The organism is Thalassospira lucentensis (assembly GCF_001613805.1).
Classification (GTDB): domain Bacteria; phylum Pseudomonadota; class Alphaproteobacteria; order Rhodospirillales; family Thalassospiraceae; genus Thalassospira; species Thalassospira lucentensis_A.
Map to the genome: position 1 here is coordinate 57,672 of NZ_LPVY01000002.1, position 115,343 is coordinate 173,014.

108 protein-coding genes and 1 tRNA gene (2 of these 109 cut by a window edge) are annotated in these 115,343 nt (G+C 54.1%); 47 read left to right on the plus strand and 62 right to left on the minus strand.

The genetic code is table 11. The annotated features are described in order from the left end of the window. Both AUP42_RS00665 and AUP42_RS00670 read right to left on the minus strand, forming a co-directional pair. Positions 1 to 443 carry the 5' end (the start) of an efflux RND transporter permease subunit gene (locus tag AUP42_RS00665; RefSeq protein WP_062947923.1) on the minus strand. It extends 2,671 nt beyond the left edge of the window, so the window shows 443 of its 3,114 coding nt (coding positions 1–443); the start codon lies at positions 441 to 443; its stop codon lies beyond the left edge, outside the window. After that, positions 443 to 1,561 (minus strand): efflux RND transporter periplasmic adaptor subunit, encoded by a 1,119-nt coding sequence (locus AUP42_RS00670; RefSeq protein WP_062947925.1) that lies wholly within the window; start codon positions 1,559 to 1,561, stop codon positions 443 to 445. Before AUP42_RS00670 ends, AUP42_RS00665 begins: the two co-directional genes overlap by 1 nt. A 192-nt stretch (positions 1,562 to 1,753) precedes the next feature. On the opposite strand from AUP42_RS00670, the gene AUP42_RS00675 reads away from it, so the two are divergent. Then, on the plus strand, positions 1,754 to 2,326 hold the full coding sequence (locus AUP42_RS00675; protein WP_062947926.1) for a TetR/AcrR family transcriptional regulator: 573 nt from the start codon (positions 1,754 to 1,756) through the stop codon (positions 2,324 to 2,326). A 55-nt stretch (positions 2,327 to 2,381) separates the two neighbouring features. On the opposite strand, the gene AUP42_RS21145 is transcribed toward AUP42_RS00675, so the two are convergent. Further along, the gene (locus AUP42_RS21145; protein WP_082824627.1) at positions 2,382 to 2,669 is read right to left on the minus strand and encodes a hypothetical protein; all 288 of its coding nucleotides are present in this window, start codon (positions 2,667 to 2,669) and stop codon (positions 2,382 to 2,384) included. A gap of 179 nt (positions 2,670 to 2,848) precedes the next feature. Between AUP42_RS21145 and AUP42_RS00680 the strand changes: the two genes are divergently transcribed. Next, positions 2,849 to 3,655, plus strand: a complete 807-nt coding sequence (locus AUP42_RS00680) for an oxidoreductase (RefSeq protein WP_062947927.1) — start codon at positions 2,849 to 2,851, stop codon at positions 3,653 to 3,655. 82 nt (positions 3,656 to 3,737) lie between these two features. On the opposite strand, the gene AUP42_RS00685 is transcribed toward AUP42_RS00680, so the two are convergent. The 18 genes from AUP42_RS00685 to AUP42_RS00770 form a co-directional block, all read right to left on the minus strand. After that, a complete protein-coding gene (locus AUP42_RS00685; protein ID WP_062947929.1) occupies positions 3,738 to 4,421 on the minus strand; it encodes a response regulator in 684 nt (227 codons plus the stop codon). Position 4,422: 1 nt separating this feature from the next. Next, the gene (locus AUP42_RS00690; RefSeq protein WP_062947931.1) at positions 4,423 to 7,152 is read right to left on the minus strand and encodes a sensor histidine kinase; all 2,730 of its coding nucleotides are present in this window, start codon (positions 7,150 to 7,152) and stop codon (positions 4,423 to 4,425) included. 208 nt (positions 7,153 to 7,360) lie between these two features. Next, positions 7,361 to 7,927 (minus strand): potassium-transporting ATPase subunit KdpC, encoded by a 567-nt coding sequence (kdpC, locus tag AUP42_RS00695; RefSeq protein WP_007089842.1) that lies wholly within the window; start codon positions 7,925 to 7,927, stop codon positions 7,361 to 7,363. A 13-nt stretch (positions 7,928 to 7,940) separates the two neighbouring features. Further along, positions 7,941 to 9,974, minus strand: a complete 2,034-nt coding sequence (kdpB, locus tag AUP42_RS00700; protein WP_062947933.1) for a potassium-transporting ATPase subunit KdpB — start codon at positions 9,972 to 9,974, stop codon at positions 7,941 to 7,943. Between the two features lie 17 nt (positions 9,975 to 9,991). Further along, positions 9,992 to 11,701, minus strand: a complete 1,710-nt coding sequence (gene kdpA, locus AUP42_RS00705) for a potassium-transporting ATPase subunit KdpA (RefSeq protein WP_062947935.1) — start codon at positions 11,699 to 11,701, stop codon at positions 9,992 to 9,994. 13 nt (positions 11,702 to 11,714) lie between these two features. Then, complete coding sequence (gene kdpF, locus AUP42_RS22030) at positions 11,715 to 11,801, minus strand: K(+)-transporting ATPase subunit F (protein WP_082824628.1); 87 nt, start codon at positions 11,799 to 11,801, stop codon at positions 11,715 to 11,717. A 462-nt stretch (positions 11,802 to 12,263) separates the two neighbouring features. After that, positions 12,264 to 12,401, minus strand: a complete 138-nt coding sequence (locus AUP42_RS21320) for a hypothetical protein (RefSeq protein ID WP_156484546.1) — start codon at positions 12,399 to 12,401, stop codon at positions 12,264 to 12,266. A 1,094-nt stretch (positions 12,402 to 13,495) separates the two neighbouring features. Continuing rightward, on the minus strand, positions 13,496 to 14,890 hold the full coding sequence (locus AUP42_RS00715; RefSeq protein WP_082824629.1) for an alginate export family protein: 1,395 nt from the start codon (positions 14,888 to 14,890) through the stop codon (positions 13,496 to 13,498). A gap of 64 nt (positions 14,891 to 14,954) precedes the next feature. Continuing rightward, positions 14,955 to 15,395, minus strand: a complete 441-nt coding sequence (locus AUP42_RS00720; protein ID WP_062947941.1) for a DoxX family protein — start codon at positions 15,393 to 15,395, stop codon at positions 14,955 to 14,957. Beyond that, positions 15,392 to 15,571, minus strand: coding sequence for a DUF1427 family protein (locus AUP42_RS00725; protein ID WP_082824630.1), 180 nt, complete (start codon positions 15,569 to 15,571; stop codon positions 15,392 to 15,394). Before AUP42_RS00725 ends, AUP42_RS00720 begins: the two co-directional genes overlap by 4 nt. Beyond that, complete coding sequence (locus AUP42_RS00730) at positions 15,568 to 15,795, minus strand: XapX domain-containing protein (protein ID WP_062947943.1); 228 nt, start codon at positions 15,793 to 15,795, stop codon at positions 15,568 to 15,570. Before AUP42_RS00730 ends, AUP42_RS00725 begins: the two co-directional genes overlap by 4 nt. Beyond that, positions 15,792 to 17,456, minus strand: a complete 1,665-nt coding sequence (locus AUP42_RS00735) for an MFS transporter (protein ID WP_062947944.1) — start codon at positions 17,454 to 17,456, stop codon at positions 15,792 to 15,794. The genes AUP42_RS00730 and AUP42_RS00735 overlap by 4 nt, the downstream gene beginning before the upstream one ends. Before the next feature lie 4 nt (positions 17,457 to 17,460). Next, a complete protein-coding gene (locus AUP42_RS00740; protein ID WP_062947946.1) occupies positions 17,461 to 19,329 on the minus strand; it encodes an amidohydrolase in 1,869 nt (622 codons plus the stop codon). 164 nt (positions 19,330 to 19,493) lie between these two features. After that, on the minus strand, positions 19,494 to 20,180 hold the full coding sequence (locus AUP42_RS00745; protein WP_062947950.1) for a hydrolase: 687 nt from the start codon (positions 20,178 to 20,180) through the stop codon (positions 19,494 to 19,496). Between the two features lie 482 nt (positions 20,181 to 20,662). Beyond that, a complete protein-coding gene (locus AUP42_RS00755) occupies positions 20,663 to 21,499 on the minus strand; it encodes an alpha/beta fold hydrolase (protein ID WP_062947954.1) in 837 nt (278 codons plus the stop codon). 135 nt (positions 21,500 to 21,634) lie between these two features. Next, entirely contained in the window at positions 21,635 to 22,546 is a 912-nt protein-coding gene (locus tag AUP42_RS00760) for an alpha/beta hydrolase (RefSeq protein WP_082824631.1), read from the minus strand. Then, the gene (locus tag AUP42_RS00765) at positions 22,543 to 23,100 is read right to left on the minus strand and encodes a helix-turn-helix domain-containing protein (protein ID WP_197468229.1); all 558 of its coding nucleotides are present in this window, start codon (positions 23,098 to 23,100) and stop codon (positions 22,543 to 22,545) included. Before AUP42_RS00765 ends, AUP42_RS00760 begins: the two co-directional genes overlap by 4 nt. 89 nt (positions 23,101 to 23,189) lie before the next feature. Next, a complete protein-coding gene (locus AUP42_RS00770; protein ID WP_062947960.1) occupies positions 23,190 to 25,685 on the minus strand; it encodes an ATP-binding protein in 2,496 nt (831 codons plus the stop codon). 563 nt (positions 25,686 to 26,248) lie between these two features. On the opposite strand from AUP42_RS00770, the gene AUP42_RS00775 reads away from it, so the two are divergent. Next, positions 26,249 to 27,154 carry a helix-turn-helix domain-containing protein gene (locus AUP42_RS00775; protein WP_082824633.1) on the plus strand — a complete coding sequence of 302 codons (906 nt, stop codon included), beginning with the start codon at positions 26,249 to 26,251 and terminating at the stop codon, positions 27,152 to 27,154. Between the two features lie 19 nt (positions 27,155 to 27,173). On the opposite strand, the gene AUP42_RS00780 is transcribed toward AUP42_RS00775, so the two are convergent. Continuing rightward, on the minus strand, positions 27,174 to 28,052 hold the full coding sequence (locus tag AUP42_RS00780) for a helix-turn-helix domain-containing protein (protein WP_062947962.1): 879 nt from the start codon (positions 28,050 to 28,052) through the stop codon (positions 27,174 to 27,176). A 326-nt stretch (positions 28,053 to 28,378) separates the two neighbouring features. Between AUP42_RS00780 and AUP42_RS21155 the strand changes: the two genes are divergently transcribed. From AUP42_RS21155 to AUP42_RS00790, 3 genes are all read left to right on the plus strand, one after another. Further along, positions 28,379 to 28,507, plus strand: coding sequence for a catalase (locus AUP42_RS21155; RefSeq protein ID WP_269451385.1), 129 nt, complete (start codon positions 28,379 to 28,381; stop codon positions 28,505 to 28,507). Between the two features lie 208 nt (positions 28,508 to 28,715). Then, a complete protein-coding gene (locus AUP42_RS00785) occupies positions 28,716 to 29,615 on the plus strand; it encodes a LysR family transcriptional regulator (protein WP_062947964.1) in 900 nt (299 codons plus the stop codon). A gap of 222 nt (positions 29,616 to 29,837) precedes the next feature. Continuing rightward, complete coding sequence (locus tag AUP42_RS00790) at positions 29,838 to 31,040, plus strand: MFS transporter (protein WP_062947966.1); 1,203 nt, start codon at positions 29,838 to 29,840, stop codon at positions 31,038 to 31,040. A gap of 343 nt (positions 31,041 to 31,383) precedes the next feature. Here the strand turns inward: AUP42_RS00790 and AUP42_RS21325 are convergent, their stop codons facing one another. The 5 genes from AUP42_RS21325 to AUP42_RS00810 all read right to left on the minus strand — a co-directional run bounded on the left by AUP42_RS21325 (position 31,384) and on the right by AUP42_RS00810 (position 37,124). Next, positions 31,384 to 31,521 carry a hypothetical protein gene (locus AUP42_RS21325; protein WP_156484547.1) on the minus strand — a complete coding sequence of 46 codons (138 nt, stop codon included), beginning with the start codon at positions 31,519 to 31,521 and terminating at the stop codon, positions 31,384 to 31,386. A 756-nt stretch (positions 31,522 to 32,277) separates the two neighbouring features. Beyond that, a tRNA-Ile gene (locus AUP42_RS00795) sits at positions 32,278 to 32,354 on the minus strand. A 96-nt stretch (positions 32,355 to 32,450) separates the two neighbouring features. Then, positions 32,451 to 34,517: an RNA polymerase sigma factor RpoD gene (gene rpoD, locus AUP42_RS00800; protein ID WP_062947968.1), complete on the minus strand. Its 2,067-nt coding sequence runs from the start codon at positions 34,515 to 34,517 to the stop codon at positions 32,451 to 32,453. A gap of 118 nt (positions 34,518 to 34,635) precedes the next feature. Further along, on the minus strand, positions 34,636 to 36,525 hold the full coding sequence (gene dnaG / locus AUP42_RS00805; protein ID WP_062947970.1) for a DNA primase: 1,890 nt from the start codon (positions 36,523 to 36,525) through the stop codon (positions 34,636 to 34,638). Between the two features lie 143 nt (positions 36,526 to 36,668). Continuing rightward, the gene (locus AUP42_RS00810) at positions 36,669 to 37,124 is read right to left on the minus strand and encodes a GatB/YqeY domain-containing protein (RefSeq protein WP_062947972.1); all 456 of its coding nucleotides are present in this window, start codon (positions 37,122 to 37,124) and stop codon (positions 36,669 to 36,671) included. A 365-nt stretch (positions 37,125 to 37,489) separates the two neighbouring features. On the opposite strand from AUP42_RS00810, the gene carA reads away from it, so the two are divergent. From carA to AUP42_RS00830, 4 genes are all read left to right on the plus strand, one after another. Beyond that, the gene (gene carA / locus AUP42_RS00815) at positions 37,490 to 38,656 is read left to right on the plus strand and encodes a glutamine-hydrolyzing carbamoyl-phosphate synthase small subunit (protein WP_062947974.1); all 1,167 of its coding nucleotides are present in this window, start codon (positions 37,490 to 37,492) and stop codon (positions 38,654 to 38,656) included. Positions 38,657 to 38,746: 90 nt separating this feature from the next. Then, a complete protein-coding gene (carB, locus tag AUP42_RS00820; protein ID WP_062947976.1) occupies positions 38,747 to 41,989 on the plus strand; it encodes a carbamoyl-phosphate synthase large subunit in 3,243 nt (1,080 codons plus the stop codon). 104 nt (positions 41,990 to 42,093) lie between these two features. Beyond that, positions 42,094 to 42,567, plus strand: a complete 474-nt coding sequence (gene greA / locus AUP42_RS00825; protein ID WP_062947978.1) for a transcription elongation factor GreA — start codon at positions 42,094 to 42,096, stop codon at positions 42,565 to 42,567. Between the two features lie 86 nt (positions 42,568 to 42,653). Next, positions 42,654 to 43,130: a GNAT family N-acetyltransferase gene (locus tag AUP42_RS00830; protein ID WP_062947980.1), complete on the plus strand. Its 477-nt coding sequence runs from the start codon at positions 42,654 to 42,656 to the stop codon at positions 43,128 to 43,130. A gap of 261 nt (positions 43,131 to 43,391) precedes the next feature. Here AUP42_RS00830 and AUP42_RS00835 read toward each other — a convergent pair whose 3' ends face one another. Beyond that, positions 43,392 to 43,877, minus strand: coding sequence for an Lrp/AsnC family transcriptional regulator (locus AUP42_RS00835; protein ID WP_007089852.1), 486 nt, complete (start codon positions 43,875 to 43,877; stop codon positions 43,392 to 43,394). Between the two features lie 309 nt (positions 43,878 to 44,186). On the opposite strand from AUP42_RS00835, the gene trxB reads away from it, so the two are divergent. From trxB to AUP42_RS00865, 5 genes are all read left to right on the plus strand, one after another. Continuing rightward, positions 44,187 to 45,137, plus strand: a complete 951-nt coding sequence (trxB, locus tag AUP42_RS00845; RefSeq protein ID WP_062947984.1) for a thioredoxin-disulfide reductase — start codon at positions 44,187 to 44,189, stop codon at positions 45,135 to 45,137. Positions 45,138 to 45,477: 340 nt separating this feature from the next. Next, positions 45,478 to 46,395, plus strand: coding sequence for a LysR family transcriptional regulator (locus AUP42_RS00850; protein ID WP_062947986.1), 918 nt, complete (start codon positions 45,478 to 45,480; stop codon positions 46,393 to 46,395). A gap of 991 nt (positions 46,396 to 47,386) precedes the next feature. Beyond that, entirely contained in the window at positions 47,387 to 48,700 is a 1,314-nt protein-coding gene (locus AUP42_RS00855; protein WP_062947989.1) for an adenylate/guanylate cyclase domain-containing protein, read from the plus strand. A 916-nt stretch (positions 48,701 to 49,616) separates the two neighbouring features. Further along, positions 49,617 to 51,704: an elongation factor G gene (locus AUP42_RS00860; RefSeq protein WP_082824634.1), complete on the plus strand. Its 2,088-nt coding sequence runs from the start codon at positions 49,617 to 49,619 to the stop codon at positions 51,702 to 51,704. Between the two features lie 121 nt (positions 51,705 to 51,825). Continuing rightward, the gene (locus AUP42_RS00865; protein WP_007089859.1) at positions 51,826 to 52,296 is read left to right on the plus strand and encodes a Dps family protein; all 471 of its coding nucleotides are present in this window, start codon (positions 51,826 to 51,828) and stop codon (positions 52,294 to 52,296) included. 78 nt (positions 52,297 to 52,374) lie between these two features. Here AUP42_RS00865 and AUP42_RS00870 read toward each other — a convergent pair whose 3' ends face one another. The 7 genes from AUP42_RS00870 to AUP42_RS00900 form a co-directional block, all read right to left on the minus strand. Continuing rightward, positions 52,375 to 53,655: an amidase gene (locus tag AUP42_RS00870; protein WP_062947991.1), complete on the minus strand. Its 1,281-nt coding sequence runs from the start codon at positions 53,653 to 53,655 to the stop codon at positions 52,375 to 52,377. 52 nt (positions 53,656 to 53,707) lie between these two features. Then, positions 53,708 to 54,391, minus strand: coding sequence for a DUF2848 domain-containing protein (locus AUP42_RS00875; RefSeq protein ID WP_062947993.1), 684 nt, complete (start codon positions 54,389 to 54,391; stop codon positions 53,708 to 53,710). A 134-nt stretch (positions 54,392 to 54,525) separates the two neighbouring features. Further along, complete coding sequence (locus AUP42_RS00880) at positions 54,526 to 55,806, minus strand: TRAP transporter large permease (RefSeq protein WP_062947995.1); 1,281 nt, start codon at positions 55,804 to 55,806, stop codon at positions 54,526 to 54,528. Then, on the minus strand, positions 55,803 to 56,351 hold the full coding sequence (locus AUP42_RS00885; RefSeq protein ID WP_231858113.1) for a TRAP transporter small permease subunit: 549 nt from the start codon (positions 56,349 to 56,351) through the stop codon (positions 55,803 to 55,805). The genes AUP42_RS00880 and AUP42_RS00885 overlap by 4 nt, the downstream gene beginning before the upstream one ends. 30 nt (positions 56,352 to 56,381) lie before the next feature. Continuing rightward, positions 56,382 to 57,434: a TRAP transporter substrate-binding protein gene (locus AUP42_RS00890; protein WP_062947999.1), complete on the minus strand. Its 1,053-nt coding sequence runs from the start codon at positions 57,432 to 57,434 to the stop codon at positions 56,382 to 56,384. Between the two features lie 39 nt (positions 57,435 to 57,473). Further along, positions 57,474 to 58,325 (minus strand): putative hydro-lyase, encoded by an 852-nt coding sequence (locus tag AUP42_RS00895; protein ID WP_062948001.1) that lies wholly within the window; start codon positions 58,323 to 58,325, stop codon positions 57,474 to 57,476. A gap of 89 nt (positions 58,326 to 58,414) precedes the next feature. Further along, a complete protein-coding gene (locus AUP42_RS00900) occupies positions 58,415 to 59,308 on the minus strand; it encodes a LysR family transcriptional regulator (RefSeq protein ID WP_062948474.1) in 894 nt (297 codons plus the stop codon). Positions 59,309 to 59,558: 250 nt separating this feature from the next. On the opposite strand from AUP42_RS00900, the gene msrP reads away from it, so the two are divergent. After that, a complete protein-coding gene (msrP, locus tag AUP42_RS00905; RefSeq protein ID WP_062948003.1) occupies positions 59,559 to 60,527 on the plus strand; it encodes a protein-methionine-sulfoxide reductase catalytic subunit MsrP in 969 nt (322 codons plus the stop codon). A gap of 90 nt (positions 60,528 to 60,617) precedes the next feature. Here the strand turns inward: msrP and uvrB are convergent, their stop codons facing one another. Further along, the gene (gene uvrB / locus AUP42_RS00910) at positions 60,618 to 62,753 is read right to left on the minus strand and encodes an excinuclease ABC subunit UvrB (RefSeq protein ID WP_062948476.1); all 2,136 of its coding nucleotides are present in this window, start codon (positions 62,751 to 62,753) and stop codon (positions 60,618 to 60,620) included. 318 nt (positions 62,754 to 63,071) lie between these two features. Here uvrB and AUP42_RS00915 point away from each other — a divergent pair, with 318 nt between their 5' ends. Together AUP42_RS00915 and AUP42_RS00920 are read left to right on the plus strand one after the other, a co-directional pair. Then, positions 63,072 to 64,274, plus strand: a complete 1,203-nt coding sequence (locus AUP42_RS00915) for an aspartate transaminase (RefSeq protein WP_062948005.1) — start codon at positions 63,072 to 63,074, stop codon at positions 64,272 to 64,274. 116 nt (positions 64,275 to 64,390) lie between these two features. Then, on the plus strand, positions 64,391 to 65,197 hold the full coding sequence (locus AUP42_RS00920; RefSeq protein WP_062948007.1) for an alpha/beta fold hydrolase: 807 nt from the start codon (positions 64,391 to 64,393) through the stop codon (positions 65,195 to 65,197). A gap of 77 nt (positions 65,198 to 65,274) precedes the next feature. On the opposite strand, the gene AUP42_RS00925 is transcribed toward AUP42_RS00920, so the two are convergent. Continuing rightward, positions 65,275 to 65,811, minus strand: coding sequence for a carboxymuconolactone decarboxylase family protein (locus AUP42_RS00925; protein WP_062948009.1), 537 nt, complete (start codon positions 65,809 to 65,811; stop codon positions 65,275 to 65,277). Between the two features lie 158 nt (positions 65,812 to 65,969). Next, on the minus strand, positions 65,970 to 66,497 hold the full coding sequence (locus tag AUP42_RS00930; protein WP_007090070.1) for a peroxiredoxin: 528 nt from the start codon (positions 66,495 to 66,497) through the stop codon (positions 65,970 to 65,972). A 166-nt stretch (positions 66,498 to 66,663) separates the two neighbouring features. On the opposite strand from AUP42_RS00930, the gene AUP42_RS00935 reads away from it, so the two are divergent. The 10 genes from AUP42_RS00935 to AUP42_RS00980 all read left to right on the plus strand — a co-directional run bounded on the left by AUP42_RS00935 (position 66,664) and on the right by AUP42_RS00980 (position 75,131). Next, on the plus strand, positions 66,664 to 67,587 hold the full coding sequence (locus AUP42_RS00935) for a LysR substrate-binding domain-containing protein (protein WP_062948011.1): 924 nt from the start codon (positions 66,664 to 66,666) through the stop codon (positions 67,585 to 67,587). A gap of 55 nt (positions 67,588 to 67,642) precedes the next feature. Continuing rightward, positions 67,643 to 68,605: a rhomboid family intramembrane serine protease gene (locus AUP42_RS00940; RefSeq protein ID WP_062948013.1), complete on the plus strand. Its 963-nt coding sequence runs from the start codon at positions 67,643 to 67,645 to the stop codon at positions 68,603 to 68,605. A 32-nt stretch (positions 68,606 to 68,637) separates the two neighbouring features. Next, positions 68,638 to 69,678 carry a zinc-dependent alcohol dehydrogenase family protein gene (locus AUP42_RS00945; protein ID WP_062948478.1) on the plus strand — a complete coding sequence of 347 codons (1,041 nt, stop codon included), beginning with the start codon at positions 68,638 to 68,640 and terminating at the stop codon, positions 69,676 to 69,678. Between the two features lie 221 nt (positions 69,679 to 69,899). Then, the gene (gene napE, locus AUP42_RS00950; protein ID WP_062948015.1) at positions 69,900 to 70,073 is read left to right on the plus strand and encodes a periplasmic nitrate reductase, NapE protein; all 174 of its coding nucleotides are present in this window, start codon (positions 69,900 to 69,902) and stop codon (positions 70,071 to 70,073) included. Between the two features lie 17 nt (positions 70,074 to 70,090). Further along, entirely contained in the window at positions 70,091 to 70,618 is a 528-nt protein-coding gene (napF, locus tag AUP42_RS00955) for a ferredoxin-type protein NapF (RefSeq protein ID WP_062948017.1), read from the plus strand. After that, the gene (locus tag AUP42_RS00960) at positions 70,611 to 70,862 is read left to right on the plus strand and encodes a chaperone NapD (protein ID WP_062948019.1); all 252 of its coding nucleotides are present in this window, start codon (positions 70,611 to 70,613) and stop codon (positions 70,860 to 70,862) included. The genes napF and AUP42_RS00960 overlap by 8 nt, the downstream gene beginning before the upstream one ends. A gap of 42 nt (positions 70,863 to 70,904) precedes the next feature. After that, on the plus strand, positions 70,905 to 73,409 hold the full coding sequence (gene napA / locus AUP42_RS00965) for a periplasmic nitrate reductase subunit alpha (protein WP_062948021.1): 2,505 nt from the start codon (positions 70,905 to 70,907) through the stop codon (positions 73,407 to 73,409). A gap of 11 nt (positions 73,410 to 73,420) precedes the next feature. After that, complete coding sequence (locus AUP42_RS00970; protein ID WP_082824636.1) at positions 73,421 to 73,885, plus strand: nitrate reductase cytochrome c-type subunit; 465 nt, start codon at positions 73,421 to 73,423, stop codon at positions 73,883 to 73,885. An 11-nt stretch (positions 73,886 to 73,896) separates the two neighbouring features. Next, positions 73,897 to 74,487, plus strand: a complete 591-nt coding sequence (locus AUP42_RS00975) for a cytochrome c3 family protein (RefSeq protein WP_007090079.1) — start codon at positions 73,897 to 73,899, stop codon at positions 74,485 to 74,487. Positions 74,488 to 74,612: 125 nt separating this feature from the next. Then, positions 74,613 to 75,131 (plus strand): DUF2478 domain-containing protein, encoded by a 519-nt coding sequence (locus tag AUP42_RS00980; RefSeq protein WP_062948480.1) that lies wholly within the window; start codon positions 74,613 to 74,615, stop codon positions 75,129 to 75,131. Between the two features lie 22 nt (positions 75,132 to 75,153). Here the strand turns inward: AUP42_RS00980 and AUP42_RS00985 are convergent, their stop codons facing one another. The 10 genes from AUP42_RS00985 to rfaD form a co-directional block, all read right to left on the minus strand. Beyond that, the gene (locus tag AUP42_RS00985; RefSeq protein WP_062948025.1) at positions 75,154 to 75,903 is read right to left on the minus strand and encodes a glutamine amidotransferase-related protein; all 750 of its coding nucleotides are present in this window, start codon (positions 75,901 to 75,903) and stop codon (positions 75,154 to 75,156) included. A 158-nt stretch (positions 75,904 to 76,061) separates the two neighbouring features. After that, positions 76,062 to 77,165 (minus strand): redox-regulated ATPase YchF, encoded by a 1,104-nt coding sequence (ychF, locus tag AUP42_RS00990; protein WP_062948027.1) that lies wholly within the window; start codon positions 77,163 to 77,165, stop codon positions 76,062 to 76,064. 64 nt (positions 77,166 to 77,229) lie between these two features. Beyond that, positions 77,230 to 78,003, minus strand: a complete 774-nt coding sequence (gene pth / locus AUP42_RS00995) for an aminoacyl-tRNA hydrolase (RefSeq protein ID WP_062948029.1) — start codon at positions 78,001 to 78,003, stop codon at positions 77,230 to 77,232. A gap of 14 nt (positions 78,004 to 78,017) precedes the next feature. After that, complete coding sequence (locus AUP42_RS01000; protein ID WP_062948031.1) at positions 78,018 to 78,638, minus strand: 50S ribosomal protein L25/general stress protein Ctc; 621 nt, start codon at positions 78,636 to 78,638, stop codon at positions 78,018 to 78,020. 122 nt (positions 78,639 to 78,760) lie between these two features. Continuing rightward, entirely contained in the window at positions 78,761 to 79,693 is a 933-nt protein-coding gene (locus AUP42_RS01005) for a ribose-phosphate pyrophosphokinase (protein ID WP_062948033.1), read from the minus strand. 317 nt (positions 79,694 to 80,010) lie between these two features. Continuing rightward, positions 80,011 to 81,024, minus strand: a complete 1,014-nt coding sequence (locus AUP42_RS01010; protein ID WP_062948035.1) for a hypothetical protein — start codon at positions 81,022 to 81,024, stop codon at positions 80,011 to 80,013. A 112-nt stretch (positions 81,025 to 81,136) separates the two neighbouring features. Beyond that, entirely contained in the window at positions 81,137 to 81,958 is an 822-nt protein-coding gene (gene pgeF, locus AUP42_RS01015) for a peptidoglycan editing factor PgeF (RefSeq protein ID WP_082824637.1), read from the minus strand. A gap of 11 nt (positions 81,959 to 81,969) precedes the next feature. Continuing rightward, complete coding sequence (locus AUP42_RS01020; RefSeq protein ID WP_062948037.1) at positions 81,970 to 83,097, minus strand: class I SAM-dependent methyltransferase; 1,128 nt, start codon at positions 83,095 to 83,097, stop codon at positions 81,970 to 81,972. After that, the gene (gene lgt / locus AUP42_RS01025; protein WP_197468236.1) at positions 83,094 to 83,945 is read right to left on the minus strand and encodes a prolipoprotein diacylglyceryl transferase; all 852 of its coding nucleotides are present in this window, start codon (positions 83,943 to 83,945) and stop codon (positions 83,094 to 83,096) included. The genes AUP42_RS01020 and lgt overlap by 4 nt, the downstream gene beginning before the upstream one ends. Before the next feature lie 92 nt (positions 83,946 to 84,037). Further along, positions 84,038 to 85,024, minus strand: a complete 987-nt coding sequence (gene rfaD / locus AUP42_RS01030) for an ADP-glyceromanno-heptose 6-epimerase (RefSeq protein ID WP_062948041.1) — start codon at positions 85,022 to 85,024, stop codon at positions 84,038 to 84,040. A gap of 230 nt (positions 85,025 to 85,254) precedes the next feature. Here rfaD and AUP42_RS01035 point away from each other — a divergent pair, with 230 nt between their 5' ends. The 6 genes from AUP42_RS01035 to AUP42_RS01060 all read left to right on the plus strand — a co-directional run bounded on the left by AUP42_RS01035 (position 85,255) and on the right by AUP42_RS01060 (position 89,311). Then, positions 85,255 to 85,560: an accessory factor UbiK family protein gene (locus AUP42_RS01035; protein WP_062948043.1), complete on the plus strand. Its 306-nt coding sequence runs from the start codon at positions 85,255 to 85,257 to the stop codon at positions 85,558 to 85,560. A 190-nt stretch (positions 85,561 to 85,750) separates the two neighbouring features. After that, positions 85,751 to 86,257, plus strand: a complete 507-nt coding sequence (locus tag AUP42_RS01040; protein WP_062948045.1) for a YbjN domain-containing protein — start codon at positions 85,751 to 85,753, stop codon at positions 86,255 to 86,257. A gap of 346 nt (positions 86,258 to 86,603) precedes the next feature. Further along, the gene (gene proC, locus AUP42_RS01045) at positions 86,604 to 87,419 is read left to right on the plus strand and encodes a pyrroline-5-carboxylate reductase (protein ID WP_062948047.1); all 816 of its coding nucleotides are present in this window, start codon (positions 86,604 to 86,606) and stop codon (positions 87,417 to 87,419) included. 24 nt (positions 87,420 to 87,443) lie between these two features. Further along, positions 87,444 to 88,148, plus strand: a complete 705-nt coding sequence (locus tag AUP42_RS01050; RefSeq protein WP_062948049.1) for a TetR/AcrR family transcriptional regulator — start codon at positions 87,444 to 87,446, stop codon at positions 88,146 to 88,148. A gap of 199 nt (positions 88,149 to 88,347) precedes the next feature. Next, positions 88,348 to 88,800, plus strand: a complete 453-nt coding sequence (locus AUP42_RS01055; protein WP_062948051.1) for a phasin family protein — start codon at positions 88,348 to 88,350, stop codon at positions 88,798 to 88,800. Between the two features lie 166 nt (positions 88,801 to 88,966). After that, positions 88,967 to 89,311 (plus strand): tRNA-binding protein, encoded by a 345-nt coding sequence (locus tag AUP42_RS01060; RefSeq protein WP_062948053.1) that lies wholly within the window; start codon positions 88,967 to 88,969, stop codon positions 89,309 to 89,311. A 76-nt stretch (positions 89,312 to 89,387) separates the two neighbouring features. Here the strand turns inward: AUP42_RS01060 and AUP42_RS01065 are convergent, their stop codons facing one another. Both AUP42_RS01065 and AUP42_RS01070 read right to left on the minus strand, forming a co-directional pair. Further along, the gene (locus tag AUP42_RS01065) at positions 89,388 to 90,878 is read right to left on the minus strand and encodes a methyl-accepting chemotaxis protein (protein ID WP_062948055.1); all 1,491 of its coding nucleotides are present in this window, start codon (positions 90,876 to 90,878) and stop codon (positions 89,388 to 89,390) included. 177 nt (positions 90,879 to 91,055) lie between these two features. Next, positions 91,056 to 91,832 carry a ferredoxin--NADP reductase gene (locus tag AUP42_RS01070; RefSeq protein ID WP_062948056.1) on the minus strand — a complete coding sequence of 259 codons (777 nt, stop codon included), beginning with the start codon at positions 91,830 to 91,832 and terminating at the stop codon, positions 91,056 to 91,058. Between the two features lie 310 nt (positions 91,833 to 92,142). Between AUP42_RS01070 and AUP42_RS01075 the strand changes: the two genes are divergently transcribed. Continuing rightward, positions 92,143 to 92,826, plus strand: a complete 684-nt coding sequence (locus tag AUP42_RS01075) for a GntR family transcriptional regulator (protein WP_062948058.1) — start codon at positions 92,143 to 92,145, stop codon at positions 92,824 to 92,826. A gap of 199 nt (positions 92,827 to 93,025) precedes the next feature. Next, positions 93,026 to 93,721 (plus strand): nitroreductase family protein, encoded by a 696-nt coding sequence (locus tag AUP42_RS01080; RefSeq protein WP_062948060.1) that lies wholly within the window; start codon positions 93,026 to 93,028, stop codon positions 93,719 to 93,721. Between the two features lie 70 nt (positions 93,722 to 93,791). On the opposite strand, the gene AUP42_RS01085 is transcribed toward AUP42_RS01080, so the two are convergent. The 3 genes from AUP42_RS01085 to AUP42_RS01095 form a co-directional block, all read right to left on the minus strand. Next, positions 93,792 to 95,126: an ATP-binding protein gene (locus AUP42_RS01085; protein ID WP_231858114.1), complete on the minus strand. Its 1,335-nt coding sequence runs from the start codon at positions 95,124 to 95,126 to the stop codon at positions 93,792 to 93,794. 51 nt (positions 95,127 to 95,177) lie between these two features. Next, a complete protein-coding gene (locus tag AUP42_RS01090) occupies positions 95,178 to 95,906 on the minus strand; it encodes a response regulator (protein ID WP_062948062.1) in 729 nt (242 codons plus the stop codon). 157 nt (positions 95,907 to 96,063) lie between these two features. Further along, complete coding sequence (locus AUP42_RS01095; RefSeq protein ID WP_062948064.1) at positions 96,064 to 96,579, minus strand: MarR family winged helix-turn-helix transcriptional regulator; 516 nt, start codon at positions 96,577 to 96,579, stop codon at positions 96,064 to 96,066. A 113-nt stretch (positions 96,580 to 96,692) separates the two neighbouring features. On the opposite strand from AUP42_RS01095, the gene AUP42_RS01100 reads away from it, so the two are divergent. Together AUP42_RS01100 and AUP42_RS01105 are read left to right on the plus strand one after the other, a co-directional pair. After that, positions 96,693 to 97,589, plus strand: coding sequence for a branched-chain amino acid aminotransferase (locus AUP42_RS01100; RefSeq protein WP_062948066.1), 897 nt, complete (start codon positions 96,693 to 96,695; stop codon positions 97,587 to 97,589). A 96-nt stretch (positions 97,590 to 97,685) separates the two neighbouring features. Further along, the gene (locus AUP42_RS01105) at positions 97,686 to 98,351 is read left to right on the plus strand and encodes a glutathione S-transferase family protein (RefSeq protein ID WP_062948068.1); all 666 of its coding nucleotides are present in this window, start codon (positions 97,686 to 97,688) and stop codon (positions 98,349 to 98,351) included. An 80-nt stretch (positions 98,352 to 98,431) separates the two neighbouring features. Here the strand turns inward: AUP42_RS01105 and hemF are convergent, their stop codons facing one another. Further along, the gene (gene hemF / locus AUP42_RS01110; protein ID WP_062948070.1) at positions 98,432 to 99,307 is read right to left on the minus strand and encodes an oxygen-dependent coproporphyrinogen oxidase; all 876 of its coding nucleotides are present in this window, start codon (positions 99,305 to 99,307) and stop codon (positions 98,432 to 98,434) included. Next, on the minus strand, positions 99,307 to 99,777 hold the full coding sequence (locus tag AUP42_RS01115) for a tRNA (cytidine(34)-2'-O)-methyltransferase (protein WP_062948072.1): 471 nt from the start codon (positions 99,775 to 99,777) through the stop codon (positions 99,307 to 99,309). The genes hemF and AUP42_RS01115 overlap by 1 nt, the downstream gene beginning before the upstream one ends. A gap of 394 nt (positions 99,778 to 100,171) precedes the next feature. Here AUP42_RS01115 and petA point away from each other — a divergent pair, with 394 nt between their 5' ends. From petA to AUP42_RS01130, 3 genes are read left to right on the plus strand one after another with little or no spacing between them, the layout of a single operon-like run. Then, the gene (gene petA, locus AUP42_RS01120) at positions 100,172 to 100,723 is read left to right on the plus strand and encodes a ubiquinol-cytochrome c reductase iron-sulfur subunit (protein WP_062948074.1); all 552 of its coding nucleotides are present in this window, start codon (positions 100,172 to 100,174) and stop codon (positions 100,721 to 100,723) included. A gap of 11 nt (positions 100,724 to 100,734) precedes the next feature. Continuing rightward, positions 100,735 to 102,003 (plus strand): cytochrome b, encoded by a 1,269-nt coding sequence (locus AUP42_RS01125; RefSeq protein WP_062948076.1) that lies wholly within the window; start codon positions 100,735 to 100,737, stop codon positions 102,001 to 102,003. Beyond that, positions 101,996 to 102,772, plus strand: a complete 777-nt coding sequence (locus tag AUP42_RS01130; RefSeq protein WP_062948078.1) for a cytochrome c1 — start codon at positions 101,996 to 101,998, stop codon at positions 102,770 to 102,772. Before AUP42_RS01125 ends, AUP42_RS01130 begins: the two co-directional genes overlap by 8 nt. A 97-nt stretch (positions 102,773 to 102,869) precedes the next feature. Here AUP42_RS01130 and AUP42_RS01135 read toward each other — a convergent pair whose 3' ends face one another. Continuing rightward, positions 102,870 to 103,682, minus strand: a complete 813-nt coding sequence (locus AUP42_RS01135) for a substrate-binding periplasmic protein (RefSeq protein ID WP_062948080.1) — start codon at positions 103,680 to 103,682, stop codon at positions 102,870 to 102,872. Positions 103,683 to 103,741: 59 nt separating this feature from the next. Continuing rightward, entirely contained in the window at positions 103,742 to 104,563 is an 822-nt protein-coding gene (locus AUP42_RS01140; RefSeq protein ID WP_231858115.1) for a methyltransferase domain-containing protein, read from the minus strand. Between the two features lie 155 nt (positions 104,564 to 104,718). Between AUP42_RS01140 and gloB the strand changes: the two genes are divergently transcribed. Further along, positions 104,719 to 105,489: a hydroxyacylglutathione hydrolase gene (gene gloB, locus AUP42_RS01145; RefSeq protein ID WP_062948083.1), complete on the plus strand. Its 771-nt coding sequence runs from the start codon at positions 104,719 to 104,721 to the stop codon at positions 105,487 to 105,489. 102 nt (positions 105,490 to 105,591) lie between these two features. Here gloB and AUP42_RS01150 read toward each other — a convergent pair whose 3' ends face one another. Further along, positions 105,592 to 107,016 carry a mannose-1-phosphate guanylyltransferase/mannose-6-phosphate isomerase gene (locus tag AUP42_RS01150; protein ID WP_062948085.1) on the minus strand — a complete coding sequence of 475 codons (1,425 nt, stop codon included), beginning with the start codon at positions 107,014 to 107,016 and terminating at the stop codon, positions 105,592 to 105,594. A 146-nt stretch (positions 107,017 to 107,162) separates the two neighbouring features. Then, entirely contained in the window at positions 107,163 to 108,410 is a 1,248-nt protein-coding gene (locus tag AUP42_RS01155) for an ROK family transcriptional regulator (RefSeq protein WP_156484549.1), read from the minus strand. Positions 108,411 to 108,640: 230 nt separating this feature from the next. On the opposite strand from AUP42_RS01155, the gene AUP42_RS01160 reads away from it, so the two are divergent. The 4 genes from AUP42_RS01160 to AUP42_RS01175 all read left to right on the plus strand — a co-directional run bounded on the left by AUP42_RS01160 (position 108,641) and on the right by AUP42_RS01175 (position 112,360). Next, the gene (locus tag AUP42_RS01160) at positions 108,641 to 109,669 is read left to right on the plus strand and encodes a sugar ABC transporter substrate-binding protein (protein ID WP_062948087.1); all 1,029 of its coding nucleotides are present in this window, start codon (positions 108,641 to 108,643) and stop codon (positions 109,667 to 109,669) included. Between the two features lie 192 nt (positions 109,670 to 109,861). Beyond that, entirely contained in the window at positions 109,862 to 110,944 is a 1,083-nt protein-coding gene (locus AUP42_RS01165) for an ABC transporter permease (protein WP_062948089.1), read from the plus strand. After that, positions 110,941 to 111,729 (plus strand): ATP-binding cassette domain-containing protein, encoded by a 789-nt coding sequence (locus AUP42_RS01170; RefSeq protein WP_062948091.1) that lies wholly within the window; start codon positions 110,941 to 110,943, stop codon positions 111,727 to 111,729. Before AUP42_RS01165 ends, AUP42_RS01170 begins: the two co-directional genes overlap by 4 nt. A 4-nt stretch (positions 111,730 to 111,733) precedes the next feature. Beyond that, a complete protein-coding gene (locus AUP42_RS01175) occupies positions 111,734 to 112,360 on the plus strand; it encodes a nucleoside/nucleotide kinase family protein (protein ID WP_062948093.1) in 627 nt (208 codons plus the stop codon). A 21-nt stretch (positions 112,361 to 112,381) separates the two neighbouring features. Here the strand turns inward: AUP42_RS01175 and AUP42_RS01180 are convergent, their stop codons facing one another. Together AUP42_RS01180 and AUP42_RS01185 are read right to left on the minus strand one after the other, a co-directional pair. Then, complete coding sequence (locus AUP42_RS01180) at positions 112,382 to 113,230, minus strand: class I SAM-dependent methyltransferase (RefSeq protein WP_231858128.1); 849 nt, start codon at positions 113,228 to 113,230, stop codon at positions 112,382 to 112,384. Positions 113,231 to 113,267: 37 nt separating this feature from the next. After that, positions 113,268 to 114,137 (minus strand): LysR family transcriptional regulator, encoded by an 870-nt coding sequence (locus tag AUP42_RS01185; protein WP_062948096.1) that lies wholly within the window; start codon positions 114,135 to 114,137, stop codon positions 113,268 to 113,270. Positions 114,138 to 114,260: 123 nt separating this feature from the next. Here AUP42_RS01185 and AUP42_RS01190 point away from each other — a divergent pair, with 123 nt between their 5' ends. Beyond that, on the plus strand, positions 114,261 to 114,854 hold the full coding sequence (locus tag AUP42_RS01190) for a cysteine hydrolase family protein (RefSeq protein WP_062948097.1): 594 nt from the start codon (positions 114,261 to 114,263) through the stop codon (positions 114,852 to 114,854). A 68-nt stretch (positions 114,855 to 114,922) separates the two neighbouring features. On the opposite strand, the gene phbB is transcribed toward AUP42_RS01190, so the two are convergent. Then, a protein-coding gene (gene phbB / locus AUP42_RS01195) for an acetoacetyl-CoA reductase (protein ID WP_062948099.1) crosses the window boundary here: on the minus strand, positions 114,923 to 115,343 show its 3' portion. The gene runs 302 nt beyond the window's last position; 421 of the gene's 723 nt are visible here — the last part of the coding sequence; the start codon falls outside the window, past its right edge; it ends in the stop codon at positions 114,923 to 114,925.

Consider the following 115,343-nt stretch of genomic DNA (forward strand, 5'->3'; position numbering starts at 1 on the left):
TGCAAGGAATACAGGGCAAAACTTACATCCGAATATTCGTCATTAACGAATGGGCCGAAGACGCCGGACGGCAGATTGCGGGCCTCATCCCCCAGTTTCTTGCGTGCCTGATAGAACTCTTCGTCAACTTCTGACGGCGGCGTACTGTCTTTCAATGTAACGGTAAGAAAGGCATATCCGGGGCGCGTTATTGTCTCCACGCGGTCATACCACGCAAGTTCCTGAACCCGCTTTTCCAACGGCTCAGCGACAAGGTCCTGCATCTCACGCGCGGTTGCTCCGGGCCATGCGGCTGTCACCGTCAACGTCTTGATGGTAAAGGATGGATCTTCCGCCCGGCCCAGATTTACAAAGGCGTAAATCCCGGCGGCGGCAAGCAGAATGATAAAGAATAATGTGACGGCTCTCTCGCGAACGGCGAGCGCGGAAAGATTGAAACGCATCAGTTCGCCGCCTCTGCTTGAAGGGTCGTTCGGATTGCGCTACCGTCCGCAAGAAGATGCGCGCCAAGGGCAACAATCTCCTGTCCTTCATTGATCCCGGTGACAATTGCGGTTTCTTCCCCAAGCTTCCTGATCTGTACCGGTACAAACTGCACAGACGCGGAATCCTGCGTGATCGTCCAGACACCCGTGCGACGGCCATCATCAAGAACCGCTCCAATCGGCACCACGACACCTGCTTGCTGACTCTGGCTGGCAATCGAAACCGTCACTGTTGCGCCAAGTGGCGCTGAGGCGGCTTTACCTTCAAGCACATAGCGGGATTCATAGGTACGCGTCAGCGGATCGGCAGCATCAGATATCTGCCGCAAACGCGCGTTCCCGTGCGCTTCATTCTGTCCATAAACACTGGCGATAGCCACGGATCCGATTTCAGGGCGGATCGTTTCAGGAAGGGCAATAACCGCCTCGCGCGGCCCGGCATGGGCAAGCTGAACGACGGTTTGCCCCGCAGCGATGACCTGCCCCGGTTCGCCAAGTGTCGCAACCACTGTTCCATCGGCATCGGCTAACAATGTGGAATAGGTTGCTTCATTTTCGGCCACTTTCGCGTCCGCTTGTGCAGCGGCCAATTGAGCTTGTGCCGTATCGCGGATCGCCTTGACCTGTTCATAACGTTGCCGACTGGCCGCTAGCCCGTCCTTGACCAGTGCTGCGTATCTTTTTTCGTCTGCCTGCGCCTGAACAAAAGATGCACGCGCCGCCGCAACCGCATTGCGTTTTGCCGTCAGGGCAAGCTGCAAATCCGTCTCGTCAAGTCGCATCAAAGGCTGCCCCGCTTCGACCTGCTGTCCGACATCGACAAAACGTTCGACAATCTTGCCCGGCACGCGAAATCCCAGATTGCTTTGAACCCGCGCGGCAACGGTGCCCGTGAAAGAACGCTCAGCCCCATGAACACCCGCCGCCCTTGCAACTTTCACCAAAACCGGTGCTTCACGCGGATCTGTCGCCGCCGACGCTTCGCCGGGTGCAGATTGCGAGAGAACAGCAAACCCGATCGCCCCGACAGTTGCCAATGCGACCGCACCAAAAAGAAATAGCCGTTTGCGCCTCATAGCGGAGCCTTTCACTGGAAAACTTAACCGACAAATTAGATTACATACGACATCATTAACTCATTTAGATGTCGATCACAATCTATTTATCCAATGGGCATCTGTGAAAGCCGATGCATTCTCCGATCACTTGCGTTGAGATGATAAAACGTTTATAGATGTTAGTTGAAATCTAACCACAGGTATCAAACAATGCGTGTCAGTCGTGAGCAAGCCAACCGAAACCGCGAACATGTGATTGATGTCGCCAGCCGTCTGTTCCGGGAACACGGATTTGACGGGATTGGCCTCAAGGACCTGATGAAAAGTGCAGGATTAACTCAGGGCGCTTTCTACAAACAGTTCGCCTCCAAAGAAGACCTCGTCGCACAGGCATCGCGACGTGCTCTTGGGGGATCGACAGAACGCTGGGTCGATGCGGCAGAGAAGAATCCTGACGATCCGCTTGATGCTGCAATCGCATTTTATCTTAGCGAAGACCATCAGGAAGCCAGAATGGATGGCTGCCCGATCGTCGCTCTTGGTGCCGATGCCGCCCGGCAAAGCCCTGACGTCAAAGCTTCATTTGAAGCTGGCGTGAAGGCTCATCTTGACGTGCTTGGCCAAATGATTTCGGCAGCCAGCGAGGCAGAGCGGGAAGAAAAATCAATCTCTATCCTGTCGCTGATGGTTGGTGCCCTGACATTGGCCCGCGTTGTCAACGACCCGGAAATGGCAAAATCATTTCTGGATGCTGCGGCCAAAAAAGTCCGGGAAATCGCCTGAGATCGCGACCACCAAGCATTTTGCGAAGAACAGAATGTCGGGACGAACATGTCCCCTAAGAAGTCTGGCAATTTCGAAAATCGCTGCCAAGCATAGAGCTCCTGCGCACGGGGCTTCGTGCGCCAATGCTATGCCCTCCCTCAATGCAAAGCGTGACAGCCTTCTTCTCACTGTCATGCATCATGAAGTGGGTAGCACGCGTGACCAGGACCGCACCCGCCGCTCCTATCGCATGACCAGGCACGATGCCACCTCCCTCCACACTCACAATACATCGGGTCGCCCCTGCTGCCTGCAGGACAGAGGACCTCACGACCGCAAAAGCCTCCGCCTCAAGGAACAGGCTATTTGACGGGAAAAATCCCCAGCAGCCAGACGCTCTGCCTGATCACATATCATTTGCTGCGACAGCTATTTAGATTTCGATTGAAATCTAACTTCTTTTTAGAGTATGGGTGAAATCTATTCACTCAGTCGGACTGAGCTCGGGATTCCATTGCCCCAAAACAGGAAAGAACAACCATGCCGAATTCTAAAGTTGTGGTCGTAACCGGCGTATCGTCTGGCATTGGCCGCGCTACTGCCATCAAGTTTGCCCAAATGGGCTGCCGGGTCTTTGGGACCGTGCGAAATATTGAAAAAGCACAGTCCATAGAAGGCGTTGAACTGATCGAGATGGATGTCCGCGACGAAACGGCTGTTCAAAATGGTGTTCAAGCCATCATTGCGCAGGCCAATCGCATTGATGTCGTGATCAACAGTGCGGGCGTGACCCTGCTCGGCGCGACAGAAGAGACCTCTATTGCCGAAGCACAGTCGCTATTTGACACCAACGTTTTTGGCATCCTGCGCGTCGTAAAAGCTGTCCTGCCCTACATGCGCGAACAAGGTTCGGGGCGCATTGTTAATATCAGCTCGGTACTGGGTTTTCTTCCTGCGCCGTATATGGGCCTCTATTCAGCATCGAAGCATGCTGTTGAAGGCCTCTCGGAGACTCTGGATCATGAAGTCCGCAAGTTTGGAATCCGGGTATCGCTTGTCGAACCGTCCTTCACCAAGACCAATATGGACATCAATGCGCCCCAGACAGCATCAACAATCTCAACCTATGACAAGGATCGCAATACGGTATTCGAAGCCATTCAAAAGAATGTCCACAAAGCCCCCGAGCCCGATGAAGTCGCCACCACGATTTTCAATGCAGCCTTGGGTACATGGAGGATGCGACGGACACCAAAAGGCGAGGCCTCGCTTCTAAGCAAGTTGCGACGGTTCATGCCGTTCGGTCCTGTGGATTCCGGTATCAGAAAGACCTTTGGGCTTTCCTGAACGGACGAGCACCATAACCCCGAATTATGAGAACCGACGGAAGGAAACTCTCGCACACTTTCAGCTCCGGAAGGCTTCGGTATCAACAAAACCGATATCCAACTCCCGGCTCGTTTTCAATATAGGTGGGGTTAAGCGGATCATCGCCAAGTTTCTGGCGAAGGTGGCCGATATAGATACGCAGATAATGCGTTTCACTTTCCTGCGCAGGTCCCCAGATTTCGCGCAAAATCTGTTGATGAGTAACGATACGCCCCGCGTTACGCGCCAGCAGGGTCAGGAGTGCGAACTCCTTTTTGGTGAGTTTCAATTCGTTCTCACCCTTGAAAACCCTGTGCGCGGCCAGGTCGATCTTCAGATCGCCCGAAACAATCTCGCGACTGGTCAGGTCTTCGGATTTGCGGCTGCGTAAGATAACCCGCACCCGTGCGATCAATTCGGCAATTCCGAACGGCTTGGTCACGTAATCGTTTGCGCCACGGTCCAAGGCAGTCACTTTTTCTTCCTCATTGGCACGCACGGACAGTACGATAATCGGGACCTCGCTCCATTCCCGGATTTTCGCCAAAACCTCCTGCCCATCCAGATCGGGCAGTCCAAGATCAAGAATGACAAGATGCGGGGTTTCAAGGGCACATTTCTCGATGCCGGATTTGCCGTTTTCGGCCTCGATCACCTCATACCCTTGCGCGCCAAGGCTGATCCGCAGGAATTTGCGAATTTGCGGTTCGTCATCAATGATCAGCACTTTGGCCTGATCGCGCATGTCAGTTTCCTTCCGCACTGCCATCCTGCAAATCCTCGTCATCTTCTGCAACCGTCGGCATCGCGGTCATCGGCAGCGTTATGGCAATGGTTGTGCCCACACCCTGCGGCCCGTCAAGTGCAACGATACGTCCGCCGTGCGCCTCGATAAAACCGCGGCAGATCGACAATCCAAGCCCCGTACCCGCCACCTGGCTATCGCCTGCGCGAACACGATAGAAAACATCAAAAACAGCCTGCCGGGCTTCGGCCGGAATACCGCGACCATTATCCGATATCTCGATCACCATCCGCGTTTTATCTGCCTTGGCACTTACTGTAATCCGACCATCATCAGCGGTATGCTTTACAGCATTATCAAGAATATTGAACAGAACCTGTTCGATCAGAACCGGATCAAGCTGGATCGGTGACAGATCGGGCGACACCTGCACATCAAAGGATCGCAAACCGGCATATTTACGGACATGCTTGACCGCACGACCGATGATCTCGGCCAGATCGGACCATTCCTTTTTCGGCTGCAAGGCACCATAGCCAAGCCGCGTCATATCCAGAAGGTTCTGAACAAACCGGTTCAGACGTTCGCTTTCCTCAAGGATGGTCTGGGTAAGCTGCCCGCGATCTTCCTCTCCCATGCTGTCGCCATAGCTTGATAATGTCGTCGCCGACCCGATGATCGATACCAGTGGGGTGCGCAAATCATGCGATACCGAAGACAAAAGTGCCGCGCGGAGCTGCTCGGTCTCGCTCAGCAATCGCGCTTCTTCGATATCGGTCGCAAGACGGGTACGCTCAACAGCAACCGCAACCTGATCGACAAGCGCCTCAAGCAGGCGACGCTGGGAAGGCCCCAATGTGCGTGCATCTTCCCTGAAACGGACACCAAGAACACCAAGCGGTCCCTGCGGGGTATTCACCGGCATGAATAGCCATTCTGCTGTCGGCAGGGTTTCCGATCGCCATCCGGCCGGTTTGGAATGCTCCCACGCCCATTCGGCCGCCCCCCAATCCTTTAGCCCCAACTGGTCTTCTGGCGGGTAGGCTGCGGTAATTTCCAACGATCCGTCCGTACCCGGCTGCAGGACCATCGACTGACAATCAAGTGTCGCTGCCACATGATGCACCGCCGCCCACAAAACATCGTCAAGCGAGGCCGCCGCCGCAATCTTGCGACTGAAATCATAAAGATTGGCGGTGCGCTTGCCACTGGTTTTCATGGCATCGACCTGAAGGCGCAGACGTCCTGCCAGATTGCCAACAATGACCGAAACAATCAGGAAAAATACGATGGTAATCAGCTGTTCATGATGGAACACCGACAGGGTGTAATAGGGAACAGTGAAGAAGAAATTGTAGGAAATGAAAGACAGTAGACTGACGGCAATCGACGGCCACATGCCGCAACGGATTGCAGTTAACAGTACCGCCAGAAGATAAATCAGGGACAGATTGCCAAGCGGCACATAGCGGTCGGCAAAAAGTGCGGCAACGGTTGCCACAGTAACACTGCCAAAGACCCATGAAAGGCTGCGTGATCGCCAGCTTCCTGGCTCGAACGGATTGTCCGAGATCAGCGAACGTTTTTTCTCATCCGCGTCCGCGGCAATGACCGTAACATCAAAACCCTCGGCATTCTCAAGCAGCTTGCGCGCCACATTTTCGCGCAACAATCCGGTCCAGCGTCTTCGCCTTGGCCGCCCGATCAGAAGACGCGTGACATTGCGTTTGGACGCCAATGCGGAAATCTCGCGTGCCAAATGGGATTCCGCCTGAAGCGTGACAATTTCCGCCCCCAACTGTTCCGCCAGACGCAATGCTTCGGCAATGTCATCTTTTTCGGCATTCGCCATCCGGTCGTCGCGTGGTGTTTCGACATGCAAGGCGATCCACGGAACACGCTGGCGTTCTGCCATCCGCTTGGCCGTGCGCACCAGCTTTTTGGCCACCGGACTTTCATTCAGGCACACCATCAGGCGGTCCTGCGTCGGCCATGGGCCGCTGACCGCATGGGTACGCATATATTCCAGCATCTGCGCATCAATGCGTTCGGCGGCAATACGCATCGCCAGTTCACGAAGTGCGGTCAGATTTCCCTTGCTGAAGAAATGCCGGAGCGCGCGCCCCACCTGATCGATGACATAAACCTTGCCATCGCGCAGTCTTTGCAAAAGATCATCAGGCGGCAGATCAATCAGTTCAATTTCATTGGCTTTTTCAAGGAAACTGTCGGGCAGGGTTTCGCGTACGCGAACACGTGAAATCCGGGCGACAATATCGTTCAGGCTTTCAAGATGCTGGATGTTCAGCGTCGTATAGACATCAATCCCGGCATCAAGCAGTTCATCGATATCCTGATAGCGCTTTTCGTGGCGGCTGCCCGGCACATTGGTGTGTGCCAGTTCATCAACAAGGGCGATTTCCGGTTTGCGCCAGATGATCGCGTCAATGTCCATTTCCCCAAAGACACGGCCCCGATGCAAAAGCCTCTTGCGCGGCAATGCTTCAAGACCGCGCAAGAGATTTTCGGTTTCCACGCGCCCGTGGGTTTCGACAATGCCGACAATAACGTCCCGCCCCTCCTTTCGCCGTTCCTGCGCGGCCTGAAGCATGGCATAGGTCTTTCCGACGCCCGGATAGGCACCCAGAAAGATCTTGAGCTTGCCCCGATCATCCTTGCGGGTCTGTTCCAGCAGGGCTTCGGGGGATGGACGGTCCTCTTCGTCGGTCATCTTGCGTCGATCAAAGCCTTTCGTATTTATCCTGTCATATCAGAACCATCGGCGGATCACCCGGATAAATCGCCGATAGACTGACAGCACCTTGTTCCGGAGCCAGACAGCGCGCATTTCCTCTGCCTCGCGCTGAACCTGTCTTTGCCGTGCACCGGACTGCCGAAAGACAGCCCGATACCCTGTATTTTTGGAATAATCCATCGGATCAGGACGACATTTCGTCCAAAGCCAGATTCAACATCAGAACATTGACCCGCGGCTCTCCGATCAACCCAAAGGTTCTATCTTCAATATGGGCTGCAACCAGTTCCTCCAGGTCATTGAGCGGGATGTTTCTGGCTTTAGCCACCCTTTCCATCTGGAAGCGGGCACTTTCGGGCGAGATATCGGGGTCAAGTCCGCTGCCCGATGCCGTCAGCAAATCTATTGGCACCGGGCGATTGCCGTTTTCCGCCGAAAGGTCAAGGGCACGGGCCTTGATCCCGTTGACCAGTTCCCGGTTCGTCGCCCCAAGGTTGGAACCTCCGGAATTATCGCCCTCATAGCCATCGCCGGCATAGGAAGGGCGCGGATGGAAATAGCGATCGCTTTCAAACTTCTGGCCGATCAGACGCGAACCAACCACGACACCGTTCTTTTCAATCAGGCTGCCATTGGCTTCTTCCGCGAACAGTCCCTGCCCGATCCCGGTCATTGCCAGCGGATAGGCAACACCGGTTATCACCGTCATCACAGCAGCCATGCCAATGGCCGGACGTAACAAGTTCAACATGACAAATTCTCCGTTAAACCAGACCAACGGCATTGATCAGAAGGTCAATGACCTTGATGCCGACAAAGGGAACGATCAGACCACCAAGGCCATAGATCAGAAGATTTCGACGCAGCAGCGCCGCCGCACTGCCCGGCGTAAACCGTACCCCGCGCAGAGCCAGCGGGATCAGGGCGATAATGATCAGGGCATTAAAGATCACCGCCGAAAGGATCGCGCTTTGCGGGCTGGCAAGCCCCATGATGTTCAGCGCACCAAGCTGCGGATAGGCCGCAATGAAAAGCGCGGGCAGGATCGCGAAATACTTGGCAACATCGTTGGCAATCGAAAATGTTGTCAACGCGCCCCTGCTGATCAGCAACTGTTTGCCGACCTGGACGATCTCGATCAGCTTGGTCGGATCACTATCAAGGTCGACAAGGTTGCCCGCCTCGCGTGCGGCCTGGGTGCCATCATTCATCGCAACCCCGACATCTGCCTGTGCTAAGGCCGGCGCATCGTTCGATCCGTCACCGCACATCGCCACCAGACGCCCGCCTTCCTGTTCCTGACGGATCAGTTCCAGTTTCTTCTCCGGCGTTGCCTCGGCCAGAAAATCATCCACCCCAGCCTCGGCAGCGATTGCGGCCGCCGTTAACGGGTTGTCCCCCGTAATCATGACGGTCCGGATGCCCATGGCACGCAGTTCAGCAAACCGTTCACGAATGCCCGGCTTGATGATGTCTTTCAGATGAATGACACCCATGATCTTGTGGTTTTTCGCGACCACAAGCGGCGTGCCACCTGATTTGGCGATGCCATCAACGATCCGGCCAAGTTCGGCAACCTGCGGGCCCGCTTCGGTATATGCCCGCATCGCATCCCCGGCACCTTTACGATATTCATCCGCACCGATATCCGCACCGGACATACGGGTTTCGGCACTAAAGGCAATCGCCTTGGACAGTTTCGATTTGTCGCCCCGGAAGTCAAACAGCTTGCCCGCCAGTTCGACAATCGATTTGCCCTCTGGCGTGTCATCGGCAAGCGATGCGATTGCCGCGGCTTCCGCCACTTCCCGGTCCGTGATGCCTTTGAGTGGCACAAATTCGTCGGCCATACGGTTGCCAAAAGTAATGGTTCCGGTTTTATCAAGCAGCAGCGTATCGACATCGCCCGATGCCTCAACCGCACGCCCGGACTTGGCGATGACATTGGCCTTGACCAAACGGTCCATACCGGCAATCCCGATGGCAGACAGCAACCCGCCAATTGTCGTCGGGATCAAGGTCACCAGCAACGCAATCAGAAACGCCATCGGGATCGACGTCCCCGAGAACAGCGCGAACGGCTCAAGCGTGACAACGACGATCAGGAAGATGATCGACATGCCGACCAGCAGGATATTAAGCGCGATCTCGTTTGGTGTTTTCTGACGCTGCGCGCCCTCAACCATGGCGATCATGCGATCAAGGAAGCTTTCGCCCGGTTTGGCGGTAACACGGACTTTAAGCCAGTCCGACACAATCCGCGTTCCGCCGGTTACCGCGGACCGGTCCCCGCCACTTTCGCGGATGACCGGGGCAGATTCACCGGTAATCGCAGATTCATCGACCGAAGCAATCCCTTCGACGATCTCGCCATCGACCGGGATGACATCGCCCGCCTCGACCAGTACAAAGTCACCGGGCGAAAGACGGCTGCTTGCGACCATTTCAACGGCGGTCTTTTCCCCGTTGCGGAGCTTTTTTGCCTGGGTTTCCTTATTGGTTGACCGCAGGCTATCGGCACGTGCCTTGCCACGACCTTCGGCGACCGCCTCGGCAAAATTGGCAAACAGGACGGTAAACCAAAGCCAGACGGTAATCTGGATCAGGGCCGACAGGTCCGGACCGCCCGTCATGCCTGTATGAATGCTGATGACAGTTGCCATCACTGCACCGGCTTCGACCATGAACATCACCGGATTGCGGATCATGATCCGCGGATCAAGCTTGCGAAACGCCTCAATACTGGCAGCCCGGACAAGCGCCCCGTCCAGAAGACGGGAATTTTCTGTTTTCTTCATTTTCTGTACTCCTCCGGTCAGTAGGCAATTCCGGCCAACATTGCGAAATGCTCCGCAATCGGGCCGAGTGCCAGTGCCGGGAAGAAAGTGAGGCCGCCGACAATCAGAATGACGGCAATCAGAAGGGTAACGAAAAGCGGACCATGGGTCGGGAATGTGCCGCCCGAAACCGGAACGACATTCTTCGTCCCGAGCGACCCGGCAATCGCCAGGATCGGAATGATGAAGCCATAACGCCCCAGCAGCATCGCAATGCCCTGCAAGGTAGTATGGAACGGCATTCCGGCCCCGAACCCGGCAAAGGCCGAGCCGTTATTGCCCGTCGCCGAGCTATAGGCATAAAGGATTTCCGAAAGCCCGTGCGGACCGGCATCCTGTACTGCCGTCATAGCGACCGGAACGGTGGCAGACAAAGCCCCGAATACCAGAATGCCGATCGGCATGGTCAGGATGGCCAGAACAGCCAGCTTGATCTCGCGGGCTTCGATCTTCTTGCCCAGATATTCCGGCGTCCGCCCTACCATAAGTCCGGCAATGAAGACCGTCAGAACAACAAACAGCAGCATGCCGTAGAAACCGGCGCCAACACCGCCATAGACGATTTCACCAAGCTGCATGTTCAGCATCGTGACCATGCCGCCAAGCGGTGTCAGACTGTCATGCATGGCATTGACCGATCCGTTCGACGCAGCAGTTGTCGCTGTCGCCCACAGGGTGGAATTCAGGATACCGAAACGGGTTTCCTTGCCTTCCATATTGCCCGGATCGGCAATAATCGTGCTGGAATTTGTCAGCAACGCATTGCCTGCCTTTTCCGCACTATAGGTTGCGGCAAATCCACCGACAAACAGCACGGCCATCACCGCGAAAATCGCAATGCCCTGGCGCTTGTCATTAACCATCTTGCCAAACAGGAAGCAGAATGCCGCCGGGATCAGCAGGATATAAACCATCTGAAGCAGATTGCTCAGCGCTGTGGGGTTTTCGTATGGATGCGATGAATTGACGTTAAAGAAGCCGCCACCATTGGTGCCAAGCTGTTTGATCGCGATCTGCGATGCGGCCGGCCCCTGCGCCAGAACCTGCTTTGTGCCCTCAAGCGTGGTTGCATCGACATAGGAATTCAGGTTCTGCGGAATACCCTGCGACATCAGGAAAATTGCTGCGATAATCGAAAGCGGCAGCAGAATGTAAAGAACCCCGCGCGTCATATCGACATGGAAGTTGCCAAGATCACGAACCTTGCGTCCCGCAAACCCGCGGATCACCGCAACGGCAACCGCCATGCCCGTTGATGCACTGACAAAGTTCTGCATGGTCAGTCCGACCATCTGACTGAAATAGGACAGTGAGGTTTCGCCGCCATAGGCCTGCCAGTTGGTATTGGTGACAAAACTGACCGCCGTGTTGAACGCCAGATCGGACGACATCGGCGCCAGCCCGGCCGGATTCCACGGCAAAAGATGCTGCAAACGCAGAATGGCAAACAGCAAAACCCATCCGGCAGCATTAAAGGCCAGAAGGGTCACGGCATATCGCGACCAATGTTGCGATGCCTGCGCATCGATACCGCAAATGCGATAAATGACTTTCTCAACCGGCTTGAAAACGGGGGACAGCAAAACCCGCTGCCCGCTGTAAACCCGGTACATATACCCGCCCAGCAACGGGGCGCACGCCAGCAGGATCGCGCAATAAAGCGCGAACTGGCCGAGATCGGTTGTCATCGGGAACTCCGTCCTAGAATTTTTCGGCCCGGATCAGGGCGTAAAACAGGTAGATAACAAGCGCGGCCGATACCGCGCCGCCAAGAATGTAACTGATCATGGAACCTCCTAGATCCGTGCGCAGCCGCGAACCGCAAGCCCGCACATGGCAAAGGCACCCAATGCCAGAACGGCATAGATCAGATCGAACATGGGATACTCCTGTTGTGTTCGGATCAACTGCTACAGGCTAGGAGGGAGAGCCGTAAAAATGCGATGGCAGAAATATGTTCTGGCCGGTGTTTGGCATAAAAAATGCGTAAAATCCCGATGACAGCGCACGGTAATGCTTTCTAAACGGCTCTGATTTGCGTTCACACCAGCGGGTATAACCCCGAATTATGATAACTCTGCGCTAAATGCGTTGAGCTCATTGTCCGCGGGGAGAAGAGGAGCGATCGAGGATCTTATATCTGCGACTTACCCGGATCGATGAACAGTGTTTCAATTCAGCCCGCAACTACCCTTCAAAGAAAGAGGCCGACGATGTCCGGGAAAGCTGAAGCGCGCATCAGCGGTGCGCTCAAATCAGAATCAGCAGACCGCGCTCGTCTGAGTACATCAGCCAAAACCGGATTTCCCGCAATCCGGGAAGTCCCGACGCCCCCGGGGCTTCGGCATCCTCGCCAACGGAGCGCAGATCGACTGCCTTCCGTCTCATGACCTGCTCCGGCCACTTCCGTCCATGGCGGCATTTCCTGCAACCAACGAAGCCCGGATAAACCTCGGGCATTAGCAGCCATCCTCGCAACAGACAGCCTTCGGCCCCACTCCGGTCACGTTTGGCAATGGCGGCCTTCCCGCAACCAGCGGAATCCCAGACAAACTCCGGGCGCACGGGCCCCACCTTTCGACCGTTGACGGGCCATAGCTTAATGCTGCCCCCTCCTGCCATTCCTGCCGCTCCCGGCAAATTTAATGCTCCCTCTCCAACAAGACGCACCTCTCCCGTCATGGCAAATGATCGGGTTAGTTCCCAGTCCTAATCCTCGGGCAGAATGCCGCCATAATGGCTCCGCCATCCGCCGACCCGTATCCTGCGGAGCACCCCGCCGCCCTGCCCGTGTCGATATCCGCGTCTTTGCCGCTGCATCCTGATTACCTCCTTGATCCGACCCAAAACGCAAAAACCCGCGAGGCACAAGGCCTCGCGGGTTTCGGTCCGGGTGCATTTCTCCCGTTGACTTTTCTCTTATGCCACAAACAAAAGAACAAATCAAGAACTTTTACGAAAATTTGGTAGGCATTTTAGGGAAATGTGCCCCACGACGTTAAAATCGTGGGACACAATCACCAATTAACCGTTTAATACCAACAAGTTAATCATATGTATTGTCAGGTGCCACAAAAGGTGACATTCGACTTCTTAAAAAATCAATTGGTTAGCATTTTCGATTGCCAGATAAGTTGGCACGGATTGACACATAAGCTGACAAAAAGCTGCAGAATTGACAGAAAAGATGACATTTCTCTCGCAGTCACTTTTAGGGGCTCAAAAAATGAAAGTCGGTGCATTCGGGAATCCTGCCAGCGAGGTCTAGTAGCATTTTCGTGCCATTAAGAACAAACACCCCGACAAACGATCCATGCAAGCAGGGCCGGAATGTTCAACTTGATACGGGCAGCTCGCCCCTCCTTGCCACTTTCCGACGAAAGCGTCAGAAACCCGTCGATGTCGAGCCAGACATCGGCCATGCCTTAGTCAACATTTCTGATCCGTGAGACAAAACGTTACGTTGTCGATCATCAACATCCTCAAAATCGAAAGCGCGCAGTCAGTTCGAGAAAATCGACAGCCTTGCTTTCACCGGTCTGACGGATGAAGGCCCCGGGTTCAAGGCGTGTGTAGATGGCCGTGAAGTCGACATTATTCATGAGCGCCCAGACAGCTTCGACCGAAATGCCTGTGGCAACATATCGGGCGTCGCTACCGCCTGGCTCTCGTATGACCTGCCCCGACGGACTGTAGACGCCGTCGTTTTTCTCAAGACGCCAGTAAAAGTTGACATCCGAATTGAGAGAAAAACTGTCGGTTACCTGAAGATTCAAATGGGGGTTTACATTAAAGAAGTTTCGCGGCCCCAAAACTGCGGCCTGGCTGAAATAATTTCCGCGAGGAAACAGCGGATTGAAGGTTTGAAGATCGGAATCGTTCGGGTCATCGTCACCACTTGCTATATTCGCCCGAAGTCCAAAGCGCGGCAGAAGCGGCGCCTCTTCGAAGGTGAAACCGGTATCGCCGGCTAGCGTCCAGGCAGCAATGTCGCCATCACCGAATGAGCCAAACTGGTAGGCAGCTTCCCAGTTCCAATCCCACCCCCTAGTGTTGCCCGAAATCCGCGCACCGACTGTGTGCCGCTTTTCGTTTTCGACAGCCTGGACAAAATTGCCGAAGTCATCGTGAAATCCCAAATAATAGAGATCAAGTGTGCCCACGAGCAGCAGGTCTGGCTGACCGACGGCATAAACACCCCAGAGAGCCTCGTCGTCGTTGGTCTCGTCATCGAACACACCGTCATGATCGCGGCGTGGTCGAACTGCCACCGTATCAACTTTCCAACCCGGAAGGTCAACTCCCCCGCGAAAACCGTCAAACGTTCGCCGCACATTGGTGCCTTCACGCGTGTCGACCAAACGACCAGATCCGAACTCTAGTTCCTGACGGCCGGCACGAATTGTCATATCGCCATTTCCGCCAAGACCAAAGGAAAGATCGGCAAAGGCGTTCTGTAAGTCGAGTTTGTTTTCATCAACGGGGCTCGGTCCGCCAGCCCGACCTTCCTCTATCGCGCTCGATAGTTCACTGAACACACGCAGATAAGGTCCGAGATGCATATCGGCATGCAGATTGGCGCGCTGAAGCCAAACACCGTTCTCGTCCTGAGAATCATCACCAAATACAGGGTTATTTGTATATTCGTAGCGCTCACGAATGGAGCCACCGAGACTGAGATATTTATCCGGATCTCCGCCCAATTTGATGTATTTGAACGGATCGAACGGATCAGGTGGCATATCAGAAGAGTTCAGAAACCCATAATTCTCCTCGAAACGGAATTTCTCGAACCCTGGCCGCGCGTGCTCCTCGGCCGAAACATCCCAAGAGACCGACAGAATGGCCGTGGCTGCGACGATTACTCCCGATTTCATAGGCCACCTAAATCGAAGACCAACACTTCAGTGATGTGAAGGTTTGTGATGATAATCATCCGACCTATTCCCCACGCCCTGCAGACAGATGGCCAGGACCATTGGCCGCAAGTAAAAGGAAGCCTCCGACAATGGCCAGGTGTTCTAACATCGTGGTCAATTGGTGTTGCAGTTCTGGACCTTCGAAGTTCCAGAAAGGATGACCGATCAGCGTTGCGATCACCGTGAAGATCGCAAGAGCCAGAGCCGCCAGACGAACTCTCCATCCGAGCGCTACGGCGAGGCCGCCGAGGAGTTGCACGGCCACCGTCAACGCAACCGCCACAGCGGGTAGCGGGAGGCTAAGGCCTTCGAACTCCGAAATCGCAGCCTGCCAATGGATCAGTTTGGTCGAGCCGCTATAGAGGAAGACAGCGGCGAGACACAGTCTTGCCATCAGGCATACCCAACTATATGCGCTTGAGTCAGGGGTCTGCGAATGACCTTTGAATGTAACAGACATCATGACGCCATCCCAAATTCAGCAAGGGCGATATCTGCGCCGAGGAAGCCAAGAGTCATCGCAACAACCAGAAGTGCGCCGACCATTTTGGGCGGTGCTGGCAAGGGAACATCAAACCATCGGCACCCGGCTCCGATGAAAAGCCCCATGCCCAGACCAAGAAGGATATCGGAAATCATTGTTTTTCTCCTGCGCCAGAGGCATGGCCCGTCGGGCCACCGCACATTGCGCGCGTTTTGCATTCACGGTGTTCAAATAGGCGATCAATCAGGATGTATCCTGTCGTCATCGCGACCACCAATAGGGCGCCAACAATCACCGGCGGCGCCGGAAGCGGCAATGCCGCCAGGCGACACACAACACCAATGGATAAAGCGACCAGTATTCCAAGAAGCGCTTTCATTTCTTTGATCCTTTCGATTTCCCCGATTTCGGTTTCACCGGTGCCGTGGCTCCCAACAAATGGGAAACGGCTGGTTTAGTATTAGGGATCAGCAATGTGCGGATTTCGTCCTGGATAACGCGGTCCGAGCCCGAGACACGTTCATGATGGCGCAGATGGTTCAGCCACGATGTTTCAAGGAAATACTCCGTGAACTGATCCGGATGTTCAGCGTTCTGCATGATGCCCCAGCTATATGCGCCTGAACGTTTCCGTGCATGGGACAGGTTCTTTGCCAATTCCAGAAACCGCTGGTGGTTCTCTGCCGGTACCTGATAGGCGATCATGGTCATTACCGGGCTGCGTTCACCGGCATTCTCATGCACCACGACCGGTGATGGCCAATGTGCCGAAGGCGCAAGATCAAGCTTTTCACCCTGCCCCAGCTTCATAGACCATGTGATCGGGATCAGGATCACGGCCCCAGCGGCTGCAATCATCAACGCACTTGGTATTCCAAGTACTTCGGCAATCTGTCCCCAAACGATACTGCCCAGTGACATCGCCCCGAAGAACACCGTGATGAAAACGGATAAACCGCGCGCCCGCACCCAGGATGGCAATGCAGTCTGAGCCGACGAATTCAATGTCGACAGAACCGCAATCCATGACGCACCTGCGAGCAAAGATCCCGCCGCTGCTGCGACCAGATTGGGTACCACAGCAAAGACGACAAGCACACACGCCGTCCCAATGGTTCCGGCCATCGCAACAACATCAGGTCCGAAACGACGGCGCATTTTTGGAAGCAGCAACGCCCCTAAAACAGCACCGACGCCCACGGCACCGACCAGCGTGCCATAACTGCTGGCGTCCCCGCCAAGTGATGTTTTGGCAATCAGTGGCAGCAAGGCCCAATAAGCAGACGCAAACAGGAAGAATACCACAGCCCGGATAAGGGTCGCTTTTAAGGGCGCGCTGTGCAGCGCATAGCGCACACCGGCGACGATTGCCGGAAGAACATGTTCACGCGGCAGCGTCGAACTGTTTTCCTGTGTTGCCTTCCAGGTAAACAGGGCAAGGATAATACCGATAAAACTGATGGCATTAAGTGCAAAGGGCGCATAAATCCCGACCGAAACGATAAGTACTCCGGCCAAGGCCGGACCAATCGCACGGCTGACATTGATACCGGTGGAATTCAGGGCAATGGCTGCCTGCAATGCATGTTTGGGCACAAGCGACGGTACGATTGCCTGCCATGCAGGGGCAACGAACGCCGCACAAGTTCCCAAAATGAAAGTCACACCAATAAGAACGCTTGGCGTCGCTGCTTCAAGATAAACCAGCAGGGCAAAAGCCGTCGCCGTTCCCGCCATAACCAGATTTACAAGAACCAGTAGTTTCCGCCGGTCAAACATGTCGGCCAGCGCCCCCGCTAGGAGGGCGAACAGGAAAACCGGAAGGGTCGTTGCCGCCTGAACAAGCGATACTGCGGCAGGTGATGGATCAAGCGATGCCATCAACCAACCGGCACCGACATCATTCATCCATGTGCCGATATTTGAAACCACCGTCGCGACCCACAAAACAGTGAAGGCGCGAAACCGGAACGGCTCCCAAGGGGAGGAAGGTATGCCGGGCATACCTTCAGTCTGTTTTGGGTTTGCGTTATTTTCCATGATTTTACACCGCAAAGCAGGAGCAGCCAAGCGCACCCCAGAAGGCTTTCTTGTCCGCAGCTGGAATCGGACGCGCCCATGCGATTTGATGATCATGACCATGCATGCCGCAATGGTTGCCACATGCGTCGTGGCATGCACGTTCATGAGAATGGATCGGTGCGTTCTGACGCATGGCCGGGCTGGCCTCAAAGTTTACCGGGCTCCAGGAAGGACTTGCAGGTGGCAGAGCCGGCGACAGGTCCTGGAACTTGTCCTGAGCAAAGACGATCTTGCCGCCGACAACCGTCAGGAGCGAATGAATTTGACGGATTTCCTCGGCCGGTACGGTCATGTAATCTGCGGAGAGAACGGCCATATCGGCATAGCTGCCAACAGCAAGTGTGCCCTTCTTTTCCTGCTCGCCCGAGAACCATGCAGATCCTTCAGTCCAAAGACGCAAGGCCTGTTCGCGACTGACGAGTTTGTCTTCGTCATATAGCGCCAAACCGCCAGTGGTCTTCCCGGTGGTCAGCCAATAAAGTGCAACCCACGGATCATAGGACGCAACGCGTGTTGCGTCAGTCCCCGCGCCGACCGGCACACCTGCTTCGAGCATTTTTTTGATCGGCGGAGTATCCTTTGCCGCCTCACTACCATATCGGTCGACGAAGTATTCGCCCTGATAGGCCATGCGGTGCTGGATCGCGATACCACCGCCCAGCGCCTTGATACGATCAATATTGCGCTCACTGATGGTTTCGGCATGATCAATGATGAAACGGGTTTCAAATGGCTGGCGTCCATTGACGCGCTCGAAGACACCCAGGAACCGATCGATCGTTTCATCGTAGGTCGCGTGAATACGGAAGGGCCAGCGATTGGTTGCCAGAAGCTCGACAACTGGCTCCAGTTCCTTTTCCATCACAGGCGCAAGATCCGGCCGCGGCTCAAGGAAATTCTCAAAGTCAGCGGCCGACCAGGCAAGGTTTTCACCCGCCCCGTTCATTTTAAGCCAACTATCACCGGCATCGGGTTTGGTGATGGTCATCCAGTGTTCGTAATCGGTCAATTCCTGCCCTGCCTTCTGGGCAAACAGGTTATAGGCAATACGAACGGTCAATTGGTCTTCGTCATGCAACTTGCGAATAACATCGTAATCTTCGGGATAATTTTGCCCACCGCCACCGGCGTCAATTACGCTGGTAATGCCCAGTCGGTTCATTTCACGCATGAAATGACGGGTCGAGTTGATCTGGTCTTCAAGCGGTAATTTCGGCCCCTGTGCCAGAGTGGAATAAAGGATCAGCGCCGACGGTTTTGCAATCAGCAAACCGGTTGGATCACCATTGCCGTCATGTTCAATTTCGCCGCCAGGCGGGTTTGGTGTGTCACGATTGATGCCCAGCACGTTGATCGCTGCCCGGTTAAGAAGCGCATGTCCATAAAGATGCAAAATGAAAACCGGGGTATTCGGGGCGGCTTTATTGATTTCATCAAGGGTCGGCATACGACGCTCGGCGAACTGGAATTCTGACCAACCACCAACAACGCGCACCCATTGCGGTGCCGGGGTGCGATCCGCCTGATCCTTGAGCATCGTCAGCGCGTCAGCAACAGACGGCACATTTTCCCAACGCAGTTCCATGTTGTAATTCAGGCCGCCACGGATCAGGTGGGTATGGCTGTCATTTAACCCCGGAATAACCCGCTTGCCACCAAGGTCTATGACCTTTGTCTTGCCGTCAGCCAAACGCATGATGTCTTCATTGCGACCAACCGCCGAGACGACACCATCGGTAATCGCAATCGCTTCAACATCACCTACCTTTCGATCCAGGGTCGAGATTTTGGCGTTATGGAAAATAATGTCAGGAGATGAAGTGTTTGTCATTACCAGGCTCCGGTCAAATCCGCGGGAGACAAGGATGGCGGGGAACCATCCTTGTCTGCAGGAACGGGGGGGGAGGAAGAAGTTATGTATCGGGATGTTAAAATGAATGAGGAGGCAGATAGCCGGGGTGCTGGCTTCAATGCCCAGCCCCCGGCTGTGAGCAATCAGATTGCGGGCTTCGGAGCGAGTGTTTCGCCATGTTCGACACGCTCTGGCGCATTGTGAACCATGGTGTAGGCGTAATCGATGCCGATGCCGTAAGCGCCAGAATGTTCTTTTGCGACATCCATAACCGCGTCATAGGTGCCACGACGCGCCCAGTCGCGCTGCCATTCAAGCATCACCTGCTGCCAGGTCATCGGGATCACACCAACCTGGACCATACGGTCCATTGCGCGTTCATGAGCTTCCGTCGACGTACCGCCCGAAGCATCAGAAACCATGTAAATTTCATAGTCGGTATCGTTCAGGCAGCTCAAAGCAAACGTGGTGTTGCAAACTTCAGTCCAAAGACCTGAAACAACAATTTTCTTGCGCCCTTGGGCTGCATTGGCCGCTAATGCATCACGTACTTTCTGGTCGTCCCAAGAGTTCATCGAAGTCCGTTCCAGAAGCGGAGCTTCCGGGAAAACTGCAAGCAACTCGGCAAAGGTGTGACCGGAAAAGCTTTCGGTTTCGACAGTGGTAATGGTCGTCGGGATGTCAAAAATCTTTGCAGATTTGGCAAGAGCAACAACGTTGTTCTTCAGAACCTGACGATCAATTGACTGCACACCGAAAGCCATCTGCGGCTGCTGGTCGATGAAGATCATCTGGCTGTTTTCAGGGGTAAGAACCTGCGTTTTAGACATTTCTGAATTTCCTTGTGTGAAGTGTTTCTATTCGAAAGTTTGTTAACGACATGACCTTCGGTCATAGCGAAGAGTGACAGTTCTTGCGCCTCGCACGATGATCGACACGACCACGCCGAGATTGATTTGGCGGAAAATCAAGAGCTTGCTAACGCATCTCACCGGGCATTTTTCATGCAGTAGCTTTTGATAGGGCACCTTGGTTCGGTTCAATTTCGGTTCCCTGTCAAATCGCCTGGTGAGAAGCTCCTTGCTCTCTGTTTTCCTGACAAAATGACAATGCCCTGAATCTCTGTCCTGGTATTGTATGAGTCTCGGGTCAGCGGTTGTATGAAAGTCAGCTCTGCGGAACCACAAACTCATACAAAAAAAATTCAGATTAACCATTTGATATAAAAAAGAAAATTCCACCATAGACAGAAATACAAAAAGGCCAGCGCATATGCGCTGGCCTTTCCGTTCAGGCATCGAAAATGCTGCAATCAGGAAATGATAAACCCAAGAAGCAACTCGTTGATTTCATCCTTGTGCGTTGCGCACAGTCCGTGAGGCGCACCCGCAATAATGACCAGTTCACCCTTTGGCAATAATCCGGCCGCAACTTTGCCGGTTGTATCAAGCGGGACAATCTGATCATCATCCCCATGAATGACCAAAGTGGGGATTGTCATTTTTTTCAGATCTTCGCGAAGGTCGGTTTCAGAGAAAGCCTTGATACATTCATACTGTGCCAGAATGCTGCCCTGCATGCCCTGCAACCAGAAGGTATCGGCCAATCCTTCGGAATCTTCGATCTCCGGACGGTTGAACCCATAAAATGCCGCCGGGAAATCCTTGAAAAGCTGTGCGCGGTTTTTTTGAACACCTGCCCGAATGCCATCAAAGACTTCCATCGGAACGCCATTCGGGTTCCACTCGGTTTTGACCATAATCGGTGTAACAGCGCCAATAAGCACAGCCTTTGCAACACGTTCGGTTCCATGACGCCCAATGTAGCGGGCAACTTCACCACCCCCTGTTGAGTGCCCAACATGAATGGCATTTTTCAGGTCGAGCTCTTTGACCACTGCGGCAAGGTCATCCGCGTAATGGTCCATATCATTACCAAAACCTGGTTGGGATGAACGGCCATGACCACGGCGGTCATGCGCAATAACACGATAGCCTTTTTGTGCCAGGAACAGCATCTGATCTTCAAAGGCATCGCCATTCAGCGGCCAACCGTGACTGAACACAATCGGCTGGGCATCCTTGGGGCCCCAATCCTTGAAATAAATTTGGGTACCGTCGGTGGTTTCAACATAGCTGGAACGGCTCATAGCTCTTCTCCTGATTGAAAAATATCTGATTGGGCGAACACAGTTGGCTGGATGGCACGCGCGCCCACACACGTGATCCGAAGGCATTCAAAATCTGAAAGGCATAGCGGATGATTTCGCGCAGAAATCTGGGCCTCAGGTCGTTGCAAAACTTGTGGTAACCATGTTGGTTACCAACCCGTGCGCTGTTGCTGTCACAGCAAGGTCCAGCAACGGCGCCAGCCAGCAAAAATCGTGGATGGCACCAAAAACACAAACAGCAACTGTTTCCACATCCGCCAACACCAAACGCTGTGCAAAGGCCTCGGCCGTGGACCGGAAGGGGTCAACACCTGCAAGAACGATCAGTGTGGGGGGCAACAGTCTTAACTGTTCGAGTGTTGGATTGAATTCACTGTTAAACGAGCCCGATGCCAGGCACGTCAAACAATAAGACATTTCATCATCTGCCTTTGTCCCAAGAACAGGGGTCAACAAGGACAAGCCAGCCGGTTGTGAAAGCGCGTTCCGGGTCACCCCGACAAGGCTCTCAATAGCGACCAGGCTGCTGTCACCATCAGCGACCATTACCCAGCTTTCGGGGTCAAGACCAAAGCTGTCGGCTTTGAATTCCAGAATTTCGAGAATTTTGCGGACGTCTGCGACAGCTCTTGCAGAGGTCGAACCACGGTCGATTTCAGCAAAAACCAGTCCGGAATGGCTTGCCTGGGCAATCTGCAGGGCAGACTGACCGTGACTTTCCCAAGCGTCGAGACCATCCTGCTGAACACGGCAGAGATAGAGAATGAAAGGATTACTTTTACCAGCCTGTCCAACCGGATGAACAACCCGCCAGTTCACAGAACCGGTTTTGCACGCTTCAAGCTGCCGATAGCGATCCATTTCCGGAACAAAAGATACAAATTTTGCAAGATCTGGCGCATAGAGATCGACACCCGCTTCCTCTATTCGGTCCAGAAAAGATCGGATCGTCGGATCTATCTGACGATACTGGCTGGCTGACATCATTTGTGTTGGTTTAGTGCAACCCTGATTGCCTGGGGTCATGACGCCCGCCTTGCGCTGCTGGCGGAGACCACATGGCCCGCCGGTTGGGAAAATGCCTTGCGCCAGGTTCCCGGGGAAGCGCCATAAGCTGCTTTGAACCGGTTATTCAGGTGGGCCTGATCAGTGAAACCGCAAGCAAATGCAATCTCATTCAGCGCAAGGTCCGTCGCGGAAGCCAGCAAATGCTGCGCGCGTTTTAAACGCTGCTGCATGACATATGCCTGTGGTGTAATACCCATGGCGTTCTTGAAAGCAGGGCAGAAGTACCCTGTACTCAGGCCGACCAGATCAGCCAGAAATTGCGTTGATATACGCTCTTCCAGATGTTCTTCGACGTAAGCCTTTATCTTTCGCAGTCGCCACGCTGGTAAGTCCGGGCCCGATTTGCTCCGGTCTTCGGGGACCGGCATCCGTGTGACAAAGTTCTGCCAGTCGGTATCAAAGTAACGTGCAACATCTTCATCTGCCTTATGAAAGGCACTCACGGGAAAGGGAACAAACTGAGTAAAGTTAAAAGCTCCAGCCTCTGCCGAAAGCTGCTCGTGTCGCGCCATTTCTATCTCCATTGTCCGCCGTTTGCGTTTGATGAAGATAGAATGGGCCCACCGCCTCAGAGGCGTTAGTTATGCGTTGTTAAGAGTTGTTAAGACGCTTTAGCGAGACAGTTAAACCACTGTACATCAGCGACTTGACCAGAATTCTCATGATTGACCCGACGCGCGACTTCAAACATTTCACGCTGCATCTTGCTGGCACTTTCCGGCATTTCACGGTGCCCATCGATGGCTGCTTCGTATCCGTCGGCAAAGTTAGCCCAATGATCAAGGCCTTTGGCTTTTGTCTCGACCCTTAATGCCATGATCCATTCTCGGGCAATACCATATTGCCGGTTTGCAATCGCCACCGGGATACATCCAACACCAAGCCCGTAACAGATCGAAAGAGTATGATCGAGTTCGAACGCATCTTCAGCGCAGACTTTCGCAAGCTCCATTGCTTCATCCGGTGCGCCGGTTAACCACTTGATCCGCATCAGCAACGATAATACGGCAATTTTTCCGTCCACCTGTGCATGGTTTCGATGATCTGAACGGACGGGTGCCTTGTCCGCCTCGATCACCTGTTCAAGCAGCGCTAATGCCTTTTCATGATACCCGGAAAAGTGTGACGAAAGCGCCTGCATGTGCAAACCGGTTGCCCTATTCGCAACACCGTCATCGGGCGTAAGGCTCTCGACAAACTCGTTTGCAGTCCTGAGACTAAGATCATATTGGCCACTTAAAATCTGCTGCGCCCAGATACCCCAGACTGCACGAAGAACAAGATCATGATCGTTGCGATACCTTGCGATCATCAATGCTTTTTCAAAAGCATTTAACATTTCATCATAAGGGCCTTCCTTGTGCCACAAGGCATGACCATAGGCCGCAAGAAGCTCAAAAGACCTGTCACAACCACCGTCATATTTAATAGCCGATAGAAAACGGCGCGTATGTGTTATGAATTCGCTAGGCAGAGAAGCATAGAACCACAATGAAGAGCTCGTGGCGAGAACCTCCTGACCGAGCGTAATATCCCCATCATCGCTCACCGCCCAGTCGATCGCAGCACGAATATCATCAATATATTCTCGTCTGGTATCGGTATGCGCTTTGGATGCCTTGCCTTCCCATGCATCCTTGGTGTCCGAGAATATTGAAATCAGGTGTTTGGCATGTTTACGACGAACGGAGTTACCCTCGCCAGAAACAATCAGTTTCTCAAGCGCATATTGGCGGGTTGTTTCCAACAGACGGTAGCGCATCTCCCCGTTGCTGGACTGCGTGATCAGCATCGATTTTTCGACAAGATCGACAAGGTGCTCAAATACGTCGATGTCACTTATGTCTCCGCCAACAGCAACGGCCTGCGCTTCGGCAACACCAAATGTACTGCGAAACACCGCCAGCCTGTTCAGGACCTGCCGGGATGTAATGCTTAGCAGCTCATAACTCCAATCCAGCGTTGCTCGCAAAGTCTTGTGGCGTGACATCGCCGTTCTGCGGCCTTTAGACAGCAGATCAAACCGTTCCTTCAGACCTTCGGCAATTGCCGAAGCTGTCATCACGTTCATCCTCGCAGCAGCAAACTCGATCGCCAGAGGCATGCCATCAAGACGCCTGCAAATATCGGCGACAGCCGTGAAGTTTTCTGGTCCAAGGACGAAATCATGGCGGATAGATCTTGCACGCTCGCAAAACAGTGCAACGGCCGGGAAACGACCAATTTCCTCGACAGAAACACTCATATCCGTGGGGGGAAGTTCAAGCGGCTTTAGACGATGTATCCATTCGCCCTGCGCACCAAGAGGTTCCCTGCTTGTACAAAGGATCATCAACCCGGGAATTGACATTAGGAGATTTTCAGCAATAGCAGCCACTTCTTCGAGAACGTGTTCGCAATTATCAAGAAGAAGCAAAATCGACTTATCCTTGAATTCCGCAACCAGTGCATTGACCAGATTTGAAGTTGCCGCAGTCAGCCCAATCGTAGCAGCGACAGTAGGAGGAACAAGCCCACCGCTACCAATTGGTGAAAAATCAACGAAAAATGCTGTCGCACCCGCTTTCTGCGATGCAACACGCCCTGTTGCAATACCAACCGTCGTTTTGCCAATTCCGCCAGGGCCAGCAACAGTAATGAAACGTCGACTGATCAACTGTTCCGCAAGCGACGTAACAGTATCATCACGACCAATGATCGCATCAATTCGAGCTGGCAGCATGATACCGGCAGCTTGATCACTATCAGGTACGACTTCTTCAACAGAACCGATGCGGCTTACAGGCAATGACAACCGATACCCGCGACCAGCCTCATTAACGATTAGCTGTTCGCCACCTTCTGAGGCGCCGAGAATTTTTCTTAAAGCAGATAAATGAACACGTATCACACTGTCGTCGATTGCCTGTCCGGGCCAGACACATGCCAATAATTCATCACGCGCAACGAGATTCCCCCCCGCTTCAACAAGAGCAGCCAAAAGGCTGGAGGCACGACCTCCGAGCTTCAACCGAACCCCTTCCCGGCTGAGATTTTTCTGAGGCATTTCCAGCTCAAACGCGCCAAACCTCAGCACGTAGTGCTTGTCATTTTCCATGCTTGTATTTCCGTCCACAACCAAGTTCAGTAGCCGCAGAGCTGCTTTTGAGGGGGGCCGTTCAGCTTGCATTTTCTTGCCACCTTTGAACAATTATATCTTCTTCGATCATTTGTTAAGAATGGAACTGTAACGGTTTTCATTCACAACCGCCGAAGGCTCTAAACCGTCAACAATAACAGTCGCTTGATAGCTCTGGCTTAGCCAGAGTTACAGAATGTACCTTCTCCTCAGAACATTCAGGTACCCAGATTTCTATCGACAAATACCTGCTTTAACTCCGCAAACATGTTTGTAGATATTCGGCGGCAAGAAAACGTGGGAAACGGAAAACCGTCATTTTTTGGCTTTCAATTGTAGTTTGGCGGCTTTGAAAATTCTTGATTAAGCCTTGCTCGCAATTATGCACACAACTCGAGAATCACTCTTGTATGCAGGGCTCTTTTTTTTAACAATTCAATTGTAAACTGTTCGCAACTGCACCCATTTCAGCCAAATTAAATTTTCAGCACAACGGCCATCGGCTTACTCAGGCCAGTGGTGACCATTTGAGGATGGGAGCTATGGGCTCTTCCAAATACAGTAATGAAACAATGGACTTTCTGCGTGTTGATGGCGGGCAAACTGTCAGAACGTCTGTACTCAACAAAACCGGTATTTCAGCGACAAGGTTAATCCGCGACACCCCCAATCATGGGCTTGTAGATCAACATCTTCCCGAAGACGCTTTCATGATCGCCTTCCAGATGCGTGACTATCGGGGCGATCTCTGGGTGGACGATAAACCCGTGACGATGCCTATTCTCAGGCAGGGACAGTTTTCATTTTATGATTACAATCGGGTTTGGCAGGCGAACATGCGCTCCGACTTTGATTGCATCAATTTTCATATTCCCCGTGAAGCACTCACCGCGCTGGAAGAAGATCATGGAACAAGATACGTTGAAACGTTGAGCATTGCGCCTGGGGCCAATGTTGATGATCAAGTAATTCGCGGATTGGTGGGTGCATTGGTGCCCGCATTCTCAGCCCCCTCTCAGGCCAGCATGTTGTTTATCGACCATGTGGGTGCAGCACTTTGCTCGCATCTGGTGGTGAGCTATGGAAACGCTTCGGAAGTTACTCCGCTTCATTCAGGGGGGCTTGCAGCCAGACAGCTTATACAAGCAAAGGAGATGCTCGAGAGCCGCCTTGATGGGAATATCACAATTTCGGAACTGGCACGTGCATGTGGCTTGTCTTCATCCTATTTCGCACGAGCCTTCAAATTGTCGACAGGTATGGCTCCTTACCGATGGTTGATGCTGCGCCGGATTGAAAAAGCAAAGGACCTTATGCTTTCGACGTCCTTCTCTCTTTCAATCATTGCACTGTCTTGCGGCTTCACTGATCAAAGTCATTTTACACGAACCTTCTCCAAAGCGGTTGGAATTGCCCCGGCTCACTGGCGTAAAATAGTCCGCTCGTAGAACAAATTCTCCAATTCCCTCATTGACCCATTTCGGGTTTCCCAAGCGCAGATGCACGAAACAGACGGCGCCAAGCCCCGGGCGTTTCTCCTACAATCTCCGTAAAAGAACGTGTCAGATGACTTTGGTCACTAAAACCACACTCATGTGCGATTTGGGAAATTGCCATATCAGTTTTCAATAGCTCACTGGCCTTCGCCAAACGATACTCGGACAACCAGCGATGGGACGATTTTCCGAAAGTGTTCTTGAATGCTTTGCCGAAATAACTTCGGGAAAATCCGCACGCTTTTGCAAGCTCAACAAGAGGCACTTCTCCGACCACATGCGTCTTCAATATCTCTACCGCCCGTGCCTCGTTCTGTGCGGACAGGGCACCTTTGCGATGAGGCGGAAAGTACAGACGGCCATAGTTAACTGTAATATGGATCAGCATCGCCATTGCCATTTGCTCAAGGAAAACAGCGCTTGTTTGCTGCTGCAATGAAATCGCCGGCATCAGAGCCGAGACAAGACCGTTGAGCGACATATCCTGGGCTTTTTCCATACAGCAAAGAGAGATAAATTCAGGGCGCCCAAGCTGGACTGCGAATAACCTCAATTCATCAAAGTTCAACCGAATTGAAATTCGGTCAAAGGGAGGCTCGATGACCTCGACCCAGTTCCTGCGCATATCACGGATTGAAATAGTGGCCTCAGGTAGACAACCGCTGAAAATTTCCTGACCCGAGCTCGAAACCCGATAGCTGTCTATTCCGATCAAGTGTACCTGGATCAAAAATGCATCGGCATTTTCAGACCTCTCCGTGACTTGAATGCTTTCTGTGCAAGAACACCGCTCAATTGACATGAAAGGTAAATCAAGACGTGAAACCTGTTTCAACAAACTTTCGGGCATGATGAACTGCAGTGGCCTTTTGAGGGAAAAGTAAATTATTTACGATATGGGCAAAGCAAGCTCAAAACGTACGCACGTATAGTCCCGAATTGTAATACTTCGAGTGCGTAACTAACAAAAAATAACCTTCTGGAAATATTGGCTACACTGAAAAACAACAGCCAAATCCGTCTAACGAACCGATCAAGATAAATTTGCAATAATTTTCATAACTTAACTCGCGTTGAGAATGCCGACAAATCATTCTTTCGTCACTCTCCGCCGATGGCAATTCAGCAAAGAACAGGTGACGACTATGAAGGGCAATAATCTCACGCATGTGAATGATGCTCCCTCCCGTTGCAGACAATCTCAACATTCAGACGGTCGGCTGCCAAGGACCAGCTTTATTGCAGGACATCTGGCTAATCGAGAAGCTTACGCATTTTGACAGGGAAGTAATCCTCGAACGGTGAGATGGCTTGGCCCAGGATACTCCTGAGAATGTCAACGCACTGCATTTATCCAGCAGAACGACAGAGAAATCTTCGGTGTTAAAAAAAATTGGGCGGGAATGACATATTTGTACTTCGAGCAAAGAAAAAAACCGGTTGTTTGCTCGCGGGATACATTCTTTGAATAAAGAACTTCAACTGACAATATTCGCTCCGAAAGGGGATACCAATGAACCGCCTCGCCGCAATGGAAACTTTTGTACGCGTTGTCGATGCCGGGTCTTTTTCCAACGCTGCAAAGCTGCTGCGCGTTGGGCAACCTGCCGTATCAAAGACGGTTGCACAACTTGAGGACAGACTGGGCGTGCGCTTGTTGTTACGCTCTACACTAGGATTGACACCTACAGAAGCAGGATGGAAATTCTACGAAGGCGCAAAACGGTCATTGGCCGAAGCAGAAGATGCCGAGCATACTGCCAGACAAGCTGGCACTGGCCTTAGCGGTCGACTGAGGGTTTGTGCCCCTGTGACTTTCGCTCGAATGCATGTCATTCCAAAACTACCCAGTTTTTTAGAAGAAAATTCCTCCTTGAACATCGATGTTGTCCTTGACGACCGCAATATTGATCTTGTCGAGCAAGGCATCGATTTAGCTTTACGTATGGGGCGACTTTCCGACTCTTCACTTACCGCCCGGAAGATTGGCGAAAGCGCTCGATTGGTAGTAGGTACGCCTGGCTATTTTGCGAACTTTGGCACACCTAAGACCCCAAGAGATCTGATAATGCACCAAGCAATTATCTACGAGCAGGGTGAAGGTGGCACAAACTGGGCCTTCCAAAAGGGAAACACAGCAACATCGGTAACTCTTGGCGGACGCCTACACGTTAGCGCTGCTGAAGGGGTGCGCGAAGGTGTTCTTGCAGGGATGGGGCTTGCCATTGCGTCTGAATGGATGTTCGCGCCCGAGCTTGCGGCCAAAGCTGTCATTCCGGTACTGACCGACTGGTCACTTCCAGCCATAGACCTTTGGATTGTCTCAAGCAGTGGTCGCCAAATGAGCGCCAAGGCCAGAACTTTCGCAACCTTCGTTGAACACTGCCTGACCAACATCCAACAAAACTCATAACAAGAATATTCCTCGGCGGAATGACAACTATGAGCACGAGCCGTCTGCCCTTTAGCCGGCTTGAGATCTAGAGTGCCTCAAACAGCCAAACTGGCTGTACGTTTCTGCATCTCCGATTATCTCTAAAAGGCCTCTGCTCGCACGATGACAGCATCATCGCTATCTCCGCTTTTGCGACGAAACAGCCGGTTACCTCTCAACAAGTGAACAAAGACATCAAAAATGGAAAATATCACCGCAAATACAGATCTCGTCGCACGAGGGCTCTCAAAACCTATGACTTTGGTTATGGCTGTAGTAGCCGGGCTCGCAGTTGCAAACATCTACTACAATCAACCAATGCTTGGATTAATGGCCAGTGACTTTCCCGGATCAGGGGTCGCAGGCTTAATCCCGACCGTTACCCTGCTGGGGTATGCGCTTGGTTTGTTTTTGCTGGTGCCGTTGGGCGACATCATTGAAAGACGCCGCCTGATTGTTATTCAATTTTTCTTGCTGGCCATCGCACTTGCTATTACGGCAATGGCACCAAGTGTCTTCATCTTGGTAATCGCCTCTGTACTGGTCGGTGCCAGTGCAACAGTTGCTCAGCAAATTGTCCCCTTTGCTGTACATTTGGCCCCTTCTGAAAAAAGAGGAGCGGTTGTAGGCACAGTTCTAGCCGGGATACTCGGTGGCATTCTCTTGAGCAGATCACTTGCTGGCTTCATCGCAGATATGTCTGGCTGGCGCGAAATGTTTTGGCTTGCTGCACCACTTGCGATTATTGGCGCCATGACGATGGCTTTGACCCTTCCCCATAGCAAACCAGATACGAAATTACGCTATCTGCAACTACTGAAATCCTTAACCAATCTCTGGATGGATTTCGCTGAACTACGCTGGGCGGCGATCACTCAGGCAATTCTGTTTGCTGCCTTTTCTGCCTTTTGGACAGTTCTTGCTCTTCTACTTGAACAACCGGCCTATAACATGGGGCCTGCCGAAGCCGGTTTGTTTGGGATTGTTGGTTTGGCAGGAATACTGGCGGCCCCGATTGCCGGTCGGATCGCCGACGCCAAAGGCCCGCACAGTATTGTTATTACCGGAACAATCGTGACACTATTTTCTTGGATTGTTTTTGGGGTTTGGCCAACAATTCCGGGCTTGATAGCCGGTGTCTTGCTCCTTGATTTTGGTGTGCAGAGTGCTTTGGTATCTAACCAGCACATCATTTACGCTCTAAAACCAGAAGCCCGTGCCCGCCTGAATACTATTTTCATGGGCAGTATGTTTCTCGGCGGCGCCACTGGGGCGGCAATGGCAACGACCGCGTGGAATGTCGGCGGATGGATTGGTGTCTCAGCACTCGGAACAGTATTGGCACTTCTTGCCTTGGCTGCACAAATTCGCGCCTTGAAAATTAGGACTAGCAAACAAAGGTAGCACAAGTTTCCTGTTACCGGACGGCGGGCGCTTCAACGGGCAGCGATTTTCGAAGCAGACGGTTTATGTTTCGCGAGCACTCCGAAAACAAGCGCACTCCTCTCCGGTAACACGAATCTTAATTGGTCATTACAGATGCAAGCGCTCCCCCTCGAATTATGACAACTCTGCAATCGATGCGTTGAGCTCATTGCGTGCGGGGGGAGAAGAGGAGCGATCGAGCATTTTGTATCTGCGACTTAGCCGAATCGATGAACAGTGTTTCAATTCAAATATAAAATTAACCTTCAAAGAAAAAGGCGGACGATGTCCGGGAAAGCTGAAGCGCGCATCAGCGGTGCGCTCAAATCAGAACCAGCAGACCGCGCTCGTCTGAGCACATCAGCCAAAACCGGATTTCCCGCAATCCGGGAAGTCCCGACGAACCAGGGGCTTCGGCATCCTCGCCAACGGAGCGCAGATCGGCTGCCTTCCGTCTCATGACCTGCTCCGGTCACCTCCGTCCATGTCGGCATTTCCTGCAACCAACGAAGCCCGGATAAACCTCGGGCATTAGCCATCCTCGCAACAGACAGCCTTCGGCCCCACTCCGGTCACGTTTGGCAATGGCGGCACTTCCCGGTAACCACCGAGGTCCAGACAAACCCAGGGCCTTCGCCAGCCCTCCCAGCAGACGGCCTTCGGCCTCACGGCGTGCTCTGGTCACTTTCGGCAATGGCGGCACTTCCCGGTAACCGCCGAGGCCCGGACAAACTCCGGGCGCACGGGCTCCCACCTTTCGACCGTTGACGGGCCATATCTCAATGCTGCCCCCTCCTGCCATTCCTGCCGCTCCCGGCAAATTTAATGCTCCCTCTCCAACAAGACGCACCTCTCCCGTCATGATAAATGATCGGGTTGGTCCCCCAGTCCTAATCTTCGGGCAGAATGCCGCCATAATGGCTCCGCCATCCACCGCCCTGCCCGTGTCGATATCCGCGTCTTTGCCGCTGCATCCTGATCACCTCCTTGATCCGGCCCCAAACGCAAAAACCCGCGAGGCACAAGGCCTTGCGGGTTTCGGTCCGGGTGCATTTCTCCCGTTGACTTTTCTCTTATGCCACAAACAAAAGAACAAATCAAGAACTTTTACGAACGATATGGTAGGCATTTTAGGGGAAATGTGTCCCACGACGTTAAAAATCGCGGGACACAATCACTAATTAACCGTTTAATATCAACAAGTTAACCGCATGAGTGGTAGGCCCGGAGGGACTTGAACCCCCAACCAGACCGTTATGAGCGGTCGGCTCTAACCAATTGAGCTACGGGCCCCAAAGGGGAATAGAAAAGACCGCGCCAATTGTCTGGCGCGGTCCCGAAAACTAGCGATTTTCGGGCCAAGGTCAAGCCCGAACGTCGCAAGATTTTTTAATAATCGAGGAACGAACGCAATTTGCGCGAGCGCGACGGATGCTTGAGCTTGCGAAGCGCCTTTGCCTCGATCTGACGGATACGTTCGCGGGTCACGGAGAACTGCTGGCCAACCTCTTCGAGGGTATGGTCGGTGTTCATGCCGATCCCGAAACGCATACGCAGAACACGTTCTTCACGCGGGGTGAGCGATGCCAGAACCCGTGTCGTGGTTTCACGCAGGTTGGCCTGGATCGCAGCATCAAGCGGCTGAACGGCGTTCTTGTCTTCGATGAAATCGCCAAGATGGCTGTCTTCCTCGTCCCCGATCGGGGTTTCGAGAGAGATCGGTTCCTTGGCGATTTTCAGAACCTTGCGAACCTTTTCAAGCGGCATCTGCAGTTTTTCTGCCAGCTCTTCCGGGGTCGGTTCGCGACCAATTTCATGCAACATCTGGCGCGAGGTACGGACCAGCTTGTTGATGGTTTCGATCATGTGAACCGGAATACGGATCGTACGGGCCTGATCGGCGATGGAACGCGTAATCGCCTGACGGATCCACCAAGTCGCATAGGTCGAGAATTTGTAACCACGGCGGTATTCAAACTTGTCCACCGCCTTCATCAGGCCGATATTGCCTTCCTGAATAAGATCAAGGAACTGAAGGCCGCGGTTGGTATATTTTTTGGCAATCGAAATCACGAGACGCAGGTTGGCCTCGATCATTTCCTTTTTCGCACGCGCCGCTTCACGTTCGCCCTTGTTAACGACGCCGTAAACACGACGGAATTCACCGATCGGCAAGCCGACTTCGGCGGAAACACCGCCAACCTGTTCACGCAGCTGGGCGATTTCATCCGGGTAGCGTTCGATGAAAGCCTTCCAGCCCTTGCCCGGCAGTTCGCCAACGCGCTCCATCCAGTTCGGGTCGAGTTCATGGCCCTGATACTGTTTGACGAAATCGGGGCGTTTAATCTTGCAACGGTCGGCAAAACGCAGAAGCTTGCCTTCAAGGCCGAGCAAACGGTTGTTCAGGCCTGTCAGGTGATCAAGCAGTTCCTCGATCCGGAAGTTGTTCAGGTGAACATCTTCCATCAGGTCAACCATCTCGCCTTTCAGCTTGGCATACCGCTTTTCGGTCGCAGCCGGAACGGTTTCGCCCTTGTTCATTGCAACAAGGCGCTGTTCCTGTGCCTTGTGCAGTTTTTCGTAGGTTTTCGCGATCAGCTCGAACTTCTCGAGAACCTGCTCGGTCAGTTCCTCTTCCATTTTGGAAAGTGAAACGTTGACCTGCTCGTTCTCGTCATCGTCCTCGTCGTCGCCATCACCCTCGCCTTCTTCGCCTTCGGAATCATCGTCCGACTCTTCGTCGTCCTCTTCTTCCTCGTCGCTGGCAGGCGCACCGGTCGGCTCTGGCGTTTCGGTTTCGGCTTCTTCGTCTTCGTCGGCATCGGTTTCGACGGCGGCTGCCTCGAAATCATCGCCTTCGGCGTCGGCTTCTTCACCTTCTTCGGCTGCGATTTCCGCATCCGGGCCACCGCCATAGGTGGTTTCCAGATCGATCACATCGCGAAGCAGAAGGTTGCCAGCCTGAAGCTGATCATGCCAGTTGACGATCGCGCGAATGGTCAGCGGGGATTCGCAAATCCCGCCAATCATCATGTCACGGCCAGCCTCGATACGCTTGGCAATGGCGATTTCGCCCTCGCGTGACAGCAGCTCGACGCTGCCCATCTCACGCAGATACATCCGGACCGGGTCATCGGTACGGCCAACATCATCTTCGGAAATATTGCCGCTCGGATCCGAGTCTTTCTCGTCATCGTCGTCCGAGTCGTCACCATCCTCGCCATCGATAACATTGATGCCCATCTCGTTGAGATTGCTCATCACGTCTTCGATCTGCTCGGAGGAAAAATGCTCCGACGGCAAGGCAGCATTCAGTTCATCGACCGAGATGTGGCCCTTCTCCTTGCCCTTGGCAATGAGCTTCTTGATGGCCGCTTTATATGTATCGAGAAGAGGTCCGTCTGCGGTTTCAGAAGAGTTCTTTTTCTCTTCAGCGTTCGAAGTCTTAGACGACATCTATTCCCCGTTTCCCGCTGGGTACAGTTCGTACCGTTGTTGTCCCACGCACTGTTTTCATCAGCGCAAATCACAAATAGCCCGAACGCCGATCCCGCATACAAACCGCATGCATCGATCAGTCGTCGAGCTTAAACACTTTTTCCCGGCGCCGGGCCAGATCGTCGCGTCTATGCGAAAATCTTTCCCATTCTTCCTCGCTGATATCTGCTGCCAACTGTCGGACGGCGTATTTTGCCTCTTCGTCCTCCAGGGAGCTTACAGCCATGGAAAAAACCTGTTCCCAACCCGCACGAGCCCGTTCGAGCGGCGTTTCGGGCCTGGCGAAAGCGGCGTGCGCCAAAATGTCCGCACCAACCACCCGCAATACTGTCTCTGACAGCCCGTCGCGCTCCAAATGGGCCTTGATTGTTTCGGAATCAAGTCCGGGATCACCGTCAAGCAGCTTTAAGACGGCACGACGAAGATTGTCAAGGTCGGAGTCTGCACAAGTGTAGATTCCAAGCCGCTCGCCAACATCCTCATGCAGGTGGGGATGGTTTATCAACGTTACCAGCAAAATACAGTCCTGCACGACACGACGTTTTTGCATGGGTGGACGCGACATCCCCGGAACGGCTTTACCTGCCGGTTCCCAGAAATAGTCTTTTTTTCCGCCTTTGCCACCCCGGCTGAATTTTTTGTTCTGGTATCCGCCGCCTGGCGCAGGCCGTGATCCCCCGCCTTTTGCGCGATCACCCTTGAATAATTGCCAGATACGATCGCGGAACATCGACTGATATTGCGATCTGACCGCGTCATCACCGATTGCCGAAATGCGTTTCTGAATGTCGGCCTCAAGGGCGGCACGGCGTTCTGGTGTGTCCGTTGCCCGCCCACCAACTTCCATGCGCCATACCAGTTCCGCCAGCGGCACGGCGCTATCGAGTATCTTGCGAAAACTGGCAAATCCGTTTGCACCCGCCATCAGACTATCGGGGTCTTCGCCCTCTGGCAGGATCGAAAACAGCAATGATTTCCCCGGACGCAAGATGGGAAGGGCACGCTCGGCGGCACGCACCGCCGCGCGCTTGCCCGCCGCATCACCGTCAAGACACAGGATCGGCTCGTTGGTCATTTTCCAAAGCTCGCCGATCTGCTCTTCGGTCACCGCTGTCCCCAACGGGGCCACTGCCCCGCGAAAACCGGCCCGATGCAGGGCGATCACATCCATGTAACCCTCGGTCACGATGATCGGTGCATCCTGCTGGCTGGCTTCACGTGCCTGTGGCAAGCCATAAAGAAGCTGGCCCTTATGAAACAAAGGTGTATCAGGACTATTCAGATACTTTGGCTTGGTATCGCCCATGACACGCCCGCCAAAGGCAACAACCCTGCCCCTTCGATCAAGGATCGGAAACATCACGCGACCACGGAACCGGTCATAGGTCTGACGGCCCTGATCTTCGGGCTCGATCAGAAGCCCGGCTTCAATCATCAGCGGCTCGTCAAATTCCTCGCGTTTGAGCGCGGCCTTCAGCGCACCACGATTATCGGGTGCAAAGCCCAGTCGGAATTCGGCAATCGTTTTATCGTCAAGACCACGACGACGAAAATATTCAAGCCCTTCGCGACCTTCGGGCATATGAAGCACGCGTTCATAAAATACGCAGGCCGCTTCCATCACTTCGTAAAGTGTCTTGGCCTTTTTTTCACGTTCCTGGGCTTCACGGGATGGCTTGGGCACATCCATGCCGACCTGATTGGCCAGTACCTCGACCGCCTCGACAAAGGTCAGCCCGCGGGTATTCATCACAAAACTGATCACGTCGCCATGCGCGCCACAGCCAAAACAGTGATAAAAGCCCTTCTGCTCGTTGACCGTGAAAGACGGGGATTTTTCGGAATGGAACGGGCACAGGCCGGAATATTCCCGGCCGCGTTTAATCAGCTTCACCGACGTACCGACAATATCTGCCAGTCCGACGCGCGCCCGCAGATCGTCAAGAAACGACTGGGGAAAGCTCATGATTGTCCCGATCCCGTGATCATGTTGATACCAAGTCCCGTTTTACCCTTTTATTGATTCCATTCTGGAATCCGGGCTTAGGGACGACGAAAGCCGGACGATTTTACACGCCCGGCTTCCATAAAAAATAGCTATTCTCGAAATCAGCCGAGAAGTTTTTTCGCAACACCGCCGGCTTTGCCGAAATCCATGCAACTGGCATATTTTTCGCGAAGGGCCGCCATCGTCCGGCCCATATCCTTAAGGCAGGTTGCGCCAAGGTCGGTAACCACGCCTTTGACAGCCGCCTCGATTTCTTCATCGGACATCTGTTTGGGCAGGAACCGTTCAATCACGCCGATCTCGGCGGCTTCCTGTGCCGCAAGTTCGGGGCGATTGCCCTTGGTGTACATTTCGATGCTTTCGCGACGCTGTTTAACCATCGCCTGCAGCAGGGTCAGGATTTCCTCGTCGGAAATACCATCCGTATTCCCCTCGCCGCGTGCTGCAATATCGCGTTCCTTGAGTGCCGCCAGAATGAGGCGCACGGTGGTCACGGATACGGCATCCTTTTCGAGGACGGCCTTTTTCAAAGCGTCTGTAAGCTGCGATCGCAGCATGGCTTATCTCTGATTCTGTGGAAGAAAGGAGCGAACATACCCCAAAAGCGCCATCTAGGCAAAGAAAACCTTTCCACTCAACTTATTGATTTTAAAAGAAAAATAAAAGTTTGGATGCATCCTTGACAGGGCGACACGACTCCCGTAGACATCCGCCAATTTGCCTGCCGGGATGAGGTTTTAACCCGCTTTCAGCATATTGTACCGACGTCTTTTGACGTTACGGTCGTTCATGCTGGGGATACCTTGTCATGTCCGCATGCCCGATATGCAGGGGAATTTGGCCGTTTTTCTCGGCCTGCTCGTAATTATTATATATAAAGACTCCGTGTCTCACCGTGGAAAGATCGAAAGGACATTCGCCAATGTCAGCGCCCACGCACACCCCGCCTCCTGGAGCTTCTGCCGTTCTGGTACTTGCTGATGGTTCTGTTTACTGGGGACGAGGCGTCGGCGCCCGAGGAGAGGTGGTTGGTGAAGTCTGCTTCAACACCTCGATCACGGGCTACCAGGAAATCATGACCGACCCGTCCTATGCCGGGCAGATGATCACCTTTACTTTCCCCCATATCGGCAATGTCGGCACCAATGACGAGGATATCGAAAACGAAATCCCCGTCGCCCTTGGCTGCATCCTGCGCCAGGACATTACCGAGCCGTCAAACTATCGCGCACAGGGTCATTTCAATGACTGGCTGGAAAAGCATGGCCGGATCGGCATTGCCGGTATTGATACCCGCCGCCTGACCAAACGCATTCGTAGCGAAGGCGCTCCGAACGGCGTGATCTGCCACAACCCGGATGGCAAGTTCGATATCGATGCCCTGATCGCCAAGGCCAATGAATGGCCGGGCCTGGAGGGCATGGACCTTGCCAAGGACAATAGCTGCACCGAAGGGTATGACTGGGATCAGACCCTTTGGACCCGCGAAGGCGGTTATGGCGAACTTGGCAATGCCAAACACCATGTTGTTGCCATCGATTACGGTGTGAAACGCAACATTCTGCGTAATCTTGCCGCGCTTGAATGCAAGGTATCGGTTGTTCCGGCAACGACGTCCGCCGAAGAAATCCTTGCGATGAACCCGGATGGGGTCTTCCTTTCGAACGGCCCTGGCGATCCGGCGGCGACCGGCGAATATGCGGTTCCGACCATCAAAAAACTGATCGCCAGCGGCAAACCGGTTTTCGGTATCTGCCTTGGTCATCAGATGATGGCGCTCGCCCTTGGTGCGAAAACCAAAAAGATGGATGTCGGTCATCGCGGCGCGAACCATCCGGTAAAGGACACCACAACCGGTGTCGTGGAAATCACCAGCCAGAACCACGGCTTTGTCGTCGACAAGGACAGCCTGCCCGACAATGTCGAAGCAACGCATTTCTCGCTGTTTGACGGATCCCTTGCCGGGCTTCGCCTGAAAGACAAACCGGTCTTTGCGGTTCAGTACCACCCCGAAGCATCCCCGGGGCCGCATGATAGCCATTACCTGTTCAAACGTTTCGTTGGCCTGATCGAAGACGCGAAAGCCTGATAGCGCGACGACATCAGCGACAAGCGATTAACGGACTTAATTTCGGGCGGTGCAGCAATCGCGCCCGCCACGCCAAAAGCGGAAAAAGACATGCCGAAACGTACAGATATCAAATCCATCCTTATCATCGGTGCCGGCCCGATTGTCATTGGTCAGGCCTGCGAGTTCGACTATTCCGGTGCACAGGCCTGCAAGGCCCTGAAAGAAGAAGGCTATCGCGTCATTCTGGTCAACTCGAACCCGGCGACGATCATGACCGATCCGAACCTGGCCGATGCAACCTATATCGAGCCGATCACGCCTGAAATGGTCGCCAAGATCATCGAAAAGGAACGCCCGGATGCCCTGCTGCCGACCATGGGTGGTCAGACAGCGCTGAATACCGCACTGGCACTTTATGATGATGGCACGCTGGATAAATATGGCGTTGAAATGATCGGTGCGAAAAAGCACGTGATCGAAAAAGCCGAAGACCGTCAGCTTTTCCGTGAAGCGATGGACAAGATCGGTCTTGAAAGCGCGCGTTCCGCGATGGTCCGCACCTTTGAAGAAGCCGTTGTCGCGCTTGAAACAACCGGCCTTCCGGCCATCATCCGGCCAAGCTTCACCCTTGGCGGTGAAGGCGGTGGTATTGCCTATAACCGCGAAGAATTTGAACAGATCGTGCGTAATGGTCTTGCGATTTCGCCGACCCACACGGTTCTGGTCGAAGAATCCATTCTCGGCTGGAAAGAATACGAGATGGAAGTCGTCCGCGATAACGCGGATAACTGCATTATCATCTGTTCGATCGAAAACGTCGACCCGATGGGCATTCATACCGGGGATTCGATCACCGTCGCTCCGGCCCTGACCCTGACGGACAAGGAATACCAGATTATGCGCGACGCCTCCCTGGCGGTCCTGCGCGAAATCGGTGTGGATACCGGCGGCTCGAACGTGCAGTTCGCGGTTAACCCGGATGATGGCCGCTTGATAGTCATTGAAATGAACCCACGCGTGTCGCGTTCGTCTGCGCTGGCATCCAAGGCGACCGGCTTCCCGATTGCCAAAATCGCGGCCAAGCTGGCAGTTGGTTACACACTTGACGAACTTGATAACGACATTACCGGCGTGACGCCGGCTTCGTTCGAGCCGACCATCGATTATGTCGTCACCAAAATTCCGCGCTTCACCTTTGAAAAGTTCCCGGGTGCGCAGGCGCTTCTGGGGACTGCGATGAAGTCGGTTGGCGAAGCCATGTCGATTGGCGGTTCATTTGCCGAAAGCCTTCAGAAAGGCCTGCGGTCGATGGAAACCGGCCTGACTGGTCTGAACGAAGTTAAAATCGAAGGTGCACCGGACAAGGCCGCGATCCGTGCGAAACTGACACAGCCGATGCCGTTCCGCATTCTTTATGCGGCACAGGCATTCCGTCACGGCCTGTCCCTGTCGGAAATCCAGCAAGCCACCAAGTTTGATCCGTGGTATCTGCGCCAGATCGAAATGCTGGTCGCCGAAGAAGAGCAGGTCCGCGCAAACGGCATCCCGAAAGACAAGCAGGAATTGCTGCGTCTCAAGAAACTCGGTTTCTCGGATGCGCGTCTGGCGGAACTGGCCGGTATCGAAGAAGACGCCGTGCGCGAAACCCGCCAGGCTATGAACCTTCGCCCGGTTTACAAACGCATCGATACCTGTGCGGCCGAATTCCCGTCGCGCACGTCCTACATGTATTCGCTTTACGAAGGCGACGGTTTCTTTGAACCGGAAAACGAAGCCGAAGTCACCGATCGCAAGAAAGTCATTATTCTTGGCGGTGGACCGAACCGGATCGGTCAGGGTATCGAATTTGATTACTGCTGTGTGCACGCGGCTTACGCACTTCGCGAAGTCGGCATCGAAGCCATCATGGTCAACTGCAACCCGGAAACGGTTTCAACGGACTATGACACTTCGGACCGCCTGTATTTCGAACCGCTGACCGCCGAAGACGTCATCGAACTTTGCCAGCTTGAACAAAGCAAGGGCGAACTTCTTGGCGTGATCGTTCAGTATGGCGGCCAGACCCCGCTTAAACTGTCCGCTGCCCTTGAAAAAGCAGGCATTCCGATCCTTGGTACCAGCCCGGACAGTATCGACCTTGCCGAAGACCGCGACCGTTTCCAGGAACTGATCCACAAGCTGGGCCTGAAACAGCCCGCCAACGGCATTGCGCGTTCGGTTGACGAAGCTGTTAAAATCGCCGAAAGCATCGGTTACCCGATCGTAATCCGCCCAAGCTACGTGCTTGGCGGCCGTGCGATGGAAATCGTTCACACCACCGAAGACCTGCTGCGCTACATGACCGAAGCCGTTCAGGTTTCGGGCAAAAGCCCGGTTCTGATCGACAGCTTCCTTCAGGATGCAATCGAAATTGATGCCGATGCGGTTTCGGACGGCGAAAATGTCTTTGTGGCCGGCATCATGCAGCATATCGAGGAAGCCGGGATCCATTCCGGGGATAGTGCATGCTCACTGCCGCCCTATTCGCTCGGTCAGGATATGATTGATCGCCTGAAGGCTCAGACCGTGCAACTGGCCAAGGCACTTGATGTTGTTGGCCTGATGAACGTGCAGTTCGCGATCAAGGGGGATGTGATCTATCTGATCGAAGTCAACCCGCGTGCCTCGCGTACTGTTCCGTTTGTTGCCAAGGCCACCGGCAACCCGATTGCAAAAATCGGCGCGCGCATCATGGCAGGCGAAAAGCTTTCGGACTTCAAGATCAACGAAGGTCCGTTCAAGCATATTGCGGTCAAGGAAGCGGTGCTTCCGTTCAACCGCTTCCCGGGTGTCGACACCCTGCTTGGCCCAGAAATGCGCTCAACCGGCGAAGTTATGGGCCTTGATACCGATTTCGGTCGCGCCTTTGCCAAAGCGCAGATGGCGGCGGGTCACGATCTGCCGCAATCTGGCAAGATTTTCATGTCAGTCAAAAACTATGACAAACCGGCTGCTGTTCAACTCGCACGCGACGCGATCGATCTCGGCTTTGTGATTGTTGCGACGCATGGCACTGCCGAAGCTCTTGAAAAAGAAGGGCTGGACGTTACCCCGGTCAATAAGGTACAGGAAGGACGTCCCCATATCGTGGACATGATGAAGAACGGCGATATCAACCTGGTATTCAATACCACCGAGAGCAAACAGGCCGTGGTCGACAGTTTCTCGATCCGGCGGACTGCACTCAGCAACGATATTCCGTACTACACCACGATTGCCGGTGCCCGCGCTACCCTGCGTGCCATCGACAACCTGAAACGCGGAGCACTTGCAGTGCGGCCCGTTCAGGAATATCTTGGGGATGAATACTGAGGTTCCTTTTCGAACCCGTTCAACGAGTTTAGACCGCCCGGCGGTATCTGCCGGGCGGTCGATTTTGTAGTATCGATCGCTAATAAGAATAGGCTGTGAGCGCGATGGAAAAAGTACCTATGACCCCGCAAGGGCATCAGCGCCTCGAAGAAGAGCTGAAGCACCGCAAATCCGTCGAACGCCTTGAAATCATCAAGGCGATCTCGGAAGCGCGCGAGCATGGCGATCTCTCGGAAAACGCCGAATACCATGCTGCGCGTGAACGACAGAGCTTCTGCGAAGGTCGAATTGCCGAACTGGAAGATGTTCTTAGCCGCTCCGAAGTCATTGATGTTAAATCGCTGGCCGGATCGGTCGTCAAATTCGGTGCGACCGTGCATCTTGTTGACGAAGACACCGACGAGGAAACCACCTATCAGGTTGTCGGTCCGATCGAGGCTGATATCAATTCCGGCCGTATTTCGACCACGTCTCCGATTGGCCGGGCGCTGATCGGCAAGGCTGTTGGTGAATCCGTAGAAGTCACCGTTCCCGGTGGTACAAAGAGCTACGAGATCCTTACGGTCAAGTTCGCCTGATACTCGATACACTATCTTGCGAAAGTACGGCCCGATAAATATCGGGCCGTTTTTTTTGACCCAAATACTCTGCACAAGTATCTGCCATGACATCTGATATCATCATTTCAAAGGCCCGTCCGGAAGACAGCATCCATGTCGCCGACATGTCAAATGCCCTGCATGTCGAACTTGATTACGACAATCCGCCCCACACGACCGAAAGCATCCATAAAATGATGTTCGGGCCCAAGGCACTGATCAAAAGTCTGATCGCATGGAACGGAGATCGCGCTGTCGGACAGACGATCTTTCAACCGTTCTATAACCCGGATTACTCGAAGATCGGGTTGTGGATGACCGAGCTTTACGTTGCACCCGATATGCGTTCGGAAAAGGTCGGAAACAAACTGATGAAGGCACTTGGCAAATACGCCTTGGATCACGGCTATGTTTCGATGTGGTGGTCCGTCCTGCATCGCAACGAGGCCGCCTGCCGGTTTTACGAACGGCTAGGCGCACGTAACTCCGGGGCCCTGCAGTATGAAATTGATGGGGATGAGTTAGAGAACCTTGGCCAATAAAACCACTGATCATCAAGCACGTGACAAAGAATTGAATTCATAATATTTTTTCGGCATCATTCTGAAATGATCGTTCTGGAAAGATCGAGAACATCAACAGGGTGCGACGCCCGGCCGGGGGGATAACGGGCGTCTCGAAGCGGGACCGGTTGAATTGACCGGTCCCGCTTCGATTATCGGATCAGCAATTGGTACATTCAAAAAACAAAAAACCGGCGACCAAAGGGTGCCGGTTTTCAAAGTTTGGCGTGGCAACGCACGTCAGTCTTCAGCTTCAATATCGATGGGAACTCCGGGCTGATTTTTAGCGGTACGAATCGAAAGTGCCGATTTCACATGATTGACGTTTTCCGCAACGGTCAGCTCGGTCGTCAGAAACTTCTGATATTCGTCCCAGCTGTGCGAAACGATTTTCAAAAGGAAATCCATTTCACCTGCAACCATGTGACATTCGCGAACTTCCGGCCATGCCGCAGCACGGCCCTCGAAGGCGCGCAGATCATGTTCTGCCTGACTTGCAAGACCGACCAGCGCAAACACGGTTACATTGTAACCCAGCGCCTGTGCATCAACGTCGGCATGATAGCCCTGAATGAAACCGGCTTCTTCAAGCGCACGGACACGACGCAGACAGGGTGGCGCAGAAATACCTGCACGGCGTGCAAGTTCCACATTGGTCATGCGGCCATCTTCCTGGAGATCGCGCAGAATTCTGCGGTCGATCTTGTCGAGTTTGACCCGTTGCATTTATCCCTCGATTCTGTGCGCTGAACTTACCCCGGACGAAACAATATTACAGGGGGCCAGTACGCTGGCAATAATATATTCGGCGGCAGAATGCAATCTGCCCTTTTGTAATGCGCACAAATGCATTGCACAATTTTGTATCAAAACGTTGCAAACCGCCATTTTCCGCCAGTCGCGATGGCGGAGTAAAATACCCGATCAGGAACTGTTCCGAAAACCTTGCAAAACATCGTGCGAGGCGGTTGCGCAATGCCATATCACCCCATATGTTCGGAACCTGTTTTTCACTGACCACAATATGCAAAGCACATGGCCCAGGAACATAACACCAAAGTCCTCATCATCGGATCCGGCCCGGCCGGTTACACAGCGGCGATTTATGCTGCACGCGCCAATCTGGAACCCATGATGGTTATGGGCCTGCAGCCGGGTGGGCAGTTGACGATCACGACAGATGTCGAAAACTATCCCGGCTTTGCCAACGTCATCCAGGGCCCGTGGCTGATGGATCAGATGAAGGCACAGGCCGAGCATGTCGGAACCAGAATGGTTCATGACCTGATCACCGAAGTCGATTTTTCCAAACGCCCCTTTGTCTGCAAAGGCGATTCGGGTGATATCTATGTCGCAGAAAGCGTGATCATTTCAACCGGTGCACAGGCCCGGTGGCTTGGCCTTCCGGGCGAAGAAAAATTCAACGGTCGTGGTGTCTCTGCATGCGCCACCTGCGACGGTTTCTTCTATCGCAACAAACCGGTCGTGGTTGTTGGTGGTGGCAATACCGCTGTTGAAGAAGCCCTTTATCTTGCCGGGATCTGCTCGAAGGTGACACTCGTGCATCGTCGCGACGAACTGCGCGCGGAAAAAATGCTGCAGGATCGCCTGCTGAAGCATGAAAAGATCGACGTCGTCTGGGATAGCGTCATTGACGATATCCTGGGTGGCGACGGCCCGATGGATGGTGTTGAAGCCGTTCGCGTGCGCAATGTCAAAACCGGCGATCTTTCCGACATCACCGCCGATGGCTTCTTTGTCGCGATCGGTCATGATCCGGCAACCGCCGTGTTCAAGGGGCAAATCGACATGGATGATGAAAATTACATCCTCGTCAAACCGGGTAGCACCACAACCAACGTTCACGGTGTCTTTGCCGCTGGTGATGTGACCGACAAGATTTACCGTCAGGCAGTTACTGCGGCGGGCATGGGCTGCATGGCGGCACTCGAAGCTGAAAAGTTCATTGCCGAGCACAACGAATAAGCACAGTCATCCTTACCGGATATGACAAAGGGGCGCCAATGGTGCCCCTTTTTTGTACCTACGGCCCGGAAATATGACTGCATTCAGAAACGGCGAACGTGCCAATTTTCGGCAATCCCCTGAGTTCATTTATGAATCCGGCGTGAACGAAATCACCACTTTCGTAATTGGTTGCTTGCAGATCGCGCCAAAGGCCTCATATTGATTTAATGATATCAGTTTGGAAGCAATTTCACATGCGGCTTAATAGTGTGGAAACCAAATGCTTCTAAGAAGAAGATAAAGAAGTATCAGGGGACTGGCGCGGCAATGGCGCGACAGTGACATTAGGAGCAGGTCTATGGACTGGGACAAGCTGCGTGTTTTTCACGCTGTTGCGGAAGCTGGAAGCTTCACACACGCGGGGGAAAATCTCAATCTGAGCCAGTCGGCGGTGAGCCGACAGATCAGCGCACTTGAAGAAAGCGTCAAGGTGCCGCTATTCCACCGCCATGCACGCGGCCTGATCCTGACCGAGCAAGGCGAACTTCTGTATCGCACGGCCCATGATGTGTTTGCCAAACTTTCCATGGCCGAAGCCCGCATTCGCGAATCCAAGGAACGCCCCAGCGGTCCGTTAAAAGTAACCACCACGGTTGCCTTCGGATCAACCTGGCTGACCCCGCGTATCAACGAATTCCTTGAACGCTATCCGGAAATTGAGCTGTCGCTGGTGCTCAATGACGAGGAACTCGATCTTGCCATGCGCGAGGCCGATGTTGCTATCCGCATGCAGCCACCGCGTCAGGCTGATCTCGTTCAGCGCCAATTGATGACATTGCGCTATCATGTCTTTGCGTCGCCTGAGTATATCAAGCAGTTCGGCATTCCGAAAAAGCCCGAAGACCTCAAAGATCATCGTCTGATCATTTACGGTGCGGATGCGCGCCCACCGGTCTCGAACGTCAACTGGATGATGGCCGTCGCCCAACAGTTCAAACCGGATATGCGGCCGATCCTGAAACTGAACAATATCTATGGCATCTTCCGTGCGACCGAGTCCGGGCTTGGTATTTCGGCCCTGCCCGATTACCTGCTGCCGACTGACAGCAATCTGGTCCGCATTCTGCCGGAACTCGAAGGGCCAAGTTTCGACGCCTATTTCGTTTATCCTGAAGAACTGCGTCATTCCAAACGCATTGCCGTCTTCCGCGATTTCCTGATCGAGGAAATCAGTAAGGTCAAAGCCAAAATGAATGCCGCCGCCGCGACCGATTAACGCAAACGACAAGCGATAGAATCCGAAAGCCCCGCACCGAAATCGGCTGCGGGGCTTTTTTTGGTGTACCAGCACGCAAAAAGACAACCCCTAGTTCATACGAGAAACTGTAATAGCGGGTCTTCAACACAAAACCCTGACGCGAACTGTCACCGATAATGACCTTTTGAACCAGTTCATCAGCACGCAAAATCAGCTTCTCCAGGAAAACGCAGTCATAATAGCTTCAAATTACTGACATTTTTTCGCCATGCGCTCAGCGCATGGTTGGATTGTTGTTATTCTATTTTTAAGCGTAAGATCATATGCGTATATTCACATCAGAAGTTGTTAGCGACCGCGAAAGCGAAGAGCGCTTTCATCTTTCCCTGATCTCCGCATGATCCGTCTGCCGAAACGTTATTCGGTATGGAATCTTCCCTGGATTCCACGTCTCCCAGACGTTAAAGCCTCCCTGTTGATCTTGCCGGTAGCTCCCCCTAGCTACCGGCATTTTTTTCGCATTCGCACAATTAAGTGGCAGCGAATTGATCAAAAGATTGGGAACAAGCGCATTAGAATCCATAAATATTGTAGTTATTTCAGATGTTTAATGTCTGAATTTTCGTAGCCCAAGATTTATGCAATTTACGCATGGCTGAATGAGCAATTTGACAGTGGTGTTTCCCGTCAAAAACGCTATCTTCCTCTTCGAACCGCAGCGGTGAATAACTGCATCGCGGTACAGAGTTTTCTCCCTGACCGAATTTTCGGTCTTTGTCGGGCGCCCTGCCCGGCATACCCAGGGCCCTGAGAAGGGTCCTACGTCTCCCAGACGTGAAGCCTCCCTGATAAACTTGCCGGGCACATTTGTTGCCCGGCTTTTTTTTGCTTTGATGAAACCCCTTCCTCTAGCAGGCACAACTGTGATCGGTCCCGGCTTGGCAGTCACAGATAAACCGCGCAGTATGGCATCTGCGTGCAATGACGTCTGACGATCAGGGTTGAAATCATGAAAAGCAATATTGGCCAATTCCTGTTTGGCAAACCGGCACAGGATCGTCTGCCGGACCGTGTGCGCGATGCGATTGCCCGTCAGCAGCAGGACAGCGAAAAACTGATCGGCTGGGTGCAGCTGCTGCTGGTGACGATCTTTGCGACCCTTTACACCGTGTCGCCCAAAACATTCATGAATACCGGAATTCATCCGGTGCCATGGGCTTTGGGGCTGTATTTCCTGTTTACCTTTATCCGGCTGGCGCTGTCCTATCGCGGCAGCCTGTCGAATTGGTTCCTGACGCTGTCAGTCATTGCCGATATTGGTTTGCTGATGGTCCTGATCTGGAGCTTCCATCTCCAGTATATGCAACCGGCAAGCTTCTATCTCAAAGCGCCGACCATGATCTATGTGTTCATCTTCATCTCGTTGCGCACCCTGCGGTTTGATCCGCGTTATATTTTGCTGGCCGGGGCAACGGCGGCGATTGGCTGGCTGATACTGGTCTTTTATGTAATCTGGAGCGAACGGGGCGAGAGCATGGTCACACGGGATTATGTGACCTATCTGACATCCAATTCGATCCTGATCGGGGCCGAGATCGACAAGATCATTGCCATTGTTCTGGTATCAGCCGTGCTGGCGATTGCGGTTTCACGCGCACAACGATCCTTTACCCGCGCCGTCACCGATGAAATCGCGGCAAGCGAGCTGTCGCGCTTTATCTCGCCCGAGGTCGCGGCCCGCATTACCCACGCAAACCAGCAAATCAAACCCGGCGACGGCGAAGCCGCCAAAGCCACCATCATGTTCACCGATATCGAAGGGTTTTCTGGCGTTTCCGAAAAGCTGAGCCCGCAGGAACTTGCCGCAATGCTCAATGAATATTTCGCAGCAACCAGCAACGTGATCAACAAACACGGCGGCGTCATCACCCAGTTTCAGGGGGATGCCATGCTGATTACCTTCAACGCCGTCAAACCTGATCCCGATCACGCGCTGAACGCCGTCCGCACTGCAATTGATATCACACGGCTCTGTGCCGACACCACGTTCTGTCATGGTGGAAAGCTTAGAACCCGATGCGGCATCAATACCGGGGATATCGTGATTGGTGCGATTGGCTCGGAAAGCCAGCTGACCTTCACCGTCCATGGCGACAACGTCAATATCGCCGCCCGACTTGAACAGCTTAACAAACAATATGGAAGCTACATCCTTGCAACCGAGGATACGGTGAAGTCCTGCCAGGAAGAGTTCGCATGGCAGGCACGCGGCGAGGTCACCGTGCGCGGGCGTGAAACGCCAACGCCGATCTTCAGCCTCTAGGCAGATGAGCTTATCGCCTTTGCCATCCCCACAAAGAAAAAGCGCGCGGCGGGCGATTTGCCCGCCCCACGCTTTTTGGGGACAGATGGTCTTGGGGAGACCGGTCAGATACGGTGCCTTGACCTTGGGGTGCAGATCACTGCGGGGGACAGTGATTTTAAAGGTCCCGGTGAGTAGCGAGGGAGGGGCGCTTCACCGGCGTTTCCGCATCTGACAATTGTGAATATGCCCTTGAATTGGGGCGTAAAAACCGGCCGGTAATGACCATTCAGGGGCAAATTGGGGCGAAATAAAGTTTGGAACTGTAACCGCGAAAAGCCGTTCCCGATTGGGGAAAAAAGAAGGGGCGGGATTTACCCGCCCCATTTTCGGGGTCTTCATGGTCTTGGGGAGACCGATCAGCCGGGGCCTGGGATTGTTCTTTCTTCGGGGGAAGATGAAAGAACGGGCCAGAAGACGTTTGAGGGGGGACAGAAGGTTCTGGCCGTTGCCTCGACTGACAATGCCTAATCTGCCTTCTGAATAGGGCAGGAAAACAGGTCGCATAGGGCCATTTGAGGGCGAATTATGGTCAAAAAGGGGCATATGAACCCGCAAACCCTTGATAGCGATATTGCCAATAATGATCTATCCTGAAGATTGTCCGGCTCCGCATTGGCAGAAACACGCCAATCCGGAATGACGCATGCAATTGCATTCCCTTCCGGCACCCGTACCCTGTTGCCTTCTGTGCCAACGCAGACCGGACACCCGCACCACACAGACCCGGAAAAACCGGGCGCGCGCAACGTCCTGACCGGCTGCATCATTTGCAGAAAGCACATGGAATTGGCAAACCGCTTATTTAGGCGGGATAATACAGATCTCCATGCGCGGGCCGGCCCCATGCGTCCCATGATGCATCAAGGAGATGTCCATGCCCCCGTCCAAAGACCCAAAAGACAAAGCAGACACCACAAATCCCCTCGCTAGCCCCCGTCACGTTCCGCGATGTGCCGCGTTAATCGGCCCCTATTCCAGTGGCAAGACCAGCCTGTTTGAAAGCCTTCTTGCCGCGACAGGTCGAGTACATCGCAAGGGGTCCGTTCGTGATGGCACGACAATCGGCGATGCAACAGCCGAGGCACGCGAACGGCAAATGAGCACCGAAATGACGGTTGCCCAAACCCGGTATCTTGACGAGGAATGGCATTTTATCGATTGCCCCGGCTCGGTTGATTTTGCACAGGATTCCCGTGAAGCCGCGATGATATGCGATGTTGCCATCGTGGTTGTAGAACCCGACCCGACACGCGCCATGATCGCCGCACCGATCCTGAAATTTCTGGATCGCAACCGTATTCCGCATCTGATTTTCATCAATAAAACCGATCATAGCGGCATTCGCCTGCGCGATAGCCTTGATGCGCTGCAATCAATCTCGGAGCGTCCGCTTGTGCTCCGTGAAATTCCGATCCGCGACGGCAAGGGGCCGGACGATACGATAACCGGTTTCGTCGATGTCGTTTCCGAACGGGCCTATCAATATCTGGAAGGACAACCTTCAAAACTGATCACTCTGCCCGCCAACGCCAAAGAACGCGAAGCCGAGGTCCGGGATGGATTGCTCGAAGCACTTGCCGATTTTGACGACAATCTTCTTGAACAAATCCTTGAAGATCAGACACCGGCAAGAGAAACGATCTATGACAATCTTGAACGTGATCTGGCCAAGGATTTGATCGTTCCGGTGTTCTTCGGGTCAGCCGAACATGACCACGGCATCATTCGATTGTTAAAGGCATTGCGTCACGAAGCGCCGAATGCCGATGTGAGCGCTCATCGTCTGGGCGTTGAACCGCAAGGCGAGGTTACGGCTGTCCAGATTTTCAAAACCGTTCATCTGCCCCATGCGGGGCGGTTTTGTTATGGGCGGGTCCTTTCGGGGCAGGTAAAGAACGGCGACACACTTGGTCGCGACAAGATCGCAGGCATGTGTCAGGTATTTGGCGACAAGCACGAAAAGCTCGATATCGGTACATTTGGCAGTATCGTCGGCCTGCCGCGAATTGATCATCTGCGCACCGGTTCGCTGTGCACAGCCGATGGCGAGATGGATAGTCTTTGGCCAGATCCCCTGCCCCCGCTTTATGAAACCGGACTGGAAGTTACCAAGCCCGGTGATGACGTCAAACTGACCGAAGCATTGCGCCATCTGTGCGAACAGGACAGATCTCTGTCGTTCGTTCATAGCGACGATACGGGGCAACTTGTATTGCGGGGCCATGGCGATATTCACCTTCAGGTCGCACTGGCCCAGCTTCGCACCCGCTATCACCTTGAAATCGAAACCAGACCGGTTGAAACCGCCTATCAGGAAACCGTGCGCAAGCCGGCACAGGCGCGGGGTCGCTATAAAAAGCAGACTGGCGGACATGGGCAATTTGGCGATGCCCAGATCGAACTGAAACCCCTTGGACGCGGCGAAGGTTTTTCATTCAATGAACGGATCGTCGGCGGTGCCATTCCCCGGCAATATATCCCCGCTGTCGAAAAGGGGGTGCGCGATGCCATGCGTTCCGGACCGCTTGGTTTTCCGGTGGTTGATATCGCGGTCGAACTGGTTGACGGGTCCTATCACGCGGTTGACAGTTCCGATCAGGCATTTCAGATGGCCGGTCGCATTGCCATCGCCGATGCGCTTAAGGAAGGGCAGTCGGTTCTGCTTGAACCCATCGAAAGATACGCGATTTCGATCCCGTCGGAATTCACATCCAAGGCCCAGCGGCTGGTAAGCACCCGGCGCGGTCAGATCCTTGGTTTCAGTGCCAAGGATGGCTGGCAGGGATGGGACGAAATTGATGTCCAAATGCCCGCATCCGAAACCGGCGATATGGTGATGGAGCTACGATCACTGACACAGGGAACGGGCTTTTTCACGCGGAGTTTCTCGCACATGCAGGAACTTGCGGGCAAGCAGGCCGACATGATCGTAACTGCGCGACAAAAACCACATAGAAAGTAATAGAATTGATCTATCGCTAATCATTAAACTATTGATTGGCGTAAAGTTTTCCAATCGTTGATACTCTGTGCAAACAAAGAGCTAACCTTCGGGCATGTGCCCCTTTTACCGGAGTGAAAACATGCAGATTGATATCGGAATCAATGAAACCAACCGCACTGCGATCGCCGACGGCCTTGGCCGCGTTCTGGCAGATTCTTATGCGCTGTATCTCAAAACCCATAACTTCCATTGGAACGTGACCGGGCCGATGTTCCAGACGCTGCACACCATGTTCGAAGAACAATATACCGAACTGGCCATGGCGATTGACGAAGTTGCCGAACGTATTCGTTCGCTGGGCGCGTTTGCCCCGGGCAGTTTTTCGGCTTATGCCAAACTCTCGTCGATCCCGGAAGAAACCGGTGTGCCTGCCGCCAAGGACATGATCACACAACTGGTCGAAGGCCATGAAACCGTGATCAAGACCGCGCGTTCGCTTTATCCGATCTGTGACTCGTCAGACGATGACGCCACCGCCGACCTCCTGACCGCACGCATTCAGGTCCACGAAAAAACCGCATGGATGTTGCGCTCCCTGCTGGAAAGCTAAGACGAGAACGTCGTGTTCAAAACAAAGGCCCGGAAATCCATCCGGGCCTTTTTCATATCCGGTGAAGCCAACCGAACACTATCCACGCAGCAAAGGATCAATCCGGCGCGCCGCATGCAGGACGGCAAAGTCGTGCCCGTGCGGTGCCGCAATCATCAATGCCCCCGGGGCAACGCCCTCACCAGCCGGAACCGGGATTGAAATGGCGCAGGCATCCGAAAGGTTCAGATAGGATGTGTTGCGCAACATCATCGCATTCAAACGGTCAAAGTCGGCTTCGACTTCGGCGATCTTGGGTGCCATCATTGGCAATGTCGGTGAAATCATCACATCGACATCCGCCATGGCCGAACTGAACATCGCAATCACGTCGGTTCGCTTGGCATAGGCATCAATCAGGTCTGCCGCACTGAGGGTATCAGCAAAACGCATCCGGTTAAGCACACGCGGATCGCCACAGGTTTCAAGCGCCTTGAAATCCTGTGAATAGATTTTGTGCGCTTCTGCCGCGACAAGGATTTTATTGATCACCGCATTTTCGGCCAAAAAGCCCAGATCAATCTCGGTCAACTGATGGCCAGCGTCAGTCAGCTTTTTGCAAACCGCATCAAAATCCTCCCGCACCCGGTCATCAAGGTCATTCACAAAGGCATGGGCCGGAACACCGATTTTGATCGGGGCGGGTTTGCCATCCTGGGCCGGAACGGTTTTGCCCGCCATGACTTCAAACGCGGTAATCGCGGTTTGCAGATCACCGGCAAGCGGCCCCGCCGTGTCAAAACTTTTGGCCAACGGATGAATGCCTTCGCCCGACATCCACAAACGACTGGGCTTATAGCCATAAAGCCCGTTGATCGCCGACGGAATGCGAACCGATCCTCCGGTATCGGTGCCAAGTGCGATATCGGCCAGACCAAGTGCAACCGTCAATGCACCGCCCGATGTCGAGCCGCCCGGAATGCCTTCGGGGTCAAACACATTGCCCGGCGTACCGTAATGCGGGTTAAGCCCAACACCGGAATAGGCAAATTCGCTAAGTGCTGTACGACCAAACGGCACCGCACCGGCGGCCTTGATGCGCGCGATGACTTCGCAATCCCGCGTTGCTGCCGGACGCCCCTGCAACAATTTTGATGCGGCCGTGGTGGTAACACCGGCCTCGTCATAAAGGTCCTTTACCGAAACCAGCATACCGGCCAACGGCAGGGCCGTTGCCGATTGCGCCACGCGTTCCTCGGCCGCGTCGGCATCACGCAAAATGCGGTCGCGGTCAAACTCGGTGAAAATCCTGGCTGCCAAATCACCCAGTTGATCTACCTTATCAATCGCTGCCTTAGCCTTGTCGATGATCGCGCCCATCGGGCTGCCTCCGTCACGTTCTGATTGTTATGGAAATTTTCTGAAACCGAGCCTAGGCGATTTCAGGCAGTTCAACAATGTCATAGCTGTGTGTAATGCTCAGCCCCCGCACCGGATCATGCATTGTCATTTTAAACGAACGTGCCGGACGCACCCCGCCCTTCGCACCAAAAGTTCCGCACAGCATCGCAGCCGCCTTACCATTGGCACCTGCCGCCTTAAGCCCCGCCCCTTCGATCAGATCGGAAAGCGGACGGATCGATGCAATCGTGCCTTCCTGATAGGGAACCCATTCATCACTGTCGTCTTCACGGATCCAGGATTTCAGTTCGATCTGTTCCAGATGATCGGCAACATCGTCAAATTTCCAGATCGCATCAGCAACCGGCTTGGCACAAATCTGCTTTGACAGTGCAACCGAATGGGCTTCAAGTTCCCGGTCGGTATGATCGGATGCCAGTCCAAGATACAAAACACCGTCCTTTGAAATCACCAGCGGCTCGACCTCGCCTGAGGTGCCTTTGCCAACCACCTCAATCAGCGGGGACTGGGTCAGCATGCCAAACGATGTGCGGTAATAAAGCGGCACGGTCGATGGTGGCTTGACCCCGATGGCGGCCAGTTCGTCAATGTGATGCTGGATCGCTTTGGCATCGCGGCCGGTCCATCCGGCAACCGTGCAATGATCGATTTCAAAGCTGACTTCATTGCCATCAAGGGTAAAATTCATCTGCATTTGCTCTATCCCAATTCTAATTTTTACGAATTTTGCGCGCATTGGGCGGTTGCGGACCGGTTTCCCGGTCCGCCCCGAAGGCACAAAAGATCAAGTCATGATGCGTGTTGTCGCGCGTGTTTATCCCGACCGGATCAAAGGATGTCGGGCAGGAACAGGGCGACGGATGGCATCGCGACAAGCAGGGCGATCATGGCAAGCATCACCAGAACAAACGGGATGGTGCCCAGCATCACTTCGGACAATCGGCCCGATTTGCGTGCGCCCTGCACGACGTAAAGGTTAAGTCCGACAGGCGGAGTGATCAGGGCCATCTCGATAAGAACAATCAAAAGAATGCCAAACCATACCTTGTCAAACCCCATGCCGGTCATGATCGGCACAATGATCGGAATGGTTGCCACCATCAGCGACAGGGTTTCAATGAAGAAACCAAGCACGATGTAAAGCAGGATCACGACCATCAATGTGCCCATCGGTGACAGGTTCAAACCGGTCAGAAGGTCTTTAAGTTCCCGTCCCATGCCTGCGGCGGTCAGGGTAAAGTTCAGGAAATAGGCACCGATAATCACCAGCATGATCATCGCGGTGATCCGGACCGTGCCATACAGGCATCTTTCCATCATTTCGCGCGAAACACCGCGATTGAATGCCGCAATCAGCATCGCAATTGCCACCCCGACGGCAGCCGATTCTGTCGGGGTTGCCCAACCGGCATAGATCGACCCGATCACTACAAGGAACAGAACCAAAATCGGCAAAAGATGCTTCAGGCTGCCGATGCGTTCCGACCAGGTGAATGAACGGCTTGTACCGCCAAGGGTTGGCTTGATCTTGCACAGGATCGCCGTAACCATCATGAAGGCCACCGCCATCAGAAGCCCCGGGATCAATCCGGCCAGGAAAAGACGCGGGATTGATGTTTCGGTCAGGAAGCCATAGACGATCAGGTTGATAGATGGCGGGATCATGATGCCAAGCGTCCCGCCCGCGGCAATCGCACCGGAAAACAGTTTGGGATCATATCCAAGCTTTTCGGCTTGCGGCATGGCAACGGTTGCCACCGTCGCCGCCGTCGCAACAGACGACCCCGACGTTGCCGAAAACATCGTTGCCGTGCCGATATTGGCGTGAATCAACCCGCCCGGAAGCCATGAAAACCATTTATCAAGGGCTTCATAGGTGCGTTCGGCAATGCCCCCGCGCACCAAAATTTCCCCCAGCAGCACAAAGAACGGAATGGCGATCAGGGTCGATGAATTCGACGATGACCAGACCACCTGCCCCAGTCCGCGCAAAAGCGGGAACGGCGAAAACAGCTGATCAACCCCAAACCCCAGCAGGAACAGAACAATCCCGACTGGAATGGACAGGGCCAAAAGCCCCAGAAGCGATGCGGTAACGGTAAAGATCATGCTTCCAACTCCAGTTCGGAGCGGGCACCCACCAGCGCATCGGCCTGCTCAAGGTTACGCTTGACCAGAAGCGACAATGTCAGGATGACCAGAACACTTGAGCACACGGCAAACCATATCCAGCCGGAGAGCCAGATTGATTGCGGTATCCATAATGGTGTTTCAAGTGGAGTATTGGCGCGTGATCCGCGTTCAATCGTCTTTTGCAGAACCGGCCAGCTTTGCACGGCAATAACAATCGACGTTGCGGCAAGGGCGATGATCGCAAGAAGATCAAGCATCGCCTTGCCGCGCTGGCGCAGACGCAAACGGATAAGGTCAATACGGACATGCGCCAGTTCCGTCAGGGCATAGGACATGCCCCAACTGGCAACGCCGGCCATCACATAGCCCGATATTTCATCAGCCCCCCCAAAGGAAATGCCGACTTCACGCAAAAGAATATCTGCGATGATCAGGATCACGCAGCCTGTCAGAACAAGTCCGACAAGCAGCGCGATCATGCGGTTAATGCGGCGGATGGCCGCAATCAATGAGGTAGTCACGGTTGCGGCCTCCTCCGGCTGGTTTTCTGCTTAGCTCAGAGGTACGGCAACACCGACAGTTTTGCCAACTGTATCGTTCCAGCGTTTAACCCAGTCCGCACCGGCGCGTTCGGCCCATTCCGGCAAAACAACAGTGGTCAGGATTTCCTTGGCCTTGGCAAGATCGGCATCAGATGCCTCAACCAGGGTCATATTCGCCGGGTTCCCTGCCGGGCAGGTTCCATTACCGGTCAGACACGCGATATCGGCTTCAAGCGCACCTGCGGCTGCGGCCCAGGCCGGGGCTTCGAACTTGGAATTGACTTCGTCGGTAATCAGTTTCTGCATTTCCGGCGACAGGCTATTCCACTTGTCAAAATTCATCGCCGTTACAACCGGATCCCAGCCGCCAAGCGGAATGGTCATCAGGTGGTCGGAAACTTCCCACCAACCCGCACTGTATCCCGAACCGGCACCGGTAACGGCACAATCAATCACACCACGTTCAAGCGCGCCCGGTACTTCGGAAAACGCAACATTGACGCCGTTGGCACCCAGCGCCTCAAGGAACTTGGTGGTCATGCGACCCGAACCACGAACCTTTTTACCTTTAAGGTCTTCAAGCGAGGTCACATCACCTTTGCAGAAAACGACCTGCGGCGGGTATGGCGCAATTGCAAGAACCTTGGAATTGAAGCGTTCCTTGAAAATATCCTCGACCATCGGGCGGGCGGCTTCAACCATCGCCTTTGCTTCTTCCGCGGTGTTGGCAACCAGCGGTACATCAAGGCCTTCAAGTTCCGGGGCATCGCCAACCGCATAATCGGCAACCGTCATGCCAACATCGAAAACGCCATCATTCAGAATACGGAAAACGTCACCGCCACCGATACCCATCTGGTCATGCGTGGTCATCTGGACATTGATGTCTCCGTTTGATGCGGCGGGCAGTTCTTCGGTCCAGAACGGTGTTTCAAACTGCTTGTTCAGCGGCAGGCTGCTCCAGCTGCCGACAACCGAAAGGTCTTCGGCAAAGGCAGGGGTTGCCATCATGCCCGCACCAAGGGCAGAAACGGCAAGTAACGATGATACTGTCTTTTTCATGAGATGGTCCTCTCTGATAGCTAGGTTTTATTTGTGATTTCAGGCGGTCTTTGTCTGCAGTGAAAATTCCGCGGCTTCTGCCAGGACATCCGTCACCAGCATCAGACCGGGTTCATGCGTGATGGCAAGGTCCGGCAAAACATTGCGGATCGCCATTTGCGGCGTAACGCCACAGGCCCAGAAAACCGGGATATCCCCCTCGTCCACGACAGGTTCGTCGCCGAAGTCCGGCTTCATGAGATCGGTAATGCCAATGCTGGCCGGATCGCCAATATGAACCGGCGCGCCATGCGCCAGGCGATAACGATCGGAATACAAAATGGCACGAATGGCATCGGATGGTTTGAAGGACCGCATCGAAACCACCAGCGGGCCATGGAAACGCCCAGCCGGGGTGGTCGCAATATTGGTCACATACATCGGAACGTTCCGATTGGCGTCCATATGACGCAGCGGCACACCACTGCGGGTAATCGCCGCCTCGAACGAAAATGAACAACCGAGAACAAAGGTCACCAGATCATCGCGCCAGATGGCGTTCAGATCGGAAACACTGTCAAAATCAGTCGTGCCACGAAACACACGATAGCCCGGCAGATCGGTGCGGATGTCAAGATCGGCGCCAAGTTCCGGAATATACGGCGAACCCGGTTCGGACATGCCGATCAACGGACATGATTTCGGGTTTTTGGCACAAAATTTAAGGAACTCGTCGGCATAGCTTGCCGGGAGAATGGCAAGATTCCCCTGCAGATACCCGGATGCATAGCCGGTGGTGGTGCCCCGATGTTTTCCGGAACGGATTGCGCGGCGCAAAGCCAGCGGCGATATCGTCGATACAGATTCCGAAACGGTCGTCGGGGAACAAGATGCGCTTTTTGTCGCGTTCATTTATTCGGTCCTGTTCTCAGCCTCGCAACAAGCTTGAGAAACTCGACCGATCTTGTCAAGAAATCATTTTAGTCAATTTATGATCTATTTTAACGATCAATTTGATCGAACAATCTGGCCGCCTCAATCACCGCCTCGCCTATTTCGTGATTGCGTTCCGGGTAATAACTGATCACAAAATGAAGGTCGGTCAGCCGGGCTTCTTCCTGCACCGGGATTGCCTTAATATGTTCATCCCAAACGGAATTTGTGACCATCAGGGATGGCAGAACACCGATCCCGAAACCTCCACCGACAAGATGTTTTACGGTCGAAAGTGATGCCGATCCATGTAATGCCGGCGGCGAAATATCGGGCGCGGAAAAGATGCTTTCGACCTCGCGAAACGGGGGTGTTCCCTTCGGGAAGGTGACAATTGCATGCTCGGCAAGCTCCGCCAGCGACATCGGATGATCGGGCAACTCCATCGATCCGGTGCAATACCAGCCCAGTTGAACTGGCTTAAGGGCGGCCGCCACTGCCCCTTGCGGCACCGATTCCCGCAACATGATCGCAACGTCAAGCGCATCATCAGCCATGGTCATTGCCAGTTGGCCGGATGTATCTACCGACAATTCGAAACGCACCTTTGGGTAATCGTCTTTCAGCTTGTTCAACATATCGGTCAGGATCGTATGAACGATGGTTTCAGCAACACCAATACGAACCGTGCCACTCAGCTCCCCCGGATGGGTCAATTCCTGCCAGATACGGTCGCGTGCACGCGATAAACGCTGCGCCTCTTCAAGAAACCGAAGACCAGCCGCCGTCAAACGCACCTGCCGGTTGGATCGATCAAACAGCATGATACCCAGCTTTTTCTCAAGTGCGGAAACCCGCGACGAAATTGCCGACTGGGACAGATCGTATTTCTGGGCTGCGGCCCGAAAGCCGCCTGCCTTCACGATGTCCTGTAAAATCTCGATATCCTTGAATTCAAACACGTTTTCGTTCCCCAAATAGCAACTGCATCGTCGTTCCTGTCAGCCGGATCGTTTGATTTATGATCACAATACCCTGCAACCGATCATCTGGCACGATCAATCCGTTGCGATTTTTCTATCGTATGCAGAACAAAGCGCACCAATGGGCGTTTCGGACACATTTCCGGCTTCACTGCCCCCTCACCGAGGCGTTACTTGCCCGAAGCACCTTTTCCTTAGACATTGGGAATACGCCAGATTGGAGGGTTAGATGCTGATACGCCGCAAGAAGGGTTGGGAAATCGCCGAACGCGATGCAACCCCGCAATCCATTTACAAGAACCGTCGCCAGTTCCTGAAAGGCATTGCCGCAGGATCGATCGGCGCGGCGGCAACCAGCCTGCCGATCGGTCGCGCCCTTGCACAAGGATCCGATCCAACCGCCGATCTTTATCCGGCGATGCGCAATCCGGCCTATGTCGTTGATCGCGCCATTACCGATAAATCCAAGGCGCTGACCTATAACAACTTCTATGAATTCGGATCGCACAAATTCATTTCCGACGCGGCCCAGGCGATGAAAATCCGCCCATGGACAGTCAAGATCGACGGCATGGTCGAAAAACCGATTGAAATCGATTTTGATGATCTGGTGCGCAAAATGCCGCTGGAAGAACGCGTTTATCGCTTCCGCTGCGTCGAAGCCTGGGCGATGACCGTGCCCTGGACCGGTTTCCCGATGAAGGCACTGGTTGATTATGCCAAACCGCTTTCAGGCGCAAAATACATCGAAATGCAAACTGCCGAACAAAAGGATACCATGCCGGGCCTGCGGCAGTTCTGGTATCCATGGCCCTATATCGAAGGCCTGACAATTGAAGAGGCCACAAACGAACTTGCGATGATCGCAACCGGCATATACGGCGAACCGCTTCCAAAACAGAACGGCGCACCGCTGCGTCTGGTTACCCCGTGGAAATACGGTTTCAAGAACGTCAAATCGATTGTCCGCTTTACCTTTACCGACAAACGCCCGGTCAGTTTCTGGGAACAGCTTAATGACGGCGAATACGGCTTTTGGGCCAATGTGAACCCCAAAGTTCCGCATCCCCGCTGGAGCCAGGCACAGGAACGCCTGCTGACCACGGGTGATGAAGTCCCGACACAGATTTACAATGGCTATGGCCAGTATGTTGCCGATCTTTACAAGGGCATGGAAGACGAAAAGCTGTTTATGTAATTGTCCTTCCCACCCACTCGGAAAAACCAACAAGGCCCGAAACCTGCGAGTGTTCCGGGCCTTGTTTTCGTTAATCAATATTACAGCAAATCAGGGGCCGCTGCGCCGACGGCCTTTGTATTTCGGCTTGTTGGCCGATTTCGATCCCGGCCCGATGGTTCCAATGCTGCGTGCCATCGGCCCGGCATCGGCAAGGCCAAGTTCCTGATCTTCAAGGCGCTTGATCTCGTCACGCAGGCGGGCTGCTTCCTCGAATTCAAGGTTTCCAGCGGCTTCACGCATGCGTTTTTCAAGGTCTTCGATATGCGCACGCAGATTGTGCCCGATCAGAATATCGCCAGAAACACCGGTATCGACCGTGACGTAATCATGCTCGGCAACGCTTTCCAGAACATCGCGGATTTTGCTGCGCACCGATTCTGGCGTGATGCCATTGGCTTCGTTATAGGCAATCTGTTTTTCGCGGCGGCGGTTGGTTTCGCCAATCGCATATTCCAGACTGTCGGTCATCTTGTCGGCATAAAGCAAAACCCGGCCATCAATGTTACGCGCCGCGCGCCCTATGGTCTGCACCAGTGATGTTTTCGACCGAAGGAAACCTTCCTTGTCCGCATCCAGAATCGCAACAAGCGCACATTCCGGGATGTCCAAGCCTTCACGCAGAAGGTTGATGCCAACCAGAACATCAAACACGCCAAGCCGAAGATCGCGAATGATCTCGATGCGTTCAAGCGTATCGATATCCGAATGCAGATACCGGACCCGCACACCATGTTCATGGAGATACTCGGTCAAATCCTCGGCCATGCGCTTTGTCAGCGTCGTAACCAGAACACGCTGCCCCTTCGCCGCACATTCCTTTGCCTCCGCCAACAGGTCATCGACCTGCGTTTCAACCGGGCGGATAATACAAACCGGGTCAATCAGGCCGGTCGGGCGGATGACCTGTTCGGCAAACACACCGCCGGTGCGTTCCATTTCCCAGTTGCCCGGCGTTGCCGATACAAACACGCTTTGCGGGCGCATGGCTTCCCATTCCTCGAATTTCAGTGGACGGTTATCCACGCAACTCGGCAGGCGGAAGCCATGTTCGGCCAGGGTGAATTTGCGATTATAGTCGCCCCTGAACATGCCACCGATCTGCGGCACGGCAACGTGACTTTCATCAACAAACAGCAACGCATTTTCCGGCAGATATTCAAACAATGTCGGCGGCGGCTCGCCGGGATTACGTCCCGAAAGCCAGCGGGAATAGTTTTCAATCCCCTTGCAGTGGCCCACGGTTTCCATCATTTCCAGATCGAACATCGTGCGCTGTTCGATCCGCTCGGCTGCCAGAAGTTTGCCTTCCTGTTGGAACTGCGCAAGCCGGTCTTTCAGTTCCTGTTTGATGCCGGCCATCGCCTGTACCAATGTCGGACGAGGCGTGACATGGTGCGAATTGGCATAGACAGTGACCGAGTCCATGGTGGCAAACTTATGCCCGGTCAGCGGATCAAATTCCGCCAGTTCCTCGACCTCGTCACCAAACATTGAAACACGCCATGCGCGATCCTCGGCGTGGGCCGGAAAGATTTCCAGAACATCCCCGCGCACCCTGAATGTCCCGCGCGAGAATGCGGCGTCGTTGCGGGTATATTGCAACTCGACCAGCCGCTTCATGATCAGGTTGCGATCAACCTCATCACCCACCGCAATCCGCTGTGTCATCTCAAGATAGGTTTCAACCGCACCGATACCGTAGATGCAGGAAACAGATGCCACGATGATACAGTCGTTGCGTTCAAGGATCGCACGCGTCGCCGCATGGCGCATCCGGTCGATCTGTTCGTTGATCGAACTGTCTTTTTCGATATAGGTGTCCGAGCGTGGGATATAGGCTTCGGGCTGGTAATAGTCGTAATAGGATACGAAATACTCTACCGCGTTTTCCGGGAAGAACGCCTTCATCTCTGAATAAAGCTGTGCCGCCAGCGTCTTGTTCGGCGCAAGAACAAGGGCGGGGCGCTGCGTTTTGGCAATAATGTTGGCCATGGTAAAGGTCTTGCCCGACCCGGTCACACCCAGCAACACCTGATCGCGTTCTTCGCTATTGATCCCGTCCATCAGCTCGGCAATCGCCTTTGGCTGATCACCTGCGGGCTCATAATCGGTCACCAGTTTGAATTCGTGCGATCCCGCAACCGGTGGACGACGTTTCAGCAAGAATTCAGGTAAGCCATACATCGGCGCATTCATCGGACTGATCCCTTTTTGGACATGACCATAGTTATAGGCCACCGCGACAACATCGCAACCCCTGGCCCTGACAACTGCTGTCAGTAGTTGTCAGGAGACGTCAGGACAAAAAACGCCGGAACAGGCATCGAACCATCGCGTTAAAACGTCATGACTTTCGGATCGGATGCCATGATGGGCCGTTTTCATCCCAAAGAACCCGCAAAAGGCGCGAAACTGCCTTGAATTGCTTTAAACACGGGCGTAGGGTCCGAACCGAAAGAAAGCGATTCTTTCTATTTCATTTCATTCCAGGGAAACAGACCAATGGCGTTTATTGCCGACCGTTTGAGCCGTATCAAGCCCTCTCCTACCATTGCTGTCACCACCAAGGCTGCCGAACTCAAGGCTGCCGGCGTTGATGTGATCGGCCTTGGCGCAGGCGAGCCGGATTTCGATACCCCCGACAACATCAAAGACGCCGCCAAAGCAGCCCTTGATGCTGGCAAGACCAAATATACTCCGGTCGCTGGTACTCCGGAACTGCGCAAGGCGATTGTCGCGAAGTTCAAACGTGAAAATGACCTGGAATACACTATCGACGAAATCACCGTCGGTTGCGGTGGCAAACAGACGCTTTTCAACGCGCTGTTCGCAACGCTGAACCCGGGTGACGAAGTCATCATTCCGGCACCGTACTGGGTGTCCTATCCGGATATGACCCTGATGGCCGAAGGCGTTCCGGTTGTTGTTGAATGCCAGGAAGAAAACGACTTCAAAATCACCGCCGCCGAACTCGAAGCCGCGATCACGCCGAAAACCAAATGGGTTGTTCTGAACTCGCCGTCAAACCCGACCGGTGCGGCCTATTCACGTGCCGAACTGCGCGCGATTGCCGATGTTCTGCTAAAACATGAAAATGTCTGGGTCATGTCGGACGACATGTACGAACATCTCGTCTATGACGGTTTCGAATTCACCACCATCGCGCAGATCGAACCGAAACTGAAATCGCGTACCCTGACCTGTAACGGTGTGTCGAAATCCTATGCCATGACCGGCTGGCGTCTTGGTTATGCTGCGGGCCCGGTTGAACTGATCAAGGCGATCAACAAGGTTCAGTCGCAGTCCAGCACGCATACCTCCTCGATCAGCCAGGCCGCATCGGTCGAAGCCCTAAACGGCCCGCAGGACTTCCTGAAAGAACGCGCCGAAGTGTTCAAGGAACGTCGCGATCTGGTCGTTAAGGCCATGAATGAATGCGAAGGTCTCTCCTGCAAAAAGCCGGAAGGCGCGTTTTACGTCTATCCGTCCTGCGCAGGCACGATTGGCAAGAAAACTCCGGACGGCAAAGTGATCGAAACCGATACCGATTTCGTGACCTACCTTCTCGAGGCCGAGGGTGTTGCCGCGGTTCAGGGTTCGGCATTCGGTCTTGCACCGTATTTCCGCATTTCCTATGCCACCTCGACCGAAGCACTGACCGAAGCATGCGCGCGCATTAAACGTGCCTGTGCTGCGCTGAAATAAGCCGGTTTTTCGATCACGGAAAATTCGTTGGGGCCCGGCACTTGCCGGGCCCTGTTTTTTTGTCCATTATCCAATTCAACATTTACGCACTGAATTACCGATAAATCGGACATATCATGCAAAACGAGAATTTCTACGTTACCGTGGACGGCATCAGCCTGTCCTGTCAGCGGATCATACCAACCAATGTCAGGCCCGATGCGCCAACGATCCTGTTCCTGCACGAGGCACTCGGCACCATCCGCATGTGGCGCGATTTCCCGGCCAGACTAGCCACTGCAACCGGCCATCCGGTGATTGTCTATGAACGGCGTGGGCACGGCAAATCCGACCCGCACGGCCCGGACGACATCCCCCGCCCTGTCGATTTCCACAACACGGAAACCGATATCTATCTGCACGGACTGATCAGTGGACTTGGCCTAGATCGCCCGATCCTGTTTGGCCATAGCGACGGTGCGACCATCGCGCTTAAATATGCCGCCCGGTTCCCAAACAATATCCGCGCAGTCATCAGCGAAGCCGCGCATGTTTTTGTCGAGGACGTCACGGTTGCCGGGATCAACGAAGCCGCATCGATCTACGCCAACACCGACTGGAAATCAAAACTCGAACGGCATCATTTCTTCCAGACCGATGCGGTATTTCGTGCATGGGTCGATACATGGCGCCAACCGGCGTTTCGCGACTGGCAGATGATTGACGAACTGCCCAGCATCACCTGCCCGCTTCTGGTCATTCAGGGAAATGACGACCAGTTCGGCAGCGACGAACAGGTTCATATCATCTGCGACAAGGTCAGCGGAAATGCGACCAAAATGATCCTTACGGACTGCGGCCATATCCCGCATTTCGATCAGCCGGATCTGATCATCGAAGCCAGCCAAAAGCTGCTTCGTCAGATCGAACCGGTGACTGCCTGACTCACAAAAAAAGCCCCGCTGCGTTTGGCAGGCGGGGCTTTTCCAATACTTAGTCCGACAAGACAGTCGGTTTGGTCTTATTCGGCCAGCGCGTCCTCGGCATCAAGAACAACTGCAACCGCATGAATGACGGATGCAATACGCACCGCATTCTGAACGGTTTCTTTTTTGATACCGGCAGTTTTCAAAACTTTCTCGTGGCTGTCGATGCACATGCCGCAGCCATTGATTGCCGAAACTGCAAGCGAGAACAGCTCGAAATCGGCTTTATCAATGCCCGGTTTACCAATGATGTTCATACGCAGGCGTGCTGGCATGGTGGCATATTCCGGCTCGGACACCAGATGCATGAAACGATAATAGATATTGTTCATACCCATGATCGCAGCCGCCCCTTTGGCCGCTTCGAATGCCTCGTCGCTCAGCTTGGTTTTGGCTTCGGCGGCAACGGCTTTCAAAAGCTTCGCGTTCCGCGATGCATAGGCGCACGCAAGCGCGGTGCCGTAAACCTGCTGATCGGTCATGCCAGGGTTGTTGGCAAGACTGCTAAGGTTCAGCTTCAGATCCTTGGCATAATCCGGCATGACGTCTTTGATTTCGGAAATGGAAGACATTGAAGCATCCCCTTTTGACTGAAGAATGAAATTCAAAACTGAAAAATGCCCGCAGCCATCGTGCACACCGCAAGTCTTGCGGGTACGTGGATTAATTTCACCGATGGACTGAAAGCGGATCCGGGCCAAAACCCGGATCCAAATCGGTCTGGAAAACCTTAAAGGGTTGCTTCACCCTGGTTCCAGTTGCACGGGCAGAGTTCGTCAGTCTGCAGCGCATCAAGAATACGCAGGGCTTCCTGCGGGTTACGACCAACCGAAAGGTCGTTGACCTGAACGTGACGGATGATGTTGTCCGGATCGATGATGAAGGTCGCACGCAATGCAACGCCTTCGCCTTTCGCCAGAACACCAAGCGCGTTCGAAAGTTCTTTTTTCTCGTCAGCAAGCCAGACGAACGGGCTGTCGCCCAGGTCTTCGTGGTGGGTACGCCATGCGGCATGGACGAAATCGGTATCGGTCGAGCAACCAAGCAGAACCGCATCACGGTCTTCGAAGTCACCGTTCAGTTCACCGTAACCAACGATTTCGGTCGGGCAAACAAAGGTGAAGTCTTTCGGCCAGAAGAACAGGATCTTCCATTTGCCTTCATAGGACTTGTCGGTAACCGGTGCGAAGCTGTCCGGACCTTTGCCCGAAACGCCGGTAAGATTGAATTCTGGAAGCGTATCGCCAACTGTAAGCATTTTGGTTACTCCTAACCTTGGTTCAAATTTATCCCAGAGACGGTCCCCGACAGACCGTACAAATTTTGTTCGCAAGTGCAATAATGCACTCCTTGCTGGCGATTTGTAGTTAAATGAACTAACTAAGACCAATAGAATTAATTTCGATGTTCGATAGGAAAAATTTATGGCTGCCCAACCCAGCATCAAGCAGCTCAAATATCTGGTCGCATTGTCGGAAACCGGCCATTTTGGCCGTGCTGCCGAGGCATGCTTTATCACCCAACCCAGCCTGTCGGCTGCCATCAGCGAGCTTGAAAACCTGCTTGGCGCCCAGTTGGTGGAACGCAACAAGCGTCAGGTCCTGATCACCCCGCTTGGCCGCGAGGTTGTTTCGCGGGCGCGAAATATCCTGCACGAAGTTGATGAACTGACCATGATGGCGCAGTCGGCAACCGAACCGCTTTCAGGCCCGATCAATTTTGGCGTGATCCCGACAATCGGCCCCTATCTTCTGCCCGATGTAATGAACCGCCTTAAATCCGGTTTCCCGAAATTGCAGCCCTTCCTGCGCGAAGACCAGACAGCCAAGCTTGTCGAACTTCTTGCAGCCGGGAAACTCGACATTGCCCTGATCGCCCTGCCGATCGAGGAAAACTGGCTCGAAGAAATGGACCTGTTCGAAGACAGGTTCGTTTTTGCCTGCAGCCCCGACAATCCGCTGACACGCAAAAAGAAAATCGATATCGCCGATATCAAGGATGAAAAGCTTCTGCTTCTTGAAGACGGTCATTGTCTGCGCGATCAGGCACTGGAAGTCTGTCAAAAAGCCGGCTGGAGCAAATCCGCCGATTTCCAAGCCAACAGCCTGTCGACACTGGTTCAGATGGTCGTTGCCGGTATCGGTGCCACCCTGCTTCCGGAAATGTCGCTGGAGGTGGAGGCGCGCCGACCCGACTCGCTTGCCATTCTTCCGTTCCAGAACCCGGTCCCCGTTCGTCGTATCGGACTGGTCTGGCGGCGTAGTTCCGCACGTAAAAAAGAATTCCGCCAGTTGGGAACATATTTGCGCAACACGCTTGAAACCTGCGAACGATCGCATGTCGCCTGATTGCACAGTGACTCCCTGCCTTTTACGGGAAAGCCACGGGACCGGACGATAACCTATGCTGCCAATCAAGGATAACAACCCGACAACCATCACCCCATGGGTGACATATGGCCTGATTGCCGTAAATGTCGTCGTGTTCCTGTTAACCGTATCCCTTGCGCCGCAAAGCCAGTTTCAGGTCAATCTGCAATATGGTGCCATCCCGGCTATCCTGTTCGGGCATGCCCAGTTGCCCCCGCAGCTTGCGGTTTTTCCACCGGGCTTTGAGTTCCTGTCGATCTTTAGCGCCATGTTCATGCATGGCGGCTGGATGCATATTGGCGGCAACATGTTGTATCTTTGGGTGTTCGGCAACAATGTCGAAGACGCCATGGGACATTTCCGGTTTCTGGTGTTTTACCTTGTCTGCGGTATTGCTGCCGCACTTGGTCATGGCCTGCTGGATACAACATCACAAATCCCGATGATCGGCGCATCCGGCGCACTGGCTGGGGTACTCGGTGCATATTTCCTGCTGTTTCCCAAGGCGCGGGTTCTGGTCTGGTTTTTCTGGGTGTTTATCTTTTACGTCCCGGCGGTCGCCGTCCTTGGCCTCTGGATCGGGATGCAGTTTGTCAATCTGTCGAGCGGCGCCGAACAGGGCGTTGCCATTCTGGCTCATATTGCCGGTTTCTTTGCAGGTTTGGTACTGATCCCGTTTTTCAAATATCGCCATATCCCCCTTTGGCAGGGTGGCCCGAAACAGGTTCCGGTTTTTGGTGTTTACCGTCCGGGGCGCAAGGGCAATGCAACCAATACCGCCCCTCCACCCTGGGCTGCTGCCTACGAGGCTGAACGTGCGGCACGCCGCGAACGGATGAAACGCGCCGGGCGCGGGCCATGGGGTCGTGCAGGCGAAACCAATACCGACAAATCCCCATGGGGCCGGTATCAGCCGCCGAAACCACAATCCAAACCCGGTGTTGGCGTACCGAAAGTTACGCGCTTGCATCGCGGGGATGAACCCGACAATACTTGACCAAAATCTATCATTCGAACCGGGGAACGATCATGCGCGCTGCCTTTTTCACCGAATATCAAGGTCCTGTCGAAGTTCAGACACTCGACGACCCTACTCCGGAAAATGGCGGCGTTGTCATCAAGGTCATGGCAACCGGCCTTTGCCGCAGCGACTGGCACGGCTGGATGGGCCATGATTCCGATGTCAAACTTCCCCACGTTCCCGGCCATGAATTTGCAGGCACCATCGAAGCGGTTGGCAAGGATATCAAACGCTGGAAAGTTGGTGATCGGGTCACGGTCCCATTCGTGTCGGGCTGCGGTCATTGCCCGGAATGTCACAGCGGCAATCATCAGGTCTGCGATCATCAGTTCCAGCCGGGCTTTACCCATTGGGGAAGCTTTGCCGAATATGTCGCGATTGATTATGCCGATACCAATCTGGTGCGCCTGCCCGAAGAAATGGATTTCGCCACCGCCGCCAGCCTTGGCTGTCGTTTTGCAACCAGTTTTCGTGGCGTGATCGATCAGGGCAAAGTCAGTGCCGGTCAAGTTGTTGCCGTGCATGGCTGCGGCGGCGTCGGACTTTCGGCGATCATGATTGCCGCGGCGGCCGGGGCGCGTGTCATCGCGGTTGATATCGACGATGCCAAGCTTGACCTTGCCCGCGAACTTGGCGCGATAGATATCCTGAACGCCGAAAACTGTGATGACATTCCGTCCGCGATCAGGGACTTGTCCGACGGCGGGGCGCACGTCTCCGTTGATGCCCTCGGCAGTGCGATCACCAGCTTCAATTCGGTGTCATCTTTACGCAAACGCGGCAAGCATATCCAGATCGGACTCATGACCGGTGATCATGCTCATGCCCGCGTTCCGATGGATCGCGTTGTCGCCCACGAACTTGAAATCCTTGGCAGTCACGGCATGCAGGCATTCCGCTATGACGCGATGATCGACATGATCATGACCGGCAAACTCGCACCGCAAAAACTGATCAGGGATCGAGTCACCCTGGCCGAGGGTGCAACGGCCTTGATGAATATGGATAATTTCGTCAGCACCGGCGTGACCGTGATCGACCGCTTCTAACACCAATATTGAATATGACAGGCGCCCCGCAGTATAGCCGCACACTTTAGAATACTTATAATTTAAGACTGATCGCTTTTATTATATTATTGGTTGAATGCATTCCGGTTCGTCCTTACGTTCCTTGTGGGTATTTAAATAACTCACAAGAGAACACCGGCTTTCGCAGGGGATACAAAGTGCGAAAGAAACGGTTTCCAGCCTGCAAAGAGAGGGAACCGATGACAGATATTCAAACAATGGATTCCGGCACGCGGCGCAAAACCGAATTGCGCTGTTTTATTCTGCTGGCCGTTGTCCTGGCCCCGGTGTTGGCGGTTGCGCTGGTCGGTGGGCTTGGATTTTCAATCTGGATTTATCAGATGTTTGCCGGACCTCCTGGACCACCGATGTAACATCGGGGAACGTCGCCATGTCATCCGCACCGAAAGTTGCCAGTCGGCGTGCTTTCTTTTCCGGTCTGCGCGGCTTGAATGCAGACACGGGCGGAACGCAAACGCCAATGGTTATCCGACCTCCCTGGGCCTGGCAGTTTGATGAAAGCTGCACTGCCTGCGGGGACTGTATTCCTGCATGCCCGGAAAACATCATCGCCATCGGCAAGGGTGGCCTGCCGGAAATTGATTTTGGGAAGGGCGAATGCACTTTTTGTGATGCCTGTGCCGATGCCTGTTCCGAACCGGTCTTTGATCGTTCGGTTACGGCCCCTTGGCATCTTGACGTTTCTGTCAGCAGCAAATGCTTTGCCGAAGATGGTGTCTATTGCCGTTCCTGCGGTGATGTCTGCCCCGAAAGTGCCATCCACATCATTCCGCAATTGGGCGGTCGCGCCCGCGTATTGATCGACGACGATCTTTGTACCGGCTGTGGTGCCTGTTTTAGCGCCTGTCCGGTTGATGCCATTTCAATCAAACCCGCAACGGAGATAGCCCATGGATGACAAAGTCGGCGTGATCTCCAGCATGATCATTCAGTCTCGCCCTGAAAATATGACAGCAATCAAGGCAGCCCTTCTGAACATGCCCGATACTGAAATCAGTGCCGATGATCCGTCCGGAAAAATCGTTGTCGTGATGGAAGCCGAAAGCGACCGACAGCTCGCCGACGGCATGAAAGAGATCGGCGACATCCCCGGTGTTCTGGGGGTTAACCTGGTCTTTCACCACAGTGAAAATGCCCAATAACAACCAATAATCCGTCTGACCTTTGGCTCGAGGAAATTAAAAATGTTCAAGGCAAAGATATCCCGTCGCGATGCCCTGAAAGCAAAAGCCGCCGCAGTTGCCGCCGCGGCTGCTGGCATCAGCCTGCCCGCAGCGGCACAAAATCTGGTCACCGATGCGGAACACACACAACTGAAATGGTCGAAGGCCCCCTGCCGATTCTGTGGCACGGGCTGTTCGGTCATGGTCGCGACCAAGGACAACCATGTGGTTGCCACCCATGGCGATGTCCTGTCCCCGGTTAACCGTGGCCTGAATTGCGTCAAAGGTTACTTCCTGTCAAAGATCATGTATGGCGAAGACCGCCTGACACAGCCTTTGCTGCGTAAAAAGAACGGCGTCTATGACAAGAACGGCGACTTTACCCCCGTCTCATGGGACGAGGCCTTTGACGTGATGGCCGAAAAATGGAAGGCCGCACTCAAGGCAAAGGGGCCGACTTCTGTTGGCATGTTCGGGTCTGGCCAATGGACGGTCTGGGAAGGTTATGCCGCCTCCAAACTGATGAAGGCCGGTTTCCGATCCAACAACCTTGACCCCAATGCACGTCATTGCATGGCGTCCGCCGTTGTCGGTTTCATGCGCACATTTGGCATGGATGAACCGATGGGATGCTATGACGACATGGAAGCCGCCGATGCCTTTGTGCTTTGGGGATCGAACATGGCGGAAATGCACCCGATCCTCTGGACGCGTGTTACCGATCGCCGCCTGTCGGCACCGCATGTCAAGGTCGCGGTCCTGTCGACCTATGAGCATCGCTGCTTTGATCTTGCCGACATCCCGATGGTATTCAAACCGCAGACCGATCTGGCGATCCTGAACTATATCGCCAATCACATTATCCAGACTGACCGGGTCAATACCGACTTTGTCAACAAACACACGGTCTTCCGCCGCGGCAACACCGATATCGGTTATGGTCTGCGCCCCGAAGATCCGCGCGAACAGTCGGCCCAGAATGCATCCGATGCCGGTGGTTCGACCGACATGACATTTGACGAGTTCGCCGAATTCGTCTCGGAATACACCCTTGATAAGGTCCATGAAATGACCGGCGTTCCCAAGGAGCGCCTCGAAGCACTGGCCGAACTTTATGCCGATCCGAAAATCAAGGTCACGTCCTTCTGGACGATGGGCTTTAACCAGCATACCCGTGGGGTTTGGGCCAACAACCTTTGCTACAACATTCATCTTCTGACCGGTAAAATCGCCGAACCGGGCAATTCGCCCTTCTCGCTGACGGGGCAACCGTCGGCCTGCGGCACGGCGCGCGAAGTCGGCACGTTTTCCCATCGCCTGCCCGCCGATCTGGTGGTGACCAATCCCGAACACCGCAAACACGCCGAAGAAATCTGGAAACTGCCCGAAGGCACAATTCCCGACAAAGTCGGCTACCATGCGGTACTGCAAAACCGCATGCTCAAGGACGGCAAGCTCAACGCGTACTGGGTCCAGTGCAATAACAACATGCAGGCTGGCGCCAACATGAACGAGGAAGGCTGGCCCGGTTACCGCAACCCGGAAAACTTCATTGCCGTTTCAGACGTCTATCCGACCGTAACCTGCGAGGCCGCCGATCTGATCCTGCCGACTGCCATGTGGGTCGAAAAAGAAGGCTGTTATGGCAATGCCGAACGCCGCACGCATATGTGGCATCAGCTTGTCGATGCCCCGGGCGAAGCCAAATCCGATCTGTGGCAATTGATGGAATTTTCCAAACGATTCGCCATCGAGGAAGTCTGGCCCGAAGACCTTCTGGCCAAGGCACCGGAACTGCGTGGTAAAACCATGTTTGACGTGCTGTTCCAGAACGGACAGGTCAACAAATTCCCGCTTGAGGATACCGCACCGGACTATAACAACGCCGAAGCCAAGCATTTCGGTTTCTACGTTCAAAAAGGCCTATTCGAGGAATACGCAACCTTTGGCCGCGGCCATGGTCACGACCTTGCACCGTTCGATCGATATCATGAGGTTCGCGGTCTGCGCTGGCCGGTGGTCGACGGCAAGGAAACCCTGTGGCGGTATCGCGAAGGCTACGATCCCTATGTCACACCGGGGGCCGGTGTCGAATTTTATGGCCACAAGGATGGCAAGGCACGCATCTTCGCCCTGCCTTATGAACCCGCGGCCGAGAGCCCGGATGAAGAATATCCCTATTGGCTGTGCACCGGGCGTGTTCTGGAACACTGGCATTCCGGTTCCATGACTGAACGCGTGCCGGAACTGTATCGGGCCTTCCCCGATGCTCTTTGCTTCCTCCATCCCGACGACGCCGCCGAAATGGGCATGCGTCGCGGTGACGAGGTCCGGGTAATTTCAAGACGTGGCGAAATGCGTACTCGTGTTGAAACACGCGGCCGCAACAAACCACCGCGCGGACTGATCTTTGTGCCGTGGTTCGATGCCAGCCAGTTGATTAACAAGGTCACGCTGGATGCAACCGACCCGATGTCCAAACAGACGGATTTCAAGAAATGCGCCGTCCGTCTGGAAAAGGTGTGAGGGAGGAAACCATGAAAATGACCCCGAAATGGCTCATGGCGCTGGCGATTATTGCAATTGCTGGCGCGGCATATGCCGCCGAACCGATCACCACCCTGCGCAATACCGCCCCCGATCAGGAAAGCACGGCCCCACGGATCAGCAACTTCGAGGATACGGACCAGAAACGTCCGCGCAATTATCCCGAACAGCCGCCAACCATCCCGCACGATATCGAAGGATATCAGATCGATAAAAACGCCAATAAATGCCTGTCATGCCATGCGCGGTCGCGCACCGGCGAAAGTGGTGCACCGATGGTTTCGATCACCCATTTCATGGATCGGGACGGTCAGTTTTTGGCCGCGGTCAGCCCGCGGCGCTATTTCTGCACGCAGTGTCATGTGTCCCAACGTCAGGTCGAGCCGCTGGTCGGCAACAGCTTTGTCGATATTGATGCATTGCTGCCCAATAACAGCACGCGGATCGCGGAATAGGGAGATTGCCGATGTTCGATCTTCTGAAACGCTATTGGAAGGTCCTGAATTCACCAAGTGTGCATTTCAGCCTCGCCTTTTTGACGCTGGGCGGCTTCGTTGCTGGTGTTATCTTCTGGGGCGGGTTCAACACCGCACTCGAAGCAACAAATACCGAAAAGTTTTGCATTTCATGTCATGAAATGCGGGACAACGTTTTTGCCGAACTTAAATCAACCATCCACTATTCCAACCGGTCCGGTGTGCGCGCCACCTGTCCGGATTGTCATGTTCCACATGAATGGACTGACAAGATTGCCCGTAAAATGCAGGCATCCAAGGAAGTCTGGGGCAAGATTTTCGGCACCATCAGCACACGCGACAAGTTTGTTGAAAAGCGTCTTGAACTGGCCCAGCACGAATGGGCCCGGCTGAAAGCCAACAATTCGCTGGAATGCCGTAACTGCCATTCTGCTGAATCAATGGACATCACCCGCCAAAGCCCGCGCGCCGTCGAAGCGCACGAGAAATTTTTGTTCACCGGCGAAAAGACATGTATCGACTGTCACAAAGGGATCGCGCATCATCTACCTGACATGTCGGGTGTTCCCGAGTGGCAGTAACCGATTTTCCGGCGTGATCGTATCTGTGTGGCGATCACGCCGAAATCCGCGCGAAGGACGAACGATGACGTTGACGATACTTGGTGGTACCGAAATTTTGCCAAATGGCGACCGGGGATAAATCCATGCTGGCTGGTATCCCCTTTCTTCCCAAAGACGGTATCGACGATCTGCTGGATCGTCTGGCAAATCACATCGTTGCCAAAGGGCTGCGCGTCGCGGGTTATGTGCAGAAACGCCGTGCTGACCGTGATTGCGGGACTCTGGTTTATGTCCGCAATCTTGGCACCGGTCATGAAATGCCGATTACCAAAAACCGCGGTTCAATGGCGCGCGGCTGCAAGCTTGATGGCGATGCATTGGCAACCCTGTCAGAACAGCTTGAAGGCGATCTGGATCATACCCCCGATATCCTGATTATTGGCCGGTTCGGGCGTAGCGAAGCCGACGGGCGCGGATTGCGCGACGTGATATCAAAGGCAATGGATTTGGGAATTCCGGTACTGGTCGGGGTTCGCGATGAATATGACGCCGCCTGGCAGGACTTCCACGGTGGCTATGCCCAAACCCTGCCCTTTGACGAGGACTCAATCATCACCTGGTGGCAGGAGCAAGTCAGGGAATGCGCAACGCAGGAAGCCTGATGACCTTTCATCAGGCTGCATCCTAAACGCTGCATGCACCAAGGCTTGAATCGACAATAATAACCCGCTCGTCGATCAGCACACGCGTCGCAAACCCCTCAAACCACGCCCCAAATGCCGCGTCATATTTCGCGCGCCCGGCACGTTGCTGATCAGGGGTCTGTCCATTCGGTCGTTCCGTCTTCTCCGCCGATTTCGCAAGCCAGCGTTCATGCGTTTCATCATCAACTTCGGGATGGAACTGAATGCCCCAGATGCGGTTATCTATGTGATAGGCCTGATTGGGGAAAATCGAACCGCGGGCCATTAGTTCGGCCCCGTCAGGAAGCTCGAACCCTTCGCTGTGCCAGTGATAAACCATCATTTCATTTGGGAAGAGGTCACGCCCGGCTTCGGTTGCCTCAACCGGGTAATAACCGATCTCGGTCATTCCGTCGGAACGGGGTGAAACTGAAGCCCCCAGATGGCGTGCCATCAATTGCGCACCAAGGCAAATGCCCAGATACATCGCATTGCTGTTCACGACATGGGGCAGCCATTCCATGATTCTGGCAACATTGGCTTCATGATCATCATTGGCACTCATCGGGCCACCAAAGACAATCGCCAGATGGTAACCCGCCATATCGGTTGGTAATGCGTCACCTTCACCCGGACGGCGAATATCAAACTCATACCCGTACCGCCGCAAAACGGCCCCCACCCGACCGGGCTGACCGGTGGCAGAGTTGAAAACCATCAAAACGCGTTTCACGGGACTTAATTCATTCATACCGACCTCGTTGCTGCGACAGCGAAATGTTGGCGGTTTAGAACCGTTTTGACAAGCCCCGAGACCCTAAAAGGCAAAACAACATGACAAAAGGCCACCGCATTTCCGCGATGGCCTTCGGGGTATTTCCCAATCGTCGTATAATGCCGTAAAACGGCTTAGACGTTGAATTTAAAGTGGAAGATGTCACCGTCCTTGACGATGTAGGTCTTGCCTTCCTGACGCAGTTTACCGTTATCACGCGCACCGGCTTCACCGTTAAATGCGATGAAATCGTCATAGGCAATGGTTTCGGCCTTGATGAAACCACGTTCAAAATCGGTATGGATCACGCCAGCCGCGTTCGGGGCGGTTGCGCCAGAATGAACCGTCCATGCGCGTGCCTCTTTCGGGCCAACGGTGAAGAAGGTCAAAAGATTCAGCAGCTTGTAGCCTTCGCGAATAACACGCGTCAGACCGGTTTCTTCAAGACCAAGGCCTTCAAGGAATTCTTTCTTGTCTTCGGCACTATCGAGAAGGGCAACTTCGGACTCAATCGCGGCTGAAATCACGACCGAACGCGCACCCTGAGAAGCGGCCATTTCGGCAACCTTGGCCGAAAGCGCATTGCCATCGGCCGCACTGTCTTCATCCACGTTGCAAGCATAAAGGACCGGCTTGCTGGTCAGAAGCTGCAACATGCGAAACGCCTTGGCTTCGTCTTCGTTGTTGATTTCAACAACACGGGCCGGCTTGCCTTCGCGCAGGGCTTCAAGCGTACGTTCGATCAGTTCCAGCGACAGCTTGGCGTCTTTATCACCACCCTTGGCACGTTTCTGAAGGCCGGTAACGCGCTTTTCAAGGCTGTCCATATCGGCCAGCATCAATTCGGTTTCGATGGTTTCCGCATCGCGTACAGGATCGACCGAACCTTCCACATGAGTGATGTCGCCGTCTTCGAAGCACCGCAGAACATGCACGATCGCATCGGTTTCGCGGATATTGGCCAGGAACTGGTTGCCAAGCCCCTCGCCCTTCGACGCACCGCGCACCAGACCCGCGATATCAACGAATTCAAGCTGGGTCGGGATGATGGTCGCCGACTTGCCGATGGCTGCAATCTTGTCAAGGCGTTCATCAGGGACGCTGACCCGACCGGTGTTCGGTTCGATGGTACAGAACGGGAAGTTCGCTGCCTCGGCAGCGGCCGTCTGTGTCAGGGCGTTAAACAGGGTCGATTTACCAACGTTGGGCAGACCGACAATACCGCATTTGAATCCCATCTTTTCCGGGCTCCGTCACTTCTAATGTGTCTGAAACAGGATGGGGCTGGCCCCGATCCCGATGCTATTTTTTTTTGTTAAAGGCGCGTGCCAGTGCCTGCGCCATGGCAGTTGCGGCATTGCTGACCGGGGTGTCGGGTTTGCCTTCGACCTCCGGCGCGTCAGACGCACCTTTATCTTCGATCTTGCCGTCGCCTTCTTTTACAGCGTCGGCCAATTGTTCACCCGCCGCAGCCGGTTTCGGCTTTTTCTCGGCCTTGGGTTTTGGCGGCGAGACAATGTGCGAAACCTTGCTCATAAAGCCGCCGTCGTCCCCCTTGACGAGACGCGGGAATTCAAGCGCGACACCATCCAGCAGCGCCATAAGCCAGCCGTTCTGTTCGGCCTTGGAAAAATCGCCCAGAACATGCCCGTGAACACGTTCCTTTTCTCCGGGATGGCCAATGCCAAGCCGCACACGCCGATATTCCTTGCCACAATGGGCATCGATGGATCGCAATCCGTTATGCCCGCCATGGCCGCCGCCGCGTTTGACGCGCAGCTTGCCCGGTGGAAGATCCAGCTCGTCATGCAGGACAATAACGTCTTCGATCGGAATTTTGTAAAAACGCAGGACTTCGCCAACACTTTGCCCTGAAAGGTTCATGAAAGTTTCGGGCTTTAACACCAGAACTTTTTGACCGTTCACTTCACCTTCGGACAATTGCCCCTGAAATTTCTTGCGCCAGGGGCCAAAAGAATGACGGCGGACGAGTTCGTCCGCCGCCATAAAGCCGATATTGTGGCGATTGGCGGCATATCCCGAACCCGGGTTCCCCAATCCAATCACCAGTAACATCGTAGACCTCGATCTTATTCTTCGGTCGCTTCTTCTTCGTCGTCGCTTTCGGCATTTTCTTCCGATTTCAGCGCAGACGGAGCAGCAACAGTCGCAACCGTGAAGTCACGGTCGGTAATGGTGAGTTCGACACCTTTCGGCAGTTTGATCGCCGAAATGTGAATCGAGTCGCCAACTTCGACACCAGTCAGATCGAAGACGAGTTCTTCAGGAATGGCACTCGGTGCGCATTCGACTTCGACATCGTGACGAACGATGTTCAGAACGCCACCTTTTTTCAGACCCGGGGATTTCTCTTCGTTAACGAAGCGAACCGGGACTTCAACGGTCATGGTCTGACCTTTTGCGAAACGCAGGAAGTCGACATGGATCGGCGCATCCGTCACTTTGTCGAACTGTACGTCGCGTGGCAGGACTTCGTAGGTTTCTTTGCCAATCTTGACATCAAGAATGTGCGAGAAGAAACCCTGCTTGTGCAGAAGTTTGTTGAGCGGACGCGGGTCAATCTGGAACAGAACAGGTTCCTGTTTTGCTCCGTAAATGACACCAGGGACCATACCGGCACGACGCACGGCACGGGCGGCCCCCTTTCCGGCCCGTTCACGGATTTCCGCAGTGATAACAGTGTTTGCCATCGGAAAATCTCCTTGAACTAAAAACATATTGCGACCGTGGGCTGGTGCAAATCACCGGTGAAAACCCACGAAAGCAAACGCGCTGGCCTCCAGGGGTGCCAGCGCAGCAGCGCCTTATACCCTCAATCGAAAAGAACGGAAACAGATTTTTCTTCCGAAATTCGACGAATGGCTTCGGCCATCAAAGGCGCAATCGGAAGCTGACGAATTTTCGAGCAGCCACGTACCGCTTCAGACGCCTTGATCGAGTCCGTCGTCACAACCTCGGTCATTGGCGAATTGGCGATACGTTCAACAGCCGGGCCCGACAGAACGCCATGCGAAACATAGGCCGCAACCGATGCCGCACCGCGCTCTTTAAGGGCGGTCGCCGCATTGCAAAGAGTCCCTGCCGAATCAACGATGTCGTCAACCAGAATGCAGGCAGCATCCTTGACGTCACCGATAACATGCATGACTTCCGACACACCGGCCTGCGGGCGACGTTTGTCGATGATCGCCAGTTCCGCATCCAGACGTTTTGCAACGGAACGCGCACGTGCCACACCACCGACGTCAGGGCTGACGATCACCAGTTTCTGGCCTTCGAACTTGTTGCGGATGTCGCTGGTCAGTACCGGGGACGCAAACAGGTTATCGAGCGGAATATCGAAGAAGCCCTGAATCTGACCGGCATGAAGGTCCATGGTCAGAACGCGGTCTGCACCGGCAACCGTGATCAGGTTGGCAACCAGTTTGGCCGAAATCGGGGTACGGGGACCCGATTTACGATCCTGGCGCGCATAACCGAAATACGGAAGAACGGCAGTGATACGACGGGCCGAACCACGGCGCAGTGCATCAAGAACCACCAGAAGTTCCATCAGATGGTCGTTTGCAGGGAAAGAGGTGCTCTGAATGACAAAAACGTCCTCACCGCGGACGTTTTCCTGTATTTCACACCAGATTTCCTGATCGGAGAATCGCTTGAGATCTGCACGGGTCAGCGGCAGGTTCAAGTGATCAGCAATGGCCTCAGACAGCGGGCGGTTGCTGTTACAAGCGAGGATCTTCATGGCGGGGCCTCGGTTAATGGGTGCCGGGAAAGTGAATAAATCTAATGTCCTGTACGGTACAGGCCGGATGCAAACTTGCCGGTAACAGATCCCGTCACGTCTTTCCTGTCGTCCACCTGACCGTAAAATTCGGCGCTTTCGCCTTCCGGTCCAACGACATATCCACGACACTCAAAGACCAATAATTAGCAAGTCCACATATCAGTGAACCGCGGCGGTGTTATAACCAGCCGTTAACAGTCTGTAAATGGTCGCGGTACCGAATATCGACAAGGCAGTCATGCAGATTGACGCAATTCAGAACGATAAACCCGCCATCAGCGCGACGATACCGTCTTTTTATCGGATTTAAGGATCATGCCCTTTTTTCGGGCCACCTGATTAAGCGCACCTTCAAGCGCATCGACGGCCGCCTGTGCCGCAATCGATGCCACCGATCCCCAGCGTTCATCAAGCCGGCCACGCGGCACGACATTGTTTTGCGCCATCTGGCCCAATTCGGTACCATACGGATCCATGATCACCCAGTCGATCTGAACCTGATCAAGCGGTGTGGTGGTTTTGCGTTCCACCGGTTTAACCGAAATGGTCGCCGACAATATGATTGATCTGTCGTCAATCGCATCGTCAACCTCGATCCCCTTGGCCCGCAACAAGGCCCCCGCCGACCTTGCCAGTGCCTCGTTACCGTCGCCCGGTGCCCCGGCAAAATCAACAAGCGCGATCTTGACCACGGGCGCCCCGGCAAGCTGGGAACGATCGCCTGAAATCAGAAACGCGATCCGCTCGGCCGGTTTGGCCACCAGTTCATCATAGGCCTTTTCTGCCGGATCAACCTTTTCCCCCTTAAGGTCGCGGACCTTGTCGACAAGTTCCTTGGGCACAGCAAGGTTGGTTTCTTCGGGTCCGTTCGGAACTTGTGCAAACCAGTAGTCGGACTGCAATTCACCCGCACCGCGCGCGGTATCAATCGCCAATCCTTCCGGATTCATCAAAATCCACGTGACATCGATATAGGCCGCATCCCCTTCGGCAAGTCGGGATTCGACATTTGGCCGCAGAATGAAATCGCCGCCGATCTGGCTGTCGCTATAGGCCGGGATATCAAGATTACGAAGCGCGCGCGCCATGGCACGCGCCAAATGCACAGATGCCCCTTCAGGCAGGTCTTCGCCAATCTCGACCCGGACCGTATTGGTATCGCGCAGCTCAAGCAGGGCCGGATCGCCCTCCCGCCCGGCCCCCTCAAACGGACGCGGCAAATCACCGCAAGCCGCAAGCGGCACAACAAGCATCATGACAAGGGGCAAAATCCGGATTGCAGAAATCATCTATTCAAATTCACCGCATCACATCAAAACGCAGCCGACCATGGCTGCAATGATCATAAAGAAGAACAGCATGATCAAATGGGGCATAGCATGTTTCCTCGCAATCCCGGGATCATGAACCGGTCAGCATGATCGCTGATAACTGCCGTCCGTAATCGGGTTCGCCGCGAAGCGTCGTACGGCGATAGCTGTAAAACAATTCTTCTTCGGCAAGGGTATCGCGTGCCACCAGTTCGACGGCTTCAATGCCGGTCGCCATGGTCCGGCGACGCACATATTCCGGCAGATCGAACATGAAATGACCATCGCGTACTGATGGATCAAAAAGATCCTCGTCCCCGGCTGGTCCCGACAGGATCGTATCGCGGAACTTGGCATCGACTTCGTAGGACGGTCGCGCAATGCATGGCCCAACCACAGCCGATATATTGTCACGCGACGCGCCTAGTTTTTCCATGGCACTTACGGTTGCCTCGGATATCCCGGCAAACGATCCGCGCCATCCCGAATGACACGCCCCGATCACACCTGCCTTTGCATCATGAAACAAAACGGGTGTGCAGTCGGCAGTCAGGATACCCAACATCACATCGGGCCGGTCGGTTACCATCGCGTCGGCCTTGGGGGCCTCCTCGCGATCAAGCGGGCGTTTCAGCACCGCGACATCAATCCCGTGCACCTGATAAACTGTGGTTAGACGGTCGGCCTTCGTACCGAATGCCTTTGCTGCACGTGCGCGATTTTCCGCAACCCGCTCGCGGCTGTCATCGGATCCGAAACCGACATTTAGTCCGCTATGAATGCCGTCACTCACCCCGCCCTTGCGAGTCAGGAAACCATGACGCAGGCCATCTTTATTCTGCAGGCTTTTGGCCTCAATCCACATCAGGCCATCAGAATTGCGTTCAATTCCACGGGTCGTCTGGCTGGACATCGAAAACTCCGTTATCCTTCGGCGCCGCTGACACAGGGCGGCGGTGCAATTTCGCGACCATATCCGATCAGCACTTTAAAAAGTGTTCCCATCTGATCGGCATCAATCAGGCGCGCAAGGGCCGCGTCAATCGACCTCGCCTGCGCGTCATCAGCATTTTCCTTCAAAAGTTCGGCACGCTGTTCTATCCCCAGCATCCTAAGGAACGTACCCTGGGTCAGAACCGCCCCGATCCGCGCATCTGCCTCAAGCATCGCCCGTCCGATAGCAGCAAAATCGACATGCGCGGTCAGATCCGCATCACCGGGCTGTTCGAGAACCGGATGATATTTATGGTCCTTAAGCGCCTGCAAAGTGTCGCCAAACGCGCTATGCGGATGGCCGTAATCGATAAACAATGCCGCCCCGCCAACCTCGTTCAGACGGCGCGCGACCTGATCGGCAATCGCAATGGCCGCCGGGCAGCTTTCGAAAATATCGCCGGGCTTTGCGGTTCCGCGTAAGATCGCCGGAACCAGCGCATCGGTCACCGGCGTTGCCGCCCCGCGCACGAACCCAAGTTCGCCTGTGTTTGCATCCACACCGACCAGCCGTTCGGACCAGCCATGGCTTGCGCGTTCGAACTGGCGGATCGGCAGAGCGTCGAAAAACTCGTTCCCAATCACGATCATCGGCGCATTGCCACTGACCGGAATATCGTCAAATGCCTCGTGCCAGGTTGCCGGAATGCCATAGGGCATGATCGCGGTTTGCTGATGGGTTCTAAGGACCGGACTGGTTTCAACAAACCGCACTGTCAGGGCATCAGACAGCCCCGGCACATTACGCACCGCGCGCAGGGCATCGGCCATCAATGTGCCACGCCCCGGCCCCAGTTCCACAAGGTTGACCTTGCGCGGGCTTCCCATCTGCTGCCACGTTACCGCCGCCCACAGCCCTATAAGTTCGCCAAACATCTGGCTGATTTCGGGTGCGGTAATGAAATCGCCCTTGCGTCCGAACGGGTCCTGTTTACGGTAATAGCCGTGCTCGGGATGGGCCAACGCCTCGTTCATGAAATCGGCAATCGTGATCGGCCCGTCAAGCGCGATCCGCCGTTTCAAATGGTCGAGCAATGGTTTGTCGGAAGTCCCGGTCACGCCTTCTGTCCGTCTTTTGCCTGATCGTCTTTCGGAAGTTTCCGCGTTTCAATCGGTGTGGCTTTCATCGCATAGATAATGCCACCCACCCCGACAAGAACCATCGGGATCGACAACAACTGCCCCATGGTTGCCCCGAATGTCAGGAAACCAAGCTGTGCATCTGGTTGACGGAAAAACTCGACGATGATGCGCGAAATGCCATAACCGGCGACGAACGTTCCGCCAAGTATCCCCGGACGATGGCGGACATAGGCGCTACGCGACAGGGCGAACAGGACGATAAACAGGATCAGGCCTTCAAGCACTGCCTCGTAAAGCTGGCTGGGGTGGCGTGGTTCCGGCCCGCCATGCGGGAACACCATGCCAAGCGGGGAATCAGTTACACGGCCAAACAGCTCGCCATTGATGAAATTGGCGATCCGCCCGAAAAACAGCCCGATCGGGGTTGCCACCGCCGCCGCATCCAGCACCGCCAGAATGGAAATACCGCGTTTACGCGCAAACAGGATGATCGCAACGATCACGCCCATAAAACCGCCATGGAACGCCATGCCGCCCTGCCATACCTTCAGGATATTGGCCGGGTTTTCAATGTAATATTCCAGATTGTAAAACAGGATATATCCCAGCCGCCCGCCAAGAATGACGCCAAGCGTCGCCCAGAAAAGCAAATCATCGATGTCGCGTTTGCTCATGATATTGGGCGTCTTGGTGCAGTAATAGACGACATAACGCCAGCCAAGCAGCAACCCGGCAATATAGGCAAGGGCATACCAGCGGATTGCAATCGGACCGATAGAGATCGCGATCGGATCAATCGCCGGAAAGGCTAGGCTTAGCATCAGGGGAAACTCCGTGACGTATATGTGTTGATTTACCGACTGGTCGCAAACGATCAGGGCAGGAACATGGCAAGCCGTCCCCACCCCGCATCGGCTTAACGGAACGGGTCCTCGGTCGCGAGGTAATCCTGAATATATTGACGCACCCCTTCTTCAAGCGGGGTCATGTTCGCACCGTATCCGCGCGCGCGCAGCTTGGCCATATTGGCCTCGGTGAAATACTGGTATTTGTCGCGGATGCTTTCGGGGGTTGGCACGTACTGGATATCGGGTTCCTTGCCGATCGCGCTAAACACCGAAAGCGCCAAATCCTTGAAGCTGCGTGCCTTGCCAGTGCCAACATTGAACAGGTCGCTGACCTGCGGATTGTCGTAAAGCCACATGATGATGTCGACAACATCCCCGACCCAGACAAAATCGCGAAGCTGCCCGCCATCCTCGTAATCGGGATGGTGCGATTTGAACAGGGTTGCGGTTTCACCTGCCGAAAGCTTGTCAAACATCTGTGACACGACCGACCGCATGCCGCCCTTGTGATATTCGTTCGGGCCATAGACGTTAAAGAATTTAAGCCCGGCCCACTGTTTCGGTCGGAAACCGTTCTGATCAAGGATGGTCCGGAACCGGCGATCGGTTGCATGTTTCGACCAGCCATAGGCATTAAGCGGTGCCAGTTTTGCCAGATCGGCCTGATCGAAACTGTCGTCAAAGCCCTGCTTGCCATCGCCATAGGTCGCCGCCGACGACGCATAGATCAAACGTGACGAATGCCGTGCGCACCATTCCCAAAGCCATGTCGTCAGCTTGTAATTGTTCTGTACGATCTTGTCCGCGTCGCGTTCGGTCGTGGCCGAAATCGCGCCCATGTGGAAAATCGCGTCAACATCGTTATTATGCGCTTCAAGGAACGCCGGAAGATCATCGGGATGCACGATATCGCGCAGATTACGCTTGGCGATATTTTTCCATTTGATCCCATCACGCAGGCGATCAACAACCACAATGTCGGTTTCGCCGCGTTCTTCAAGGGCCGCCACGATATTGGACCCGATAAATCCGGCTCCTCCGGTTACGATCAGCATTGCATTCTCCTCGCGGCGCTTTGTCTTATGCAGCCTTTTTGGCAGTCGATTGTAAAAACTGACAACTTTATAGGCCCCGCCCTGATCTGGAGCAAGAAAAGCTGTTTGTTTTTCCTCTATATCCGGCGGATCGACGATCAACTTGCCTTGATAACCCTAACACCCATATGATGCGCATGTTTTGCGGATATGCCGTAACAGCCGATATTGCCCGAAAGACGGAGACAAAGATGCAGATCAATAACCGTATTCTTGACGACCTGACCCGTGTCACCAATTCCGCATTGGGTACCATGACCGGCATGAAGGGCGAGATCGATGCACTTGTCCGTCAGCAGTTTGAAAAGATTCTGGCCGGTATGGATATGGTTACACGCGAAGAATTTGACGTCGTGCACGATGTCGCGATCCGTGCTGCCGAACGTATCGACGGCCTCGAAGCCAAAATTGCCGAACTTGAAGAACGTCTGGCCAAGGCAGATAAACCTGCCGCCAAACGCGCCAGCAGCAAACCGGCTGCAAAAAAAGACGCATAACCGGGAAATCATCCCCACATACAGGCAAGGAACGCCGTTCATAACAGGGTCGCGGAAAGGTCGGCCGGGAACCGCGGATTGCCGATCACATGAAATTCATTTCTGTCCTGCGTCGCGGGGCGGTTGAAACGCGGCGGGCACCGGCATATAGTGCGCGCCCTTTCGCATATGCAGAGACTGGCAAATTTATATGAACGACCATCTGGAAGATATCGGCGACCTTGGCGACGAAAACCCGTTGCTGCTTGTCGAAGATATCGCCCGCACGAATGACTGGCACGTGGAACGTCGCAGCGACGATGAAGTCGTTGTCGAGATCCCGGCACATTGGTGCACGTATCTGGTCTATTTCACCTGGCGCGAAGATGCCGAAGCGCTTCACATTGCCTGCTGCTATGATCTGTTCGTGCCCGAACCACTCCGTCCGCGCATCTATGAATTGCTGGCAAAGTGCAATGAACAGCTTTGGCTCGGCCATTTCGGATTGTGGCTGGATGAAAACATGCCGCTGTTCCGCCATACACTTTTGTTTGGCGGCGATGTACCACCGATGGTCGAACAGTTCGAAGAACTGATTGATATCGCCGTTTCCGAATGCGAACGCTTTTTCCCGGCCTTCAACTTCGTTCTGGGTCAGGGTAAAACCCCGGACGAGGCATTGACCCATTCCATGCTGGAACCTGTTGGACAGGCATAGACGGGTTTATCCGCCACGAATTTCTAAAAGGGTCGGCATCGCGTCGGCCCTTTTTGCTGCTGGCGTTAATTTTTTTTGCGCACCCCACCCAATGTCTGATTCGATATAAATCTCGGCAGGTGTGACGGAATAATCCCCTGAACAACACAAAATCCCGTGTCGGCTACTTCTCCTGGAAAAACACCCCGCGTCACGATATTTGACGGCCAGATTCTGTGAATTTTGTCACTCCCCTTGCCCCTGTGACCGACTTGACCCACCTTGAGAACATCGCTACGGCATTGCATTGCGATTGCTGATCCACACATGTTCGGCAGTCAGGGATGGAAAAATCGGAGCAGATTTGATGAATACGCGTCTATTGCTGGTCGGCTGTGGCAAAATGGGCAGTGCCATGCTGGAAGGCTGGCTGGCCAAAGGGCTTAAATCGGACAATGTCTATATTTTAGAACAGGCCGAAGCCGCCGAAAAACTGTCAACCCGCTATGGCGTTCATGGCATTACCGATGTCACCGAAGTCCCGCAGGATTTCATCCCGCAGGTGATCCTGTTTGCGGTCAAGCCGCAGGTCCTGCCCGATGTGATCGAAGGTTACAAACCGCTGGTTCGTGCCGAAACGGTCTTCCTGTCGGTTGCCGCAGGCAAAACCATCGACTTCTTTGCCGGTCACTTGGGCGAGACTGCGCGCATCGTTCGCGCCATGCCCAATACCCCGGCTGCCGTATCGCGTGGCATGACCGTAATGTGCCCAACCAACAATGTCAGCCAGGCACAACGCGACATGTGCGAAACGCTTCTGGCCACCGTCGGCATGGTTTCGTGGGTAAGTGATGAAAGCCTGATGGATGCGGTCACAGCCCTTTCGGGTAGTGGGCCTGCCTATATCTTCCATCTGGTCGAAGCCATGGCCCAGGCTGGTGAGGCTGCCGGTCTTCCTGCCGATCAGGCAATGATGCTCGCGCGCCAGACGGTTGTCGGGGCAGGCTTCCTTCTGGATGCCAGCGAGGAAACCGCATCCACCCTGCGCGAAAATGTTACCAGCCCCGGCGGCACCACGGCCGCCGCTCTTTCGGTACTGATGGATGCGCAGAACGGCCTGCCCGACCTGATGACCCGTGCGGTAGAAGCCGCCCGGAAACGTTCCGTCGAACTGGCGGGATAAGCATAAACAATCAAGGAGACGATCATGCCGGCAAAGAAAGACCCGCAAACCAGACTGATTGATGCAGCCATGGATTTGGCCGCAGCCGGACGCTGGCATGACGTCACCATGATCGACATCGCGCAATCGGCAGGTGTCGATATCGGGGTTGCGTTTGATCATTTCAAAAGCAAGGCCGATATCCTGCGCCAGTTCGTGCGCAGGATCGACCGGATCGTTCTTGCCGATCTTGATCCCGCCGATTTCAATGAGCCCGGTCATGATCGCCTGATTGCGGTGATGATGGCGCGGTTTGATGCGCTGGCACCCTATCGCCCGGCACTTCGCTCCATCGTCGCCAGCGGCGGTGACCTCGGCCCGGCAGACACACTGCGTGCGATCAAGACCCATTTCGGTTCGATGCGCTGGATGCTTGATGCCAGCGGCTTCACCACTGGTGGTCTGCATGGCAGCCTGCGTGTAGCCGGGATGGGAACGATTTATGCCCGGTGCTTCAAACAATGGCTCGATGATGAAACCGCCGATTTCGGACCAACCATGGCCGTCCTTGATCGAGCATTGGCACGCGGCAGTGAATGGGACAAACGCATTGGCACCGGCATTTCCCGACTAAGCCGGGCTTGCGGAAAAATTCAGAAAAAATGTGACCGGTTTGCGCAAAAATGTCGCCGTGCCGATCACGCCGAACAGACATCCCCGTCGGCTAAAAATAACAGTACAGCACCCTAACTATCTGATCTGAAACAGAGACAGCACACCATAACCCAAGGTTACATCATCAGACAAAACGAAAACCATGAAGTTTTTGTGCACTGCAAAATAAACCTTGACGAAACCGGTTCGATCCTTCATATTGCAGTTGAATTTGTGCGGCGCACAATAGCGCCTCATTCCACACCTGTTGCAAATTGTTGATGGAGTGCAAACCATGACCGCCGCAAAAAAGGCAACCAACCCGTTCTTCGATCTCGACTTCACCAAATACACCGCGGATTTCAAGATTCCGGGTGTCGACGTGAACGAGATGATGGCGTTTCAGCGCAAAAACGTTGAAGCCCTGACCAAAGCCAACAAGGTAGCCTTCGACGGTTTCCAGGCTGTTGCTCAGCGTCAGAGCGAAATTTTCAAAACGCTGCTGGATAAAGTTCAGACCCAGGGCAAGGATTTCGCTGCTACTCCTGCTGACAACCCGATGGCTGCTGCTGCAAAGCAGACCGAAGCTGCGAAAGCCGCTTACGAAGAAGCCCTCGCAAATGCCAAGGAACTGTCTGGTCTGGTAAGCAAGTCCCAGGAAGAAGCTCTTGCTCTTCTGCAGACCCGCTTTACCGAATCTCTCGACGAGTTCAAGTCGGCGATCGAAAAGACCGCCACTGCAAAATAATCTAGCTGATAACTTCCCGTTATCAACTTAACGGCAGAGCCTTCTGGCTCTGCCGTTTTTATTTGTGCTTTTGCCCAAACTCCTGATCTGCCCAAACGCGTCGATAAGCCCTTAACGGCAAACTGTGATCCCGCTAATCTGGCTCAAATTCATCGGAGAAAGATTTATGAGCGAGATCAGTTTTGACGACTTCCTGAAAGTGGATATCCGTGTCGGGACCGTCGTCGATGCCCAGGAATTCCCCGAAGCCCGCCGCCCGGCCTTAAAGCTCTGGGTGGATTTCGGACCGGAAATCGGCACCCGCAAGACATCGGCCCAGATCACCAAATATTACACACCCGAAAGCCTGATCGGGCGTCAGGTTGCCGGTGTGGTCAACTTCCCCAAAAAGCAGGTCGGCCCTTTCATGTCCGAATTCCTCTGCCTCGGCTTCCCCGATGGCGAGGACGACAAAGGCATCGTCCTGATCGCACCGGAACGCAAAGTGCCCAATGGTGGACGCCTTTTCTGATACGCAAGCCAATAACCAGCCAAAAAAGGCGCAGCCAACGGCTGCGCCCTTCCCCCACCCCGTATTCCGGTTGTTCCTAGCGTGCCAGCACCATCGCTGCTTCACGCGTACGTCCAACGGTTCCAGCAACACTGGTTGCTGACGATTTGATCGCCTCAATGGTCGCTGCAAAACTTTCAACCGAAGTCGCCATGCTTTGCATGTTGCCTGAAACTTCCTGCGTCACGGCGCTCTGTTCTTCCACCGCCGAGGAAATTGTCGTCACGTTGTTCAGAACAGTTTCTACATCGGCACGGATAGATCCCAGTACATCGACAACCTCGGTCGCGATGCCCTGAATCCCACCGATCTCGCCGGAAATCTGTTCGGTTGCCCGGGCGGCCTGATTGGCAAGGTTCTTGACCTCGGTCGCAACAACGGCAAAACCTTTTCCGGCTTCACCTGCACGCGCGGACTCTATTGTCGCATTAAGCGCAAGCAGATTGATCTGGCTGGCAATATTCTGGATCACTTCAACGATATTGCCCATCGCCGCAACAACTTCGGTCATTTTGTCGGTTGATTGACCAGCCAGAACCGTTTTTTCGAAAACCCGATCGGTGGATGTTCTGGCCTCGGACATGCTACGTGAAATTTCCGCGATCGAGGCCGCCAATTCTTCGGACCCCGCTGCAACGGCCTGAACGTTTGCCGATGTTTCACTGGAAACCGAAACCGCAAAAACCGACTTCTCGTCCAATTGGTACAGACTTTGATCAATTTCAGAAAAGTTGTTATCGATCATTGCCTTCAGTTCAATCAGAAGATTGACCTGTTCGGTCACATCGGTTGCAAATTTGACAACCTTGTATGGCACACCATTTGGATCAAAGATCGGGTTATAGGATGCCTCGATCCACACCACGCGTCCGCCCTTGGCGATGCGTTTGAACTGTTGTGATGTAAAATTGCCTGCGCGCAAATCTTTCCAGAAATCCGCGTAATCGGCACCCCTTGCATATTCCGGCTCCACAAACATCCTGTGATGTCGGCCCTGAATTTCCGAAAGCTCATATCCCATCACCGACAGGAAATTGTCGTTCGCGTCCCGAATTGTCCCATCCAGGTCAAATTCGATCACCGCCTGACTGCGGCCGATTGCATCCACCTTGCCATCAAGCTCGGCAAGCTTTTCCTGACGGGCGGTAATATCAGATGCGAATTTGACAATCTTTGCCACCTTCCCCTTCCGGTCAAACACAGGGTTATAGGTTGCCTCGATCCAAACCTGCTTTCCGCTTTTGGTGATACGCGGGAACGCTTGGCTTTTGAATTGGCCCGCTGTCAGGTCTTTCCAGAACAAATCATATTCCGGTGCGTTACGAATTTGGGCCGGCACAAAGATACGATGATGCTTTCCCGTGATTTCCGAAAGGCTGTAGCCCATCAAACTCAGGAAATTATCGTTTGCACGAATGATCGTACCATCCGTTTCAAACTCGATTACAGCCAGCGATTTTTCAAGTGCAACAAGCGTTTCAGAAGCCAGACCATTCTTCTTAGACGAAAAGAAACTCAACATAGACATCACATACCTCATGAAAGGAGTACCAGAACGTCAATGCTGTTGCTGCGATCTGGCTTTTGGTGACGCCATAATTAATACAGATGTATAGGCATCCATATCCCCATATGGGGAGTGCAAAATGACAAAAGCGCACTCGGGGGTGCGCTTTTGTCAAATCACGGATTGCCCTGAAATGCGTTATTTCTCGACAAACGCCTTTTCGATCACGAAATGACCGGGTTCGTTCATGTTGCCTTCCTTGCCGCCCCACTCGATCAGCATCTGGCGGGTTTCGGCAATCATTTCCGGGTTGCCACAAAGCATGAAACGATCATTTTCAAGGGTCGGTTTTTCAAGGCCAAGGTCATCATAAAGCTTGCCCGACTTCATCAGTTCGGTGATGCGACCCTGGTTTTTAAACTCTTCGCGGGTGACTGTCGGATAGTACAGAAGCTTGTTCTGGACATCTTCACCAAAGAACTCATTGTTTGGCAGCTCACTGTGGATGAACTCCTGATAAGCCAGTTCACGAACTTCGCGGCAGCCATGAACAAGAATGACCTTGTCATAACGCTCGTAGGTTTCGTAATCGCGAATGACGCTCATGAACGGTGCCAGACCGGTACCGGTTGACAGCAGCCAAAGGTTTTTGCCCGGCAGCAGGTTATCATGGATCAGGGTTCCGGTCGGCTTGCGCCCGACCAGAATCTTGTCGCCAACCTTGATATGTTGCAAACGCGATGTCAGCGGACCGTTCGGCACCTTGATCGAGAAGAATTCAAGTTCTTCGTCGTAATTGGCACTCACCATCGAATAGGCGCGCAAAAGCGGCTTGCCTTCGACTTCGAGTCCGATCATGGCAAACTGACCGTTGATGAACCGGAAACCCGGATCACGGGTGGTTTTGAAGGTGAAGAGAGTGTCAGTCCAGTGATGGACGTAAGTGACTGTTTCTTCGTTTAAATTGCTGGCCATAACGCTGCATCAATCCGTTTCGTCTAGAGCTTTCTACTGGACCGTGGCGGGAACGACGGACACACTTTCCCGGCACTGTATCCATGCCAAGTTGACGCGATTTAACATCAATCAAACGTATATCGCAAGAAAACATTCACTCGTTGTGTGTTTTTATGTAGAACCACAAATAATCATAAAAATTAAGTGTAGAATATTGTCTGACAATAGTGCACGATAATCGTATCAGGGATATATCGCAACCGCGAAGTCCCTCTTAGATAGGACAAGATGTGCCCTGCAGCAATGATCCATCGCAATCCGGTGACAAATGACAGAAACCGACGCTTCCGCCAACGAGGCTCTGACCGTTCAGCACGTCTCCAATGCCATCACCAATGCAATTCGTGAAGGTCGCCTCGTACCTGGTCAACGCCTGACCGAAATCGACTTCGCAAAACGCCTTGGCGTCAGTCGTCCATCCGTTCGGGAAGCTTTTCGGCAACTGACCGCGGATGGACTTTTGCACAGTCAGCCCTATCGCGGGGTTAGTGTCCGTCACATGACGCGGCGCGAAGTGGACGATCTGTTTGTCGTGCGTGGCGCGCTTGAAGGTCTCGCCGTGCGGCTTGCAACCCCGATCCTGCAAGGCGACACGCAGCAATTACGATCCATTCAGGCCGAACTCGACAGTGCCGAGGCCCGCAATGACCTTGCGGCCATGTCGCGCCACAACCTTGCCTTCCATATGCTGTTTGCCGATGTCACCGGAAATGCGCTTCTGTCTGAACAACTCCGCCGCATTTCCAACAGCGTCTATTGGCTGCAATTCCGCGTTCTGGTCGCGGATGACAAGGTCCTGCAAACCAATCCCCAGCATCGCGATATTGTCGACGCCGTCCTTGCCGGTGACGCCGCCAAGGCCGAAGCCATAATGATCAATCATGTCGACCACTCACGCCAACTGGTGCAATCGCTACCCGACACCCATTTTGCCGAAAGCCCGGAAGACTAACGGCCTTCCCTGCTCCCACCGATCACCCTTCAGACGGGCGAGCGGATAAAACATCGCCACTCACGCATCCGCTTATCCGAACCGGATTAATTACCTCCCCGGACAGGAAATGGATGACAAAGCACATGAGACTTGCATCGCTGAACTCTCCCTATTACGATTGTCTGACAATTTAAACAAACAAATATCAGAGAGCACCATGACAACCCGCCCCACGCCGACCGCCGATTTTTTACCGATCCCGTTGCCGGATTATCAGGAACGCCCGATTGATGAGATGCGCCGCGGGGCCCAGGCGTTTTATGATGACATCCGCACGCGCCACACCGTGCGCAATTTTTCGGACCGGCCAGTGCCACGTGACATCATCGAAACCTGTATTCGTGCGGCGGGTACAGCCCCCAATGGGGCCAATCATCAGCCGTGGCATTTTTCCGTCATTGGCGATCCGGCGATGAAAAAGAAAATCCGCACCGCCGCCGAAGAAGAAGAACGCGCCTTTTACGCCGGACGCGCCGGCGAGGAATGGATTGAAGCCTTGCGCCCGCTGGGCACGGATGACAGCAAACCGTTTCTGGAAATCGCGCCCTGGCTGATTTGCATTTTCGGCGAACGCAAAAGTGCGTCGGCCGACGGGAAGTTTCGCAAAAACTATTACGTGCCGGAATCCGTTTCCATTGCCACCGGCTTTCTGATTGCCGCCCTGCATCGCGCAGGGCTTGCAACATTAACGCACACTCCGAACCCGATGAGCTTCCTAACCGAGATTTGCCAACGTCCGGACCACAACAAACCCTATATTCTTCTGGTCACTGGATATCCGGCAGCGAATGCGACGATCCCGAAACATGCGACCGAGAAAAAAGACCTCTCGGAAATCGCGACCTTCTTCTGAGTTTTGTCAGCTTTCCAAACAAAAGCCCCGCAATATATGCGGGGCTTTTTCATTTGGCGGAACCAGATATTTAATGCCCGATCGGCAGAACAAGACGCACGCGAAGTCCGCCGCCTGGCGCATCTTCAAGAAAGACATCGCCGCCATGACCACGCGCGGAATCGCGCGCGATTGTCATGCCAAGACCTACACCACCCGTCGCCTGATTGCGGGATTCCTCAAGACGATAGAACGGCTTGAAGACGTCTTCGCGTTTGTCGACCGGGATACCCGGACCATCGTCGTCAAACACGATTTCATAATCCTGCCCGCGACGTCCGGCACGCACCGACAGATTGTTGGCATAACGACCGGCATTGGACATGATATTGGCAAGGCAGCGCCGCACGGATTGCGGACGCAGATCCATTTCCAGACTATCGGCAATATGCAGATCAATCTGCTGGCCATCCCGAAGGGATTCGCCAACCTGATCGGTAATCAGCTTGCCGATATCGGTCGGCATGGCCTTTTCGCCCTCTTCACCGCGTGCAAAGGCAAGATAGGCATCGACCATGCGTTCCATGTCGACAACATCCTGCTTAAGCGCGTCAACACCGGGCAACGACCCCTGCATCGCCAGTTCCAGCTTCATGCGCGTTAGTGGCGTGCGCAGATCATGCGACACCCCAGCCAGCAAGGCAGTTCGTTGCGATAAATGGCGTGCGATGCGGTCGCGCATCGAAATGAAGGACGATGCTGCCAATCGCACCTCGGCCGCCCCTTCGGGCTTAAAGGTATCGACTTCAACCCCGCGGCCGAACTGGTCGGCAGCCTTGGCAAGACGGCGGATCGGACGGACCTGGTTACGCATGAACATCACGGCAACGCCGTACAGGATCAGTGCCGAACCGGCGATCCACATAAAGAAGATATAAGTGGTCGAGGAATAAAGACGCTTGCGCGGTGCAACCACCGACAGGACCCCGTCCTTCAACTGCACCCGGATTTCCAGTTTGCGGTCATCGACATCAAGATCAAAGAAGAACGGACGCTGCAAACGTTCATTCAGGGCGTTGAACAATTCCTGGGAGACAAGCCCGAAGGGCGGCTGGGTGATTTGCCGTTCAAGGATTTCATCTGGTTCGAACAAGATATCAAGCTGCAAGCGCGTGCGCGCCGAATGTTGCAACCATTCGAAATGATCCGCATCCGGGTATTCGCCAAGATAATCAATGACGAAAGCAATATCACCGGCAAGGCCCCGGCTCAGCTGGCGCGCGACCGTATCCCAATGCCGTTCGAAAAAGATCAGCACGGTGACGATCTGCAACAGCAGCATCGGCGTCATCAGGATCAACAGCGACCGCCCCAGAAGACCTGACGGCATCAGCGATTTGATCCATCCTGTTTTTCCGCTGCCCAATACACTTATCCTTATCCGTGTTCGTCGCGCCGACGGTTCGACGCTCTGTCTTTAATCCACATACAGCACATAGCCCCGTCCGCGTACAGTCTGCAAGTATCTTGGTTGCTTCGGATCTTCCTCGAACTTGCGCCGAAGGCGCGTCACCTGCACATCAATACTGCGCGATGCCCCCGGATCAACGGCGTTGCCCCCCATCATCTCGTGAAGGTCTTCGCGGGTTGTCGCTTCGCCGCGCCGCCGGACAAGGGCCGCGAGAAGCGCCTGCTCCGCACTTGTCAGATAGATATGTTCCGATCCGCGCTGCAAGGTCATCCGGCTGACATCAAAGGTGAAGCTACCAAACTGCGCCGTGGTCGATGCCTCACCACGTATCTCGTCGGTGACCGGTACCGGCGCTTCGGCATAACGCCGTAAAATGGCTTCGATCCGTAGCACAAGCTCACGCGGCTCAAACGGCTTGGCAAGGTAATCATCGGCCCCCGCCTCAAGCCCGGAAATGCGGTCTTCGGTTTCCGAAAGTGCCGTCAGCAGAAGGATTGGCACCTTGGACCCTTCGTCCCGTACACTGCGCGCAAGATCAACCCCTTTTTCACCGGGCATCAGAACATCCAGCACCAGAAGGTCAAACTGCAACCCGGCAAGGCTCGACCTTGCTTCGGCGGCATTTCGCGCCGCCGAGACAACAAAACCGTTTTCGCCAAGATAGCGGGTCAACAGATCACGCAGACGATCATCATCATCGACCACAAGAATATGCGGCTGATCCTGATTTGTCATACGCGGCTCTCCTGAAAGCTGAACATTTGAAACGCTTTATCCTATGCGAGTTAGGCAAAAAAAAGTTTCAAAATTGTATCTGTCCAAAAGACAGCGGATCAGGCCATCATCCTGATCCGCTTGATGTCGCACGACTGAAATCAAGACCGGCTTTACGCTAGCTGGCGCGGCGGCGCATACCGGGCGGGCTGTCGTCGGTGAAACGGGCCCGGTCTGGTTCTTCAAGCATGCCCAGCATCACCTTGCGGAACCCTTCAACCGCCTCGGCCCCGGCTTCACGATAGGCGGCCGCAATCAGGCCGCGCTGGTTTTCGGTCAGTTCACGTTCCAGCGCATCACCCTTTTCCGTCAGGGTCAAAAGCCGCTGGCGGCGATCCTGCACACCGGTTTTCTGATCAATAAATCCTTCGCGCACGAGCTGACCCAAAACACGCGACAGGGACTGCTTGGTGATTTTTAGAATCGACAGAAGCTCGCTTACCGTAATGCCGGGGTTCCGACTTACGAAATAGATGACCCGGTGATGGGCGCGACCGAAATTATATTGCTCAAGAATCTGATCTGCCACTGCCGTGAAATCGCGATAGGCATAGAACAGCAGTTCAATACCTTGCCTAAGCTCTTCTTCCCGCAGAAAAAGCGGGTTTACCTTGCGTGTTGAGATATCAGCCATGCTTTTCCGTTATGTCAGTTATATTGACATATTAATCGATGAATGTTACTCCGGCCAGACAATTAAGGACATAAAGTTACGTCCAAGTGCCCTTTTGAATTGGAATCTGGCAAATGATCACTCCGACCTTCGACAACCGTGATGGTTTTATCTGGTATAATGGCGAACTTAAACCCTGGCGTGAAAGCACCCTCCATGTGTTGAGCCACGCCGTCCATTATGGCAGTGCCGTCTTCGAAGGGGAACGGGCTTATAACGGTAAAGTGTTCAAACTTGCCGAACATGGTCAGCGTCTGATCAAATCGGGCGAGCTTCTTGATATGAAAGTGCCTTATAGCGCGGCCGAACTTGATGATGCGGTCATTGAAACGCTTGCGGCCAACAATATCACCGATGGCTATATCCGCCGCATTGCATGGCGCGGCAGCGAAATGATGGGCGTTTCAGCCCAGACCACGCGCATCAATGTCGCGGTTGCCACCTGGGAATGGCCAAGTTATTTCAAGCCGGAAGAACGCCTGAAAGGCATCCGTCTCGCACTTTCGAAATGGGCCCGTCCGGCCCCGAATACCGCGCCGACTTCGGCAAAGGCAGCCGGTCTCTACATGATCTGCACCCTGTCGAAACACGAAGCGGAACGTAACGGTTTTGCCGATGCGCTGATGCTTGATTACCGTGGCCAGATTGCCGAGGCGACCGGGGCGAACGTGTTCTTTGTCAAGGATGGCAAAATCCATACGCCGACCCCGGATTGCTTCCTGGATGGCATCACGCGCCGTACCGTGATCGGGCTTGCCAAAGCACGCGGTTTCGAGGTGATCGAGCGCGCGATAATGCCGGAAGAAATGGCCGAATTCGAGGAATGCTTCCTGACCGGAACCGCTGCAGAGGTCACCCCGGTGGCCTCAATCGCCGATTACACCTTTACCCCGGCGCACGTTTGCAAGACGCTGATGGAAGACTATATGGCTCTGGTACGCGGTGAAAAAAACGCGGTTGCCGCTGAGTAGCAAAATTCAATAATCGACCAGATTATTCACTTTTAATGAAAAATAGCCCGGCACCCGTTTGCCGGGCTATTTTTTGATTTCAGGACAAAACGCATCATGACGGCACGATTTTCACAAAAGTCTGATGATATACAAAATGCCGATCATACCCTGCTCTATCAGACCCATTCGCCGTTTGCGCGCAAGGCATTGGTCTTTGCGCTCGAATGCGGATTGGGCGACCGGATCGAGGTGATCCATCAGGAAACCAGCCCGACCAATCGCAATGACCGTGTTTTTGCAGCCAACCCGCTCGGCAAGGTGCCGGTTCTGATCCTGCCTGATGGCATGGCTTTGTTTGATTCGGATGTAATCTGCGAGTATCTCGACAGCCTGCATACCGGCCGGAAACTGATCCCCGCTAAGGGAGCGGAACGCTGGAAAGCCCTGCGTTTGCAAGCATTGGCGCAGGGTATGTGCGATGCCGGCGTGCTGTATCGCTGGGAAACCAATCGCCGCCCTGAAAATCTGCGTTACCCGCCGTTGGCAGAAGGGCAGAAAACCAAGCTGATCGAAGCCTTTGATTATCTCGAAAGCGAACTTGATCCCAAAGAGCCGATCAATGGCGGCCATATTGCGCTGGCGACCGGGCTTGACTGGATCGCATTTCGCGAACTGGCCGATTTCAGAACCGGCCGCCCAAGACTGAGCCAATGGTATGAGGATTTCTGTGGCCGGCCATCAATGACGCAAACCGGCTTTAGCGGCCAGACTCACGACTAGCCCGAAACCTGAAATCCGACACAGATATGCAAGGGCCGCCCGGATAACAGGCTGCCCTTGCTATTCCTCATACAATTTATTTACGGCCAGTTGGCTTCCGGCGGCAGCGACATCAGGATCGCCTCGGTATTGCCACCGGTCATCAGGCCAAAGCGCGTGCCGCGATCATGGAGCAGGTTAAACTCGACATAGCGCCCGCGCTTGATCAACTGGGCGCGACGTTCGCCGTCGGTCCATGGCTTGTTGTAATGGCGTTTGACCAGTTCAGGATAGATATCGCGAAAGGCACGACCGACATCCTGCGTGAAGGCAAAATCCGCATCCCAGTCGGCATCCAGATAATCATAGAAAATGCCGCCAACCCCGCGCGGCTCGTTCCGGTGTGGCAGGAAGAAATATTCATCGCACCATTTTTTGAACCGGTCGTAATAATCATCGCCATGCGCATCACAGGCGGCCTTTAAGGCACCGTGAAAATCAGCCGTGTCGGCATCCTGCGGGAAAACCGGGGTGAGATCGGCCCCACCGCCAAACCATGCCTTGGTGGTCACGATATGGCGGGTATTCATGTGAACAGCCGGGACATGCGGCGAACAGGGATGGGCCACCAGTGAAATGCCCGCAGCCCAGAAATTCGGGTTTTCGGCAGCACCGGGGATTTCAGCGCGGAATTTTTCAGAAAACTCGCCATACACGGTCGAGATATTGACCCCGACCTTTTCAAACACACGACCCTTCATGACCGACATTTCACCGCCGCCCTGACCTTCGCCGCGTTCCCAGCTTTTGCGTTCAAACCGCCCGGCAGGCCGATCGGCAAGTGGTCCGGTATAGCTATCTTCGAGTGCCTCGAAACTGGCACAGATTTCATCGCGCAACTGGCGGAACCAGTTTCGCGCTGTTTCCTTGTGCTCTTCGATCTTTTGGGCGATCAGATCGTTATCAGTACTGGTCATCAGGCCTTCTCCGGAAAGCTGCTGGTTTGTCGAAGGGCCTCACCCAATGTCATGGCGGTTGCCATAGCAACGTTAAGTGACCGCATTCCGGGTTTTAACGGAATAACGACGCGGGCATCGACATAATCATGCACCTGATCGGGCACACCACTGCTTTCGGAGCCCAGCATCAGAATATCATCCGGTCGATAGTCAAAATCGCAATAGGGCACCGCCCCCTTGGTCGTCAGCAATACCAGACGCCCCGGAACGGTTCCATCATTACGCGCCTGCACAAAGCCGCGCCAATCGGCATGGCGTGTATAATCCGCCGCCCCCAGATAATCCATCCCCGCACGCTTAAGTGCCGCCGAGGTCAGAAGAAAACCACAGGGCTCGATAATATCAACGGGAACGCCAAGACATGCCGCCATGCGCAGGATTGTACCGGTGTTCTGGGGAATGTCGGGTTCGAATAGACAGATTCTCATAACGCCCTATAGACTCGTAATATTTTCGACCTGAAATCCGGGCGCAAAACCTTACAAAATTACGCCGATATATCGCCATTAGACTTATTTGGAATAAGGCGAGACAAGGATATAACCACTTGGTTGTGAATACGCCAGCCTGTTAGAAAACGCTACGTTCGCTTCCATTGTGCAGCGCAAAACCAAATAGGCAAATCGAATGCGAACAATTTGCAACTCCAAGTTCCCCTTAACAAACCTCTTTTTTGTTAGTATACGAACCCGGTTTCAGGCCTGAAGGCTTTGGGGCAAAAGCATTGTTTGATTTCCGTCAATGGAAATTAAAGGTGTTTGCCCTAAGTGTGCAGTTGGGCATTCCGCATGCCTGTTTTGGGGGCAGAAAGAGGAATACATTATGTCGCAAACGGTGCAATCATCCGGGGATCATAACCCGGACGAGAACCGCAGGGATTTCCTGACCCTGGCGACCACGGCAGTCGGTGTTGTTGGCACCGGCATGGCGCTGTGGCCGTTCGTGGACAGCATGAACCCGTCCAAGGACGTTCTTGCGCTGGCCTCGGTCGAAGTTAACCTGTCAAATATTCCGGTCGGTCAGGCCATCAAGGTCATGTGGCGCGGTAAACCCGTATTCATCCGCCACCGTACCGAGCGTGAAATCAACGAGGCCGAAGAGGTCGCACTGAACGAGCTGGTCGATCCGCAATCCGATGAAGCCCGTGTCCAGAAAAAGGAATGGCTGATCGTGGTCGGCGTTTGCACCCATCTGGGCTGCATCCCGATGGGCACGGCAACCGGTGAGACACGCGGTGATTATGATGGATGGTATTGTCCGTGCCACGGGTCGCATTACGATACGTCCGGTCGTATCCGCAAAGGTCCGGCACCGCTGAACCTTGTCGTACCGACCTACACCTTCCTCACCGACACTTCGGTTCAGATCGGCTAAGGAGCAGGTAGATGAGTGCACCCGTTTGGAATAACAAGGTGGTGAAATGGGTCGATGACCGTCTTCCGGTCTTCTCCATGCTGCACCATTCCGCATATGAATATCCGACCCCGAAAAACCTGTCCTATATGTGGAACTTCGGTTCTTTGGCCGGTTTTGTTCTGGTGACGATGATCCTCTCCGGGATTTTCCTGGTGATGAACTACACCCCACATGCCGATATGGCGTTCTGGTCGGTCGAGCGCATCATGCGTGATGTGAATTATGGCTGGCTGATCCGCTATATCCACATGAACGGCGCATCGATGTTCTTCATCTGCGTCTATATCCATATTTTCCGTGGCCTGTATTACGGGTCTTACAAAGCCCCGCGCGAAATGCTGTGGTGGATCGGTATCCTGATCCTTCTGGCGATGATGGCAACCGCCTTCATGGGCTATGTCCTGCCGTGGGGCCAGATGTCCTTCTGGGGTGCGACGGTTATTACCAACCTGTTCTCGGCTTTCCCGATCATCGGTGATCCGCTGGTGACCTGGCTGTGGGGCGGTTTCTCGGTCGATAACCCGACGCTGAACCGGTTCTTCTCGCTGCATTACCTGATGCCGTTCGTGATCCTTGGCCTTGTGGTTTTGCATGTCTGGGCACTGCACACCGTGCGGTCAAACAACCCGACTGGCGTTGAAATCAAGACACCGCAGGATGCGATCCCGTTCCACCCGTACTATACGATCAAGGATCTGTTCGGTATGGGCGTGTTCCTGATCTTCTTCCTGTTCTTCGTGTTCTTTGCACCGGACTTCTTCGGCGAGCCGGATAACTATATCCCGGCGAATCCGCTGGTGACCCCGCCGCATATCGTGCCGGAATGGTACTTCCTGCCGTTCTACGCGATCCTGCGGTCGATCGACTTCACGATCTTCGGTATTCCGGCAAAGCTGCTTGGCGTGCTTGCGATGTTTGCATCCATCATCGTTCTGTTCGTCATTCCGTGGCTTGATACCTCGAAGGTGCGCAGCTCCAAGTTCCGCCCGGTTTACAAGTGGTTCTTCCTGATCCTGTTTATTGACTGCTTTATCCTTGGATATTGCGGCAAGAAGGCCCCGGACGACTACTTCATGGGTATCGAAGGACTTAAAGTCATCACCGTTGGCCAGCTGGCAACGCTTTACTACTTTGCGCATTTCCTGCTGGTCATGCCGATTGTGGGTAAACTGGAACGGCCCAAACCGCTTCCGGCCAGTATCAGCGAATCCGTTCTTAAGGGAGGCGCAAATGCGTAAGTTTGCATTGACCGCCATTGCCGCGGCATTCGCACTATCCGCCTTTGCCGGCACGTCGGCAAAGGCCGCGGGCGATGCCCCGGTTCCGGAAGCACAGGACTGGAGCTGGCAGGGGCTTTTTGGCACCTATGACCGTGCGCAGCTTCAGCGTGGTTTCCAGGTCTATAAGGGCATCTGTGCCGGTTGCCACAGCCTTCGTTTCATTGCGTTCCGTAACCTGGAAGGCATTGGTTTCAACGAAGATCAGATCAAGGCGATTGCGGCGGAATACGATATCGAAGACGGTCCGAACGATGATGGTGACATGTTCACCCGTCCAGGTATTGCGTCGGACTATTTCCCGTCGCCCTTCCCGAACGACAAGGCAGCAGCTGCGTCGAACGGCGGTGCGGTTCCGCCCGATCTGTCGCTGGTGGCCAAGGCACGCCTGCATGGTCCGGATTATGTTTATGCCCTGCTGACCGGTTACGAGGAAGAAGCACCTGAAGGCTTCGATCTTGCGGAAGGCAAGCATTACAACCACTACTTCCCGGGTCATCAGATTTCGATGGCACCGCCGCTTTATGAAGAAGCGGTCGAGTACACCGATGGCACCCCGATGACGGTGGAACAGCACGCGCATGACGTTGTCGCGTTCCTGAACTGGACGGCACAGCCGGAACTTGAAGCCCGCAAGGCAATGGGCCTTAAGGTTCTGCTGTTCCTGATCGTTCTGACCGCGATGCTGTATGCGGTGAAACGCAAAATCTGGCGTGATATCGAACATTAAGCGTTCGCCATGTCACCAAAAAATCAAAGGCCGTCGGGAAACCGGCGGCCTTTTTCGTGGCGCTAACCGGGACAATGAATGAAACCGAATTGGAAGCCTAGTACGCGAAATATTCCGTGACCAGCCGGTCGATTTCGCCGCTTTGCTTCATATCAAGCAATACACGGTCAAGGTCATTGGCGAACTTATCGCGATAGGGCCATTTGCCATCGGGATCCGGGCCGAATGCGACATAACCGAATTCGCGCGCGATGATCGCGACCTCGTTGAATTTGCGCGCAATGTCCGGGTCCGTGCGCAATTCACGCAGGCCCGCCAGGATGGCCATCCGTTCATTGACATAACAATCCACCCGCCCGGCCATCAGAAAGCGCAGATTGCTCTCGGTGGTGTTGCCTTCTTCAAGTTCGATATCGCCCTTCTCGACCATATCAAAAAAGGGGGCTCCGGCCATGCGGTAGCCAGCATTATTGGCAAATCTGGCACCTTTGAAATCGCGCGGGAAATGGTCGAGCCGATGGCTTCGGACATAGTCGTCATTGCAGATCGCAACCACCGTTTCCTGAAGGATCGGCACGGAATAGCGTTCAATCCAGTCGCGGCTTTCACGATAATAGGGCGGGAAATATCCGAATATCTGCCCGGATTGCAACAAATCCATGCCCCGTTTGAACGGCATGGCGGCAAAGCTTACATGGTAGTCGGGCAGTTTGCGGAATGCCTCGCGCAGGATGCGGACATAAATTCCGGCGGGCTGAACGCCATCTTCGAGATAGGCATAGGGGATATTGTTTTCCTCGCCAAACAGTTCGATCCGTATCGGTTCCTTCGCCGACGCAGTACCGCACAATAACAGCGATATCAGCGCAGCCCGAAGCCACGTTGCCCTTTTGCCAATCCCGTTATGCATTTTTTCTTGTTTTCCCAGCAAACGCCAAGACTGTTATTTCGCGATTGCAGCAACAAAGGTCAATCCCCGGAAGCTGCGCAATCTGATTTCCCGGCTGGATCATCGGCGCGTTTTTCGCATGTCAGCAGCTTGCCCTGATGGCTTTGATTGCCATCGGCCGGGCGCAGGGGTGGCACGGAAACCGGGATATGCACAAGGCGGCGCTTGCGCGCCGGAGTACCGGTGCTGGCGTAAAGCTGTTTGCCGGCTTCGACAATCGAGACACCCGCAAATGCCTTGAACAGACGCGATCCGACATTTTCAAATACCTGCGACCAGCGCAGCAGAAACCGTCGCTGGGTCGGGGGCAGGAACAATGCACGGCTGTGCTGCACGGGCAGGAACATATTTTCGCGCATCAGGTTTTGAAGCTGCGACACACTATAGGGATGGCCAAAGCCAAAGGGTGTATTTTCCGACCAGGACCAAAGCGAGCTTCGGTTCGGTGTTACCACCACGATCCGGCCATTGGGGGTTAAAATCCGCCAGCATTCGCGCATCAGACGGCGCATGGAATCGGAATGTTCAACCAGATGCACCAGCAGGATGCGGTCGACCGAGCTGTCAGGCAGCGGCAGCATGGTTTCTTCGGTCAGGGCAACATGGTTGGGATCATCGGCCGGCCAGTGCACGCATCCCTGCTGGGCAGGCATAAAAGCCAGTACGCGTTCCGCCTCGCCCATGAAGGGGCGCAGATAGGGCGTGGCATAACCAAAACCGAGCACGCGCATGCCGCGCACATCCGACCACATGACGCGCAAACGGCGCCGAATCAGACGGCGGGCGGCCTGCCCGAGGCTTCCGGCATAAAAGCGGTGAAGATCAACAACATCCTGACGCATGAAAATAGCCTAGCATCGAGTGATACGGGCGGGAACTTATTTACGTACCCGTAGCCTCATAGAAGCGTAAAAACTTTGCATGATGCGTGATTGTTTTAAGAAGCCGCAACCTGTTAGGCTAGCCGCAAACAGCATTCACAGATGTGAGGTCGGCCATGTCCGCAGGCGACGTTTTTGTCATTCCGTGTCTTTCCGATAACTACACCTATCTCGTGCGGTGCCATGAAACCGGCACAACGGCGATTGTCGATCCCGGCGAAGCAGGCCCGGTGATCAGCGCGCTTGAAGATCGCGGCTGGTCGCTTGATATCGTGATCAATACCCACCATCACAATGATCATATCGGCGGCAATGGCGAGCTGATCACCAAATACAATGCAAAGCTTATTGGCCCCAGGGCAGAAACGGCACGCATTCCCGGCATGGATCAGAAAGTTGCCGAAGGTGATACGGTTATGATCGGTAAGCTTTCCGGGCAGGTGTTTGACGTGCCGGGCCATACCAGCGGCCATATCGCATTTTATTTCCCGGCGGTATCGGCCCTGTTTTCGGGCGACAGTTTATTTGCGCTGGGCTGCGGACGGTTGTTTGAAGGAACGCCTGATCAGATGTGGCAATCGCTGCAAAAGTTTCGCGATTTACCAGGCGAGACGCTGGTCTATTGCGGGCATGAATATACCCAGTCCAATGCCCGGTTTGCCGCAACGATTGAAACCGGAAATGTCGCGCTTAAGGCGCGCTGTGCGGAGATTGACGATCTGCGCGCACGCGGTATCCCCACCATTCCATCACGTCTGGACAAGGAACTGGCGACCAACCCGTTCCTGCGCGCCGATCATGCATCGGTCGCCCGCGACCTTGGTATGAAAGGGGCAACTGCCGCCGAGATTTTTGCCGAAATCCGCGGGCGGAAGGATCGCTTTTAAAGCAATCCACTCAATACTCACACTTGAGGTCGCAAAAGGAAATTGCCGCCAAGGCAATTTCCCATTCCTGCGATCCTATAACAGAAAGCAGCTCAGCGAGGCTTATTCAGGAATACGACCATAAACATCATCAATACGCTCAATGTCATCTTCACCAAGATAGCTTCCCGATTGGACTTCGATTAGCTCCAGCGGGATTTTCCCCGGGTTTTCCATCCGGTGCACGGCGCCAACCGGAATATAGGTTGACTGGTTTTCGCCCAGCAGGAACTTCTTGTCATCACAAGTGACCAAGGCACTGCCTTTGACGACGATCCAGTGTTCGGCCCTATGGTGATGTCGTTGCAGGGAAAGCTGGGCCCCGGGTTTAACCGTGATCCGTTTGACCTGATAGCGATCACTGTGATCAATGCTATCATAATCACCCCATGGACGCGCAACCCGCCGATGTTCAAGGGCCTGCCCATGATTTTGCGCGACCAGATCCCCGACAACATTTTTGATGGCTTCGACCTCGGCCAAAGAACTCACCAAAAGCGCATCCGGCGTATCAATCACTACCAGATCCTTCGTCCCCAATGTTACGATCAGGCGGCGATCTGTTCCATGAACAACCGTGTTTTCCGAGCTGATCATACGGACGTTTTCTTCGACGCCCAGAACACAGTTTCCGTTCGGTAGCTTTGTCCCCAGATCTGACATTGCGTTCCAGCTGCCGACATCGCTCCAAACGCCTTGGAATGGCGCGACAAGAACATTTTCAGCACGTTCCATGACCGCATAGTCGATGCTTTTTGCTACGGAGTCTTTGAATCTCCCACCGGGGCGGAGGAAATGACCGTCTCTCTGTGCGGATGCTATCGCTTCACTGCAGGCATCAAAGGTTTGAGGTTCAAATCGCGCAATCGCATCAGCCAAAACATCTGCACGGACAAGGAATATTCCGGCATTCCAAAGATGCTTTCCCGAAGACAGAAACGCCATCGCAGTTTCGAGATCGGGTTTTTCCAGAAATTTCTTAGATTTTCTGACTCCCGGCCCTACTTCGTCACCCGTCTCGATATATCCGTAAGCCGTACTTGGTGATGCGGGATGTACGCCGAAAGTAACAATGTTGCCATCCTTTGCGTAATCCGCAGCTTCGAGCACCATTTCACGGAAAAGATCATTGTCCGGAATAAAATGATCCGCCGGGCAGAAAAGCAAAATGCTTTCGGGATTTTCTTGCCTTGCATGACAGGCAGCAAGCGCCATGGCGGGAGCCGTGTCTCTTGCAACCGGTTCGAGAATTTGTGTCAGGTTTACTTCAGACTTTTCAGCGGCCTCTTCAACGAAGAAACGGTGTTCTTCACCCGATAGTGCCAGAATTCCACCGAACGACGACAATCGTTCGAAGGTAAGCTCAAGCAGGGATTTACCACGATAGACAGGAATGAATTGCTTGGGAAAGCCCTTGCGTGACAGTGGCCACAAACGCGTTCCAGCACCACCGCAAAGCACAACAGGTGTTATTTCTTTTACTGTCATTTCAAGAACCGTTCCCAGACGCTATCAAACCAAAGTCAATAGCCCCTGTTATAGTTGGAAACAGCTTTCAGTTCCAAGGAGTTTAAAACCCAAATCAACGAAAGGATCACTATGGTTCGGCGTTAAAGGAGAGCCGCCCCATAGAGTCAGGCCATCTGTTTGAACAGGACGTTCTGATCAAGCAGATAGCGCGAAAACAATGGCAGGCTGGCCGCACCGATGGCGCGGGCGGCACTGCCGACGACACCCTGTTCGATATGCGGGGTGGCTATACCCTGCAGGTCGAGTTTCAGCGTTGCCTTGCGCGTGGCATCGACGATTTTGGCGCAGACATCTTTGGGGAAGCCGCCATCGACAATCACGGCTTCGAAATCGATTACCGAGCAGACCGAGGTAATGGCAATCGCAAGGCCGCGCGCGGTGTGATCAATCCAGAGATCAAGGGTTGCGCCAAGCTGATGCCAGTAATCGGGGTCTTTCCACAAACGGGCGGGATCACGGCCTTCGCGGGTCAGCATTTCTTCGAGCACGAAGATGGATGCCTGATCGATCAACTGGCTGGGATGGCCGGAACGCGAGGGCACGGGCATGGAACCAAAAGCCCCGGCATTGCCGGTTTTACCGGCATAAAGCGCCTGATTTAGAACGACCCCGCCGCCGATGAAAGAGCCGATAAAGAAATAGGCAAAGTCGGAATAATTCGGTCCCGCCCCAAAGACCAGTTCCGCCCCGCAGGCCGCCGTCGCATCGTTCTGCTGAAAGACCGGAAACGGCACGATTTCGCCGATAGTGTCGATCAGATCGACTTCGCGCCAAGCGCTCATATCTTCGGGTGGTGCGCCGACTTCTTCGACCCAGTTCCATAATTCAAACGGCGCGGCAATGCCGATCCCGGCGATGCGTTGGCGCTGGGCAGTGGATAGCCCGCCGGACAATTGTTCGACCGAGGCGCGGACGAATTTGCGGATGCCATCGGGGGTCGGGTATTTATAGGCTTCGTTCAGGCTGGCCCGCACCGTGCCGACAAAATCCATCAGGATCAGTTCGGCACTGCGGCGTCCGATTTTAAGGCCGAAGGAAAAAACACCATCCGGGTTAAGCGCCATCGGGATCGATGGTTTGCCAACCTTGCCGCGCACCGGATCGCCACGTTTAAGCAATCCATCCTTTTCAAGGGCGCGCATGATCACGGAGACGGTTTGGGCGGACAGGCCGGAAAGACGGGCAATATCGGCCTTGGACAATCCGACATTGCGGCGGACCAGCGACAGCACCAGCCGTTCATTATAGGCGCGCACGCGCAACTGGTTCGCACCCCCGCCCGGATGAAGCGGACGCGCTCCCTGCCCCTCATCCCCGGTGATATCCGGGTTGGTACTCAGTGAAGCTGTCATTGGTATCCGTTGTCCTCCCACTCGGGTCCTTTATTGCCCGATTGCTAATAAGAGTGACAGGATTAATTAATAAATCAATCGGATTTATTAATTGACAGCTTCACGCATTTGGTGTGTCGTAGGCAACAGACAGGCGCAAAAGACGTGCGTAACGATACGTTCCACCTGTCGCAAAATGAACAAATCCGGCCAAAATGGCCGAACATCAGGTTATTCCTGGGAGGAAACAGATGAAGAAGACTCTTGTTGGCGCCACCCTTGGGGCGCTTGCGCTTGGCTTTACCGTTGCACCCAACGGGGCCAAAGCCGATGAAATCGGTGCCTGCCTTATCACCAAAACCGACATCAACCCGTTCTTCGTGAAAATGAAAGAAGGCGCACAGGCGGCCTCTGTTGCCAATGGTGTCAACCTTTCGACTTTTGCCGGTAAAATCGATGGTGACCATGAAACCCAGGTGCAGGCGATTGAATCCTGCATTGCATCGGGTGCGAAGGGCATCCTTCTGACCGCATCGGACACCAAGGCAATTGTACCGGTTGTCAAAAAGGCGCGCGATGCCGGGTTGCTGGTGATTGCCCTTGATACACCGCTTGAACCGATTGACTCGGCCGATGCAACCTTTGCCACCGATAACTTCAAGGCCGGTGAGCTAATTGGTCAGTGGGCCGCGGCCAAACTTGGCGATGAGGCCTCGGATGCGAAAATCGCGTTTCTTGACCTGACGCCAAGTGCACCATCGGTTGATGTTCTGCGCGATCAGGGCTTCATGAAAGGTTTTGGCATCGACATCAAAGACCCGAACAAAATCGGTGATGAAGATGATCCCCGTATTGTCGGCCATGACATCACCAACGGTAACGAGGAAGGCGGCCGCAAGGCGATGGAAAACCTGTTGCAGCAGGATTCCGAAATCAATGTCGTCTATACCATCAACGAACCGGCCGCTGCCGGTGCCTATGAGGCGCTGAAGTCGTTTGGCATGGAAGAAGGCGTTCTGATCGTGTCGGTCGATGGTGGTTGCCCGGGCGTGTTGAACGTCAAGGATGGCGTGATTGGCGCAACATCGCAGCAATATCCGCTTGATATGGCCTATAAGGGGATCGAGGCGATCAAGTCCTGGGCCGAAAGCGGTGAAAAACCGGCCAATTCCGAAGGTCTTAACTTCTATGATACCGGGGTTAACCTTGTGACAGGTGATCCGGCAGAAGGTGTTCCGTCGATTGATATCGAGGAAGGCATGAAACGCTGCTGGGGCTAGGCCCCTTAGCGTGACGATCTGATATTCGAGGAGGGCGGTCATAAACGCCGCCCTCTTGTCCCACAAAAAAGGTTACACTTGGTCAGCCCCCTACCCGATGCAAACCGGTCATCAGAACTGGCGGGGGCATGTGATGAGCCGTTGCGCATGCCTTTTCGCAACCGATATTCACGACCAGGCCGGGAGGAAGCGATGAGCGAAACTGCTCGCACATCTCGTACAAAACAGGAATACGAACAGACGCTTGACGCCAGCGACAAGGCGGTTGCGCAGTTCGAACATAAAAGCCGGAACTTTCTGGATGCCACGCAGCATTTCCTGCATGGCAATCCGACAATGGTGCCCGTCATTGTCCTTGTCATTTCGATTATCATTTTTGGGGCGCTGGCGGGATCGAAGTTCTTTTCGCCGTTCAACCTGTCGCTGATTGTGCAGCAGGTTTCGATCATCGGCATTCTGGCCGCGGCCCAAAGCCTTGTGATCCTGACTGCCGGGATTGATCTTTCGGTCGGTGCGATCATGGTGCTGATGTCGGTCATTATGGGGCAGCTTGCGATTACGCTTGGCGTTCCGGCACCGCTTGCGATCCTGATCGGGTTTGTTGGTGGTATTCTGGCCGGTATGCTGAACGGTTTTCTGGTCACCCGGATCAAATTGCCGCCGTTTATCGTGACGCTGGGCACGTGGAATATTTTCTTTGCGCTGAACCTTTGGCTTTCAGGTGCGCAGTCGATCCGCAGCCAGACCTTGGATGAAATCGCACCGCTTTTGAAATTCTTTGGCGAAAGCATCGCGATTGGCGGGGCACGGATCACCTATGGCTCGATCCTGATGCTGGTGATTTTCGCCGTCCTTTGGTACATCCTGAACCATACAAGCTGGGGTCGGCATGTGTATGCGATTGGCGATGACAAGGAAGCCGCCGAGCTTTCAGGCATTCGCACCAACCGCACGCTTATCATGGTTTATGGTCTGGCCGGGCTAGTATGTGGCATTGGTGCCTGGGCATCGATCGGGCGCGTTGGCTCGGTATCGCCGCAAAGTTTTCAGGAAGCAAACCTGCAGTCGATTACCGCAGTTGTGATTGGCGGCATTTCGCTGTTTGGCGGGCGCGGGTCGATCATCGGCCCGTTGATCGGGGCGTTGATCGTTGGCGTGTTCAATTCCGGGCTGCGGCTTGTGGGTGTTGATGTTCTTTGGCAGGTGTTTGCTATTGGCTGGCTGACGATTATTGCCGTTGCCATCGACCAGTGGATCAGAAAGGTATCGTCATGAGCACGGATAAAAAGCCGGTCTTGAGCGCACGCGGTATCGTTAAACGCTATGGTCGTGTGACCGCACTGGATCAGGCGGATTTTGACCTTTATCCCGGTGAAGTCCTTGCGGTGATCGGCGATAACGGTGCGGGAAAATCATCCCTGATCAAAGCGCTTTCGGGCGCGATCACGGTTGATGAAGGCACCATCGAGCTTGATGGCAAACCGGTGCGTTTTTCATCACCGATGGAAGCCCGCGAAGCCGGGATCGAGACGGTTTATCAGAACCTTGCGCTTTCCCCTGCCCTTTCGATTGCGGACAATATGTTCATGGGCCGCGAGCTTCGCAAACCGGGTTTCATGGGCAAGTATTTCGGCGCACTGGACCATAAGGGCATGCAGCGGATTGCGCGTGAAAAGCTTTCCGAACTTGGCCTGATGACCATCCAGAACATCAATCAGGCGGTCGAAACACTTTCGGGCGGACAGCGCCAGGGGGTTGCGGTTGCCCGTGCCGCGGCCTTCGGATCGCGCGTCGTGATCATGGATGAACCGACCGCGGCATTGGGCGTCAAGGAAAGCCGCCGGGTACTGGAACTGATTGCCGATGTAAAATCGCGCGGCATGCCGATTGTGCTGATTTCGCACAATATGCCGCATGTGTTCGAGGTGGCGGATCGAATTCATGTTCACCGTTTGGGCAAACGCCTGTGTACAATCAATCCAGATGATTACAGCATGTCTGACGCGGTTGCCTTCATGACCGGCGCCAAGGAACCACCCGAAATATCGGCGGCGGCATGACGGGATGACACCGGATATCGAGACCCTGACCGCGATGATCAGGGACAAACGTATTGGCGATCGTCGCCTCCTTGTCGCGATCGCCGGGGCACCAGCCTCGGGCAAGTCAACCTTGTCCGAACGGCTTCATCACCATCTGGGGGGTGATGAGGCCGGGGCTGTTGTCGTGCCGATGGATGGGTATCATTTCGATGATGCCATCCTTTCCGCACGCGGCCTCCTCCCGCGCAAAGGGGCACCGGAAACCTTCGATACCGGCGGGTTCAAGCGCACCCTTGATGCCATTCGCGACGACATTGACGATGTTTATGTGCCGGTGTTTGACAGACATCTCGAACTGTCACGCGGATCGGCGCGATGCGTTTCACGCAGCCATCGGATCGTGCTGATCGAAGGCAATTATCTGTTGCTCAGCCAGTCGCCCTGGAACCAGTTGGCAGGCCTGTTCGACCTGACCCTGTTCATCGACATACCGCTTCCGATTCTGGAAAAGCGCCTTGTGCAACGGTGGCTTGATCACGGACATGACGAACCATCGGCACGGCAAAAAGCATCGGATAATGACATCCCCAACGCCCATACCGTTCAGAAAAGCAGCGTCCTGGCCGATATCACGATTACCGCGGCGTAATCATCGTGCCATCAACAAGATTTACCGCTCTTTTCGCAACACCAGCGTATAGCACATCGGAATCTGGACTTTCCTGTCTTCATAGATATCAAATTCAGTTTCCCGATTTGAATGCGGATACTCTTTAAGACATTCCAGCTTTAATCCGGCTGCAACAGCCGCAGACACGATTTCGCCCATCGTGTAGGAAAACCACCATGAAACCGGCCCCTGCCCGCCATCAGATCCGTCATAGGTGATGGTATCTTCATTTGCGTGTGGTCCACGGTCAAAATATGACTGGGACGGTGAAAACGGATCAGCAGCAGACGGATCAAACATTTCAAGAAACGGGTGAGTTTCATAGATAACGAGCATCCCATCCCGGGCCAGCAGCCCTGAGACAGCATCGAAGAAACGTTTCAGGTCCGGCATCCAGTTCAGAACGCCGATGGTAATCAAACCAAGGTCAAAATCGCCCGGTGTGTCTTCCGGCAATTCGTAGATGTCCGCACAGAGGAAGTCACATTTCCGTCCCGACAGATGCGCCAGCTTTCGGGCTTGCGCGAGAAATGCATCGGATTGATCAATCCCAAGTACAGTTTTTGCGCCCATGGCCGACAAGGACAACACTTCGCGACCATTATTGCAGCACACCTGTACGACGCGTTTTCCTGTGACCCCGACACCTTCCAGCGTCTGACGCAAAGTTTCGTCAAATGTCGAGAAATCGGCTTTCGCAACCTCGGCTAAAAGCCTTTGCCAGGTTTCACCGACTTCATGCAACGGTGCGGAGGCATCCCATGCGGCACGGTTGGCCGATGTGTATTTTTTGTGCTCGTCCATGGCTTGCCCCAATAATATCATAAGTTGTAATATTTCAATAGTCACAACCAAGACAGCGCACTGTCAAACAAACAGTGCAGGATCACACGGATTTAATTGCCGCACTGCCAATCAGCACATCAGACACCCATTCGGCAACAATCCGCACACGCGGCACATGGCGCATATCCTGATGGATCAGGAGCCAGATTTCGCGTCCCTCCGGGTCGATATCGGGTTTGCGCGTAAGCCCCGGGATACGATCGCCCAGGCATCGTGGCAGCAGGGCAAAGGCATTGGCAGCACACGCCATCGTCGCCATGATGGATCCGCGGTTGGATCGACTGATGGTGTGGCGATTGGGGAAATGGCGGTTGAGCCATATCTGTTCGGGTTTTTCGGCAAACGCATCGTCAAGATCGACCCACGGTGCAGTGGTCGGGTCGTCCATCCCGGCCGGACCGTAAATACCATATTCCATCACCCCGATTTTCCGGATGTGAAATGCTCCGGTTTGTGGCCGGGCAAGACGCAGCGCAATATCGGTTTCGCGTTGCGGCAGACTTAGATTGCGGTTACCGCCAATCAGTTCGACGCAAAGGGATGGATGGTTTGATGTCAGTTCCCCCAGACGCGGGGCAATGCAGTTTTCAAAAATCACATCCACCCCGGCAACGCGAACAACACCCGATATTTCCGGGCAGGCCGCCTTTTCCGACAGAGTGCCATTTGCTTCGAGCAAGGTACTGACTTCGGCCTCCATCGCTCTTGCGGTTTTCAGAAGGCTTTGCGCACGCAATGTCGGGCTCATCTGGCCATCCCGACGCAGCAGGACAGGAAAGCCGGTGGCTTCTTCAAGACGGGCAATGCGGCGCGCGATTGTCGTCTGGTTCACGCCAAGCTCGCGTGCGGCGGCACTCATGGTATTTGCGCGGCAAACGACGGCGAATGTCCGTAAGGCTTCCCAATCCATGGATCGTCACCCGGTTATGGTTTCTGCATATACGCAGATCATATCTGCAAATTGACGGATTTAAACTGCAAACATGCAGATGCATGATCAGGCCATCCAAATGACTTTGAAAGGACAGCCACCATGAGCACACAATCCATCTTTGAAATTCTTGGCGTTGAACTGCCGACCGGATCGGTCCGGGATGCAGCATTGATCGTGATCGATGCCCAGGAAGAATATCGCAGCGGGCAGTTGAAGCTATCGGAGCTTGAACCGGCACTGGACAACATTGCCCGCCTGATCGCCCATTGGCGTGCGCAGAACGGCACCCTGATCCATGTCCAGCATCACGGACAGGGATTGTTTGATCCCGAAGGTCCGTATGCCGCGATCATGAACGAAGTTGCGCCCCATGAGGACGAGCCGGTTCTGACGAAGAATGTGCCCAATGCCTTTGGCGGTACCAATCTGCGCAACCTGATTGATCTGGCCGGTTTGAAACATGTGGTGCTGGCCGGTTTCATGACACATGTCTGCGTGTCGACCACCGCACGATCCGCCAACGAACAGGGATTGCACGTTACCATCGCGGGGGATGCGGTCACCACACGTGACCTGCCCGCCACCGCCGATCACGCCTCTATCCCGGCGGCGGAATTGCACCGTGCCGAACTGGCCATTCTGGCCGATGCGTTTGCCAAGATTGTAACGACCGACGACATTCTGAACGCCTGATCATAAATGCAAAACACCCCGCAGCAATCTGCGGGGTGTTTTGATGAGTTTGAACGCAAGCAGTGCGATCAGAACATATGCTGTCCGCCATTCAGCGACAGGCAGGAACCGGTGATGAAGCCGGAATTCGGGCCACAGAGGAACAGGACAGCCTGTGCGATTTCCTCGGCCTCGCCCAGCCGGCCAACCGGGATTTTCGCGATGATGCTTTCAAGAACCTTTTCGGGAACCGCGGCAACCATGTCGGTATTGATGTAACCCGGCGCGATGGTATTGACCGTAATACCTTTGCGCGCGACTTCCTGTGCCAATGCCTTGGTAAAGCCGTGCACCCCGGCCTTGGCCGCGGAATAGTTGGTCTGGCCAAGCTGACCGGCCTGACCATTGATCGAGGAGATATTGACCACCCGGCCAAAGCCGCGTTCACGCATGCCATCCAGAACCGGCTTGGTCATATAGAACAGCGAACTCAGGTTGGTTTCGATCACT

What these genes read in the sequence shown, in the direction of transcription:
- AUP42_RS00670 (WP_062947925.1), bottom strand. Translation starts at nt 1,561, where the DNA reads ATGAGGCGCAAACGGCTATTTCTTTTTGGTGCGGTCGCATTGGCAACT.
- AUP42_RS00675 (WP_062947926.1), top strand. Translation starts at nt 1,754, where the DNA reads ATGCGTGTCAGTCGTGAGCAAGCCAACCGAAACCGCGAACATGTGATT.
- AUP42_RS00680 (WP_062947927.1), top strand. Translation starts at nt 2,849, where the DNA reads ATGCCGAATTCTAAAGTTGTGGTCGTAACCGGCGTATCGTCTGGCATT.
- AUP42_RS00685 (WP_062947929.1), bottom strand. Translation starts at nt 4,421, where the DNA reads ATGCGCGATCAGGCCAAAGTGCTGATCATTGATGACGAACCGCAAATT.
- AUP42_RS00690 (WP_062947931.1), bottom strand. Translation starts at nt 7,152, where the DNA reads ATGACCGACGAAGAGGACCGTCCATCCCCCGAAGCCCTGCTGGAACAG.
- kdpC (WP_007089842.1), bottom strand. Translation starts at nt 7,927, where the DNA reads ATGTTGAACTTGTTACGTCCGGCCATTGGCATGGCTGCTGTGATGACG.
- kdpB (WP_062947933.1), bottom strand. Translation starts at nt 9,974, where the DNA reads ATGAAGAAAACAGAAAATTCCCGTCTTCTGGACGGGGCGCTTGTCCGG.
- kdpA (WP_062947935.1), bottom strand. Translation starts at nt 11,701, where the DNA reads ATGACAACCGATCTCGGCCAGTTCGCGCTTTATTGCGCGATCCTGCTG.
- kdpF (WP_082824628.1), bottom strand. Translation starts at nt 11,801, where the DNA reads ATGATCAGTTACATTCTTGGCGGCGCGGTATCGGCCGCGCTTGTTATC.
- AUP42_RS21320 (WP_156484546.1), bottom strand. Translation starts at nt 12,401, where the DNA reads ATGAGACGGAAGGCAGTCGATCTGCGCTCCGTTGGCGAGGATGCCGAA.
- AUP42_RS00715 (WP_082824629.1), bottom strand. Translation starts at nt 14,890, where the DNA reads ATGAAATCGGGAGTAATCGTCGCAGCCACGGCCATTCTGTCGGTCTCT.
- AUP42_RS00720 (WP_062947941.1), bottom strand. Translation starts at nt 15,395, where the DNA reads ATGATGTCTGTTACATTCAAAGGTCATTCGCAGACCCCTGACTCAAGC.
- AUP42_RS00725 (WP_082824630.1), bottom strand. Translation starts at nt 15,571, where the DNA reads ATGATTTCCGATATCCTTCTTGGTCTGGGCATGGGGCTTTTCATCGGA.
- AUP42_RS00730 (WP_062947943.1), bottom strand. Translation starts at nt 15,795, where the DNA reads ATGAAAGCGCTTCTTGGAATACTGGTCGCTTTATCCATTGGTGTTGTG.
- AUP42_RS00735 (WP_062947944.1), bottom strand. Translation starts at nt 17,456, where the DNA reads ATGGAAAATAACGCAAACCCAAAACAGACTGAAGGTATGCCCGGCATA.
- AUP42_RS00740 (WP_062947946.1), bottom strand. Translation starts at nt 19,329, where the DNA reads ATGACAAACACTTCATCTCCTGACATTATTTTCCATAACGCCAAAATC.
- AUP42_RS00745 (WP_062947950.1), bottom strand. Translation starts at nt 20,180, where the DNA reads ATGTCTAAAACGCAGGTTCTTACCCCTGAAAACAGCCAGATGATCTTC.
- AUP42_RS00755 (WP_062947954.1), bottom strand. Translation starts at nt 21,499, where the DNA reads ATGAGCCGTTCCAGCTATGTTGAAACCACCGACGGTACCCAAATTTAT.
- AUP42_RS00760 (WP_082824631.1), bottom strand. Translation starts at nt 22,546, where the DNA reads ATGACCCCAGGCAATCAGGGTTGCACTAAACCAACACAAATGATGTCA.
- AUP42_RS00765 (WP_197468229.1), bottom strand. Translation starts at nt 23,100, where the DNA reads ATGGCGCGACACGAGCAGCTTTCGGCAGAGGCTGGAGCTTTTAACTTT.
- AUP42_RS00770 (WP_062947960.1), bottom strand. Translation starts at nt 25,685, where the DNA reads ATGGAAAATGACAAGCACTACGTGCTGAGGTTTGGCGCGTTTGAGCTG.
- AUP42_RS00775 (WP_082824633.1), top strand. Translation starts at nt 26,249, where the DNA reads ATGGGCTCTTCCAAATACAGTAATGAAACAATGGACTTTCTGCGTGTT.
- AUP42_RS00780 (WP_062947962.1), bottom strand. Translation starts at nt 28,052, where the DNA reads ATGCCCGAAAGTTTGTTGAAACAGGTTTCACGTCTTGATTTACCTTTC.
- AUP42_RS21155 (WP_269451385.1), top strand. Translation starts at nt 28,379, where the DNA reads ATGCTCCCTCCCGTTGCAGACAATCTCAACATTCAGACGGTCGGCTGC.
- AUP42_RS00785 (WP_062947964.1), top strand. Translation starts at nt 28,716, where the DNA reads ATGAACCGCCTCGCCGCAATGGAAACTTTTGTACGCGTTGTCGATGCC.
- AUP42_RS00790 (WP_062947966.1), top strand. Translation starts at nt 29,838, where the DNA reads ATGGAAAATATCACCGCAAATACAGATCTCGTCGCACGAGGGCTCTCA.
- AUP42_RS21325 (WP_156484547.1), bottom strand. Translation starts at nt 31,521, where the DNA reads ATGAGACGGAAGGCAGCCGATCTGCGCTCCGTTGGCGAGGATGCCGAA.
- rpoD (WP_062947968.1), bottom strand. Translation starts at nt 34,517, where the DNA reads ATGTCGTCTAAGACTTCGAACGCTGAAGAGAAAAAGAACTCTTCTGAA.
- dnaG (WP_062947970.1), bottom strand. Translation starts at nt 36,525, where the DNA reads ATGAGCTTTCCCCAGTCGTTTCTTGACGATCTGCGGGCGCGCGTCGGA.
- AUP42_RS00810 (WP_062947972.1), bottom strand. Translation starts at nt 37,124, where the DNA reads ATGCTGCGATCGCAGCTTACAGACGCTTTGAAAAAGGCCGTCCTCGAA.
- carA (WP_062947974.1), top strand. Translation starts at nt 37,490, where the DNA reads ATGTCAGCGCCCACGCACACCCCGCCTCCTGGAGCTTCTGCCGTTCTG.
- carB (WP_062947976.1), top strand. Translation starts at nt 38,747, where the DNA reads ATGCCGAAACGTACAGATATCAAATCCATCCTTATCATCGGTGCCGGC.
- greA (WP_062947978.1), top strand. Translation starts at nt 42,094, where the DNA reads ATGGAAAAAGTACCTATGACCCCGCAAGGGCATCAGCGCCTCGAAGAA.
- AUP42_RS00830 (WP_062947980.1), top strand. Translation starts at nt 42,654, where the DNA reads ATGACATCTGATATCATCATTTCAAAGGCCCGTCCGGAAGACAGCATC.
- AUP42_RS00835 (WP_007089852.1), bottom strand. Translation starts at nt 43,877, where the DNA reads ATGCAACGGGTCAAACTCGACAAGATCGACCGCAGAATTCTGCGCGAT.
- trxB (WP_062947984.1), top strand. Translation starts at nt 44,187, where the DNA reads ATGGCCCAGGAACATAACACCAAAGTCCTCATCATCGGATCCGGCCCG.
- AUP42_RS00850 (WP_062947986.1), top strand. Translation starts at nt 45,478, where the DNA reads ATGGACTGGGACAAGCTGCGTGTTTTTCACGCTGTTGCGGAAGCTGGA.
- AUP42_RS00855 (WP_062947989.1), top strand. Translation starts at nt 47,387, where the DNA reads ATGAAAAGCAATATTGGCCAATTCCTGTTTGGCAAACCGGCACAGGAT.
- AUP42_RS00860 (WP_082824634.1), top strand. Translation starts at nt 49,617, where the DNA reads ATGCCCCCGTCCAAAGACCCAAAAGACAAAGCAGACACCACAAATCCC.
- AUP42_RS00865 (WP_007089859.1), top strand. Translation starts at nt 51,826, where the DNA reads ATGCAGATTGATATCGGAATCAATGAAACCAACCGCACTGCGATCGCC.
- AUP42_RS00870 (WP_062947991.1), bottom strand. Translation starts at nt 53,655, where the DNA reads ATGGGCGCGATCATCGACAAGGCTAAGGCAGCGATTGATAAGGTAGAT.
- AUP42_RS00875 (WP_062947993.1), bottom strand. Translation starts at nt 54,391, where the DNA reads ATGCAGATGAATTTTACCCTTGATGGCAATGAAGTCAGCTTTGAAATC.
- AUP42_RS00880 (WP_062947995.1), bottom strand. Translation starts at nt 55,806, where the DNA reads ATGATCTTTACCGTTACCGCATCGCTTCTGGGGCTTTTGGCCCTGTCC.
- AUP42_RS00890 (WP_062947999.1), bottom strand. Translation starts at nt 57,434, where the DNA reads ATGAAAAAGACAGTATCATCGTTACTTGCCGTTTCTGCCCTTGGTGCG.
- AUP42_RS00895 (WP_062948001.1), bottom strand. Translation starts at nt 58,325, where the DNA reads ATGAACGCGACAAAAAGCGCATCTTGTTCCCCGACGACCGTTTCGGAA.
- msrP (WP_062948003.1), top strand. Translation starts at nt 59,559, where the DNA reads ATGCTGATACGCCGCAAGAAGGGTTGGGAAATCGCCGAACGCGATGCA.
- uvrB (WP_062948476.1), bottom strand. Translation starts at nt 62,753, where the DNA reads ATGTATGGCTTACCTGAATTCTTGCTGAAACGTCGTCCACCGGTTGCG.
- AUP42_RS00915 (WP_062948005.1), top strand. Translation starts at nt 63,072, where the DNA reads ATGGCGTTTATTGCCGACCGTTTGAGCCGTATCAAGCCCTCTCCTACC.
- AUP42_RS00920 (WP_062948007.1), top strand. Translation starts at nt 64,391, where the DNA reads ATGCAAAACGAGAATTTCTACGTTACCGTGGACGGCATCAGCCTGTCC.
- AUP42_RS00925 (WP_062948009.1), bottom strand. Translation starts at nt 65,811, where the DNA reads ATGTCTTCCATTTCCGAAATCAAAGACGTCATGCCGGATTATGCCAAG.
- AUP42_RS00930 (WP_007090070.1), bottom strand. Translation starts at nt 66,497, where the DNA reads ATGCTTACAGTTGGCGATACGCTTCCAGAATTCAATCTTACCGGCGTT.
- AUP42_RS00935 (WP_062948011.1), top strand. Translation starts at nt 66,664, where the DNA reads ATGGCTGCCCAACCCAGCATCAAGCAGCTCAAATATCTGGTCGCATTG.
- AUP42_RS00940 (WP_062948013.1), top strand. Translation starts at nt 67,643, where the DNA reads ATGCTGCCAATCAAGGATAACAACCCGACAACCATCACCCCATGGGTG.
- AUP42_RS00945 (WP_062948478.1), top strand. Translation starts at nt 68,638, where the DNA reads ATGCGCGCTGCCTTTTTCACCGAATATCAAGGTCCTGTCGAAGTTCAG.
- napE (WP_062948015.1), top strand. Translation starts at nt 69,900, where the DNA reads ATGACAGATATTCAAACAATGGATTCCGGCACGCGGCGCAAAACCGAA.
- napF (WP_062948017.1), top strand. Translation starts at nt 70,091, where the DNA reads ATGTCATCCGCACCGAAAGTTGCCAGTCGGCGTGCTTTCTTTTCCGGT.
- AUP42_RS00960 (WP_062948019.1), top strand. Translation starts at nt 70,611, where the DNA reads ATGGATGACAAAGTCGGCGTGATCTCCAGCATGATCATTCAGTCTCGC.
- napA (WP_062948021.1), top strand. Translation starts at nt 70,905, where the DNA reads ATGTTCAAGGCAAAGATATCCCGTCGCGATGCCCTGAAAGCAAAAGCC.
- AUP42_RS00970 (WP_082824636.1), top strand. Translation starts at nt 73,421, where the DNA reads ATGAAAATGACCCCGAAATGGCTCATGGCGCTGGCGATTATTGCAATT.
- AUP42_RS00975 (WP_007090079.1), top strand. Translation starts at nt 73,897, where the DNA reads ATGTTCGATCTTCTGAAACGCTATTGGAAGGTCCTGAATTCACCAAGT.
- AUP42_RS00980 (WP_062948480.1), top strand. Translation starts at nt 74,613, where the DNA reads ATGCTGGCTGGTATCCCCTTTCTTCCCAAAGACGGTATCGACGATCTG.
- AUP42_RS00985 (WP_062948025.1), bottom strand. Translation starts at nt 75,903, where the DNA reads ATGAATGAATTAAGTCCCGTGAAACGCGTTTTGATGGTTTTCAACTCT.
- ychF (WP_062948027.1), bottom strand. Translation starts at nt 77,165, where the DNA reads ATGGGATTCAAATGCGGTATTGTCGGTCTGCCCAACGTTGGTAAATCG.
- pth (WP_062948029.1), bottom strand. Translation starts at nt 78,003, where the DNA reads ATGTTACTGGTGATTGGATTGGGGAACCCGGGTTCGGGATATGCCGCC.
- AUP42_RS01000 (WP_062948031.1), bottom strand. Translation starts at nt 78,638, where the DNA reads ATGGCAAACACTGTTATCACTGCGGAAATCCGTGAACGGGCCGGAAAG.
- AUP42_RS01005 (WP_062948033.1), bottom strand. Translation starts at nt 79,693, where the DNA reads ATGAAGATCCTCGCTTGTAACAGCAACCGCCCGCTGTCTGAGGCCATT.
- AUP42_RS01010 (WP_062948035.1), bottom strand. Translation starts at nt 81,024, where the DNA reads ATGATTTCTGCAATCCGGATTTTGCCCCTTGTCATGATGCTTGTTGTG.
- pgeF (WP_082824637.1), bottom strand. Translation starts at nt 81,958, where the DNA reads ATGTCCAGCCAGACGACCCGTGGAATTGAACGCAATTCTGATGGCCTG.
- rfaD (WP_062948041.1), bottom strand. Translation starts at nt 85,024, where the DNA reads ATGCTGATCGTAACCGGAGGAGCCGGATTTATCGGGTCCAATATCGTG.
- AUP42_RS01035 (WP_062948043.1), top strand. Translation starts at nt 85,255, where the DNA reads ATGCAGATCAATAACCGTATTCTTGACGACCTGACCCGTGTCACCAAT.
- AUP42_RS01040 (WP_062948045.1), top strand. Translation starts at nt 85,751, where the DNA reads ATGAACGACCATCTGGAAGATATCGGCGACCTTGGCGACGAAAACCCG.
- proC (WP_062948047.1), top strand. Translation starts at nt 86,604, where the DNA reads ATGAATACGCGTCTATTGCTGGTCGGCTGTGGCAAAATGGGCAGTGCC.
- AUP42_RS01050 (WP_062948049.1), top strand. Translation starts at nt 87,444, where the DNA reads ATGCCGGCAAAGAAAGACCCGCAAACCAGACTGATTGATGCAGCCATG.
- AUP42_RS01055 (WP_062948051.1), top strand. Translation starts at nt 88,348, where the DNA reads ATGACCGCCGCAAAAAAGGCAACCAACCCGTTCTTCGATCTCGACTTC.
- AUP42_RS01060 (WP_062948053.1), top strand. Translation starts at nt 88,967, where the DNA reads ATGAGCGAGATCAGTTTTGACGACTTCCTGAAAGTGGATATCCGTGTC.
- AUP42_RS01065 (WP_062948055.1), bottom strand. Translation starts at nt 90,878, where the DNA reads ATGTCTATGTTGAGTTTCTTTTCGTCTAAGAAGAATGGTCTGGCTTCT.
- AUP42_RS01070 (WP_062948056.1), bottom strand. Translation starts at nt 91,832, where the DNA reads ATGGCCAGCAATTTAAACGAAGAAACAGTCACTTACGTCCATCACTGG.
- AUP42_RS01075 (WP_062948058.1), top strand. Translation starts at nt 92,143, where the DNA reads ATGACAGAAACCGACGCTTCCGCCAACGAGGCTCTGACCGTTCAGCAC.
- AUP42_RS01080 (WP_062948060.1), top strand. Translation starts at nt 93,026, where the DNA reads ATGACAACCCGCCCCACGCCGACCGCCGATTTTTTACCGATCCCGTTG.
- AUP42_RS01090 (WP_062948062.1), bottom strand. Translation starts at nt 95,906, where the DNA reads ATGACAAATCAGGATCAGCCGCATATTCTTGTGGTCGATGATGATGAT.
- AUP42_RS01095 (WP_062948064.1), bottom strand. Translation starts at nt 96,579, where the DNA reads ATGGCTGATATCTCAACACGCAAGGTAAACCCGCTTTTTCTGCGGGAA.
- AUP42_RS01100 (WP_062948066.1), top strand. Translation starts at nt 96,693, where the DNA reads ATGATCACTCCGACCTTCGACAACCGTGATGGTTTTATCTGGTATAAT.
- AUP42_RS01105 (WP_062948068.1), top strand. Translation starts at nt 97,686, where the DNA reads ATGACGGCACGATTTTCACAAAAGTCTGATGATATACAAAATGCCGAT.
- hemF (WP_062948070.1), bottom strand. Translation starts at nt 99,307, where the DNA reads ATGACCAGTACTGATAACGATCTGATCGCCCAAAAGATCGAAGAGCAC.
- AUP42_RS01115 (WP_062948072.1), bottom strand. Translation starts at nt 99,777, where the DNA reads ATGAGAATCTGTCTATTCGAACCCGACATTCCCCAGAACACCGGTACA.
- petA (WP_062948074.1), top strand. Translation starts at nt 100,172, where the DNA reads ATGTCGCAAACGGTGCAATCATCCGGGGATCATAACCCGGACGAGAAC.
- AUP42_RS01125 (WP_062948076.1), top strand. Translation starts at nt 100,735, where the DNA reads ATGAGTGCACCCGTTTGGAATAACAAGGTGGTGAAATGGGTCGATGAC.
- AUP42_RS01130 (WP_062948078.1), top strand. Translation starts at nt 101,996, where the DNA reads ATGCGTAAGTTTGCATTGACCGCCATTGCCGCGGCATTCGCACTATCC.
- AUP42_RS01135 (WP_062948080.1), bottom strand. Translation starts at nt 103,682, where the DNA reads ATGCATAACGGGATTGGCAAAAGGGCAACGTGGCTTCGGGCTGCGCTG.
- AUP42_RS01140 (WP_231858115.1), bottom strand. Translation starts at nt 104,563, where the DNA reads ATGCGTCAGGATGTTGTTGATCTTCACCGCTTTTATGCCGGAAGCCTC.
- gloB (WP_062948083.1), top strand. Translation starts at nt 104,719, where the DNA reads ATGTCCGCAGGCGACGTTTTTGTCATTCCGTGTCTTTCCGATAACTAC.
- AUP42_RS01150 (WP_062948085.1), bottom strand. Translation starts at nt 107,016, where the DNA reads ATGACAGTAAAAGAAATAACACCTGTTGTGCTTTGCGGTGGTGCTGGA.
- AUP42_RS01155 (WP_156484549.1), bottom strand. Translation starts at nt 108,410, where the DNA reads ATGACAGCTTCACTGAGTACCAACCCGGATATCACCGGGGATGAGGGG.
- AUP42_RS01160 (WP_062948087.1), top strand. Translation starts at nt 108,641, where the DNA reads ATGAAGAAGACTCTTGTTGGCGCCACCCTTGGGGCGCTTGCGCTTGGC.
- AUP42_RS01165 (WP_062948089.1), top strand. Translation starts at nt 109,862, where the DNA reads ATGAGCGAAACTGCTCGCACATCTCGTACAAAACAGGAATACGAACAG.
- AUP42_RS01170 (WP_062948091.1), top strand. Translation starts at nt 110,941, where the DNA reads ATGAGCACGGATAAAAAGCCGGTCTTGAGCGCACGCGGTATCGTTAAA.
- AUP42_RS01175 (WP_062948093.1), top strand. Translation starts at nt 111,734, where the DNA reads ATGACACCGGATATCGAGACCCTGACCGCGATGATCAGGGACAAACGT.
- AUP42_RS01185 (WP_062948096.1), bottom strand. Translation starts at nt 114,137, where the DNA reads ATGGATTGGGAAGCCTTACGGACATTCGCCGTCGTTTGCCGCGCAAAT.
- AUP42_RS01190 (WP_062948097.1), top strand. Translation starts at nt 114,261, where the DNA reads ATGAGCACACAATCCATCTTTGAAATTCTTGGCGTTGAACTGCCGACC.